Below are 112,075 nucleotides of genomic sequence, written 5' to 3'. Positions count from 1 at the left end.
CGTGGTAGCGCCGGCGCTCGGCGCGCACCTGCTTGTTCTTCTCCGGGCTCAGATGGTGCATGGACCGGAAGAAGATCGACGCGTCGTCGAGGTTCTCGATCGTCGTCACGACGACGTCGGCGGCGGCCCCCCGCAGCCGCTTCTCGATCGGCTCGTCCGCGTTCGCGAAGGCGTCGAGCCGCTCCTGCTGCACGCGCAGCACGCGCGCGTACACCTCGTGCAGAAGGTCGTCCTTGGAGCCGAAGTAGTGGTACAGCGCCCCCTTGGTGACGCCGGCCGCCTCCACGATCTCCTGCACGGAGGTGCGGTCGTAGCCCTGCTCTGCGAAGAGCCGGGTGGCGGCGGCGAGGAGCCGCTGGGGAACAGGCGCTCCGTCGCCGTCCGTCGTCCTGGGCACTGCCGCCACCTGCCTCTCTCGTATGTCTGCTAACCCTGTTGCGGTCGGGAACGAAGTTCCCGTCGGAGGATCTTCCCACTTGCCGTCTTCGGCAGGTCGGGCAGGATCTCCACCAGCCGCGGATATTTGTAGGCTGCCAGCCTCTCCTTGCAATAGAGGGCCAGATCGTCCGGATCGGTTGCAGCGCCGGGGCGAAGACTGATGTACGCCTTGACGGTCTCCCCGCGGTAGCCGTCGGGCACCCCGACGACGGCCGCCTCGCGCACCGCCGGATGGGTGTACAGCACGTCCTCGACCTCGCGCGGCCAGACCTTGAAGCCGGACGCGTTGATCATGTCCTTCTTGCGGTCGACGACGTACAGCCAGCCCTGCGGGTCCATGAAGCCGATGTCGCCGGTGCGCAGCTCGCCGTCCGGGAAGGTCTCGGCGGTGGCCTCGGGCCGCCGCCAGTACCCGGGCACGACCTGCGGCCCGCGTACGACGATCTCGCCCTGTTCGCCGAAGGGCAGCTCGTTGCCCTCGTCGTCGACGATGCGGACGATCGTGTCGGGGCCGGGCACCCCGACGGCCAGGGTCCCGGAGACCGGGTCCACGGGCGCCTCCAGGGTCGGCGGCACGGAGGCGCAGGGCGCGGTGCACTCGGTGAGCCCGTAGCCGTTCCTGATGTACGGCCCGTAGCCGGCCCGGAACTTCTCCACCAGGGCCGGCGGCAGGGGCGCGCCGCCGGAGGAGATGTTCGCGAAGGAGGCGAAGTGCTCCGGGGTGACGTCCGGGTGGGCGGCCAGCGCCATGAAGGCGGTGGAGGGGCCGACCGTGTAGTGCGGGCGGTGCTCGGTGAACGCCTCCAGGACCAGGCCCGGCTCGAAGCGGTACGTCAGCACCAGCGTGCCGGCGCTGTTCAGGCACGCGCCGAGCTGGCAGACCATGCCGGTGATGTGGAAGAGGGGCGCGAGGGCGTAGTAGACCGGCGCGTCGGGCAGCCCGAGCCCGGTCTTCTGCCGCTCGGCGTTGTACATGATGTTGCCGTGCAGGTTGGTGGCGCCCTTGGGGGCGCCGCTCGTCCCCGAGGTGTAGCTGATCAGGGCGATGTCGGACGGTACCGGGTCGCGTCCCTCGGGGGCCGTGCCACCGCGGCGCGCCACGGCCACCAGGTCCTCGGCGTCGGCGGCCTGCGGCAGCCGCTCGAAGGCCAGCACGCGCGCGTCGTTGCGCGTCTGGAAGTCCAGCTCGCTGGCGGTGAGCACGATCCGCACCGGCGAGTCGGCGGCCGTGTCACGCAGATACGACTCCCAGGCCCGCTGCGAGCAGACCAGCGCGGCCACCTCGCCGTCCCGCAGGACGTGGGAGACCTCCCCCGACTTGTACATGGGGTTGACCGGTACGACGGTCGCGCCCGCCTTCCAGGCACCGAGCACCGCGATCACGAAGTGCGGCGAGTTCTGCAGGATCACGGCGACCCGGTCGCCGCGATCCAGACCGCGCTCGGCGAGGTACGCGGCGACGGAGTCGCTCAGCTCGTCGACCTCGCGGAAGCTGAGCCGGGCGTCGAAGTAGGCCAGGAAGGTGCGGTCGGGCGCCTCGGCGACGGCGGCGCGCAGGGCGTGCACCATCGAGGCGGGGGGATCGACCGGGCCGCGCTGGGCCTCGTCGAGAAGCGCCACCCAGGGCCGGGCGGCGTAGAGGGACTCGGTCTGCGGCTGGGTCACCGGGTGGCCTCCCACTTCTGCTGGATGTGGTTCATGTTCGTCAGCCAGCGGTCCGGGGCGGCGGCCCGCGCCTGGTAGAAGTCGGCGACCTCGGGGTGCGGCAGGATCAGGAACCGGTCCTCGGCCATCCCCTTGAACAGCGCGTCGGCGACGGCGTCCGGCTCGATCGCGGTCGGCTGGAGGACCAGGTCGCCCGCGCTGCCGGTGGCGGCGAGCATGTCGGTGCGGACGCCCTGCGGGCAGATCGCGTGCACCTTGAGGCCACGGTGCCGGTACGTCAGCGACAGCCACTCGGCGAAGGCGTACGCGGCGTGCTTGGTCACGCTGTACGGCGCGGCCCCGATCATGGTGAGCAGCCCGGCGGCGGACACGGTGGACACGAACCGGCCGCTGCCCCGCTCCAGCCAGTCGGGCAGCAGCTCCTGGGCGGCCCGCACATGGGCCATGACATTGACGTCCCAGGCGGCGGCCCAGACCCCGGCCTCGGCCGCCTCGGACCCGCCGGAGGCGAGCCCGGCGTTGGCGCAGTAGACGTCCACGCTGCCGCCGAGCGCGTCCCGGGCGGCGCCGACGATGCCGGACGCGTCACCCGGGACGGCGATCCCGCCGATCTCCTCGGCGACGGCGCCCGCCTTCTCCTCGTCCAGGTCGTTCACGACGACGCGGGCGCCTTCGGCGGCGAACCGACGGGCCAGAGCGGCCCCGATGCCACCTCCCGCCCCGGTGACGACGACTCGGGCATCTTGCACGGCTCCCACCATCGGTCTCCTTCGACACGACGCGACCAGACTCGGCTCAGCACGGACACACTAACCGGTCGGTATGTTTGAGAAAAGGGCGACCGTCACACCCCCTAAGGGCGCGGGACGGCACTGCAACGCGCCCCATAGGGGCGCGCGGAACTGCGCGACCCGCCACCAGCGACCCGCACCCGGACGACGACGGAGGCCTCTCATGCGGCGCCCTTCCAGACGAAGTCTGCTCACAGCCGCCACGGCGGCAGCCGTGACACCCGTACCCACGGCATCCGTGGCCGACGCCCCCGGCCGCTTCGAGACCGGCTTCGACCGCCTCTCCGCCGACGGCTACTCCCTCCTCGGCCGTCAAAAGGTCGGCATCGTCACCAACCCCACCGGTATCACCACCGACGTCCGCCACATCGTCGACGTCATGCACGCCGACCCCCGGGTCAGGCTGACCGCGGTCTTCGGCCCCGAGCACGGATTCCGCGGCACCGCCCAGGCCGGCGGCTCCGAGGGCCGCTACGACGACCCGGCGACCGGCCTCCCCGTCTACGACACGTACCTCAAGAGCGGACAGCCCCTCGCCGACGTCTTCACCGCCTCCGGCGTGGACACGGTCGTCTTCGACATCCAGGACGCCGGCGCCCGCTTCTACACGTACATCTGGACGCTGTACGACTGCATGGAGGCCGCCCGGCTGGCGGGCAAGCGCTTCGTCGTGCTCGACCGCCCCAACCCGGTGACCGGGCGCACCGCCCAGGGCCCGGTCCTGCACCGGGAGTTCGCCAGTTTCGTCGGCCGGCAGCCGATCGCGCAGGCGCACGGGATGACGGTCGCCGAGCTCGCGAAGCTGTTCAACGCGGAGTTCCTGACCACCCCGGTCGCGCTGGACGTCGTGACGATGACGGGCTGGCGGCGCGACCTCTTCTACGACGCCTACGGACTGCCCTGGGTACCGCCGAGCCCCAACATGCCCACCCCGGACACCGCCCTCGTCTACTCGGGGACCTGTCTCTTCGAGGGCACGAACCTGTCCGAGGGGCGCGGCACGACCCGCCCCTTCGAACTGCTGGGCGCGGAGGGCATCGACGCGCGGTGGGCGGCCGCCGTCAACGGGCTCGGGCTGCCGGGCGTGCGGTTCCGGGAGGCGTACTTCGCGCCCACCTTCTCCAAGTTCCAGGGCAGGACCGTCGGCGGGGTACAGCTCCATGTGCACGACCGGGCCGCCTACGACCCCGTACGGACCGGGATCGCGCTCCTGGTCACGGCCAAGAAGGTGTGGGGGGACTTCGCCTGGCGGTCGGACAACTGGATCGACAAGCTCACCGGATCCACGACCGTGCGCACGATGACCGACGCGGGCGCGGGCACGGACGAGATCGTCGGCGCCTGGCAGGAAGAACTCGCCGCGTTCCGCCGGATCCGAAAGGAATTTCTGCTCTACAGGTGAGGCGCGTCGTATGGCCAACCTTGCCCGGCGGCGGGACGATGCGCGCAGATCGCACCGGTTCGGGTGACGAGGAGCCTGGTATGGCGGATCCTGGGATGAGCGTGGCTCCCTACTGGGAGCTGACCTTCGACGCCGACGGCGACCCGGAGGGCGCCGAACGCGACCGGCTGCTGGGCGAGGTCACGGCTCACGGCCTCCGTGACCTGATCGTCTTCGCGCACGGCTGGAACAACGACCGTTCGGGCGCCACCTCTCTGTACCGGCGGTTCTTCGCACCGATCCCGAAGCTGGTGCCGAAGGCGAGGATCGGGTACGTCGGGGTGGTGTGGCCGTCGATGCGGTTCTGCGACGAGCCGATCCCGGACTTCCCCAAGTCCGTGGTGGCCGCGGAGGCGGAGGAGAGACCGGCGCCCGTCCTCGACAAGGACACCCGGCACGCGCTCCTCGACACGTTCCCGGGGCGGGCCACCGTGGTCGACCAGATCGCCCGGATGCTGGACCAGCGCCCGGGTGGCGAGTTGGAGGAGTTCGGCCGCCTTGTACGGCTGCTCGTCGAGGTCCTGCCGGGCGGCCCCCAGCCGTTGTTCGCGGCCGACACGCTCGCGGAGGGCGTGCCGCAGAGCGAGCCGGTGCTGTTCACCGGGGACACGACGGCCCTGTGCGAGGAGTTCGCGCAGACGCTGGCTTCCGTCCGGCAGGGCGCCGGCGCGCCGGAGTTCGCGCTGCCCAACCCCTGGGACGGCGCGAAGGAGCTGCTGCGGCAGGCGACGTACTACGCGATGAAGCGGCGCGCCGGGACCGTCGGGGAGCGTGGGCTCGGGCGGGTCGTCGGGCAGTTGGCCGGCGTCGCCCCGCAGCTGCGGGTGCATCTGGTCGGGCACAGTTTCGGCGGCCGGCTGGTGTCGTTCGCGCTGCGCGGACTGCCGGACGGGGTGCGCGCGGTGAAGTCCGTGACGCTGCTGCAAGGGGCCTTCTCGCACTACGCGTTCGCCGCCCGGCTGCCGCACGACCCGCGGGCGGGCGGGGTGCTGCAGGGCCAGGAGAACCGGATCGACGGCCCGCTGGTGTGCTGTTACTCCCGCTTCGACGGGGCGCTCGGCACGATGTATCCGCTGGCCTCCCGGATGGCGGACGACTGCGAGTCGGTGCTGGGCGTGGACGTGGGCGACGCGCTGGGCGCCCGGTGGGGCGCGATGGGGCACGACGGGGCGCAGGCGGTGCCGGGCACCCGGTCGCTGGACCTGGCGACGGCCCTGCGCGGGCCGCTCGCCACGTCGGGCTGTGTGAACGTCGACGCGGCGGCGGTCGTGAAGAGGGGCAACCCGCCGGCCGGGGCACACAGCGACATCGTGCACCCCGAACTGGCGAGGGTGGTGCTGGCGGCGGGGCGTATCGCGTGACCCCGCCGCCATGGGCATGTCGGCTCAGCGGTGCGAGGTGAACTCCACGACCTGCTGGAAGGTCGGGCGGTTCTGCCAGCTGATGTTGTAGTGCTTGATGCCGCCCAGGGTGCGCTGGACGATCGAGTCGGCACACCACTGGTCGCCGGCCGAGCACAGCGAGTCCCCGGGGTAGACCGTGGACGCACTCGTGCCGGCCGCCGTCTTCAGCGTGCTGATCAGGATGTCCCGGCAGGCGCTGAGGCTGCCGCCGCCGCAGTACCGCTCGGCCAGCGGCCCCGACACGCTCTGCCCGAGCACCGACCGGATGTCCTTGTCGACATAACTCCACCAGCCGTACTGGAAGGAGCTTCCGGCGTGTGCCCCGGTCGGACCGTGCGCGGCCGACGGAGTCTCGTCGATGTACAGGTTGTTGGTGAACGCGGTGTACAGGTCGTCACCGAGGCCGGGCTGGAACTCGGCCTTCACCAGCAGCGGCCACCAGGCGTCCAGGATCCGGACGGCGTCGGAGTTGGCGTACGTCTTCGAACCCGCCGAGGTCTCCGTGCGCTTGCCGCCCGCCGTCAGCCAGGTCTGGAGCTTGGTGACGGCCGCGGCGGCCGTGGAGTCGGTCACCGTACTGCTGTTGACCACCTTCAGCAGATCCGGCAGCACGTCCTCGGCCCGCAGGTCGGTGAGCGACGCGTCCGACATGGCCTTGACAAGCGAGGAGCGTGTGACACCGCCCGCCGCGACCAGTTTCTTCACCCGGTCGTCAAGGAGGTTGCCGCGATGGACCGAACCGTCGCCCCAGCTGGCGGTGGTGTAGTTCAGCGCCTGTTTGTTGTTCCAGGAGATGTAGTAGTCCTGGTCGATGGAGTTGGGGTGCTGGGACGCCGGGGTGTAGTCGGACGTGTTGGTGGCCGGGTCCCAGTTCTGCCACTCGTAGGCCGCCTGCGCCCAGACCGGGAACTCGGGGTCGACACCGGTCGCCCGCACCGGGTTGTTGCCACTGTTGTAGTACGCGGTGTGGGAGGAGTCGGCGTAGAACCAGTTGAAGGTGAAGTTGATGTGCTGCGCCGCGCTCTGGAAGGTCTGCGGGCTCTTCACGTAGTCGGGGTCGTTGAGCATCTGGAAGCCGATGATCGAGTCGGCCTCGTGCATGTAGGAGGAGCGCAGGGTGGTGTAGGCGACCTTCTTCCCGCCGACGGTCGCGCGGTATTCGACGGGTCCGTACTTCGTCTTCCACACGCGCATCGTGTACGAGCCGGCGGCCGTGCCGTCGGCCGTGGTCGGCTTCCAGGAGTTCTTCTGCTCGACCTCGTCCATGGCCGTGCAGGTGCCGTGGAACAGGTAGTGGTAGTCGTCCTGGCAGAGTTCGACGGCGTAGCTGTCGATGATGTCCTGGCCGGAGGTGGTGGCGGACCAGGCGTAGTCCTGGCCGCGGCCGAGTTCGACGTACATGCTCAGGCCGGCGAAGGAGGCGCCGCGGGCGCTGATGCCCGGGCCCTGGATCTCCTGGAGCATGAGCAGCTGCGGGGCGAAATAGCCGGTCTGCGGTCCGAAGACGGCGATCGGGTGGCCGCTCGCGGTGTACTTGCCGCTGACGACGAGCGCGTTGGACATCCCGCGCTTGGCCGAGCTGAGGGCGGTCGCGGTCGCCGCCGCGGAGGCGGCGGAGGCGCTCTGGTCGGCGCCGGTGCCGGTGGCGTCGTAGACCAGCGGCTCGGTCGTCACCGAACCGGAGTCCGGCAGCGCCTCCCCCTGCGGGTCGGACGGCTTGGTGCCGTACGGGAAGCTCTCACCGTTGTGGACGGTGAGCGCGGCCTCGGGGTCGTTGCGCTCACGGAACGACTCCCAGACCTTGGTGCCCTCGGTCACCCCGTACTTCTCCTGGGCGGCGAGCAGCGAGACCGCGTTGTTGACCTCGCCACCGCCTCCGGAGCCGAACAGCGTGCCGATCACGGAGGCCAGCGCCACCAAGTCCGTGATCTTGAAGTGGTCGATGGTGCCGGCGTTGGTGATCGAGTCCTTGTGACCGGTCAGGACGTACTCGCCGGGGAAGTAACGGCCGCTGTCGGAGGCGTCTATGTAGGAGTTGATGCCGGCGAGGTAGGCGTTGGCGTCGGCGAGGGCCTGCTGGCCGCGGGTGCCGTTGTTGGCGACGGCGTTGTCGATCTGCGCCTGGAGGTCGGCCTCGGTGTACGGGGCGTTGCGGTAGAACTCCTGCTCAAGCCCCTGGTTGGAGGCGACGCCACCGGCGAAGGTGGTGAGCTGGCCGCGCCCGACGTGCCGGAACACGTCCATCAGCCACAGCCGGTCCTCAGCGGCGGCATAACCGGCGCCGAACTCGGTGCCGTATCTGGTGGTACCGGTGATGTGCGGGACGCCCGTCTTCTTGTCGCGGACGATCGTCACATCGCTGCGACCCGCCGGACTCTCCGTGGAGGCGACTTGATCGGAAGCGACCCCGAACGACGAGTCGTTGAAGAACGTGTTGATCTTCGCGTCGGTGAGGGTGGAGTAACCCGTGGCCAGGTTGTTGTAGGGGCCGAGTTGGTCCTCGGCATGGTCGGGCTGGATGCCGAAGGCCTGGTTGAGCAGGACTTGGGCGAGGGTGGCGTTGCCGTTCTCACCGGGCGGCAGGATGTCCGAACACTGGCCGCCGCAGTAGTCGTTGGAGGCGGTGGCCGCCGCGGCCGGAGTCGCCTGGGCCAGCGGGGAGAGCAGGCCGGCGACGAGGACGCATACAGATGCCGCTTTCAGGAACCCGGGGAGCTTGCGGGGAGTTCTCAGTTTGTCGAACAACGCGTGATGTCTGGTGCGCCGGGGCATGGCGACTCCTCACGACGGGGGTGGTGCCGGACGTTACCGCCGGTATCCCCGGGATTGAAGATGAACATGCGTCAAGTTTTGGAGTGGTCGCCCGCGTCGGTGGCGTCACCGGCCGTCGGTCAAGGCGGGCGGCCTTATGGACGGCATCGGAAATCGGATGGAGCCGATTCGAGTGTCGATACGTCTATACGGCAACGCCGCGCGAAGTCCGTGCGACGCCGCCGAAGTGACCGAAGTACAGGTGCAGGTGTGACGGAGGTGCAGGGCGATGGCCGGTTTCCGGAGTCTGGCGAGACAGGTGCGAGACCCACGGTGTGATCTGGCGCTACGGCGCTATTCGCTGCGCAAGTGCCTGGAGCGGTTCGCCCCCTACGGGCACCGCGCGACCTGGGACCATCTCTGCTCGCGGGCCGGGTTCGGTTCTGAGGACCGGTCCCCCGATCCGGCGCGTCTCGTGGGCGCACTGGAGGAGTTGGAAGAGGCGCGGGCGGTCTGGCTGGCCTACGAGGTCGAGTTCGCCGAGCGCCGCAAGAAGGAGAAGCACGACGGGCTGCGCCGCCCGGGCAGCGTGGACGACTGGCACCGGCTGACCTGGGGCGGATTCGGAGTGGCCTGGTGCGACGACCCACGGGTCCACCCCGACGAACCACTGGCCGAGGTGCTGCGACGGCTGATCGCCGCCCTGGAGCGCGAACCGGGCGCGGTCTGCCCGGTGTGCGCGGGGGAGCGCCTCATCTGGAAGTACGACCTGGACCACGAGCCCTCCACCGGTCCGGTCTGCGCGGACTGCGGGATTCTGGTGCCGCGTCCGGTGCTCACCCCCGAGGCCCTGGCCTACGCCAGGCGCGGGCGGCTGCTCATGTCGGCCTGACCACGTGGGGGTGCGCCGGGGATGCCGCACCCCCAACTGCCGTTGATTCCGGCCGCTGCCCGTGACGACCGTCACCCTCGCGCAGGCCGGTGCCGGCCGCGTTCAGGGGCGTTCCGGCAACAGGCGTGAGCCCGCCCGGCGTTGGCCGAAGGCGTCGTCCGGGTTGGACAGTACGCAGGTGTCCAGCGAGAGACAGCCGCAGCCGATGCAGTCGGTGAGGTGATCGCGCAGCCGGTTGAGCTGCTTGATGCGTTCCTCCAGTTCGGCGCGCCACGCCTGCGAGAGACGGGCCCAGTCCTCCCGGGTCGGGGTGCGTTCCTCGGGGAGTTCACAGAGGGCCTCGCGGATGGTGGCCAGGGGAATGCCGACGCGTTGTGCCGCCCGGACGAAGGCCACCCGGCGCAGCGTGTCGCGCGTGTAGCGGCGCTGGTTGCCGGTGGTCCGCCGGCTGCTGATGAGACCCTTGGCCTCGTAGAAGTGGAGTGCGGAGACGGCGGCGCCGCTGCGCGCGGACAGCTGGCCGACGCTCAGCTCTTGGATCTTCTCGGGAATCTGCGGCACCCCGCAGAGCCTACCGACCCGGGTGAGCCGCGCTCCGTTGACAGGGAGCCCGCACGCGACCATGCTAAGCAGTTGCTTAGGAATGCACGCGCGACCGCGAGAGGGCCGGGAACATGGCAGAACCGAGGATCTTCACCTCCCCCGACGAGCTGAAGGCGGCCGTCGGCGAGCAACTGGGCCACACCGACTGGCTGGAGGTCGACCAGAAGCGGATCGACCTGTTCGCGGAGGCGACGGGCGACCACCAGTGGATCCACGTCGACCCGGAGAAGGCGGCCGCGGGCCCGTTCGGGACGACCATCGCGCACGGCTATCTGACGCTGTCGCTGCTCCCGCTCTTCGGCCCCCAGCTGATCAAGGTCGAGGGCGTGAAGATGGGCGTGAACTACGGAACCAACAAGGTCCGTTTCCCCGCCCCCGTCCCGGTCGGCTCCCGGCTGCGTGCCACCGCCACGATCACCGACGTGTCGGACGTCACGGGCGGCGTCCAGGTGAGCGTCGCCTTCACCGTGGAGCGCGAGGGCGGCGACAAGCCGGTCTGCGTGGCGGAGTCGGTGTCCCGGTACTACCTGTAGGACCACTCGGCCCGCTGGGTTACTCGGCCCGCAGGGTTACTTGGCCCCCACCATCCGCAGCACGAGGTCGGCGTAGAGCGCGCCGACCTGCTCGGGTGTGCGGGGGCCGTCCACGTTGAACCAGCGGGCCACGTCGATGCAGAGGGAGAGCACCGCGAGGGTGGTGCCGTGGATGTCGATGACGTCGAACTCCCCGGACTCGACGCCCTCCTGGATGATCCCGCGCACCTCGGCGTCGACCTGGCGGCGCAGCCCGAGGATCTCGGCGCGGGCGTCGGGGCCGAGGGCGTCCAGTTCGTACTGCACGACCCGGGCGGTGGTGCGCCGCCCGGCGTGCCAGCGGACGAAGGAGCTGACGCCGTCCGCGAGCCGCTCGGTGGCGGTGCCCTCGCGCCGGGCCGCCGTCCGGAGGATGTCCAGGGCCTTGTCGTGACCGATGCGGCTGATCCGGTGGAGCAGCTCTTCCTTGGTCTTGTAGTGGATGTAGAGCGCGGCGGGGCTCATCCCGGCGCGGCCCGCGATGTCACGGGTGGTGGTGGCGTGGTAGCCGCGCTCGGCAAAGGCCTCCACGGCGGCGACCAGCAGACGCCGGGCCGCGTCAGGGGTGACCTCTTCCCACGGCTCTACCTCGCCGCCGGTCGTCTCCTCCGCCGTACTCATCGCTCGCTCGCCCCTCTCGATACCGGAGCCCCACCATACCGCCGAAGCTGAGCGAGCGCTTAGTGTGCCCGCTCAGAGCTTGTCCCGCGGCTCAGAGCTTCTCGAAGGGGTCGTGTTCGGCGAGCAGCTTCTCCAGCCGGGCCTGGTCGACGCGGCTGACGATCTGCCCGGCCTCCTGACGGTCGCGGATGACCTTCGCGAGCGTGAAGGCAGAGGTGACAAGGTAGAGGACGGCGATGCCCAGGAAGGCGCGCACCCAGGCGTCGGCGTGCAGCTGGAAGATACCGATGGCGGTGGCCGTGATGGCGACGGCGAAGGAGGCGACGGCCTGGCCGTAGTAGGCGGCCGTGTTCTGCTGTCCGACCGGTGTGTCATTCATGGTCCGATCATCGGCGGACGTGGCCCACGCCACATCCGTCGGGATACTCAGGAACCTACTCAGAACGCCGAAACGCCCGTCAGCGCCCGCCCGATGAGCAGTTTCTGGATCTGGCTGGTGCCCTCGTAGAGGGTCATCACCCGGGCGTCGCGCAGGAGTTTGCCGACCGGGTACTCGTCGATGTAGCCGTAGCCGCCGAAGACCTGGAGGGCGTTGTTGGCGGCGCGCACGGCGGCCTCGGAGGCGAAGAGCTTGGCCTTGGAGGACTCGGTGGCGAACGGCAGGCCGCGATCGACCAGATCGGCGACCCGCCAGGTCAGCAGCCGGGCCGCGTCCACGTCGACGGCGATGTCGCTGATGAGCTCCTGGACCAGCTGGTGGCCGGCGATCGGCGTACCGAACTGCTCGCGCTCCCCCGCGTACCGCACGGCCGCGTCCAGGGCGGCCTGGGCTATGCCGACGCAGCCGGCGGCGACCGACATCCGCCCCTTGGCCAGCGCCGACATGGCGACCGAGAAGCCCTTGCCCTCGGGTCCGAGCATCGCGGCGGCGGGGACGCGGACGTCCTCCAGGACGAGTTCCGCGGTGGCCTGGCCGCGCAGGCCGAGCTTGCCGTGGACGGCACGGCGGGTCAGGCCGGGGGTGTCGGCCGGCACCAGGAAGGCGGAGACGCCCTTGTGGCCGGGCGCGTCGGTGGAGCGCGCGAAGAGGAGCACCACGTCGGCCCAGGTGCCGTTGGTGATGAACATCTTGGAGCCGTTGACCACGTAGTCGTCGCCGTCGCGAACGGCGCGGGTGGTGAGGTTGCCCGCGTCGGAGCCGGTGCCGGGTTCGGTGAGGCCGAAGCACCCGACGTACGCGCCGGAGGTCAGCCCCGGCAGCCAGCGCCGCTTCTGCTCCTCGGTGCCCCAGGCGGCGACGGTCTTGGCGACGAGGCCCAGGGAGACCGACACGATTCCGCGCACGGAGGAGTCGCCGCGACCGAGTTCCTCGGTGACCAGGCAGTACGACAGGTGGTCGCCGCCAGAGCCGCCGTACTCCTCGTCCACGGTCAGGCCTAGGAAGCCGACCTCGCCGAGCTTCTTCACGATCCCCCGGTCCACCTCCTCGGCGCGGTCCCAGGCGATCACGTGCGGGGCGATCTCGCGCTCGACGAAGTCCCGGGCGAGCTGCCGTACGGCGGTCTGCTCCTCGCTGAGTCCCAGGTTCACCATGCGATCACCCCACATTTAAATTAGCACTGCTAGTTTCTTGGCGCAGCCCTACTATGTGCGCCATGGCCCGACCGCGCAAGCCCCTCCTCAGCACCGACCGGATCGTCCGGGTGGCACGGGAACTCGTGGACGCGGAGGGTCTGGCAGCCGTCTCCACCCGCCGGCTCGCGGCCGAGCTGGGGGTGAGCGGGCCCTCGCTCTACAACCACTTCCGCACCAAGGACGAGATCCTGGAGGCGGTCGCGGACTCGGTGAGCGCGCAGGTCGACCTGTCGATGTTCGAGGGCGGCGACGGGCGGGACTGGCGGACCGCGCTGCACGACTGGGCGGTGTCGTACCGGGCCGCGCTCCGCGACCACCCGAACATCGTCCCGGTCCTGGCCCGCGGCCCCGGCCGCCGCCCCGCCGGACTACGGCTGGCCGACGCGGTCTACGGCGGGATGGTCGACGCCGGGTGGCCGCCGGCGCAGGCGACGTCGATCGGGGCGCTGATGCGGTACTTCGTCATGGGGTCGGCGCTGGGGTCGTTCGCCGGGGGCTTCGTCGACGACGCGAGCGCCTACGACCCGGCCGACTATCCCCATCTCGGCCAGGCGCACCTGCTGGCGGACCAGCAGGAGAAGATCGACGAGCGGGCGTTCGAGACGGGGTTGCGGGCCTTGCTGGATGGATTGCAGGAGCAATTTTCGAGAGTGGGGCAGAGCACGTAGGGCCACCCGGCCCCCACTCACCAGCACCCCGTCCGAAATCCGCGAGCCCCCGGCCGCCCCCTCTCCTTACCCTCGGTGTCATGACCGATCGTGCCGCCCCCGCCAGCCGTCCGCTGCTCCCCGTCCTCGCCGCCGTCGTCACCGTCGTGCTGTGGGCCTCCGCCTTCGTGGCCATCCGGAGTGCGGGGGACTCCTACTCCCCCGGTGCCCTCGCCCTCGGCCGGCTGTTCTCCGGGTCCCTCGCGCTCGGGCTGCTCTGTCTCGTGCGGCGCGAGGGGCTGCCGCCCCGGTCCGCCTGGCGGGGTATCGGGATATCCGGCGTGTTGTGGTTCGGCTTCTACATGGTCGCCCTGAACTGGGGCGAGCAGCAGGTGGACGCGGGGACGGCCGCCCTCGTGGTGAACGTCGGCCCCTTGCTGATCGCCCTGCTCGGGTCCCGGCTGCTCGGTGATCCGATGCCGCCCCGGCTGCTCGCGGGGATGGCGGTGTCGTTCGCGGGTGCGGTGACCGTGGGGCTGTCGATGGCCGGTGGGGGCGGTTCCTCGGTGCTCGGCGTGGTGCTGTGCCTGCTCGCGGCGGTCGCCTACGCGGCCGGTGTGGTCTCCCAGAAGCCCGCCCTGGCCCGGGCGAGCGCGCTCCAGGTGACGACGTACGGGTGTCTCGTCGGCACCGTGGCCTGTCTGCCGTTCGCCGGGCAGCTGGTGCACCAGGTCGCGGGCGCACCGCTGTCCGCGACCCTCGACATGGTGTATCTCGGGGTCTTCCCGACCGCGCTCGCCTTCACGACCTGGGCGTACGCCCTCGCCCGGACCACCGCGAGCCGGATGGGCGCGACGACGTACGCCGTGCCGGCGCTGGTCGTGCTGATGTCCTGGCTGGCCCTCGGCGAGGTGCCGGGGCCGGTCACCCTGGTGGGCGGGGTGCTGTGCCTGGCCGGTGTGGCGGTGTCCCGGTCGCGGGCGCGGACGCGGGCTCCCCGTACCGTGCCGGCGGCCGGGGAGCCGCACTCCGAACAGGTGCCGTGACGGTCGCGCGGAGGTCAGAAGACGACCAGCGCCCGGCCGCCCTTGCCCGCCAGCATGTTCTCGAACGCCGCGGGAATGCCCTCCAGCGCGATCCGTTCCGTCACCAGCGCGCCCAGGTCCAGACGGCCGGCCCGGACGTGCTCGGCGAGCACCGGCAGGTCGTGGGCCGGGTCCGAGTTGCCGTAGACGCAGCCGGAGAGGGTGCGGCCCCAGTGGAAGAGCTCCAGGGCGTTGAAGGTGACCTGCTCGCTCTTGCCGCCGATGCCGACCACCGTCGTACGACCACCCCGGCGGGTGGACTCCCAGGCCGCGCGGATGCTGACCGCGCGGCCGACGCACTCCACGGAGACGTCGACGCCCTGTTTGCCGGTGAGGGCACGGATCGCCCGGGGTGTGGTGTCGGAGGCGACCACGTAGTCGGTGGCGCCGGCGGCCCGGGCCAGCTCCTCCTTCGCCGCGGAGACGTCCACCGCGACGATCCGGGACGCACCCGCGATCCGGGCCGCCTGCACCGCGGCCAGGCCCACCCCGCCGACGCCGAACACCGCGACGGTCTCGCCCTCCCGGACCCGCGCGGAGTTGTGGACGGCGCCGTATCCCGTGAGCACCGCGCAGCCGAGGAGGGCCGCGTCGGTGAGCGGGATGCCGGCCGGGAGCGGCAGCACGCAGGACTCGGCGACCACCGTCTCCTCGGCGAACGCGGCGACGTTCAGGCCGGGGTGCAGGTCGGTGCCGTCCGCCGTACGGGCGTAGACGTCGGCGGAGCCGTTCAGCGCGTTGGCGCACAGCCAGACCTCACCGAGTTCGCAGGCATGGCAACTTCCGCAGGAGGGTGCCCAGTTGAGGACGACCGCGTCGCCGGGCGACAGCCGGGTGACCCCCTCCCCCACTGCCACCACGGTGCCCGCGCCCTCGTGGCCGAGGACCGCCGGGACCGGCACCCGCATGGTGCCGTCGGACAGGGAGAGGTCGGAGTGACAGACACCGGCGGCGGCGAGGCGGATCCGGACCTGGCCGGGGCCGGGGTCCGGGAGGTCGATCTCGGTGACCGTGAGCGGGGCGCCCACGGCGGGCAGTACGGCAGCTCGGACCTTGGCGGCCATCAGAGCAACCTCCTCAGAACTGGAGGGACTTGGTCTGCAGATACTCGGCGAGGCCGTGCGCGCCGAGTTCCCGGCCGACGCCCGACTGCTTGTAACCGCCGAACGGTGCGAGGGGGTTGAAGCGGCCGCCGTTGATGTCGACCTGCCCGGTCTCCATGCGCCGGGCGAAGGCCACCGCCTCCGCCTCGTCCCCGGCCCAGACGGCGCCCGCGAGCCCGTAGACCGTGCCGTTGGCGATCCGGAGCGCGTCCTCCTCGTCCACGTACCGGAGGATCGACAGCACCGGGCCGAAGATCTCCTCCTGGGCGACGGTCATCTCGGGGGTGACGTCGGCGAACACGGTCGGGCTGACGAAGTAACCCTGCTCACGCGGGGATTCGGGGCCGCCGGCGACCAGCCGGGCGCCCTCCGCGATGCCCTTCTCGATGTAACCGCGCACCCGTGCCTGCTGCTTGGCGCTGACGACCGGTCCGATCCGGTCCCCGTACTTGGCGGCAGCGGCGGCCGCCAGCTCCACCGCCTGCGCGTACTGGTCGGTGTGCACCAGCATCCGCGTCCAGGCGCTGCACGTCTGGCCGGAGTTGGCCATCACGTTGGCCACCCCGACGTTGACGGCCTTGGCGAGATCGGCACTCGGCAGGATGACGTTCGCGGACTTGCCGCCCAGTTCGAGGGCCACCTTCTTCACGGCCGCACCGGCCACCGCGCCGATCTGCCTGCCGACGGCCGTGGAGCCGGTGAAGGAGATCAGGTCGACACCCGGGTGCTCGGCGAGGGCCTGCCCGGCGACCGGGCCGAGGCCGGTGACCAGGTTGAACACACCGGCCGGGAAACCCGCCTCGGCCACCGTCTCCGCGAACAGCTGGGCGGTGAGCGGGGTGTCCTCGGCGGGTTTGAGTACGACCGTGCAGCCGGCGGCGAGCGCCGGGGCGACCTTGGCGACGATCTGGTGCAGCGGGTAGTTCCAGGGCGTGATCGCGCCGACCACGCCGACCGGCTCCTGGTGGACGGTCGAGTTGCCGACCTTCTCCTCGAAGAGATGGGTCGCGGCCAGTTCGGCGTACGAGCCGGCGACCGCGATCGGCAGCCCCGCGTGCACGGCCTGCGAGAACTGCGGCGGCGAGCCCAGCTCCGCGGTGACCGTCTCGGCGATCTCGTCCTGGCGGGCCGCCAGGGCGTCGCGGAGCGCGCCGAGCCGGGCGGCCCGCTCGGCGGGCGGGGTGGCGGCCCAGGCCGGGAGGGCGGCACGGGCGGCGCGTACGGCGGTGTCGACGTCCAGCGCGCCGCCCGCCGGGACCCGGCCGATGACCTGCTCGTCGACCGGGTTCACGACCTCGATCACGTCCTGGCTCTCGGCGGCGCGCCAGGCGCCGTCGATGTACAGGCCGTCGTGTGCCTTCATGCTGCTTCCTCCCGGCGGGGCTGGGTCTCCGGCTCACAAACTAGCGGCGATAGTTTTTTGGCGCCAGGGATCGGCACCGGAGACACGTGCATGCGGAATCATCAGAAGTCGACCTGGGCGCGTTCGTCCACCCGCCCCACGCTCTCCTGGGCGAAGGCCTTCTCATAGGCCCGCCGGATCTCCTCGATCTTCCGGTCGCCGCGCTTCGCCGCCGACTCCGGATACAGCAGGGTCAGCTCGTACGACCGCTCCTTCTCGATCGCGCCGTGCGCGTCCCGCCACTGCCCGCGCCCGCTCTGCACGGTCAGCCCGTCGGGGAAGTCCGGGGTGACCTCCTTGTCGACGAAGGCCGTGAACTGCCGGTCGGTGACGGCCGGGCCACCGTCCGGCCGGGCGGTGCCGAAGAAGAGCCGGGTCTCGACGTAGGCCTTTCCGCGCACCGGCACGGCCGCGGGCCGGTCGTCGGCCAACGCGGTGTACGCGGCAGGGGTGCCGGCCAGCAGAACTCCGGCCAGCGCAAGGGCCGACCGGTTACGGAGCGAATGAGTACGCATGCCCCCTTCTTAGGGGGTTTGCCCCTCCCAGGTCCCGGATTCCCGCCGGGGTTCACTCATCCAGGTCGAACATCAGCGCCCCGCCAGGGGGCGCGGGGCTGTACCGATGTGCGGCTCCGCCGCGATGGGGGTCCCCCCGCTCGAGCGAAGCCGAGAGTGGGGGAGCGACCAGCCACGACGGCGCGGCAGACTGCACTCGACCGGGGGCCGCAGCGGCCGGGCGGTGCGGGCAACCGCCCGCACCGCCCGGTCACTGCGTCGCGGTCAGGTGGGCGAAGACCACCACGTTGCTGGTGTAGCCCGTCCTCCGGCTGAAGAGGCCGCCGCAGGTGATGACGCGGAGTTCGGGACGCCGGGTTTTGCCGTACACCTCTTTGCTCGGGAAACCGGCCTTGTCATAGACCTTCACCCGGTCCACGGTGTAGACGGCGGTACGGCCGTCCGCGCGCCCGGCCTCGATCCGTTTGCCGGGCTTCACCTGGGCGAGCGCCGCGAAGACGGCGGGGCCCGTCCTGGTGTCACGGTGGCCGACGGCGACCGCGAGGCCGGACTCACCCGGCGTGGCACCGCCCTGGAACCAGCCGATCAGCTTCGGGTCGTCGACCGGCGGTGTCTCCAACTGCCGTTCCCTGTCGAGCCGGACCCCGATGACCGGCGCGTCGACGCCCAGGAACGGGATGCGCATCGACGTCGGCCGGGACCGGGGCAGCGGGCGGGGCGGGGGCCCGTCGGACCCGTCCCGGCCCGCGCCCGGGCCGGCCGCCGCCAGGGCGGCCGACCCGTCCGGCCCGTCGGACCCCCAGTACCGGACCACGGTCACCAGGATGATCGCCAGCAGGGCCGTTCTGGCGAGGCGGTAGGCGCGGGTCCGGTACCAGGGCCTGCGTCTGCGCCTACGCGGCGCCATGGGGCCGACGGCGGATCAGCCGGACGTACACCACTCCACTGGCCGCGACCAGGCCCACGGCCGTGGCCGCGGCCACCGGCGAGAAGGCGGCCGCCGTGTCGGCGAGGCCGCCGCCACCCGCGTGCACACCGCCCTGTGGACCGCCGTGGTCGTCACCTTGCGTCCAGGCCGTGTCGCCACGATGGGTGTCCTCGATCTGCCCGTTGGGACCGCCCTGGCCGCTCTGGCCGTTCTCGCCGTTCTGGCCGTTCTGGCCGTTGGGGCCGTTCTCGCCGTTCTGGCCGTTCTGGCCGTTGGGGCCGTTCTGGCCATTGGGGCCGTTCTGACCGTTCTGACCCTGCGGCCCGTCCTGCTTGCCGTCATGGCAGTTGAGCCGGAAGACCTTCTCCTTCAGCGCGCCGGACACGGTCCACGAGAGCTTGTACTGCCCGTCCGCCAGCCCCAGCGGGTCGGTGTGACCTGCACCTCCGGCGAGTTGGATGGTGCCGGCGACGGTGGCGGCGGTGGGCAGCGGGGGCTGTGGCGTGATGGTGTAGGCGATACCGGGGAGGACGTCGAAGTTGACGGCGTCGAGATAGAACCTGCAGACCACCGGGTCGTCCTTCGACACGCCGAAGGGCACGCCCACCCGGTGGATCCTGATGTCGCCGTTCTCCCCTACGGCCGCCGCGTTCGGCGCCGCCACCCACGACGCGCCCGCCGCGGCGAGGGCGGTGAGGACGACGGTTGCGCCCGCACGGGGTCCGGCGGTGCGTGGCAGTGTGAGCGTGGGCATGCAAGCTCCTCCGAGTTAGACGATTTTCATACAAATCGACCTTTCGTCTGGACTGTCACCCATGCACTCCACGGCCCGTGGCATCAACATCCGACGCGCCGTCAGATATCGCTCGTGCGGCGCAACGCCGGGCCCTTGCGCCGCGTCCGCGTCACCTGATCGGCACCCTCGGACCGCCCCACCGCCCCCGGCGAGCGCACCGCCACCCCCGCCGAGACCAGCAACAACGCGCCCAGCATCACGAACGGAGCGGCCACTCCGGCCACCCCCGCCACCAGCCCCGCCCCGGCCGGTGCGGCCACCTGGCCCAGCCGGTTGCCGGTCAGCCGCAGGGCGAGCGCCGTGGACCGGGCGCCCTCGGGCGCGGCCTGGACGACCGTCGTCATCGACAGCGGCTGCCCGACGCCCAGGCAGAAGCCGAGCGCGGCAAGCATCAGGGCCAGGACCCACACCGGGACCGGCAGCGCGATCCCCGCGCACAGCACGGCCGCCAGGAAGCACGTCACGGTCAGCAGGAGCGGCCGGCCGAGCAGTCGCAGCAACGGTGTGAGGACCAGCCGGCACGCGATCGTCGCCCCCGCCCGGACACTGAGCAGGACGCCGATCACCGCCGGTGCGATGCCCCGGTGGTCGCCGACCACCGGGAGGTACGCGGTGAGGATGTCGGTCGCGGACAGGACCGACAGGCTGATCAGCATGCCCGCCGGGACGCCCCGGGCGCGCAGGATGCCGCCCACCGGGACCCGCCCGCCCGGCCCGGGACGGGACGTCATCGCCGTACGGTCCTCGATGCGCCACAGCGAACTGAACGCGACCGCCGCCCCCGCACCCGCCACGACGAGGGCGAGCGCGCTGCTGCCCGCCATGTCGGGGCCGCCGATCAGCGCACCCGCGGCGATCGGGCCGATCAGCTGGCCCAGCGACGCGCCGATGGTGAAGTGGCCGAAGTTGCGGTCCTGTTCGTGCGGGGCCGACTGGCGGGCCACCAACGACTGCGCGCCGATCACGAAGCAGAGATGGCCGAGGCCCATCACCCCGCTCCACAGGGCCATCGCCCAGAGGGAGTTCGCGAGACCGCTGAGCGCACAGCCACCGGCTATCAGCACCACGCCGACCGGCAGCAGGGGTGCGCAGCGGCCGTGGTCGGTGCGGCGGCCGAGCGGTACGGCGGCGAAGAGCGGGAGCAGGGCGTAGACACCCGCGATGACACCGACGGCCCGTTCGTCGGCGCCGAGCGCGAGCGCCCGGTAGGAGACGGCGGGCCGGGCCATCGACACCGCGGCCTGCGCGAAGCCGAAGGCGATGACGAGGCGGAGCAGCCAGCCGCGGTTCCTGCCGGGCGCCATGGTGAAGTCCTCCGTGGAACGGGTCAGATGATGCCGAACAGAATTCCTGCCCCGAGCACCACGAGTGATGTGAGCGCGGCCCACTTGACGACGAAGCGGGTGTGGTCGCCGAACTCGACCTTGGCCATGCCGACGAGGACGTAGACGGCGGGCACCAACGGGCTGGACATGTGGAGCGGTTGGCCGATGATCGAGGCGCGGGCGATCTCCAGGGAGGAGACTCCATGGGCCTGGCCGGCCTCGGCGAGGACCGGGAGGATGCCGAAGTAGAAGCCGTCGTTCGACATGAAGTACGTGAGCGGGATGCTGAGCACGCCGGTGACGAGGGCCATGTGCGGGCCCATGCCGTCGGGGATGTTACCGACGAGCCAGGTGGCCATGTGGTCGACCATGCCGGTGCCCTGGAGGACGCCGGTGAAGACGGCGGCGGCGAAGACCATGCCGGAGACGTTGAGGACGTTCTCGGCGTGAGCGGCGAGGCGGGCCCGCTGGGCGGGCATCTGCGGGAAGTTGACGGTCAGCGCCAGTGCCGCGCCGAGCAGGAACAGCACCGGGATCGGCAGCCACTCCATGATCATGGAGGTGAGCAGGACGACCGTGAGCAGCGCGTTGAACCAGTACAGCTTGGGGCGCAGGGTCTCGCGGTGCGGGTCGAGACCCTGGAAGCCGTCGTCCTCCGCCGGCCGGTCCGCCCCGGTACCGGTACCGGAGCCGGTTCCGGTGCCGCCGCCGCGCACCGCGGACGTGCCCGAGCCGGCACCCGCGCCCGTACCAGAACCCGCACCGACCAGCACGGTCTCCGTTTCCCTCTCCTTCTCCTCGACCAGCGCCTCCTCCAGCGTCAGCACGCCGAGCCGCTTGCGCTCACGGCGGCCGAGGACGTACGCGAGGGCGATCACGAAGACCAGGCCGACCGCGAGCGCGGGGATCATCGGCACGAAGATGTCGCTCGCGTCCAGCTTCAGCGCGGTCGCCGCACGTGCCGTCGGTCCGCCCCAGGGCAGCGTGTTCATCACACCGTTGGCCATCGCGGCCACCCCGGTCATCACGACCAGGCTCATCTTCAGGCGCTTGTACAGCGGGTACATCGCCGAGACGGTGATCATGAAGGTGGTGGAGCCGTCGCCGTCGAGGGAGACGATGGCGGCGAGCAGGGCCGTACCGACGACGATCCGCAGCGGGTCGGCCTTGCAGAACTTCAGGATCCCCTTGACGATCGGGTCGAAGAGGCCGACGTCGATCATCACGCCGAAGTAGACGATCGCGAACATGAGCATCGCCGCGGTGGGCGCGAGGCTGGTGACGCCGTCGATGACGTAGTCGCCGAGCTTGGCCCCCTTGCCGACGAACACACAGAACAGCGCGGGTATCAGCACGAGCGCCGCGATCGGCGACATCTTCTTCAGCATGATCAGGACCAGGAAGGTCGCGATCATGGTGAAGCCGAGGATGGTCAGCATGAGTGGAACACCTAACGTTCGCCCTTGAACTCCCACCAGGGCCGGCGGTGCGATGACGTTAGGTCGCGTCAAACGTCGTTAACAAGACGTTGACACGCGAGCAATAAGCGCAAAACTCCAGGTCACGAGGGTGTGGCGACCGGAGTGGCGCCTCTGGGCGCTCCGTCGGCAGCGGGGTTGGGCCCAGGAGCCGGGCTCAGTCCAGCACCCGCGCCAGATAGGCCCGCAGCAGCTCCCGGGTCTCCGTGATGATCGTCTCGTCGCCCTCCGGATTCATCCGGAAGGACAGGTGGACCAGGGTGTCGGCGGTCTCCACGGCCACCAGGAACGTGCGGCGCAGGTCCTCGTCCGGGGCGCGGCCGAGGTAGCCGGAGAGCAGGTCGGTGAGGCGGTCGGCGACCCTGCGGTTGGGTTCGGCGTGGCGGGCGCCGACCGGGATCTGGTTGCCGAAGTCGACGAGCGAGAAGCCGGGGGCGGTGCGCTTCATGGCCAGGTACTCGTCCAGCACCGCGTCCATCGCCGCCCGCCAGTCGCCCTTCGGTGCGTCCTTCAGCCGCTCGGCGACCCGCTCGGTGTAGCGCTCCAGGTTGCGCTGGGCGAGGGCGTCGACCATCTGCCGCTTGTTGCCGAAGAAGCGGTAGACCGAGCCGATGGGCACCCCGGCGCGCACCGCGACGGTCCGGGTGCTCAGCTCCTCGTAGCCCACCTCGTCGAGGAGGTCGGCGCAGGCGTCGAGAATCCTGGTCAGCCGTTCCGCACTGCGGCGCTGGACGGGAGCTTTGCGTAGCGAGGGCGCTGGGGGCACGGGCTTCATGATGCCTTTCCGCAGGGATCAGGTGAACCTCGCCCCCCAGTACGGAGACGGATGGCCCATGCACTCATCCGGGCGGTGTGCCGCCGTCGCCGGCCACGGCACCCGGGTGCGCGGGAGAAGCCCCTGCCTCCGGAAGACCGGCCGGCGTGGCCGTCGGTGCCGGCGTGGCCGTCGATGTCGGCGTCTGCGTGGCTGTCCGTGCCGGTGTCGGTGTGGCCGTCGGTGTCGCCTTTGCCGTCTCCGCACCCGACGCCGTGACGTCCACCGTGCTCTCGACCGGTTTGCCGTGTACGGCCCACACCGTGCCGTCGTCCGCGTAGAGCCGGGCGGTGATGTGGTGGGTGCCGTGCGGGACGAGCTTGGCCGGGAGGTGGTACGCGGGGGTCCGCAGCCGGGTCACCAGGCCGCCGTCCACGAAGAGGTAGGCGAGGCCGCGCCCGGCGACCGCCCGGGCCGCGGTGCCGGCCCGGGAGAAGCGGAAGCGGTGCACGTCGAGCCGTACGTCCCAGCCTCCGGCGGTGTCGGGCGTGACCACCGTGCCCACCTCGGGCGCCTGTTTCTTGTCGATCTCCCGGTAGTGGCGTCCGCCTTCGTCCGTGTCGTCCAGGATCTTGCCCACCGGTGAGGGCGACCCCGTCTCCCGTTGCTCGTGCGCCTCCCCGGTCCCGCACCCCGCCGCCGCGACCAGCAGCAGCACGCAGACCGCGACCGCGCCCGGCAGTCCACGCGTCCACGACATGCCCGGGAGCGTAGAACAGCGCGCCGCAGACCGGATCCCCCTGAAGTCGGGTTCTCGCCGTACCCCGCTGGAATGATCCCGGCCCTCTTGCACCCGTCCCGACTCAATCCTACGGTGATACATAGGAATCAGGTACGTACCGGCCCAGGGAGCGATCATGAGTGATGGGGGCACCTCCCGCGCGAGCGTGTTCGAGCGTGAGGGAGCGCGGAAGACCGCCGAGGGACTGACGTATCTCTCTGGGTTCGGCAACGAGCACTCCTCGGAGGCGGTGCCGGGCGCCCTGCCCGAGGGCCGCAACTCCCCGCAGCGCGCCCCCCTCGGCCTGTACGCGGAGCAGCTCAGCGGTACGGCCTTCACCGAGCCGCGGGCCAGCAACCGCCGCTCCTGGCTGTACCGGATCCGCCCCTCGGCCGCCCACCCGGCGTTCACCCGGGCCGCCGGCGACGGGGCGCTGCGCACCGGCCCCTTCACGGACGTCGCCCCGGACCCGAACCGGCTGCGCTGGAACCCGCTGCCGGAGCCGGCGCCCGGTACGGACTTCCTCGCGGGCCTGTGGACCCTCGGCGGCAACGGCGACGCGACCCAGCGCACCGGCATGGCCGTACACCTCTACCATGCCAACTCCTCGATGGAGCGGGTCTTCTCGGACGCGGACGGTGAACTGCTGATCGTCCCGGAGCGCGGCGGGCTGCTGCTGCGCACGGAGTTCGGCCTGCTGCATATGGAGCCGGGACATGTGGCGCTGATTCCACGTGGAGTCCGCTTCCGTGTGGAACTGCTGGATGCCACGGCCCGGGGCTATGTGTGCGAGAACTACGGCTCGCCCTTCCGCCTCCCCGATCTGGGCCCGATCGGTGCCAACGGCCTCGCCAACGCCCGTGACTTCCAGGCCCCCGTGGCCGCCTACGAGGACGTGGAGGGTCCGGTGGAGGTGGTCAACAAGTTCTGCGGCCACCTGTGGACCGCCACATATGACCACTCCCCCCTGGACGTGGTCGCCTGGCACGGCACACATGTGCCGTACCTCTACGATCTCCGCCGTTTCAATGTGATCGGCAGCATCTCGTACGACCACCCCGACCCGTCGATCTTCACGGTGCTGACGTCCCCGTCGGACACTCCCGGCCTGGCGGGCGTCGACTTCGTGGTCTTCGCCCCGCGCTGGCTGGTCGGCGAGAACACCTTCCGGCCGCCGTACTTCCACCGGAACGTGATGAGCGAGTACATGGGCCTGGTCGAGGGCGCCTACGACGCGAAGGCGGAGGGCTTCGTGCCGGGCGGCGGCTCCCTGCACAACATGATGTCGGCGCACGGCCCGGACCGGGAGACGTTCGACCGGGCGAGCGCGGCCGAGCTGCGTCCGCAGAAGATCGACGACGGCCTCGCCTTCATGTTCGAGACCCGCTGGCCGGTGACGCTCACCCCGCAGGCGGCGACCGCCGAGCACCTGCAACAGCGCTACGACGACGTGTGGCAGGGCATGGAACGCCACTTCCGGCCCTTGCACTGAAGATTCCCTACCGGTACGGATGGCCCGTGACCTCCTTCGCCCCGGACTCGATCGTCCTGAACCGCAAGCTGCCGCTCTGGTACCAGGTGTCGCAGTCGCTGCGCGCCTCGATACTCGGCCGCTCGCCCCGGGACCCGCTCCGGCTGCCCACCGAGGAACAGCTGGCGGAGCACTACGGCGTGAGCGTGCTGACCATGCGGCAGGCGCTGAAGGAACTGGAGGACGAGGGCCTGATCAGCCGGCACCGCCGCCGGGGCACCTTCATCGAACCGGACGCCCGGCGGGGCACCCCGGTACGGCTCCTCGGCTCGGTGGACGCGATCGTGGCCCAGCAGTCCGGTATGACGGCCGAGCTGCTGGAGCATGGCACGGCACCCGTGACGGGCGAACTCACCGAGTACTTCCCGGATCTCGACGAGGTGGCGACGTACCACCGCCTGCGCAGCGACGAGCAGACCGGTGAGCCGACCAACCACGCCCGCAACCACGTCCGCCCCGAACTGGCCGGACGCATCGACCCGGAGGACCTGGCCCGGCAGCCCATGACCAAGGTGCTGCGCGACGTGGTCGGCGCGGACATCAGCCGTATCACGGACACGGTCGAGGCCAGGCTGGCCGACCCGGAGACGGCCCGGCTGCTCAAGGTCCCCCTCCTCAGCCCGATCCTGCACTACACGGGGGTCACCTACGACACCGCCGGCCGGGTCCTGGACCTGGCGGTCATCCACTACCGGGGCGACCGTTTCTCCTTCACGGTCACCCTCGACGCCACCTGAACTCGTCGTACGATGCCGGGCGTGACGCACGACGACGCTCCGCTGCTGGCGGACCTCATGCCGTGGTCCGTCGCACCACTACGGCTCGGCCGGGGGTGGCCGACGGCCCCCGATCCGGCGACCCTCAAGGCCCGCTGGGACGCCCTCATCAAGGCCGAGGGCCCCGACCGCGAGACCCTGTTCGAACCGACGCGCGCCCGTACGGTCCATTCGGCCGTGCCCCAGCTGCCGGGGCAGCCGACCGGCACGGAGCGGCTGGCGCAGGCCTCGGGCCCGTGCGCGGCTCCGGTCCGCGTGCTGTCCGCTCCGTTCGACGAACAGTGGCTCGTCCCGGACCACCGCCTCATCGACACGGCCCGACCGGAGTTGTGGCGGGTGGCGGACGGCCACCAGATCTTCGCCGTGGAGTCGGCGGAGGGCATGCCGTTGCTGGCGACCTCCCTGCTGCCCACGCTCCGCGCGGGCCGCGTCCGCCCGCTGTACCGCCGCCCGGGCGGCGCGGAACCGAACCTGGCACCGGGCCTGCTGGAGCACCTCGCCGACCGCCTGGGCCACGCTCCCGCCCCGCCGGATGTCCTGGCCTGGGCCCTGGCGACGATCCGCCCGGACCACACGGTCCCGCTGACGGAGGACCCCGACCTCTGGTCCCGGGGCGTGCGGTTGGGCCACCGGGCCCTCTGGCTGCTGCGCCGCGACGGCGAACGCCCGAAGCTCCCGGGCGGCCGCCGCCCCTACGTCCGCGCCCCGCTCCCCTCCCGCCCGCTCACCATCCGCTACGACGCGGAAGAGGAGACCCTGCACATCGACGAGGGCCGCGTCTCACCGGTACCGCCGGAGGCGTGGGAGTTCGCGTTGGGTGACGTGAAGACCCTGGAGGCATGGTTCGCAGCACGGACGACGCCGGCGGAGCCGGGAACTCTGGCGGCGATCGTTCCGCAGGCGTGGCCCCAGTCGTGGACGTCGGATCTGCTGGAACTGATCACGGTCCTGGCCCTGCTCGCGGAAGTGCGCGACCAGCAGGCCGACTTGGCGATCAAGGCACAGATCACCGCGACGGACCTGACGGCAGCGGGCGTACTCCCGCCGCCGGAGGCAGCCCGCAAACCGGCGTCGATCCTGGAGCACACGGAGGAGGGCCCAGCAGGTCAACTGACGCTGCTGTGAGTCACCCAGGGGCGCGGGGCCGCATTCGACATGCGGCTACCGCCGTGGGCGCGACCAGCCCTCACCCACCCGCGGCCTACGACGACGCGAACCCGTCCAGAACCCTCTCCAGCGCCCGCCGGAAAACCCCCTCCAGATCGATCGGCCCCGCATCCTCCGCGAACGCCGCGGCCATCCGCGGATACGCCCCCGAGGCGATCTGCCCCCCGAGATAGGCGATCCGCACCGCGTTCTCCTGCTCCTCCGACCACGGCAGACTCCGGGCCCGCTCGGCCGTGTCGAGTTCGTTCCGCACATAGGTGGTCACCACGCCGTTCACCATGGCGATCAGCTCCAGCTTCGTCCCGTACGGAGCGTCCAGCGGATCCAGGCAGGCCAGACAGTGCTCCAGGTACCGCAGCGCATGGGGGCTGAACCCATAGACCGGTGACATGAGACGTGGCATCCAGGGATGCCGATACATCAACTCCCGTGTCTGTCCGGCGACCCGCACCATGTCGGCCCGCCAGTCCCCCGTCGGCTCCCACACCTCGTGCTCCGCGCTGACCGCGTCAACCATCAGCTCGTACAAGTCCTCCTTGCGGGGGACGTAGTTGTACAGGGACATCGTCCCGCACCCCACCGCGGCCGCCACATGCCGCATCGACACGGCGTCCAGCCCCTCCGCGTCGGCGATCCGCACCGCGGCCGCCGCGATGTCGGCGCGCGTGAACGCGGGCCTCGGCCCCCGCCCCGCGCGTTCGGGGCGGGCCCAGATCACCTCGGGTTCGGCCCCTCGGACTGACATCGGTCATCACCTCGCCCACCATGCTAGTTACGTACGCCGTACGTAGTGCGCTATGGTCGACTCATGGCTACTACGTACGCTGTACTTAGTGAAGGTCTGGAGAAGCGCTTCGGCGCCGTGCATGCCCTGCGCGGCCTCGATCTGGCCGTCCGGCAGGGTTCGGTCTGCGGACTGCTCGGGCCGAACGGCGCGGGGAAGACGACGGCCGTACGGCTGTTGACCACGCTCCTCCGGCCGGACGCGGGCTCCGCCCGCATCGCGGGGCACGACGTCGTACGGGAGGCGGCCGCCGTGCGCCGCAGCATCGGCGTCACGGGCCAGTACGCCTCGGTCGACGGCGATCTCACCGGCCGCGAGAACCTGCGTCTGTTCGCCCGGCTGCACCGGGTGCGGGGGCCGAACGAACGGGCGGCCGAGCTGCTCGACCGCCTGGGCCTCGCCGAGGCCGCCGACCGCAAGGCGGCCGGCTACTCGGGCGGTATGCGCCGACGCCTCGACCTGGCGGCGAGCCTGGTCCGCCGGCCCGAAGTGCTGTTCCTCGACGAGCCCACCACCGGCCTCGACCCGGTCAGCAGGAACGGCATCTGGGACGCGGTGCGGGAGCTGGCGGCCGACGGTACGACCGTGCTGCTGACCACGCAGTACCTGGAGGAGGCCGACCGACTCGCCGACGACATCGTGCTGATGGACGGGGGCCGGGTGGCGCAGACCGGCACACCGGCCGGGCTCAAGGCGCTCATCGGCTGGTACGCGGAGGCGGTCGTCGCCGATCCGGACGCGCTGGTGAAGGCCGCCGCCGTCCTCGACCACCTCACCGGAACCGAGCCGCAGTTCGACCACGACCGGCACACCGTCGGCGCCCTCACCACCGACCCGACGCTCACCCTCCCCCGCCTGGTGCGCGAACTCGACGCGGCGGGAGTGCCGTTGCTCGACGCGAGCCTCAGGCCGCCGACCCTGGACGACGTTTTCCTCCGACTGACGGGAAGTCCCGTATGAGCGCGCTCGCGTACGACGGTGCGGCGATGGTGGGCCGGCAGCTGCGCCGGGTCCGCAACAGCCCGGGCCTCGCGGTCCTCACCCAGATGATGCCGGTCAACATGCTGCTGTTCTTCGGTTATGTCTTCGGCAGCGCGCTGGCGATGCCGGGCCCGGAGTACCGCTCGTTCCTCGTCCCGGGGCTGCTGGTGGCGACCGCGGCCGGCGGGGTGATGACCGGGATGTTCCAGGCCGCCCAGGACACCCACCGGGGTGTGGCGGACCGCTTCCGGACCATGCCGGTGAGCCGTGCCGCGGTACCGCTGGGGCAGGCCGTGGCCGATCTCGTCGTCACCGCGGCCGGTACCGTGCCGCTGCTCCTGGTGGGCCTTGCCGTGGGCTGGCGCATCGAGGGATCGGCGGTCGCGGCCGTCGGCGCGGTGGGCCTGCTGCTCCTGTTCCGGTTCGCCTGCACGACCGTCGGCATCTTCCTCGGTCTGCTCAGCCGCAGCGAGGAGGCCGCGGGTCAGCTCGGCGCGGCGTCCTTCGTCCTGCCGCTGCTCTCCAACGCCTACATCCCCACCGGCAACCTCCCGGGCTGGCTGCGCACGGCGGCCGAGTGGAACCCGATCAGCGCGGTGACGACGGCCCTGCGCGACCTCTTCGGCAACGCACCCGTCCCCGCGGGCGCCGCCTGGCCGGTGGCCCACCCGGTCGCGGGCTCGCTCGCCTGGAGCGCGCTCCTGATCGCCGTCTTCCTGCCGGCGGCCGTACGCCGGTACGGCCGCGGCTGACACAACCGGCAGCCGCGACAGGACCGGCGCCGCCCACCGACCGGCGGCAGTGGCGCGGCCGCCGGCCCCGGCCGTGGCGGCGCTGCTGACAGAACCGCCGGTCGCGGGACATGATCCAGCCCATGGACCGTCTCCCGCTGCCCCTGGAGGGCATCACCGTCGTCGCCGTCGAACAGGCCGTGGCCGCTCCCTTCGCCACCCGGCAGCTCGCCGATCTGGGGGCCAGGGTCGTCAAGGTCGAGCGGATCGACGGCGGCGACTTCGCGCGCGGCTACGACACCACCGCCCGCGGGCTCGCCTCGCACTTCGTGTGGTGCAACCGGGGCAAGGAGTCCATCGCGCTGGATCTGAAGGACCCGCGCGGACTGGACGTCGTGCGACGACTCGTCGCGGACGCGGACGTCTTCGTGCAGAACCTCGCGCAGGGGGCCGCCGCCCGGCTCGGCCTCGACGCGGCGACGCTGTGTGCCGCGCACCCCCGCCTGGTCGCCGTGGACGTGTCCGGATACGGCGCGTCAGGACCGTACGCCGGCAAACGCGCGTACGACATGCTCGTGCAGTGCGAGGCGGGGCTGGTGTCGGTCACCGGGACGCCGGAGCAGCCGGTGAAGGCCGGGATCCCGGCGGCGGACATCGCGGCGGGCATGTACGCCTTCTCGGGCGTCCTCGCGGCGCTGGTGCGGCGCGGGACGACCGGCCGGGGCGGGCCGGTGGAGGTGTCCATGCTGGACGCGCTCGCCGAGTGGATGGGGCATCCGCTGCATCACACCCTGCATGGCGGGACCCCGCCGGAGCGCACCGGCCTGGCGCACGCGGTGATCGCGCCGTACGACGCCTACCCGACCGGGGACGGCGGGCGGGTGCTGCTGTCGGTGCAGAACGACCGGGAGTGGCGGCGGCTTGCCGAACAGGTGATCGGGCGGCCGGAGCTGGGTTCGGATCCGGCGTTCGCGACGAACGCCACACGGGTGGCGAACCGGACGCGGACCGACGAGCTGGTCGCGACGGCCCTCGGGTCGGTCGGCACCGACGAGGCGGTGGCACGCCTCGAAGCCGCGGGCATCGCGTGCGCGCGGCTGCGGGACCTGCACGAACTGGCGGAGCATCCGCAGCTGGCGGCCCGGGAGCGATGGCGGGAGGTGGGGTCGCCGGTCGGGCCGCTGCGTGCGCTGCTGCCACCCATCACGCTGCCCGGCGGGGACGAGGCGCGGATGGGGGACGTGCCCGCGCTCGGACAGCACACCGAGGCGCTGCTGCGTGCCGTGGGGATGACGGACGCCGAGACAGCAGCGCTGCGCCGGGACGGTGTGGCTGCCTGAGCGCGAGCCTGACGGTCAGTGCTTGTCGCTGCCGCCGAACAGTGAACGGCGCAGCCGACGCAGCGGCGCGAAGAGGGAGACACGGCTGACCCGCGCACCCTGGTCGCTGCGCCGCGCGGGTTCACGCGCGGTCAGCTCACGCATCAGCGACGTCGCCTCGACCGCCTGCTGCTGCGGTATGGCGGGACCCGCCAGCACCGACAGATGGCGGTCGAGGCGCGAACTGGTGGCGCCGCTCCCGCAGGTGATCGCAGGAACCCTCGCCCTGCTGCGTGTTATCTGATCCATGTCACTCCCCACCCGTACGAGTCCACCCGGCCCGGGCAGGGTAACCCTATCGCCCCGATGGGGCACTCGTGTATCGCGGTCACAGGATTCACCTTCCCTGCAAGGCTGTTGACGACCCCTCTTCGACTACTCTCCGAATCCGACCGATTTCAGGGCGAGTTGGACAACCGGCTGGCTGGTGGGCTGCGCCGAGCCGCCGGCGGGCTCGGCGGTTACGGCGAGTGACGTGGCGGACTTGTCGAGACCGGTGGCGACCAGGGGCGTGTCGGCCTTGAAAAGCCCGAGGGAGCGCGGTTGCGCATGGGGGCGCATCAGCCAGAGCTGGTGCACGCGCCCCTTCGGCAGGGCACTGTATCCGCTGAGCGTGACGACGGCCCGCCCCTCCGACGCGGAGACCACCGCGCCGATACTTCGGCCCTGGGCGTCCTTGCCGCTGGTCGCACGGGCGTCGGTCGCGGCCAGAACGTGGGCGATGTCACGCGACTGGGCCCGCTCCGCGTCCAGTTGGTCCTGGGTCCGGCCGGCCTGCACCGCGAAGAGGGAGGCGACGACCAGCGCGGCGGCCGCGGTGGCGGTGGCGAACGGCACGAACAGGGAGCGCTGCCGTCTGCGCGGCGGCGGGGGCTGCCCGCCCCAGACATGCGGCGGCAGGTTGGGGACGTGCTCCCGGGCGGCGGCCGGCGCCTGCGGGGTGGCGCGTACGGCGGCCAGGACCCGGTCGCGCATCGCGAGGGGCGGCGGGGCGGCCGTGGACCAGGCCAGCCGTACCGCGTCCTCGGTCAGCGCCCGGACCTCGGCGGCGCACCGGTCGCAGTCCTTGAGGTGCTTCTCGAAGCGGCGCCGTTCGCCGGGCTCCAGGGCGTCCAGGGCGTAGGGCGCGGCCAGCGAGTGCAGGTCCTCGCGGTGCAGCAGGCGGCCGACCAGGCTCATGCGGCACCTCCCAGGCAGTCGCGCAGCCGGGTGAGTCCGTCGCGCATCCGTGTCTTGACCGTGCCCAGCGGCAGTTTGAGCCGCTCGGCCACCTCACGGTACGTGTAGCCGTCGTAGTAGGCGAGGGTGACCGACTGGCGCTGGAGTGCGGTGAGTCGGTCCAGGCAGCGGCGTACCCATTCACGCTCCAGGCCGGCCTCCACCTCCTCGGCGACCTGGTCGAAGGCCGGTTCGCCCGCGCGCAGCGCCTCACGCTGTTCGCGTTCGCCGGCCGCGCGGGCGCTGCGCACCCGGTCGACGGCGCGGCGATGGGCGAGGGTGAGGATCCAGGAGAGGGCACTGCCCCGACCCGGGTCGAACTTGGGTGCGGAGCGCCAGAGTTCGAGAAGCACCTCCTGGGCCACCTCCTCGGACTGGGCGGGATCGCGCACCACACGTCGTACGAGCCCGAACACCGGACCGGACACCAGTCCGTAGAGGTCCTCGAACGCCTTCTGGTCGCCGGCCGCGACGAGCACCAGCAGTTCGTCCGCCTCCACCCCGTTCCCCCTTCTGTGGCCGCACCCGGCCCGTCCTCCCACACCAGGCATTGGCAACTGACGCACCTCCGGCAGAAGTACGTATGCGGGAGGCAAAAACGCGGGTCGAGCAGGAAGAAAAGATTTTTTTCTTCGGACCAATCCAAACGGCCCTCCTGCTCCGTATACCCGTCCGTCAAGCAAGTTGGGACCGAGGGACGGACGGCATGACACCTCTAATCTCCAGGAGTGGCGCGGGGCGCAAGGGCCTTGTCTCGCTCATCTGTGGGGCACTGGCCACCGGCGGGATCACAGCCGCCAGCGTCGCCGCGCTGGAACCGGGAGCGGCCTCCGCCTCCTCCCACCGGGAAGCCCCGCTCATCTCGGGCACCCCCCAGTACGACAACACCGACCTGTACGCGTTCGTCAGCCCGGACAAGGCCGACACGACGACGATCGTGTCGGACTACATCCCCTTCGAGGAACCGGCCGGCGGCCCGAACTTCTACCAGTTCGCCGACGACGCCCAGTACGACATCCACATCGACAACAACGGTGACGCGAAGGACGACCTGATCTTCCGTTACACCTTCCGCACCCAGATCAAGAACAAGAAGACGTTCCTCTACAACACGGGGGTGGTCGACAACCTGACCGACCCCGACCTGAACGTCACGCAGGCGTACAACCTCGACCTGATCAAGTTCAAGAACGGCAAGCAGCAGCACACGACGAGGATCGCCAGTGACATCCCGGCGGCTCCGTCGGACGTCGGCAAGGCGTCGATGCCGGACTACGGGAAGCTGCGTTCCCAGGCCATCTACAAGACGGTCAACGGCGGCGCGACCTTCGCCGGGCAGGCGGACGACCCGTTCTTCGCCGACCTGCGCGTCTTCGACCTGCTGTACGGCGGCAACCTCAGCGAGGTCGGCCGGGACACCCTCAAGGGCTACAACGTCAACACGATCGCCCTCCAGGTGCCGAACTCCCTGATCCGGCAGTCGGCGTCGCGTCCGACCGTCGGCATCTACGCGACGACCCAGCGCAGGAACGCGCAGGGCTACTACGCGCAGGTCTCGCGCCTCGGCAACCCCCTGGTCAACGAGGTCGTCAACCCGCAGAAGGACAAGGACAAGTTCAACGCGTCCCAGCCCAAGGACGACGCGCAGTTCCTGAAGAACGTGACCAACCCGGAACTGCCGAAGCTCATCCAGGCGATCTACAACATCAAGGCGCCGTCCGAGCCCCGTAACGACCTCGTCGACGTGTTCCTCAAGGGCGTCAAGGGCCTCAACCAGGAGCAGCCGTACGCGACGCCGTCGGAGATGCTCCGCCTGAACACGTCCATCAAGCCCACCGCAAAGCCCAAGCGGCTCGGTGTCCTGGACGGTGACAACGCGGGCTTCCCGAACGGGCGCCGGCTCACCGACGACGTGATCGACGAGGCACTGCAGGTCGTCGAGGGCGAACTGGTCGGTTCCAAGAACGACCTGGGCGACGCGGTCGACAAGAACGACAAGGGCTTCGAGAAGTACTTCCCGTACGTGGCCGAGCCGACGTCCGGTTCGCGCGGCGCGCTCGCCAAGGCCGCCGGGAGCAGCACGAAGAGCGCACTGGGCGACGCCCTGACCGGCTCCGACAGCAGCAACACGACGCTGATCGCCGGGTCCGCGGCCGCGGGTGCGGCGGGCGTGCTGCTGATCGGCACCGCGTTCGGCTGGTGGCGCCGTCGGATGCAGCGGCCGTACTGAGCGCCGTCGCGATTCAGGTAGTGGGGTGACTGCGGGCCCGGTTGTGGCTGGTCGCGCACACGCGGCGGTAGCCGCATATCCAACGCAGTCCCGCGCCCCTTACGGGGCGCTGCATGCCCCCCGTTGACTGGCGCGGCCCGCTTCCCACCCAATCCCCCACGGCAGCGGGCCGCGCCACCCCCATGCGACATCTATGAGGAGAGGGCATGGCCCCGGGTACGAACGACAAGCAGCCCGCCGCGCCGAAGGACGACGAGCGGGTCACCGCCCTGCGCCGCTTCGCCGCCGCGGGGCGCAACTGGCGGCGGGCCCAACTCGCGGGCTCCGCAGTGCTGTTGGCCATCGCGCTGACCGGCGGAGCGATCGCCTTCGGGGCGTCCGGGAACGGCGGTGCGCCGATGGCCGCGTCGAGTGCCGTGTCACCGGCGCTGCTCGCGAGCGGGGATCTCGACACCAGCATCGCCTCCCTCCAGGCCCATCTCCGCACCCAGCCGAAGGACTCCGACAGCTGGGCAACCCTGGGCCTCGCCTATGTCGAGCAGGCGCGCACCAAGGGCGACCCGTCCCGCTACCCGCAGGCCGAGAAGGCCCTCGAGCGCGCGCTCCAGATCACCCCGGACAACGACCAGGCGCTGGCCGGCCAGGCCGCACTGGCCGCCGCCCGGCACCAGTTCGCTCAGGCGCTCACCTACGCGGACCAGGCCCTCAAGCAGAATCCGTACAACGCCGGCGCCCTGTCCTCCCGTATCGACGCCCTGGTCGAACTCGGCCGCTACGCCGACGCGGCGAAGGCGGCCGACCTGGCCGACCGACGCAAGCCGGGCGTACCGGTGTTCACCCGGTACGCGTATGTGCGGGAGCTGCGGGGTGACGTGAAGACGGCCCGGCAGGTGCTGCAGCAGGCGCTGTCCACGGCCACCTCGAAGGGCGACATCGCCTACGTGGCCGCGCAGCTCGGCCTGCTCGCCTGGAACCAGGGCGACTACGAGAGCGCGCTCGACTACTACGCCCGCGCGCTGACCGCCGACGAGAACTACCTCCCCGCGCTGGAGGGCCGGGCCCGCGCCCAGGCGGCGAGCGGCGATCGGGCCGCCGCCATCAAGGGCATGGAACTGGTCGTCTCCCGCTATCCACTGCCCCAGCCGCTCGTGGAGCTCGGCGAGTTGTACGAGGACCGGAACGCCAAGGGCGACAAGGCGAAGGCCGAGGACCAGTACGCACTCGTCGAGGCCTGGATCGCGCTGGCCCGCGCCAACGGCGTCAACGCCGACCTCGACACCGCGCTCGCCGCCGCCGACCACGGCGACAAGGCCGAGGCCCTGAAGGCCGCCCGCGCCGAGTGGGCCCGCCGCCACACCGTGCACACGGCGGACGCGCTGGCCTGGGCGCTGCACGTCAACGGCAAGGACAGGGAAGCGCTGCCGTACGCCCGCCGGGCCACCGCCACCGGCTACCACAACGCCTCCTTCAGCTACCACCTGGGCATGATCGAGCTGGCCGACGGCGGCAAGGCGGCCGGCCGGGCCGCCCTCACCAAGGCCCTCAAGCTCAACCCCGGCTTCTCCCCGCTGGGCGCCCGCACGGCCCGCAAGGCGCTGGAGGCCTCGAAGTGAACCTCCGCCGCGCCGCCGCCCTCTTCGTCATGGCCTGCGGCCTCACGCTGCTGCCGGCCACGGCCGCGAGCGCCCACCCGCTCGGCAACTTCACCGTCAACAAGTACGACGGTCTCGTCGCCGCCCCCGGACAGCTCCGCGTCGACCATGTCGAGGACCTGGCCGAGATCCCGGCGACCCAGGCCAAGCCCGACCTGAAGCGGCTGGGCACGGCCCGGTGGGCCGAGCAGCGCTGCACGACCGCGGCCGACGGCAGCGCACTCACCGTCGACGGCAGGGCGACCGCGCTCACCGTCGGGACCAGCCACGCCGAACTGCGGCCCGGCCAGGCCGGTCTGAACACCCTCCGCGTGGAGTGCCGGTTCACCGCGCCCCTCCCCAAGGGCGGCACGGCCACCCTCTCCTTCCACAGCGCGGGCACCGACACCGGTCCCGGCTGGCGGGAGATCACGGCGCGCGGCGACCGGATGACGCTGACGAGGACGGACGTACCGAAGACGTCCGTCTCCCACGAACTCACCAGCTACCCCAAGGACCTGCTCTCCTCCCCGGCGGACATCACGACCGCCGCCGTGCGGGTACGGCCGGGCGGGCCGGCCCTCGCCGAGGAACGGCAGGACGCCCCGGGCGCCGCGATCCTCCCCCGGGGCGTCGACCACTGGACCCAGGCCCTGACCGACCTGGTCGCCCGCAACCACCTCACCGTCGGCTTCGCGGCGCTCGCGCTGTTCATCGCGATCGGCCTCGGCGCGATGCACGCGCTGGCGCCGGGCCACGGCAAGACCCTGATGGCGGCGACGGCGGCGGCCCGCGGCGGCCGCGCCCGCCTCCGCGACGTCCTCCCGCTGGCCGCGTCGGTCACGGTCACCCACACGCTGGGCGTGGTGGCCCTGGGCGTCCTGGTCACAGCGGGCTCGGCGGCCACCCCGTCGGTGATCGCCTGGCTGGGCATCGCGAGCGGCCTCATGGTCCTGGCGGCGGGCGCGAACCTGACCCGCAGGGCATGGCGGAACCGGGCCCACGAGCAGGCGCACGCCCACGGCCACGACCACAGCCACCACCACGGTCACGAGGCGGCCGAGAAGCGGGAGCCGGCCCTGGTCGGAGCACCCGAGCACGCCCGCGCCGACGCCCACACGCACGATCACGGCGCCAGCCACACGCACTCCCACGTCGAAGGTCACGCGCACGATCACGATCGCGGGCACGACCACCTTCATGACCACAGCCACCCTCATGACCACAGCCATGCTCATAGCAACACCCATGCTCATGCCCATGACCATGGCGCCCGGCCACACACTTCAGCCCGTCCGGGGGTACCCCCTCTGGGCGTGCTTGAGGACGAGGCCGTTCAAACCGAAGGGGGGTCGGGGGGCGCAGCCCCCGAGAGCCCTCACACCGCCATGCCGCACAGTCACGGCGGGTTCACCCACACCCACGACACGGCCCCCACCCTGCGCGGCACCATCCTCCTCGGCTTCGCCGGGGGCATGGTCCCCAGCCCCTCCGCCGTGGTCGTGCTCGTCGGTGCCGCCGCCCTCGGGCAGGCCTGGTTCGGGCTGCTTCTCGTCGTCGCCTACGGCATCGGTCTCGCACTGACCCTGACCGCCGCCGGGTTCGCCGTCGTCAAGTTGGGTACGGGAATGACCCGGGTGCTGGACAAACGCCCTCGGTGGACCACCCACCCCATGGCCACACTGGTCCGCAGGACCACCCCGCTCGCCTCGGCGCTCGTGGTCGTGGCCCTGGGCGCCGGACTGGTCCTCAAGGGCGCCGCATCCGCACTGCTCTGAGTTACTTTTGTGATGAATCAGCGCGAGCTGCCGTGGGGAGCACCCGTGACCGAAGAGCCGGGCCGTGAGCGAGTGATCGCGGGCCGCTACAGACTGTTGTCCCCGCTCGGCGAGGGCGGAATGGGCACCGTGTGGCGGGCCCGGGACGAGGTGCTGGGCCGCGAGGTCGCCGTGAAGGAGGTACGGGCGCCGGCCGGGCTGCCCGGCCCCGACGTCGAGCGGATGTACGCCCGTCTGGAGCGCGAGGCCTGGGCCGCGGCCCGGGTCGCGAACCGCAACGTGGTGACGGTGTACGACGTGGCGATGGAGGGCGGACGGCCCTGGATCGTCATGGAGTTGATCCGTGGGGTGTCCCTCGCCGACGTACTGGACACCGAGGGCCCGATGTCCCCGCAGCGGGCCGCCGGTATCGGCGCCGAGGTACTGTCCGCGCTGCGGGCCGCGCATGCCGCCGGGGTGCTGCACCGGGATGTGAAGCCGGGCAACGCGCTGCTGTCGAACGACGGACGGGTGGTGCTCACCGACTTCGGGATCGCCACCGTCGAGGGCAGCTCGGCGCTGACCATGACCGGCGAGGTGATCGGCTCACCCGAGTTCCTCGCCCCGGAAAGGGCGTTGGGGCGCGCGTTCGGCCCCGAGTCGGACCTCTGGTCGCTCGGTGTGCTGCTGTACGCGGCGGTGGAGGGCACCTCCCCGTTCCGGCTGGACACCCCGCTGAACACGTTGCGTGCCGTGGTGGACGAGGAGTTGCCGCAGCCGTACCGGGCCGGGCCGCTCGCACCCGTCATCGAGGGGCTGCTCCGCAAGGACCCGGCCGACCGGCTGTCGGCCGAACAGGCCGAGCACGACCTGCGGTTGGTCGCGGCGGGCGGTACCCCCTCTTTCGGGGGCACGCCCGGCACCGCCGCCACCGTGCCGGTCCCGGGACGGTACGACGCTCCGACCCGCGTCGCCCACCAGCAGCAGCCGCCGTCCCCCACACCGCCGTTGCCCACCCCCACGGACACCCGGCCGCCCGCCTCCGACCGCGACGGCAACCGCAGGGCCGGTACCGTGCTGGTCATCGGGCTCGTGCTGGTCGTCCTGGCGCTGGGCGGGCTGACGTACGCCCTCCTCAACCGTGGCAACGGCGACGACGGCGACAACAACGCCGGCGCCAGTCAGTCGGCCAGCAACCTCAGCTCCCCGGCGCCCAGCCGGAGCAGCAAGGAGGAGTCCAAGTCCCCGTCGCCGTCCGCGAGCAGCAGCACGGCCGCACAGAGTGTGAAGGTCAGCGTGTCCGGATCCCGCACCGACTACTCGGGGAGCTGTCCGCCGCCGACCGCACAGGCTCCCGCCTTCACGGCGACGTTCACGGTCGGGAGCGTGCCCGCGGAGGTGCAGTACCGCTGGGTGCTGAAGAACGGCTCGCTCGACGACCAGGGGTGGAAGACGCTGTCCTTCCCGGACGGCGGCGGGAGGACCCGGCAGACCAGGGTGACCGTGACGACCTGGTCCGACAGCGGGACGCTGAACGACGCGATCGCCGTCGAGGTGCGTAGCCCGGTGACGGCCACGTCCAACTCGGTGCCGTTCTCGGTGACCTGCACCAAAACGACGGAGACCCCGACCGGCGGGGCCTCCTCTTCGCCTTCGCCTTCGCCTTCGAGCTCGTCCTGAGTACCGACAGGCTCGTCCCGAGTACCGACAGACTCGTACTGAGTACCGAAGGCCGCGCGTCCGCGCTGAGAACCGAAGGTCAGGCGTTGCTGGTCAGGACCGGCAGATAGCCGCCGGAGTGGCCGGCCGCGGTGGGGTGGTACGACTCGCCGATGTCCAGCCAGTTGACGCTGTGCAGCCAGGAGTTGCTGGAGCAGATCTCGTGGCCGGTGAACGTGGTGCGGACGTCACCGAAGACGAAGCCGTGGTCGGCGGCGCGCTTGGCGATCGCGGCGTCGATGTAGTCGGCGGCGTTGTTGATGGCGGAGCGCTTGGTCGCGGAGAGGCCGAGGCAGGTGGTGCCCAGCTTGTAGAAGCGGGGGTAGCCGAGGACGACGACCTCGGCGTTGGGGGCCTTGGCGCTGATGGCGTCGTACACGTTGTCGAGCTTGCCGGGGAGTGTGGAGTCGACGTAGGCCTCGGCGGTGCTGATCCGGGACAGGCAGGTGCTGTCGGAGCTGAGCACACAGGTCGTCATGACGTCGGCGAAGCCGGCGTCGTTGCCGCCGATGGTGATCGAGACTAGGGCGGTCGAGGAGCTGAGCGTGCCCAGCTGACCAGCGAGCACGTCGCCCGTGGTGGCGCCCGAACAGGCCAGGAACGAGAACGAGGACGGGCTGTGGGCGGCGTTCCACAGGTACGGGTAGGCGTTCGTGCTGCGGTCACAACTGCCACTTGAGCTGATGTAGCTGCCGGCGCCGACACCGGACGAGTACGAGTCGCCGAGGGCCACGTAGCCGCCGGTCGCGGCCTGGGCTTCGGTTGCGGCCCCGGCGAGAGCGAGGCCGGTGGCGAGGAGGAGTGAAGTCACGTATGCCGTAATTCGGGAACGTCTCATGGAACCTCCCTTTAGCAGGATCTCTGCCACAACTGTCGTACCAACTACGCGTGTTGACGGGAAGTGTCCATGCCAAAACTTTTCGGGGCCTCAACCAGCCCCCACCGGACCGATCCTGTGCGTTACCGGTGCCTTTGATTGCGCGTCCACGACAGGCCTGTGACAGGTCGTCAACTCGCGCACTCCCCGCCCAGGCCGCACCCGCCACCGGCAGGGTGCTGCACGCCGGCTCCCCCACGGCCGTCAAGGGCAGCTACATCGGCACTCTCAAGAACGGCGCCGGCTTCAAGGCCTCCTCGACCGAGGGCAAGGGCCTGATCAAGTGTCGTAATCGATCAGCGACAGGGGCCCAAAACGAGCGACTTGTTCCCCGGAGGCAACCCGCGCCTCCGGGGAACGGTCATGTCCGGAGACCCGCTTGACGCCCCCCGTTTTCCTGCGCGACATTGAAGTCCGGCATCCGACGCCTTGGGGGGCAAAGTCGGCCATGCAGGCCATACGGTTCAAGACACCATCGCCAGAGGGCGACGAACGGGCGCGGCCAGGACCGGGGAGGGACCTGGGACCGCTGCTCGCGGGCGCCGCGACCGCCGTCGCCGGGACCGGCGCGCTGCTCGCACTGACCGATTCGGGCTCATCACTGCGCGGCCCGTTCACGCTGTTCTTCCTGTTCGCCGCGCCTGCCGGGGCGATCGGTCTGACGCTGCGCGGACTCGATCCGTTCGCCCGGACGCTCACCGCGCTGGCGGGCGCCGTCGCCCTGGACATGCTGATCGCACAGGGCATGCTCGCCACGCACCGCTGGTCCTGGCGCGGCGGAGTCGTCGCCGTGACCGCGATCAGCGTTCTCCTGCTTCTGCTGGTACGACTGCGACCGGTGGAACGAATTCTCAAACGGATGTCCCGACGGACCGGGAAAATCCGTTCGAGTTAAGGAACAAGGCCGGCCAAATTTACGTAACGGCCAAACCAACAAAGACGTGAGGCGCACTTCCAGGCCTTGCCATACTGGTCCAATCATCAATACCGTCGTACATCTCACCCGCATCGGATCGTCATCAAGCGGCACCAGGGGAGGGCTCAAGGACCGCGATGTTCCGGAGCGGGGCGCGGTAGGGGGGTGCCGTGCTCGGTGACCGCAATGACCACTGTCATTTCGAGTGTGACCACTGTTGTTTCCGAGTCGTGCCGCGCGACCGGCTGCCGTTTTCCGGCAGACCGGTTAGCTTTGCCAGCTCACCTGCGGATACGGAGATCAGTTTTCCGTGCCACGGGTGATAACCCCCCTTTCGAACCGGACACAGAAGCGGGCCGCCCAGGGGCGGGTGGTCCACCGGACGAGAGGGACAAGACTCTTGAGTTCTGTTCTGCGCCAGCCTGCCTCGGACCAAGATCCGTTAATGGCTGCCGAATACCGACCGATCTCCTCGCACCTGGCGATCACACCGCCGGTGAGCGTGGTGATCCCCGCCATGAATGAGGCGGAGAATCTTCCCTACGTCTTCAAGACACTTCCCGGCTGGATACACGAAGTGGTCCTTGTGGACGGCAATTCCACCGACAACACCGTGGAAGTCGCGCGGGAGTTGTGGCCCGACGTGAAAGTCGTCGAACAGAGTGGCAAGGGCAAGGGGGACGCCCTGATCACCGGGTTCGAGGCATGCACCGGCGACATCATCGTCATGGTGGACGCGGACGGCTCGGCCGACGGCCACGAGATCGTGTCGTACGTCTCCGCCCTGGTCTCGGGCGCCGACTTCGCCAAGGGTTCGCGCTTCGCCAACGGCGGCGGCACGGACGACATGACCTTCATCCGCAAGCTCGGCAACTGGGCGCTGTGTACGATCGTCAACCGCAAGTTCGGTGCCCGCTACACCGACCTCTGCTACGGATACAACGCCTTCTGGCGGCACTGCCTCGACAAGATCGACCTCGACTGCACCGGCTTCGAGATCGAGACCCTGATCAACGTCCGGGTGGTCAAGGCGGGCCTGAAGGTGCAGGAGATACCCAGCTACGAGTACCTCCGCATCCACGGCACCAGTAATCTGCGCGCCGTGCGGGACGGGTTCCGGGTCCTCAAGGTGATCCTCGGGGAGCGCTCCAACCGGCGTGCGCTGCGCCGGCAGGTCCGGCACTCCCCGATGCTCAGCACGGGCCAGGGAGAGTCGTCTTGAGCGATCCCGACATCTCCGTCGTGATCTGCGTGTACACCGAGGACCGCTGGGAGGACATCCTCGCGGCGGTCTCCTCGGTGCGCGCCCAGTCGTATCCGGCGCTGGAGACCCTGCTGGTCGTCGACCACAACCCGGCGCTCCTGGAACGGCTCACGAAGGAGCACAAGGAGGCCACGGACGTCCGGGTGCTCGCCAACGCGGGCCCCCGCGGCCTGTCCGCGGGCCGCAACACCGGTATCGCCTGCTCCTACGGTGAGGTGATCGCCTTCCTCGACGACGACGCCGTGGCCGAACGGGACTGGCTGCGCCGCTTCGCCGAGGGCTATGCCGACCCGAAGGTGATGGCGGTCGGCGGCCGGACCATGCCCGTGTGGGCCTCGGGCCGTCGCCCGGACTGGTTCCCCGAGGAGTTCGACTGGGTGGTCGGCTGCACCTACCGGGGGCTGCCCCCGGGCCGGGTCCGGGTCCGCAACGTCCTCGGCGGAAACGCTTCTTTCCGGCGTACCGCGTTCGACGCGGCGGGCGGCTTCGCCACCGGCATCGGACGGGACGGCGACAAGCGCCCGCTCGGCTGCGAGGAGACCGAGCTGTGCATCCGGCTCACCCGGGCCCGCCCGGACGCGGTGCTGCTCATCGACGATCGCGCGGTGATCCACCACCGGGTGCCGCAGGCTCGTGAGCACTTCGGCTACTTCCGCACCCGCGCCTACGCCGAGGGCCTCTCCAAGGCCCTGGTCGCCCGGAGCGTGGGCGCCGGCAAGGGACTCGAGTCCGAACGCCGGTACACCACGCGTGTGCTGCCCGCGGGGGTCGCTCGTGGCCTGCGGGACGCACTCCTGGCCCGGCCGGGGGGCGCCGGCCGGGCCGGGGCGATCGTCACCGGGGTACTGACGGCGGCGGGCGGCTACGTGGTGGGAAGCGTGCGGGCGCGGCGGGGCGGGGCGACCTTCACCGTCGCCGGGATCGAGGGGCATCTCATGGCCGGAACGGAGGGGGGACCTCATGACTGAGGCACCGGTGCCGATCCTCATGTACCACTCGGTCGCGACCGCGCCGAACGAGGCCACCCGCGCGCTGTCGGTGGCACCGGAGGCGTTCGCCGAGCAGATGGCACTCATCGGCGACCTGGGCCTGACCCCCGTCACCACGGCCGGCCTGGCCGTGGGTTGGCGCACGGGCGGCCCGCTCCCGAGCCGGCCCGTCCTGATCACCTTCGACGACGGCTACGAGGGCGTGCACCGGCACGCCCTCCCGGTCCTCGCCAAGCACGGTTTCGCGTCCACCCTGTTCGTCTCGACGGGCTGGATCAGGGGCGCGTACGACACCGGAGGCGGCCTGGACGCCATGCTCGACTGGGACCAGGTGCGCGATCTCGCGGACGCCGGCTGCGAGATCGGCGGGCACAGCCACACCCATCCGCAGCTCGACCAGCTGGCCGACGAACGGCTGCGCGAGGAGCTCGTGCGGTGCCGGGAGATCGTCGCCGAGCAACTGGGCACCGAACCGGCCTCGTTCGCCTACCCGTACGGCTACTCCAGCGCCCGGGTCCGGCAGGCCGTGCGGGACACCGGGTACGCCCAGGCGCTCGCCGTCGAGAACGGCCTCGCCCGCCGCCGCCAGGGTCCGTACGCGCTGCATCGCGTCACCGTACGCCGCAGCACGGACGCCGCGGAGTTCGCACAGCTGCTCGAAGGCCGTGCGATCGCCCGCAACTTCGCCAAGGACCGTGCCCTCACCAAGGGGTACGCCGTTCTCCGCAGAGCCCGCCAGCTCCGCCGGAAGGCCATCCGTTCCCGTGTCTGACACGACGACCACCACAACCGAGGCCGCGACCAACGACACCGCGGCGCCCGAGCAGTCGGGGCGCCGCCTTCGGCTGCCCGGCAGAGGCAGCTCGTCCGGCGGCAGCCCGCTCTTCCGGAACGCCTACGCGCTGATGCTCAACACCGGCATCTCCGCCGTGCTGGGCCTGGGCTTCTGGCTGGCGGCGGCCCGCTACTACTCCGAGTCGGCGGTCGGCCAGGGCTCCGCCGCGATCGCCGCGATGAAGCTCCTCGCGGGCCTGACCGCGGTGACCCTGACCGGTGCCCTGGCCCGCTTCATCCCGGTGGCGGGCAAAGCCACCGGACGGCTCATCTTCCGTACCTACGCGGGCAGTTCGCTGATCGTGGCGCTGGCCGCCGGGCTCTTCCTGATGACCCTCGGGATGTGGGGGCCGTCGTACCGCTTCCTGCACGGGCCGCTCCCCGGGCTGGGGTTCGTCGTCGCGGTCGTCGCCTGGAACCTGCTCACGCTCCAGGACGGCGTGCTGACCGGGCTGCGCAACGCGCCCTGGGTGCCGGTGGGCAACACCGTGTTCTCGGCGGTCAAGCTGGGTCTGCTGGTCGCCTTCTCGGTGGCCGTCCCGATGGCCGGTGTGTTCGTCTCCTGGGTCGCGGCGATCGCCACCTCGGTGGTGCCGCTGGGCTGGCTGGTGTTCCGGCGCCTGGTGCCCCGGCACGTCAAGGCGACCGAGGAACACGCCAGGCCGCCCGCGCTGAAGGAGATCGGCAGGTTCCTGGCCGGCGACTACACCGGTTCGCTGTTCTCCCTCGCCGTGGTCTACCTGGTCCCGGTGATCATCGCCTCGCAGGTCAGCTCCGAGGACAACGCGTACTTCTACATCACCACCACCATCGGCGGCACCATCAACCTGCTCGCCATCAACATGGGCGCCTCGCTCACCGTCGAGGGCTCGCACGACCCGGCCCGGCTGGCCGCCAACACCCGGGCCGCGCTGAAGCGGATGGCCCGGATCATGATCCCCATCTGCTCGCTGCTGTTCTTCGGGGCGCCCTGGATCCTCGGTGTGTTCGGCGCGGGCTACGCGGACGCGGCGACCCCGCTGCTGCGCTGGTTCGCGGTCGGCGCGCTGCTCAGGGTCGTGATGGAGACGTACTTCGCGGTACTGCGCGCCCAGAGCCGCACCGCCGGACTGGCCTGGCTGCAGGGCCTGTTGTGCGTGCTGGTGCTCGGGCTGACCCTGCTGCTGCTGCCCCGGATGGGGCTGACCGGCGCGGGTGTGGCCGAGATCTCCAGCCTCGCGGTGATCGTGACGATCGCGGCGCCCAAGCTGTGGCGGACGCTCCGGGCGGCTCCGGCCGACGTCCCGGAGGACGCGGCACCGGACGGGGACCTCGCCGACCTGGGGGCGCTTCCCCCCGCTCGGCTTCGCTCGCGCGGGGGGACCCCCATGGCCCCGGCCACCACCGCGGCACCGCGCCGGCGGGGCCCGGCCTGGGCGCTGGACACCGACACCCTCGCCCTCGGCATCCATGTGGACTTCGACCATGTGGAGCGCCGCCCGGACGTCCGTCCGGGTCCGGGAACCCCGCCCTCGGGCACGCCCGTCGTCCAGCCGGACGACCGGGCGACCTGGGCACTGCGGCCACCGCGGAACCTCGGGCTGCCGGTCGAGACGGGGGTCCCCCCGGTCGAGCGAAGCCGAGACTGGGGGAGGGAGCCGGGCTCGGAGGCCTCCCTCGGGCCGGCCGAGTCATCGCTGCCGAAGGAGGCGGCGGTCGACACGCCGTTCGGAGAGGCGGTCGTACCGGAGGAACGGGAAGAGGTACCGGCCGAACCTCCGGCGGAGCCCGCGCTGTCGCTGCGGGAGCGGCTGATCCCGACCCGCCAGGGAGTCGTCCTCGGCTGTCTTCTGGTCGCCGCCCTCCTGCTCTACTGGGTGCCGGCCGCCCGGCTCGACGACGCCGACCTGGACCGGATGGGCGGGCTCGGGCTGATCTCGGTGCTGCCGCTGCCGACGCTGGTCGGGGCGGCGCTGCTGGTCACGGTGTTCGCCGCACTGCTGTGGCTGCGCCGCGAGCACAAGGCGCTGCTCCTGGTCACCCTGCTGGCGACGGTCGTGTCGCTGCACGCGCTGCCCGCCGTGATCGAGACGGAACCGCGGTTCCCGACCGCCTGGCAGCACCTCGGGTTCATCGACTACATCGACCGCACCGGGTCGGCCGTCCCCGACCTGGACGCCCGCTGGAGTTGGCCGGGCTTCTTCGCGGCGGCGGCCTTCATCGGCCGGGCCTGCGGGGTCACGGACTTCACCGAGGTCATCCGCTGGTGGCCGACGTTCGTCCAACTCGCCTATCTGGCACCGATGTTCCTGCTCGTACGGTCGCTGCGGGCGAGCTGGCGGGCGAAGTGGACCGGCATCTGGATCTTCGTGCTGTGCGGCTGGGTCGGCCAGGACTACTTCTCCCCGCAGGGCTTCACATACCTCCTCTACCTGATGTTCGTGGCGATCCTGCTCGTCTGGTTCCGCGCCCCGCATGTCGTCTGGACGAGGTTCCGCCCGGGCGAGGCCGAGGTCGAGCCGACCGACCGCCGCCAGCAGGCGGTCATGCTCATCGTGTTGATCGGCCTGTACGCGGCGACCGTCCCGGCACACCAGCTGACCCCGTTCGTGATGCTGGGCGTGCTGGCGGCCCTGGTCCTGATCGGCAGGTCCGAACTGCGCGGTCTGCCGATCCTGTTCGGGGTGGTCGCGGCCGTCTGGCTGGGCTTCATGGCCGAGCCGTACTGGTCGGGGCACTTCAACGAGCTGTTCGGCGGGGTCGGCGGGGTCGGCAGCAATGTCTCGACCTCGGTCTCCGGCCGTATCCAGGGCGGCAGTTCGACCCACAAGCTGGTCCTGTACGTCCGGGTCCTGCTGGCCGGCAGCATGATGGCCTTCGCCGTCTGGGGCTGGTGGCGCCGCCGCTTCCACAAGTACCGCGAGCGGTCCCTGCTGGTCCTGACCTTCGTCCCGTTCCTGGGCTTCGGCATGCAGTCGTACGGCGGCGAGATGGCCCTGCGGGTCTTCATGTTCGCCCTGCCGGGCGCAGCCCTGCTGGCAGCTCTCGCCCTGTTCCCGCGCACCGGTGCCACGGCTAAGGAGCGCGAGAAGGACCGGGTCAGCCTGGCCCCGGTGGCCGCGCTGATGGCAGGTCTGCTGCTCATGGGCGGCTTCCTGGTGGCCCGTTGGGGCAACGAGTCCTTCGAGCGGGTCCGGCCCGGCGAGGTCGCCGCGATGGACTATGTCTACGCCCATGACAAGCCGACCGTACGGCTGCTGTGGCTGAGCAACGACACGGTCAACGACGTGACCCCGGCGATTCCGTGGGGCGCGAAGGACATGGAACGGGTCGACTACGTGCCGACACTGGCGCCGACCGACCCGGTGCTGGTGTCGAGCCTGGTCAAGGCACTCAAGGACGCCGGCCCGAACTCGTATCTGGTGATCAACAGGAGTCAGGTCGTCTATCTCCAGATGGACGCCGGATACTCGGCGGCCTGGGAGAACCGGCTGATCCAGAACCTGGACGACCGACAGGATCTGACGAAGGCCCTGGTCAACGACGACGTGACCATGTACACGCTGCGCACGCAGCCCGCGGGTGCGGTGGAGAAACCTGATCCGGGGCCGATCGGGCCGCGGATCACCTGGACACCGTGGTCGGTGGTCGGTGCTCTCGCCGCCGTGGCCCTGATCCTGCTGCTGACGGCACGCGAGGTGGTCCGGGTCGCGGTCCGGCCCGGGGTACGTCAGCTGCGGTGGCTGCAGGGCAGCTTCTGGTTCTCGCTGCCCCTGCTCGCGATGGTGCTGGCATCACTGGCGCAGCGGTTCCTGACGCTCAAGTAGGAGGGACAAAGTGGCTCATCCGGCTCACCGGGTGAGCCACTTCACCTCGTACCCCTTCAGGTCGAACCGCTTCCCGTCCACCTGCGCGCTGATCGTCCGGCCGAGGGTGTTCACGACGAGCACGGTCCTGTCGTCGGCGAGGACACGCACGTTGGGGGCATCGTCCTCGGCGACGGAGACCGTCTCGTACCGGGTCCCCGGCGGGAACGCCTTCCCGAACCTCGACACCAGGTCGTACATGGGGAGTTGGCGTCCCCCGTCGGCGCTGTCGGTGGTGGTCCACAGACAGCCGGCGCAGTCGCCGCCCTTCTCGTCCTCCGGGTTCCAGTAGAAGCCGGAGCCGGCGCCGCCCTTCACCATGGCGATCATGCCGGTGGCCTGGACGGCGACCCGGTGCGGTTCGGTCCAGCCGTCGCGTTCGTCGCTGCCGTCGGCGGGCTCGACGTAGTACTCGGCCCACCACAGCGGCAGGTCGTGCGTCTGCTTGCGCACCCACTCGCTGACGTACGTCAGCTTGTCCGTGGCCGCGAACTCGTCCGGCAGCAGGTCGTCGTCGTTGGTGTAGCTGGACCCGTCGACGACCACGAAGTCGGCGCCCGCCTTGTGGGTGTTCCAGTAGTCGAAGGCGTCGATCACCCGCTGGTCCATGACGCCCCAGGGACCCTTGAGGGTGGGTGAGGCGTTCTCGGTCTGGCGCGGGTCGAAGCTGTCCATGACGAGGTACGGCCCGCCGACCATGATGTCCTTGTTCACGGCCTTCAACGCCTTGTATACGAGGTTGTACAGCTCGGTGTAGCCCTCGTAGTCCCAGCGGGCCTTGTCGTTGTTCCAGAAGCCCTTGAACTCGTTCCAGACGATGAAGTGCCGTACGTCCGGATAGCGCCTGGCGACGGTCGCGGCGAGGTTCGCGTAGTCCTGGTAGTGGTCGGGGGTGGGGGCGGTCTCCAGGGCGGCCTGGCTCCAGTCGGTGTTGTTCACACCGGCCCTGCCGCCCTTCATCCAGTCCGGCGAGCAGCACAGGGTGATCACCGGGGTGCCGCCCGACCCGCGCATGAAGTCGACCCGGCGGTCCAGGGCGCCGAAGTCGTAACGCCCCTTCACCGGCTCGGGGTTGTCGGCGCCCCAGCCCATGATCGCCTGGTCCTGGGGCAGCCCGCCGTCCTGGGCCAGCAGGTTCTCGACCCGGTCGGTGGCGGTGGTGCTGCCCTCGTCCGCGCTGTACTGCGTGTGGGTGAAGCCCCAGCCCACATACGGCTGGGCCGCGTCGGGCGGGGTGGCCGGGCTGCCGTGCACCTTGTCGCCGTCGCGGGTCGTGCCCGCGGTGCCGCCGCCTCCCCCGGGCAGGGTGTTGATCAGTGTCACGATCAGGGCGAGTGCGGCCACCCCCACACCGAGCAGGGCGGTGAGCCGCCACCGCCGAGCCCCCGAATTCCACTCATGACGTCCCATCAAGGACAACAGTAGTGGCGGAAATCGCCCCCGGGGCAGGTATCGGCGATCGACAGCCGTGCGACAGGACCAGGGGGACACTCCGGATACTCCGGAAGCTCGGCGCACATCCGACACTCTCCGCCCACTTCGGAAAACGGGTGCACGGCGGGCCCCGGTGTCGGATCATGGCGGCATGTCTGCCAAGCCGCACGAGACGCTGCCGATCCGGCTCAACGTCGACGACTCCGACTCACCGTCCGACGTCGTCGACGCGCTGTTCCTCGGCCGCTTCGCGACGGGCGAGCAGCCGTACTCGCACGCGGTCAACATCGACCGGGTGCGCACCGGGGCGACCCTGCTGCCGAAGGAGGCGCGGGTGCTGCGGGTGGCCCGCGACGACGACCGCAGCGCCACGCTCGCGGAGGGCGACGGCTGGACGCTGCTGGTCTCCCGCTGGAACCGGGGCGCGGACGTCACGGTCACCGCGACCACCGCCGAGCTGGCCGCGAAGGTGCTGAACGAGGCGACGGACGGCGCGGCGGACGAGCCGGAGCCCCAGCCGGACAACGTGACCATGGGGTTCTGGTACGTCTCCCCCCGGCGCGGCCCGCACCGCACCACCCGGCAGATCTCAGCCGGCACCTGGGACGAGGTACGCGCCAACTACACGGCACCGGTGGCGGACGCGATGGACCGCCTGATGAAGACGACACCCGAGGACATCGCCGGACGTCTCCTGCTGCTGCACGGCCCGCCGGGCACCGGCAAGACCTCCGCCCTGCGTACGCTCGCCCGCTCCTGGCGGGACTGGTGCCAGGTGGACTGCGTCCTCGACCCCGAGCGGCTCTTCTCCGACGTCGGCTATCTGATGGACATCGCGATCGGCGAGGAGGACGGCGCCGGCAAGGGCCGCTGGCGGCTGCTCCTGCTGGAGGACTGCGACGAGCTGATCCGCGGCGAGGCCAAGCACACCGCGGGCCAGGCGCTGTCGAGGCTGCTGAACCTCACCGACGGGCTGCTCGGCCAGGGCCGCAACGTCCTGGTCGGTGTCACCACCAACGAGGACCTGGAGCGCCTGCACCCCGCCGTGGTCCGCCCCGGCCGCTGCCTCGCCCGTATCGAGGTGGGTGCGCTGACCCGCCCCGAGGCGGTGAACTGGCTCGGCACGGAAGAGGGCGTGGGCCGCGAGGGAGCGACCCTGGCGGAGCTGTACGCACTGCGCCGGGGCACGGCGGCACCGACCTCGGTACCGGGCGCACGGGAGGACGCGGACGCGGGGCTGTACCTGTAGTGCTTTGATGGGGGTATGCCCCTGTTCATCGGGACCTCGGGCTGGCAGTACAAGGACTGGCGGGACGTCCTGTACCCGGCTGACGTGCCCGTGCGGCGGTGGCTGGAGGAGTACGCGGCACACTTCACGACCGTCGAGCTGAACAACGCGTTCTACCGCCTGCCGAGCCGCGAGAACTTCGCGTCCTGGCGGGACCGGGTCCCCGCGGACTTCGTGATCGCGGTGAAGGCCAGCCGCTATCTCACGCACATCAGACGCCTGAAGGATCCCGGGGAGCCGGTCGACCGCCTGATGACCCACGCGGCGGGTCTGGGCGACCGGCTGGGCCCGGTCCTGCTCCAGCTCCCACCGACCCTCAAGGCCGACCCGGCCCTGCTGGACGCCTGCCTGGCGTGCTTCCCGCGCGACACGAGGGTGGCGGTGGAACCCCGCCACGACTCCTGGTGGACGCGGGAGACCCGCGAGGTCCTGGAATCCCGGGGCGCGGCCCTGTGCTGGTCCGACATCCGGGCCCACCCCATGACCCCGCTCTGGCGCACCACCGGCTGGGCCTACGTCCGCTTCCACGAGGGCCTGGCCACCCCCTGGCCCCGCTACGGCCGCCGCGCCCTGGAGACCTGGGCCGACCGCATCGCCACGGCGTACCCCGAGAAGGCCGACGTCTACACGTATTTCAACAACGACCCGGGCGGAGCGGCGGTGCGGGACGCGGCGGCGTTCGCGAGGGTCGCGGAGAGGGCGGGGTTGTCGGTGACACGAACACCGCAGCCGAGCACCAGCGGTTGACGCCTGAAGTCATTCCCGCCGCAACGGCGATCAGCCGCCACGGCGCCTCTCGGCGGTGCCGAGCCCTGCCCGGCCGAAGCCCGAAAACCCCTACCCCCCATAAGCCGCCCGCAGGGCGTCACGCACCGCGGCCAGCGCCTCCTTCTCGCCCAACCCCAGCCGGCGTACCCGCTCCACGTACGCCTGTGCGGCCGACGACGCCTCACGCTCGGCGGCCGACCCGGCGGCGGCGACGAACGTGCCGTTACGGCCCCGCGTCTCGATCACCCCGTCCGTCTCCAGCGCCCGGTACGCCTTGGCCACCGTGTTCACCGCCAGCCCCAGCGACTCGGCCAGCCCCCGCACCGTCGGCAGCCGGTATCCGACCGGCAGCACCCCGCCCCGCGCCTGCTCGGAAATCTGCGCCCTTACCTGCTCGTACGGCGGCGCGCTGTCATCGATGTGGATCTTCAGAGTCACGGCCCGATTCTCCCGTATCCGCCGGAAAATGAGAGGCACCCCGCATTCGCCCCCGCATAGCGTGCGCCCCATGACAGTGATCGTGCGCGATCTGCGCCCCGATGTCCGGTCGGACGCCGTAGGCTTCGCCCGGGTCCGGCAGCTCACCCTCCCCTACCTGCTGTCCACCCCGGAGTCCCTGGTCCACGACCTGACGCACACCCATCCCGACGCCCGCTTCCGCCAGCTGGTCGCGGAGGAGGACGGCGAGATCATCGGCACGGCACAGGTCGGCCTCGCCCACGAGAGCACCGAGCCGGGCCAGGGCTTCGCCAACGTGTACGTACACCCGGAGCGCACCGGCCGAGGCGCCGGCGCCCTCCTCGTCCGTACGGCGGAGGCACACCTGTCGGACGCCGGTGCGACCACCTCGTACGCCTGGGTCCTGGATGCCCCGGCCCACCGCGCCTTCGCCGAGCGCCGCGGTTACACGGCCAGCCGCTCCGCCCATTTCCTCCGACTCGACCTCGCGCACGGCACGCTCCCCCCGCTCCGGACTCCCCCGCCCGGCGTCGAACTCCGCTCCGCCGCCGACTTCGCCGACGACCCGCGTCCGCTCTTCGCCCTGGACGCGGAGACGACGCTGGACGAACCGAGCGACATCGACACCGAGTTCGCCGACTACGAAGCCTGGCTGGACGGGACCTGGCGGCATCCCCTGTTCAGCCGGGAGCTGACCTCGGTCGTCCTGGTCGACGGCCGCCCCGCGGCGTTCAGCGCGGCGCGCACCGACGGCGGCACCCGGTACGGCACCGTCATGACCGGCACGGCCCGAGCCTTCCGCGGCCGGGGCCTGGCCAAGCTCGCCAAGAACGACTCCTTGCACCGCGCCCGCGCCGCCGGCTGCACGGAGGCGTTCACGGGCAACGACAGCGGCAACGGCCCGATGCTGGCGATCAACAAGTGGTTCGGGTACGACATCTGCGCGACGGAGGTCAGGTATGTCCGCGAACTCGGCTGAGCCGCCGGCCACGGTGGACGTCGTCCTGGTCAAGGCGGGCCGGACAAAGATCCGTTACCCCGCCGAGCTGCTGCACGACGACGGCACCCGGATCGCCGTACGTGCGCCGTGGGCCGGTGACACGTCCCGCGACTTCGGCTTCGTCCGTTTCGAACAGGGCGATGTCTTCACCGAGTTCTACTGGCGCGACCGCTGGTACGCGGTCAAGGAGGTCCGCGCTGCCGACGGCACGCTGAAGGGCTGGTACTGCGACATCACCCGCCCGGCGACGCTCACCGGCGGTGAACTGGTCGTCGAGGACCTCGACCTGGACCTGTGGCGGTCCGCCGACGGCACGGACGTACGCCGGCTGGACGAGGACGAGTTCGCCGAGAGCGGGCTGGCGGACCGGGACCCGGCCGCCGCCACGGCCGCCGTGACGGCACTCGACACGCTGGAGGCCCTGGCCCGCGAGGGCGGTTTCGACGCCCTGCTGTCCTGACGCACCCTTCAGGCTGACGCTCCCTTGTGGCCGTCACACCGTCGCCACCACCGCGTACCGCTCGTCGCTCACCGCCTTGCCCCACAGCACCGCCTGCGCCGACAGCCGCTCCACGCGCATGTCCGCGGCGAGCGGCGCCAGGAGGGCGGTGAGCCGCTCGGCGGGTATGCCGACCGGGGCCACGGTCCCCCCCACCCCCTCCACCAGCACGAACCGCCCTCCGGGACGCAGCAGGCCGCGCCAGTGCCGCAGCACCCGCGCGGGGTCGGGCAGCGCCCACAGCACATGCCGTACGAGCACGGTGTCGAAGAGCCGCTCGCCCACCGGTGGTGCCGTCGCGTCGCCGAGCAGGAACACCGCGTCACGGCCGGCGAGCTTGGCGCGGGCCCGCTCCACCATCGCCGCCGAGCTGTCGACCCCGGTGACGTGATGGCCCTGCTCGGCGGCGAGGAGGGCCAGGCTGCCGGTGCCGCAGCCGAGGTCCAGGAGGTCGGCGGGGCGTCCGGGCAGCCAGGTCCAAAGCCGCTCCGCCCAGGCCGCGCGCACCTCGGGCGGCCCCAGCCCATGATCCGGCTCGGCGTCGAAGGTGGCGGCCTGTGCATCCCAGTCGACACTCACCGCAACTGTCCGATCACTCTCGTTCGTCATGCCCCCAGCGTGACACCCACCACTGACACTCGGTCCGTGTGACAGCGACCACTGACAGACCGGCACCGATGAGGAACTCTCACCGAAAGGGTCTACCTCCGTGACACCACGGAACTCGGTAGGCACTGAAGGAGGCAGCCATGCGCCGCGCAACCGTGCAGAAGCCCCTGAAGAAGACGGACCGCCGCCGGATCCGCGAGGAGGCCGACGAGCGCCCCGCCGGACGCCCGGAGGTGCGGAAGGACATCGCACGCACCTGGTGGCCGGACGGCTGACCGCGCCCGTCCCCGCCCCCTTCAGCCCAGCCGCTTGCGGTAGTGGACGCGGTCGTACGGCCCGTCCACGCGCCGTCCCACGACTTCGTAGCCGTATCTCGGGTAGAGCTCCTGGTTCTCCCACATCAGCGCGTTGGTGTAGAGCCTGACCTCGGACAGGCCGAGTGCACGCGCGCGTGCGTCCACGAACTCCAGCAGTCGCCGTCCCACCCCCTGGCCACGCGCGTCGGGGTGGACGGCGATGCTGTCGAGGAACAGATGGTCCTCGTGGACCTCGATGACGACGAGCCCGATCACCGGCTCCCCGACGACGAACACCCTGCCCGCGGCCACATTCGCCGTGTGGTCCGCCTCCATGGGCTGCGGCACCACCCCTATGCGTGCGATGTAGTGGTGGTACGCCATGTCTGTCACGGCCTTCACGGCCGGTACGTCGGCGGCCCGGGCGGGCCGGATCTCGTCGTTCGTCATGGCGGGAACGCTAGCTTCCTCAGCGCAGCCTGAGCACTCCCTTAAGACGACCATAAGGATCTCCTTCGCCCCCTCCCAGCAGGCGATTTCACGGTTTCCTGGGGCTAGCTTCCTGATCGCCCCCCACGGGATCCAGCCCGGCCGGATCCGGCCCGCGGGATCCAGCCCGGCGGGACCGAGCCCGCCTCGAGGACCGTTCCGAGGAGTTCCCGCATGTTCGCAGCACGCCGTAGGGCCGCCGTCGCCGGCGCGCTCTCCCTGTCCGTACGGCGGCGGGCGCACCGGCGCTGATCCCTCATGACTCCGGGGCCTGACCGGCGGCTCAGGCCGGACAGGCCCCGGCGGCGTTCGGTTGGGCGGGCCGCTCAGCTGAACGCCGACGCGCAGCTGGTGGCGGTGGCGTGTGCCGGGTCGAGCGCGTTGGCCACCTCGTGGAAGGCGATCCGGTCGAAGAGCCCGATCGCCACGTGCTCGGAGAGGTCGAGCGAGCACAGGTTCTGGAGCAGCACGTTGTGGACGTCGGAGCCGCTCAGGTACTGGCTCTGCCAGGGGGTGGCCACTTCGTCGTACTTGGTGGCGATGACCGTGTAGTGCACGCCGGGGACGGTGTCGCCGCCCGCGTTGAGCTTGGCGAGGAAGGCGGAGTCGGGGATCTGGTCGGCGAGTCCGGGGGTGGTGGCCTTGATCAGGTCCGCGGCGCCGGGGAAGTACGGCAGCAGGTTGGTGAGGCCGCTGATGGTGGCGCCGTGGTTGTCGGGGGCGAGGCCGACGAGGGCGTTCACCTTGGCGGCTCCGCCGAGGAACCTGAGGTAGTAGCGGGGCATCATGCCGCCCTGGGAGTGGCCGACGAGGTCGGCCTTGGCGGCACCGGTCGCGCTCAGCACCTTGTCGACGTAGGCGGAGAGTTGCTCTGCCGACTTGTCGATGGGACCGAGGCCGTAGAAGAGCGGGACGCCGGACAGCTGGCCGTAGTCGAGGGAGAAGACGCAGTAGCCGCGGTCCTCCAGGTACGGGGCGAGGGAGAGCCAGTTGTCGACGGAGTTGCCCAGCGTGCCGTGGACCAGGATCACGGGGCGGGGGTGGGCGGCGGAAGGGCGGCAGGAGTAGTCGTTCCAGCCGCTGCTGGGGGCGCTCGACGCGTGGGCGGTGGCGGCGGGGACGGTGGCGACGGCGGCGGCGAAGAGCAGTGCGGTCAGGGGTCTGAGCACTCGTTTCCAGGGCAGCATCGTGTGATCTCCTTGCGGCTCAAGGGAGTTGCGACGGCCTTACGCCCTGTGATCCGGATCACGAGGATGCTGTTCACCCATCAAGTTACGGACGAGTAGTGCAAGCGTGAAGTTACGCGTCGGTAAAACTTCCGAGTAACCGGTCGCGCGCCACCTACCTGATGGGATGTCACCAGCCGGGCCCGAGGGGACCATAGGGGACCACGGGGTGCAATACGCGCCAAACCGGCCCGCAACACGCGCACTTCACCCTCCCCCCGCGCCACTTCAGCCCCGCACGACCTCGGCGGCCGCCCGCTCGGTCACCCCGAGATGCACAGCGCGCTCGGTGACGGCCGCCCCGTCCGGGGCGAGCCCCGCCGAGGCGAAGCCATGGACGGCCCCGATCCCCTCGAAACCGCGGGCGACGACCCTCTCGCGAATGCGCCGGCGCCACCTTCGCCGTCGAGAACCCGACCGGCCACGCCCCCTGGGCCATCACGTCCACCGGCCTGGAGGCCGAGCCGTCCGACGGCACACGAAACACTCCACCGTGGGCCGACTGACGCCATCGACGTAACGGAAAGTGTCTCCATCACTACAAGTCGACACCATCCGCCCACCTGGAGCCTCCAACTGCCCCACCCGACCGAAGAGGTGACGGAGCGGCACCCCCCCTCTCGCCGCCCACTCCACCAAAGAATCGTTTACGCGTTCGATTCCAGTCGCCTACCTGGGCTGATGAGGCTAGAGTAATCGAACGAGCGTACGATGAACATATCGGGCGTACCACTGAAAAGGGGTGGAGGGATGGAGGTGCGGCATGACGGGCTTCGCCCATCTGCACGTCGCGTCCGGTTACTCCGCCCGCTACGGCGCCTCCCACCCCGAGCAGCTCGTCCGACGGGCGGCCGAGCAGGGCATGCCGGCGCTCGCGCTCACCGACCGGGACACGGTCACCGGGGCCGTGCGGTTCGCGCAGGCCTGCGCGAAGGACGGGGTCCGGCCGGTCTTCGGCATCGACCTGGCGGTGGAGGCCCTGGCACCTCCGCCGCCCGACCGGCGCCGCCGCACCCCGGCGCGCGGTGGCGCGCACGTCGTCGAGCCGCCACTGCGGTTCGCACTGCTCGCGCAGAACCGGGAGGGATGGGCACGGCTGTGCCGCATCACGTCCGCAGCCCATGCCGGTGCCGTGTCCGGCACACCGCCGGTGGTGCCGTGGCAGGCGCTGCGCGAGTACGGCGGCCCGGGCCTGACCGTGTTGCTCGGTCCGCTCTCGGAGCCGGTGCGGGCGCTGTCGGTGGGCCGGGAGGACGTGGCGATGAGGCTGCTGGCGCCCTGGACGGAGATCTTCGGGAGGGATGTTCGATTGGAAGTCGTCGCGCAGAAACGTTCCGGCACCGGTCCGGGATCCCTGCGCCTGGCCGCCCGCACCCTCGCGCTGGCCGACCGCACCCGTGCCACCGCCGTGCTCTCCAACGCCGTCCGCTACGCCGACCCCGACCAGCACCGCCTCGCCGACGTCCTGGACGCCGCCCGGCTGCTGAGACCGATCGACCGGCGCCGGCTGGACAGCGGACAGCGCTGGCTCAAGGACGAGCGAGGAATGGAGACCGTCGCGCGAATGATCGTCGAATGCGCCGGAGGAGACATCCGCCGGGCCCGCCGGCTCCTGGCGGACACCGCGGACACCGCGACCGCGTGCACCGTGGATCCGGTGTCCGACCTCGGGCTCGGCGCTCGGCACTTCCCGGAACCGTCGCTCTTCGGCGCCGAGCCCCGAGCGGGCGGAGCCGCACAGCTGCTGCGCGGGCAGTGCGAGGCCGGCCTGGCCAGGCGCGGTCTCGACCGCGACCGTACGGCGCTCGACCGGCTGGACGAAGAGCTCGAGGTGATTTCCGAGCTGGGCTACGACTCGTACTTCCTCGCCGTGGCCCAGGTCGTCGCCGACATCCGGGCCAAGGGCATCCGCGTCGCCGCCCGCGGCTCCGGTGCCGGCTCGCTGGTCTGCCACGCGCTGGACATCGCCACCGCCAACCCGCTCGACCACCGCCTCCTGTTCGAACGCTTCCTGAGCACGCGCCGGGCGTCCCTGCCCGACATCGACATCGACGTGGAATCCGCCCGCCGGCTGGAGTGCTACGACACGATCTTCGAACGGTTCGGCAAGGAGCGGGTCGCGGTCACCGCCATGCCCGAGACCTACCGGGCGCGCAGGGCGCTCAGGGACACCGGCCTCGCTCTCGGCATCGCGCCGGCCGAGATCGACCGGATCGCCAAGAGCTTCCCGCACCTGCGCGCCTCCGACATCACCGGCGCCCTCGCCGAACTGCCCGAGCTACGACAGCTGGCGGGCGAGGCACACCGGTACGGCCCCCTGTGGGAGCTGGCCGAAGGCCTCGACTCCCTGGTCCACGGCATGGCCATGCATCCCTGCGGCGTGGTCATCAGCGACGCGACCCTCCTGGACCGGCTGCCGGTGCAGCCCACCCCGCAGGGCGACTACCCCATGGCCATGGCCGCGAAGGAGGAGATCGAGGCGCTCGGCAACATCAAACTCGACGTCCTGGGCGTGCGGATGCAGTCCGCGATGGCCCACGCCGTCACCGAGATCGAACGGACCACCGGCAACCACATCGACCTCGACAACCCCCGGCAGGTGCCGCTCGACGACGTCTTCGCGTTCAAGCTCATCCAGGCCAGCCAGACCCTGGGTCTGTTCCAGCTGGAGTCGCCCGGCCAGCAGGACCTGCTCTCCCGGCTCCAGCCCCGCGACGTCCAGGACGTCATCGCCGACATCAGCCTCTTCCGCCCCGGCCCGGTCGCCGGCGGCATGCCCGAGCGCTACATCGCCGCCCGCCACGGCGGCACACCCGACTACGCCCACCCCGACCTCGAACCGGTCCTCTCCGACACCTACGGCGTGACCATCTGGCACGAGCAGATCATCGAGACGCTCTCGGTGCTGACCGGCTGCGACCGGGCCTTCGCGGAGATCACCCGGCGGGCGCTCGGCGACAAGGAGCAACTGCCCAGGATCAGGGACTGGTTCCACGAGCGGGCCCGCGCGCGTGGCTACAGCGCGGCCGTCCGGGACGAGGTGTGGAAGACCGTCGAGGCCTTCGGTGCGTACGGCTTCTGCCGCGCCCATGCGGTCGCCTTCGCCGTACCCGCTCTGCAGAGCGCCTGGCTCAAGGCGCACTATCCGGCGTTCCTGCTGGCGGGCCTTCTCGAACACGACCCCGGGATGTGGCCCAAGCGGGTCCTCGTCTCCGACGCCCGTCGCCGTGGGGTCCCCGTCCTGCCCGTCGACGTCAACCACTCCCAGGTGAAACACACGGTGGAGAAGGCCGACGGAGACCGGTGGGGTGTGCGGCTTGCCCTCTCCGCGGTGCACGGCATCAGCGAGGACGAGTGCGCACGGATCGAGGCGGGGCAGCCGTACGGATCGCTGTCGGACTTCTGGCAGCGGGCACACCCCAGCAGACCCGTCGCCGAACGCCTCGCCGAGATCGGCGCGCTCACCTGCCTGCACGACGGCCGGCTCACCCGGCGCGACCTGCTGCTCCAGATCGCCGAGCTCCACCGCCAGTCCCGCAACCGGACCGCGACCTCGGGCCAACTGCCCATCGACACGGACGCCGTCGGCGGGGCGGAGCCGAGCGGCCTGCCGGAGATGACCGGCCGCGAGGCCCTGAGCGCCGAGCTGAGCACTCTCGGCATCGACATCTCCCGGCACCTGATGGAGCACCACCACCGGCTGCTGCGCGAGATCGGCGCGACCGACGCGGCCCATCTGGCCGGCATGCGCGCCGGTCAGCAGGTCCTCGTGGCCGGGGTGCGAGCCTCCACCCAGACCCCGCCGATCGCGAGTGGCAAGCGGATCATCTTCGTCACCCTGGAGGACGGTTCCGGCCTGGTCGACCTGGCGTTCTTCGAGGACTCCCACCCGGCCTGCGCACACACCGTCTTCCACAGCGGACTGCTCCTCGTCCGCGGCACGGTCCAGGTGCGCGGCACCCGCCGTACCGTCGTCGGCACCATGGCCTGGGACCTGGACGAGATCGCCGCCGCCCGCCGCGACAACGGCCCCGAGGCCGCCCTCGCCCTCCTCGGCGCCGGCCGCCCGCACCCGACCCCCGCCCAGCCGCACCGCACCCTGACCGACGGCACCGCGGGTGCCCGCCTGCACCCCTACGCCGACCTCCAGCCTGCCGGCACCCGCTCCGCCGACCTGAAGAAATTCGGCCACCGAAGCCCAGGGAGCGCGGGATGAGCGGGATGAGCACACGCCAGCGGCACATCGCCCACCTCCATCTGCACGCCTCACTGACCGAGGATCAGTACGCCCAAATAATCGAACTGGTGTCCGGAATTACGCCTCACGTCCAGGTCATCCCGCCCAACGCCGTACAACTGGACCTGACGTCGGCACTCAGATACTTCGACCTGTCTCCTTACGACGTGGTCCAGCTGGCGAAGCTCAGACTGAAGGCCCTCTACGACATCGACAGCAGCGCCGGACTCGCGGGCAACCGCATGCTGGCGGCCATGGCGGCCGACGCCTCCGCGCCAGGAGAGACCACCTGGGTACCCACCGCCGACGCGGCCGACTGGCTGTACCCGCGACCGGTCACCGCACTCCCGGGGGTCGGCCGCGCCACAGCGGACACGCTCAGCAGATACGGCCTGCACACCATCGGCCAGGTCAGCGATCTGCCCGCCGGGACGTTGCAGCGGCTCCTCGGTGCGGGCCCCGCCCGGCTGCTGGCCGAACGCGTCCGCGGCCGCGACCCCCGCCCGGTCACCCCGATGGAACCGTCAGAGCATCTGACCGCCGACCTCGTACTGGAACGGGACTGCCTCGACCCTGCACAACACCACCGGGCGGTCCTGGGACTTGCCGACCAGATCGGCCAACGCCTGCGCGGTGAAAGCCAGATCGCCGGTCGGCTCGCCCTCACGGTGCGATACGCCGACCGTACTTCCACCACGCGCACGCGCACGCTGCCGGAACCCACCGGCCACTCGCCCGCCCTGGCCACGACCGCCTTGGGTCTGTTGACCGCGCTCGGGCTGCAACGGGCAAGAGTCCGTGCCTTCGCGATCCGTGCCGACGGTCTGTTGCCGGCCGACAGCGCCTACTGGCAGCTCTCTCTGGACGCCGGTGATACCCGTGCCCGTGCGGTCGAAGCCGCCGCGGACCGCGCCCGTCGACGCTTCGGGCCAGATGCCGTACGCCCAGCCGCTCTGGCGGCGGACTGACTCTGTGCGTCGATCAGCCGGTGGGGAGGACGAGAGCGGTGTCCTTGCTCCCCCGCGTCAACGCTTGCACGGGGACTTCTTCTTCGGCACTGATCACCACGGTCAGAGCGGGGTGCCGCTCGCGGACCTGTGAGGCCGAGGCGGCCGGCACCGGTTCCGCCCCGTCGCGGTCGGGTACGGCGTACACCACACACAGCACGCTTCCGCGCCGGGCCGCCTCGTCCGCGGCCAGGTCCAGGGCTCGTACGGAGAACAGTGATCCGGAACCGGCTCGCACAGCCGTCCGGCACGGCAGACCGACGGAGCTCCAGGAGAGTGCCCCCGTCATGCCGTCGGAGGCGCATCTCTGGCGGTACGGCGGGGCCTCGCGCAGCGTGGTGATGAGGGACGGCCGGCCGACGGCGTACGTGCCGCAGGAGAGGTGGGACACATGGGCAGCGAAGTCGCCGTGCCGAAGGTAGTGGTCGGTGTCGACGGATCCTCGTCCTCGTACGGGGCCCTGCGGTGGGCGGTGCGCTACGCCGGTCTCGTCGGCGGCACCGTGGAGGCGGTCGCCGTGTGGGAGCTGCCGGGTCTGTCCGGCTGGTCGGGGCCCGCGGTGGACATGGACATCGACGAGGAGGAGGCCCGGGAGCGGATGCGGCGGGAGCTGACCGACGTGCTCGGCGCGGACGAAGCCGGGGCCTTGACGACACACCTGGTGCACGGCAACCCGACCGACGTGTTGTTGCGGGCCGCGGAGGGGGCTGAGGTCCTGGTCGTCGGCAGCCGGGGCAGAGGCGGGTTCGCGCGTGCGCTGCTCGGGTCGGTCAGCATGCACGTCTCGCAGCACGCGAGCTGTCCGGTGGTGATCGTGCGTCCCGAGGGACCGTGAGCGCTGACCGGCGAGTGCCGAACCGCGGATGCCGTTTTGCACGGCGCAACCGGCACTGGCGAACAGGCTGGTGAAGGGGCCGTCCTCCGGAGGCTGCTGCGGCGGCCATCGGCCGATCGGGTTGCCCCTGTGTCTGGCCATGGACGCACCGTGGTCGTCGGACGCCGCACCGGCAGGCTCGCCGGAGGGGCGTGAGCGCCCGGGGGTCTGGGTGGGCGCGTAGTCCCGCCGGCTCGGCTCCCCGCACGGCTCACTTCGCCGGACGGTCCCCCGACTCCGGTTGCTCCAGGTGCGAGGCAAGTACCGCGGCCTGGACCCGGCGCTGGACGCCCAGCTTGGCGAGCAGGCGGGAGATGTGGTTCTTGACGGTCTTCTCGGAGAGGTAGAGCTTCTTGCCGATCTCGCGGTTGGTGAGGCCGTCGCCGATCAGGGCGAGGATGTCCCGTTCGCGGGGGGACAGGCTCGCCAGCTCGGGCGGCATGGAGGGGGTCTCCGCGGGGTCGGCGCGCAGGGAGCGCATCAGGCGGCCCGTGGTCGCGGGGTCCAGCATCGACTGACCGGAGGCGACCGTGCGTACCGCCGAGACCAGGTCCGAGCCCTTGATCTGCTTCAGGACGTAGCCGGACGCTCCCGCCATGATCGCATCCAGCAGGGCGTCCTCGTCGTCGAACGACGTCAGCATGAGGCAGGCCAGCTCCGGCATCTGATCGCGCAACTCCCGGCAGACCGTGATCCCGTCGCCGTCGGGCAGGCGGACGTCGAGGACGGCGACGTGCGGGCGCAGGGCGGGGCCGCGGGCGAGGGCGTGCTGGACGGTGCCGGCGTCGCCGACGACCGAGATGTCGGGCTCCGCGTCGAGCAGGTCCGTCAGACCACGCCGGACGACCTCGTGGTCGTCCAGCAGGAACACGCGGATCGGGTCCTGTTCCGTGAAGGTGCGCGGCTCGGCCATACGACGTCCCCTCGTTCCCCGGATGAAGGGCAGACTGCGGGCTGCCCAGGACGATCATCGCCCGCCGGGGCCGCTTGTACTAGGGCCGACCGGCCCCACTTGCCTCGTCCGGACGGTCGGCCGACAGCTCGAATTCCACGTCCACCACTCCTTCGACGGCCCGGATCAGACGCGCCGCCACGGGGACGAGGGACGTGTCCCGGATCCGGCCGACGAGCTTCACCACTCCCTCCTGGACGTCGACGCGCAGCGCGGAGGAGGGCGGTGGGAAGAGGTAGGAGACGACCTCGCGCCGTACCTCCTCGGCGATCTCCTCGTCATCGCGCAGGAAGACCTTGAGGAGGTCGGCGCGGCTGACCACGCCCTGGAGCGCACCGAGGTCGTCCACCACGGGGAGCCGCTTGACCTTGGCCCGTGCCATGGTGCGGGCGGCCTGCGCGAGGGTGTCGCCCGGGTGGACGGTGAGGGCCGGTGAGGTCATCAGCTGTTCCGCCGTCACCGCGCCGGCCTTCGTCACGTCGGAGAGCCTGCGCAGTTGCGTGATGGGGGTCCCCCCGGTCGAGCGGAGCCGAGACTGGGGGAGGTCGGGGTCGCCGTCCCGGAACTCCTCCTTGTGCAGGAGGTCCGCCTCGGAGACGACGCCGACGACCCGGCCCTCGCCCTCGACGACCGGCAGGGCGCTGACCTGCCAGTCCCGCATCAGCTGCACCAATTCCTTGAAAGGAGCCTGCCGCCCGACGCTGACGACGGTCTGCGTCATGACGTCACTCACGATGTGCGGTGTGCCGTGCATGGTCACTCCCAGGAGAGCCGTGTGGTCCGGGACCGCGTCAGACGCTCGCGCCGGCGCCGTACGGGGCGTACAGGTCCAGCAGCCGCGTCCGTGCCGCGCGCAGGCGGTGGGCGAGTACCTGGCCCACCCACTGACCGACGGCGTTGCCCAGCGCGGGGTCGTCCTGGCACGTGGACCGGACGGCCGTGGCGTCGAACTCGTAGGCCCGTACCGGTGTGGTGGCCTCGGCGCCCATGTGCCACACATGGGGTGCGAACAGCCAGGACCAGCCGATCAGTTCGTTGGGCCCGAGGTTCTCGATGACGGCCGCCCGGCGGCCGGGCACATGCATGTCGAGTTCGACCCGGCCGGAGCGGATGATCCAGAACCGGTCGGCGCGGCCGCCTTCCTCGAAGAGCCGGGTTCCCTGCGGGAAGGAGACCTCGCGGGCGAAGCGCATCAGCCGTTCCCGGTGATCGGTGGGAAGCCCGCGCAGCATGGTGGTGGTCGGAGTGGTGTTCATGGCGTACCTCCCGGGTGCCGCGTACGGACAACTGCCTCCAGCGTGCGGCGGAGGCCTCGGACCTGCCATGGGCCGGGTGGGCCCGGCTGCCCGGGACCTTCAGTACGTCTCCTGAGCCCGTACGGCCGCTCCCCGCACCCCCGCGTGGCGCAGAACGATCAGTCCCGCACCGGCTAGTCATCCGCAGCGCCACGCACAAGGAGCACAGTCATGTCCACGACCCCGACGAGCGGGAAACGAGCCGCCCCCATGGCGGCCCTCGGCCTCCCCGCCGCCTCCGCCCTCGTGATCGGCAGCATCATCGGCACCGGCGTCTTCGCCCTCCCCCTCGGCACTGGCGCCGTACGGACCGATCGCGCTGGTCGCGTTCGGAGCCGTCACCCTCGGAGCGCTCGCCCTGGCGCTGACCTTCGGCTCGCTCGCCGGGCGGACCACGGCCAGCGCCGGGCCGTACGTCTACGCCCGCGAGGCCTTCGGTGAGTTCGCGGGGTTCCTGAACGCATGGTCGTACTGGATCACCGCCTGGGCCGGCAACGCGGCGATCGTGGTGGCCTGGGTCGGCTATGTCGAGGTCTTCGTCAACACCGGCCACCGGATATGGCTCGCGGTGCTCCTCGCGCTGGTAGGGCTCTGGATCCCCGCGGCGATCAACCTCACCGGCGTACGGAACATCGGAGCCCTCCAGGTCATCACCACCGTGCTGAAGTTCGTCCCGCTGGTCTTCATGGCCACCGTAGGACTGTTCTTCGTCGACCCGGACAACTTCGGCTCCTTCAACGCCAGCGGCCAGTCGGCGCTGGGCGCGATCTCCGCCGCCGGGGCCATCGCCCTGTTCAGCTACCTGGGCCTGGAAGCCGCCTCGGTCGTCGCCGGCCGGGTCCGGGAGCCGGGACGCAACGTACCCGACGAAGTGATGGCGGAGATCGAGAAGTACCGGGACTTCATCACGACGGCCGGCGGCGGAGTCACCCTCACCGGCGGCGAACTGGCCCCCACCCTCAGCTTCGCCACCCGCCTGGACCGCCTCGGCGTCCCGATGCGGATCCGCTACGTCCTGGTCCCCGGCTGGACCGACACCCGGGAGCCCATCGACAGCGTGGCCCGCTTCGTCGGCGAGCTCCCGGCGGTACTGCGGGTCGACGTCCTGCCCTTCCACAAGCTGGGCGCGGCGAAGTACACGGCACTCGGGATCCCCTTCGCGTTGGCGGACACGCCCGGTCCGTCGGCGGAACTGGTCGAGCGGGTGCGTGGGCAGTTTCGCCGGCAGGGCGTCGAGGCCTACTGAGGGATTGTGTTTCCGAGTCCGGGGCGGCGCTCTGGACCAGCGTTCGCAGGGGGATTGTCGGTCCGTCGGGCTGACGTCCTGCCATGGATCAGGCCCACGAACGCCGTGACCATCACGCGGGCCGGAGAGGACAGGGCCGAAATCTGCCGGACGGAGTGACCCTGCACCCTGGTGAAGGCCATCCCTTCTTCTTGGGCGTCCCCTCCCGGTGAGGTCGGGAAAGTCAGTCAGGACTTCTCGGGGTGGTCTGCCAGCCACTCCCGGTACGCCGAGACCGTGGTCGGCAGGGTCGGGAAGATCCGGTCGCCGCCCACGGCGTCGGTGAGGCCGTAGGTGTTCAGGCTGTCCAGGAGGTTCTGTTTCACCCGGGCCAGGGCGAACACGACGCCGCGGGTGGTGAGTTCACGGCGGAGTTCGTCGACCGCGTCGAGGGCGGTGATGTCGACCTCCACGTTGGCCTCGGTGTTGAGGACGAACCAGCGGACGGGTTCGGTCTGTTCGTCGACGGCGGCCAGGGCGCGGCGGTGGAAGTCCTCGGCGTTGGCGAAGAACAACGGTGAGTCGTAGCGGTAGACCAGCAGGCCGGGGATCGTGCGGGCGGAGGGGTAGTCGTCGATGTCGTGCATGCCGGCCACGCCGGGCACCAGGCCCTCGATCGCGTCGTGCGGGCGCGCCACGCGCGTGAGCAGTTCGGCCACCGACAGGCCGACAGCGACCAGCACGCCGTAGAGGATGTCCAGGGTGAGGACTCCGGCCAGGCAGCCGAGCGCGAGCAGCAGTTCGCGGCGGCGGAAGGAGGCCAGGCGGCGGAAGCCGGCGAGGTCGATCATGCGGATCGCCGCGTAGACGACCAGCGCGCCGAGCACCGCGGCGGGCGTCCGGGTGAGGAGCGGGCTGAGGAACAGTAGTACGGCCAGCACCAGGGCACCGGCGAACAGAGAGTAGGCCTGGCTGCGGGCGCCCGCCGAGGCGGCCAGGGCGGTGCGGCTGGCGCTGCTGCTCACCGGGAAGCCGTGCAGGGCGCTCGCGCCGAGGTTGGCGGTGCCCAGGGCCAGGAACTCCTGGTTCGCGTCCAGTCCGGGGCCGTCGTCCGGGCCCCGGCCGGTGAAGGCGCGGGCGGTGAGGATGAAGTCCGTGTACGCCACCAGGAGGACGCCGAGCGCGGGCAGGACCAGGTGCGGGATCTCGGTGAGGTCCGGCACGGCGAAGTCGGGCAGTCCTGACGGGACTGTCCCGATGACCTTGATGCCGTAGCGGTCGTCGAGGTCGAAGGCCACCACGGCCGCCGTGCCCAGGACCACTGCAAGGAGCGGACCGGGGAGCATTCGGACGTATCGCGTCACGAGGAGGAGGAAGACCAGCGTCACGGCCGAGAAGACGACGGTGGCCGGATCGATCTCTCCCAAGTGCGCCAAGAACGACCAGAGCTGGGGGAAGAACTCGGCTCCCGTGATGCGTACCCCGGTGAGTTTGGGCAGCTGGTCCACCATCATGATCAGGGCCACGCCGGCCAGGTAGCCGATCAGCACCGGGCGGGAGAGAAGGTCCGCCAGGAAGCCGAGGCGTACCGCCCGCGCGATCAGGCAGAGCAGACCGACCGTGGCGGCCAGGCCGGCCGCCAGTACGGCGTACCGGCCGGGGTCGCCGCTGGCCAGCGGGGCGACCACGGTGGCCGTCATCAGGGCGGTCGTCGACTCCGGGCCGACCGACAGCAGCCGTGAGGAACCGAACAATGCGTACAGGGCCAGGGCCGGCAGGATCGCCCAGAGACCGGCGACCGGAGGCAGGCCGGCGACTCCGGCGTACGCCATGACCTGCGGCACCAGATACGCGGCGACGGTCACTCCGGCCAGCAGGTCACCCCGCAGCCAGGCACGCCGGTAGCCGAGCAGCGAGGCGAGTCCGGGCGCGAGCCGGTGCCAACCCGGGTGTTCGCCCCTGCCGTCGGTCATACGCCGCCTTTCGCCTGGTGCTCCCAGCATCCACCGGACCGCGCCGGGCCACGGCACAAACGCCGTACGCATGTCGAACAGGCCCTGCAGACAGGGCCGTTCAGCCCAACGGGTGCGGACCTTCGGCATCCGGCACGGGCGTTCGCGCAGCACGAGAGTAAAGGGCGTCAGACAGCGAACGGCCCCTCCCCCGCCTCCCTGAAGGGATCACCACCATGGCCGTGCACGAGCACTCTCACCGTGGCTCCGGCTTCCACCTGCCGTCCTTCCTCCGGCCTCGGACCGCCTCAGGCTCCGACACCGCGGTGGCGGCGGTGACCGACACGCACACCGCGCGGGCCTATGTCTTCGGCTCCCTGCGGCTGCTCACCGGGTTCGTCTTCCTGTGGGCGTTCCTCGACAAGACCTTCGGCTTCGGTTACGCCACCCCGTCCGGCAAGGGCTGGATCGACGGCGGCTCGCCGACCAAGGGCTTCCTCAGCTCCGTCGCCGCCGGCCCGCTGGCCTCCACCTTCCACTCCTGGGCCGGGGACAGCTGGGCCGACTGGCTGTTCATGCTCGGCCTCCTCGGCGTCGGCGTGGCCCTGACCACGGGCGTCGCACTGCGCCTGGCCGCCGTCGCGGGCACCGCGATGATGGCGCTGATGTGGCTGGCCGAATGGCCGCCCGCCCGGCACCTCTCGGACGGCTCGCTGAGCATGTCCAGCAACCCGTTCGCCGACTACCACCTCATCTACGCCGTGGTCCTGATCGCCCTGGCCGTCGCGGCCGTCGGCGACACCCTCGGCCTGGGGCGGCTGTGGGCACGGTCGCCCTTCGTCCGCGACCACAGCTGGCTGCGCTGACGGCGGGCCAGGCGGCGGCCGTGCGCCACGCCCTCGCCGAGCCCGCTGCCGCTGGGCCGGACCGCGGCCGGCATGGGTCGGTCGGTCCCGTCCCGGGACCACCGGCCCATGTCACTGACCGCTCCTCGGCCCCACGCTGGAATCGGCCCCCTCGCGCAAGGACCGCTTGCCCGAGGCCCCCCGCTCCGCAGGAGGTGGAGATCATGCTCCGCACGGTCATCGCAGGTCTCGACGGCTCGCCCGAGAGCAGGGCCGCCGCCGAATGGGCCGCCCGCGAGGCGGGGCTGCGCGGCCTGACCCTGAAGGTCGTCCATGTCCGGGAGCCGGCGCCGACCCCTGTCGGCCAGGCGCCGCTGGTAGGGGCCGAGACCGCGCAGAACTGGACGGAGTACCTCCCGCGGGAGTCCGCCGAGGGCCTCCGCCTCCGCCACCCAGGCGTCGAGGTGATCACCGAACTGCTCACCGGTCGCCCCGGGGAACTGCTGGCCCAGGAGGCGGACGCCTCCGAACTGCTCGTCCTCGGCTCCCGGGGCCTCGGCGGTGTCGGCGGCTTCCTGGTCGGCTCCGTCGGGCTGCACGTCGTGGCCCACGCCGAGCGGCCCGTGGTGCTGGTCCGGGCGGGCGAGCAGGCCGCCGACGAGCATCTGATGGACCCGGCGGGCGTGCCGTCCGCGGCAGCACCTTTCCGGCCCGTCGTCCTCGGACTCGACACCGAGGACCCGGATGAGAGGCTGCTCGGCTTCGCCTTCGGCAGCGCCGCCCTCCGTGCCGCGAAGCTGCGGGTCGTCCACGGCTGGAGCCTGCCCCCGACCTACGAGTACGGCATGGCCGTCGGCTACGACCCCCGGGACACGTTCGGGCGGCACATGGCGGCCGAACTGGCCGAGGTTCTGCGGCCCTGGCGGCAGAAGTTCCCGGACGTCGAGGTGGCCGAGGCGAGCCGGTACAGCAGTGCCGCGTCGGCCCTGGTTCACGCGTCCCTTGACGCCTCGCTGGTCGTCGTCGGCCGCCGGATCCGCCAGGGGGGCCTCGGCCCGCACATCGGCCATGTCACCCACGCCGTCCTGCACCACTCCGCCGCCCCCGTCGCCGTCGTCCCGCACGGCTGACCCATCCTGAGGAGAGAACAGATCATGAAGGCAGCGGTCGTACGAGCGTTCGGCGAGCCCCTGGTCATCGAGGAACGCCCCGACCCCGAGCCCGGCCCCGGCCAGGTCCGTGTCCGCGTCGAGGCGTCCGGGCTGTGCCACACCGACATCCACGCCGCGCACGGCGACTGGCCGGTCAAGCCGAACCCTCCGTTCGTACCCGGACACGAGGGCGTCGGCATCGTCGAGGAACTCGGCGAGGGCGTCACCCATCTGACGGTCGGACAGCGGGTCGCGGTGCCCTGGCTGGGCCGGGCCTGCGGGCGGTGCGAGCACTGCCTGTCCGGCTGGGAGACCCTGTGCGAGCAGCAGATCAACACCGGCTACGGCTGCGACGGCGGGTACGCCGAGAAGATGCTGGCCTGGGCCGACTTCGCCCAGCCGGTGCCCGACGGGGTCACCGCCGTGGACGCCGCCCCGCTGACCTGCGCCGGCGTGACCACGTACAAGGCACTCAAGGTCGCGGGCGTCCGGCCCACCCAGCTCGTCGCGATCTCCGGGATCGGCGGGCTCGGCCACCTCGCCGTGCAGTACGCGAAGATCGCCGGGGCCACGGTCGCGGCCATCGACGTCACCGACGAGAAGCTCGAACTCGCCACCACGCTCGGCGCCGACCTGGTCATCGACGCCCGCAAGGACGACGTCGGCGAGATCCTCAGGCAGCACGGCGGCGCGCATGCCGCGATCGCGCTCGCCGTGAACGACGTGGCCTTCGAGGCCGTCAACTCCGGTCTGCGACGCGGCGGCAAGCTCGTGATGGTGGCGCTGCCCGCGCACGGTACCGTCCGGGTCCCGATCTTCGACACCGTGCTGAACGGCACGAGCCTGATCGGCTCCATCGTCGGCACCCGGCAGGATCTCACCGAGGTGTTCCAGCTGCACGCCGCCGGACAGACCCGGGTCATCTGCGAGACCCGCCCGCTGACCTCCGTCAACGAATCCATCGACGAGGTGCTGCGCGGCCAGGTCAAGGCCCGGATCGTGTTCGACCTCGACGCGGGGCGGTGAGCACCATGGACCTGTCGGTCGTCGTCGGAGTCGACGGCTCCGAGTCCAGCCTGCGGGCCGTCGAGTGGGCGGCCGACGAGGCCGCCCTGCGCGGCCGGCCGCTCCGGCTGGTGTACGCCTCGCTGTGGGAGCGGTACGAGGGCGAGTCGCTCACCGACGACCTCACCAAGCCGTCCGACGAGCTGATGGCCGAGGACGTCGTCGCCGTCGCCGCTCGGCGGGCCCACCGCCGGCAGCCCGGCCTGAAGGTCACCACCGACGTCCTTCCGGAGGAACCGGAGTACGCCCTGGTGCGGGAGAGCAGCGACGCCGAGGCGCTGGTGCTGGGTTCCCGGGGGCGCAGCGGTTTCGTCGAGATGCTGCTCGGCTCGGTCGGCCTGGCCGTCGCCGCGCAGGCCCACTGCCCGGTGATCGTGCTCCGTGGCAGTCACGACAACCAGGTTCGTCCCGGGGGCGGTGGCCGGATCGTGCTCGGCATCGGGGGTCAGGAGGCCGTGCGCTTCGCCGTCCGGGAGGCCGGGCTGCGGGACGCCGAGGTCGACGCCGTACGGGCCTGGCGGGCTCCGGCACACGAGAGCACCGACCACCCGTTGGTGTCCGGGGAACCCGCCCGGCTGCACGAGCAGCGGGCCCTGGACAACCTGGAGGAGGCGCTGCGCGACGTACCGGAGGAGGTGCGCGTGCACCGGCAGACCGTCGAGGGCCCCGCCCGCCAGGTACTGCTGGCCGCCTCCCGTACGGCCGACCTGCTGGTGGTGGGCGCCCGGCGCAACACCGGGCACCTCGGGCTCCGGCTCGGCCGGGTGGCCCACGGCGTCCTGCACCACGCCGCGTGCCCGGTCGCCGTCGTACCCGAGCGGACGTGACCGCGATGACCGGCTGCTCAGAGAGTCGCCGCGTGGTCGGGGACGTAGGTCTGCAGATCCCGCGGCGGGCGCTCGTAGCCGGTCGACGGCGGCCGTTTCGGGAGCTTCAGCACCGGCGGCGGCACGTCGTGGTACGGGACGGTCGACAGCAGGTGGGCGATCATGTTCAGCCGCGCCCGGCGCTTGTCGTCGCTCTCCACGACGTACCAGGGCGTCTCGGAGACGTCGGTGTACACCAGCATCTCGTCCTTGGCCCGGGAGTAGGCCTCCCAGTGGGTGATCGACTCCAGGTCCATCGGCGAGAGCTTCCAGCGCCGCAGCGGGTCGTCGAGACGCTTGCGGAACCGCTCCTGCTGCTCGGTGTCGCTCACCGAGAACCAGTACTTGCGCAGCAGGATCCCCGACTCGACCAGCATCCGCTCGAAGATCGGGCAGTGCCGCAGGAAGAGCTGGTACTCCTCCTTCGTGCAGAAGCCCATCACATGCTCGACGCCGGCCCGGTTGTACCAGGACCGGTCGAACAGCACCATCTCCCCGGCGGCCGGCAGGTGCTCGACGTACCGCTGGAAGTACCACTGCGTGCGCTCGCGCTCGGTGGGCTTGGGGAGCGCCGCGATCCGGGCGATGCGCGGGTTGAGGTTCTCCGTCACCCGTTTGATCGTGCCGCCTTTGCCGGCCGCGTCCCGCCCCTCGAAGATCACCACAAGACGTGCACCCGTGGCCCGTACCCACTCCTGCAGCTTCGCCAACTCGGCCTGCAGGCGTCGCAGTTCCGCTTCGTACACCTTGCGCGGCAGCTCCGCCGCCTTCTTGCCGGCCATGCCGCCTCCACCGCCCGATGACTGACTCACGGAGCCATCTCATGTCCAAGGTCGAACACCAGGACGCCACCGTACTTTCCGACGACGAACTGCGCACCCTGGACGCCCACTGGCGTGCCGCCAACTACCTCGCGGCGGGGCAGATCTACCTGATGTCCAACCCGCTGCTCACCGAGCCCCTGCGGCCCGAGCACATCAAACCCCGGCTGCTCGGCCACTGGGGCACCTCGCCGGGCCTGAACCTCGTGTACACCCACCTCAACCGGGTGATCAAGGCCCGCGGACTCGACGCGCTGTGCGTGTGGGGGCCGGGGCACGGGGGTCCGTCCGTGCTGGCCAACTCCTGGCTGGAGGGCAGCTACAGCGAGACCTACCCGGACGTGTCGCGCGACCGGGAGGGGATGGGCCGGCTCTTCAGGCAGTTCTCCTTCCCCGGTGGTGTACCGAGCCATGTGGCCCCGGAGACGCCCGGCTCGATCCACGAGGGCGGCGAGCTCGGCTACTCCCTCGCGCACGCCTACGGCGCGGCCCTCGACAACCCGGACCTGCTGGTCGCCTGCGTGATCGGCGACGGCGAGGCGGAGACCGGGCCGCTGGCCGCCTCCTGGCACTCCAACAAGTTCCTCGACCCGGTCCACGACGGCGCCGTGCTGCCGATCCTGCACCTCAACGGCTACAAGATCGCCAACCCGACCGTCCTCGCCCGCGTGCCCGAGGCCGAACTCGACTCGCTGCTGCGCGGCTACGGCCACGAGCCGATCCATGTCACGGGTGACGACCCGCGCGAGGTCCACCGCGCCATGGCGGCGGCGATGGACGACGCGCTGGACCGCATCGCCGTGATGCAGCGCTCGGCCCGCGAGGACGGTGTCATCGAACGGGTGCACTGGCCGATGATCGTGCTGCGCACGCCCAAGGGATGGACCGGCCCGGCCGAGGTGGACGGCGTGCCCGTCGAGGGGACCTGGCGGGCCCACCAGGTCCCGCTCGCCGGAGTCCGCGAGAACCCCGAGCACCTGCGGCAGCTGGAGGCGTGGCTGCGGTCGTACCGGCCCGAGGAGCTCTTCGGACCCGACGGGCGGCCGGTCGCCGACGTGCTCGCCTGTGTCCCCGACGGTGCCCGGAGGCTGGGCGCGTCCCCGTACGCCAACGGCGGCCTGCTCGTCCGCGACCTGCCCCTCGCCGACCTCGACGAGTTCGCCGTCCCCGTGGACAAGCCGGGCACCACCCTGCACGAGCCCACCCGGGTCCTCGGCGACCTCCTCGCCCGGATCATGAAGGACACGCGGCTGCGCCGGGACTTCCGCATCGTCGGCCCCGACGAGACCGCCTCCAACCGGCTCCAGGCCGTCTTCGACGTCAGCGGCAAGGCCTGGCAGGCCGAACTGCTGCCGGTCGACGAACACCTCGAACACCACGGCCGGGTGATGGAGATCCTCTCCGAACACCTCTGCCAGGGCTGGCTGGAGGGCTATCTGCTGACCGGCCGGCACGGACTGTTCTCCTGCTACGAGGCGTTCGTGCACATCGTCGACTCCATGGTCAACCAGCACATCAAGTGGCTGAAGACGTCCAGGGAGCTGGCCTGGCGCGCACCCATCGCCTCGCTCAACTACCTGCTCACGTCCCATGTCTGGCGCCAGGACCACAACGGCTTCTCGCACCAGGACCCCGGCTTCGTCGACCATGTGCTGAACAAGAGCCCGGAGGTCGTACGCGTCTACCTCCCGCCGGACGCCAACACCCTCCTCTCCGTCGCCGACCACGCCCTGCGCAGCCGCGACTACGTGAATGTGATCGTGGCGGGCAAACAGCCCTGCTTCGACTGGCTCTCCATGGACCAGGCCCGGGTGCACTGCGCCCGCGGTGCCGGGATCTGGGAGTGGGCCGGCACCGAGAACGGCTCCCGCGAGCCCGACGTCGTCCTCGCCTGCGCCGGCGACGTGCCCACCCAGGAGATCCTCGCCGCCGCCCAGCTGCTGCGCCGGCACCTGCCACAGCTGGCCGTGCGGGTGGTGAACGTCGTCGACATGACCCGGCTGCTGCCCAAGGAGGAACACCCGCACGGGATGACCGACTTCGAGTACGACGGCCTGTTCACCACCGACAAGCCGGTGATCTTCGCCTACCACGGCTACCCCTGGCTGATCCACCGCCTCGCCTACCGCCGCACCGGCCACGCCAACCTGCATGTCCGCGGCTACAAGGAGTCCGGCACCACGACCACGCCGTTCGACATGGTCGTCCGCAACGACCTGGACCGCTACCGCCTGGTCATGGACGTCATCGACCGCGTCCCCGGACTCGCCGTACGCGCCGCCGCCGTACGCCAGCAGATGGCCGACGCACGCACCCGCCATCAGGCCTGGATCCGCGAGCACGGCACCGACCTGCCCGAGGTCGCCGACTGGACCTGGGCGGGCTGAACACCCGTGCACCGGAAAGGAGTTCGTCACCGCGACCGTACGCGTCGGCACCGGCTCCTGGACCTGACGGCCCTGGTGGCCGAGGACTGATCCGGGCTCCGGAGTCATCTCGTCCTGCCCTCGTCGGCCGACCGGACCCCCGGTCGCCGGCGGGGGCAGTCGCGCTCAGCGGCCTCGGCTCCCACTCGGCCTCCTGATCAGGGCCGATCGGCCCCCACCTCGCCCCGGACAGCCCATGGGACCAGGCCCCGCCGAGCTGGATGCTCGAAGTACCAACCGGTACGGAGGAGACCCGCGATGACCGACGACCTGCTCGAACGAGCCCCCGCCCACGCGCTGCTCGCGGACGGCACGACCGGGTGCATCCGGCCCGTGGCGCCCGGCGACCACGACCGGCTGAAGGGTCTCTACGACGCGATGTCCTCGGAGAACCTCCGCCTCAGGTTCTTCTCGGTGAGCCGGCGCTCGGCCGCGATGGCCGCCGACCGGGGCGTGTGCCCCGGCCCGCCCCGGCTACCGGGCGCTGCTGGCCGAGGCGCAGGGCCGAGTGCTCGGCCTTGCCGGGCAACCGCGTCGCCATCGTCACCAACGCGGGCGGCGCCGGAGTACTGGCCGCCGGCGCCTGCGCCGAGGCGGGGCTCGACCTGCCGCCGTTCACCCCGACGATGATCGACGAACTGCTCGCCGTGCTGCCCGACGGAGCGGCCATCGGCAACCCGATCGACGCCACCGCCGCCGTGACCGAGGAACAGCTCACGGACTGTGTCGACGCGCTCATGGAGTATCCGGGCATCGATGCCGTCCTGGTGGCCCTGGTCCCGACCGCCCTCGCCACCGCGACCGGCGACAACTTGGTACGGGCCCTCACCGGGGCCCCCGACCGCAGGCCCAAGCCGGTCCTCGCCGTACGCCTGGAGCAGGACCTGCCGGTCCGGCTGCTGCCCGCCGCCGACGAGGGCGGCACCATCCCGGCCCACGCCGAACCGCAGGCGGCGGCACGCGCGTTGGCCCACGCGGCCGACCGCGCGGCCTGGCTCGCGCTGCACGGCGCAGCCGACGACTGGCTGCGCGGACTCTGAGAGGGGACCGTCCCATGACCGGCACTGTGTTAGTCACCTACGGCACCAAGAACGGATCGACGGCCCACATCGCCGAAACGATCGCCGACACCCTGCGCGAGAACGGGCTGACCGTCGAGACCATGCGGGCCACGTCCGTGCCCTTCGTGGACCGGTACGCCGCGGTCGTGGTCGGCGGCGGACTGTACGCCGGCCGCTGGCACAAGGACGCCCGGACGTTCATCCGCCGCCACCGCCACGACCTCGCCGAGCGGCCCGTGTGGTGCTTCAGCAGCGGCCCGCTCGACACCTCCGCCTCCGAGCGGGACATCCCGCCCGTGCGTGGGGTGCGCCGCACGATGCAGTCCCTGCACGCACGGGGCCACGCCACCTTCGGCGGCTGTCTCGACGGCGACGCGGACGGCTGGCTGGCCCGCAGGATCCTGCGCTCCGAAAAGGGCGGGGACTTCCGGGACTTCAAGGCCGTGGAGGCGTGGGCGTCCGGGATCGCCGGGGAGTTGAAAGGCTGACAGGACTCGCCGCGCCTCAGCCTCGACCGAAGCCGCAGACCATGAGCCCATTTCGAGCGGGCCCCGCCAGCTGGTCCTGGCGGGGCCCGCTCGAGCCATACGAGTGTGGGCGGCGTGATGACGCCGACGATGTGAACTCCGCGGTCCTCGGCTACCGATCCGCCGATGTGATGCGGCGGCCAGTGAGGCTTCGGGGCCGGATCGACACCCACATCGCGCGCTCGCCGCCCGCCCATGGAGTGGCGTGGGCGTACTGAACGAGCCTGCGTACCGCCTCGGGTTCCGTCACGATGCTTGCCCGCCCGAGGGCGAGTACGCTCCAGCCCACGCTCAGTGCATCGTCCACACGGTCGACCTCGAAGGCGACCTCCTCGTCCACCACCGTCGCGGTGACGGACTCCGGCGCGGTCCGGAAGACGATGGCGCCGTCGATGACGTCGTAGTTGACCGGGACGACCGCCGGGTGACCGTCCAGCGTCGAGACCGTGACGCGTCCGACCCCGTGTGTGGAGAGCAGGGCCCGGCATTCCTCCGGGGCGAGGTCGCGCAGCCGTGGGTGGAGCAGCGCGTGGCCCTGGCCGGGCGGGAGGTCGACGCCGGCGCCGTACAACGCGCTGACACTGGTGCCCAGTGCCTCTGCCAGCCTGATGACCGTCCCCAGGGCCGGGGCCGTGGGGTGCTGCTCCAGACGGTCGAGGTATTCGGGGGCCATGCGGGCGCGAGCGGCCGTCACTTCTCGGCTGAGGCCCCGCCGTCGCCGTTCCGCGGCCACCCACCGGCCGAAGTCTCCGGGACTGGCCGCCCCGCCGGATGGCAAAGGCGGGGACCAGCTCTCCGCCTCACCCGTGTTCCCCGGTGATTCGTGCGGGGGCCCGGGCGGTCCGTGCCGCAGATGGTGGATGTGCGCGTCGGGCCCGGGAAAGACGAGCGTGACCTCGCCCGAATCCGACCAGCGCACGTCGTAGGGGGGTGTGCCGTCCTCGTGGTGGAGGCCGATGATCTCCCCGTCGCGCCTGGTGGCACCCGTGGCCGGGCTTTCGATCACGAGTTGGTCGCCGAGGTGAGCTCGCATGGTCGCCGCCCTCTCCTCAGAGTGGTGCTGTCTCCACCCTGCCACGCGGGACACCGCACAGCGCGGGCGGGCACGGCCACCGCGTCGCGGCACACCTGCGTGCCGTCGGTGATGTCGGCGGTGGCGTTCGGATTGCTTCAGAGGTGACGGCCAGTCGTCTGAGAGCTGCCGGGCCAGGTCGTCCATGGCCCGGCCTGCCTCCGGCTCGTCGCCGATCTCCGGCGCAGGGGGCTTCACGGGTCTTGCTCAGGGTGAAGGCGCCCACGAACGCGCACTACCGATCAGCCGACTGTGCCCTGGGCTCTTCGGCCCGGAAACCCTGCGTCCCCAGGCGTCTGCACGCCGGCGAGGCGACCTGGCCTCAGGACGGTACGACAGCCACGGCGCACGTGCCTCGCCGCAGCAGGGCCCGAGCGGCCTCTTCCCAACCGATGGTTCCTGAGTCACGGAGGACCACGACCAGCCCGGCGCGCTCGGAGCAGTGCAGCAGTGCCTCCGCGGGACCGAACAACCGGACGTCCGCGAGTACCTGCACGGCGGGGAACTTCTCGCACCACGGGCGCAGTGCGTCGTCCAGTAGCTGGGCCTCGTGGTCCTCCCAGGTCGCGCGATCACTCTCGGGTACGCCGAAGGGCCGGTCGGCGGCATCCGCGGGCAGCGCCCAGGCGTGCACGGCGTGCAGGCGTACGCCTCGGAGCCGGGCGCTGTCGAAGGCGAAGCCGAGGGCTGCCTCGGAGGGGTCGCGGGCGTCGACGCCGAGGATGACTCCCGCCCGTTGCCGAGAGGTGGCGAGACGGTGGGGGGACGAGTACGACAGGGCAGCGGGCGGCGCCGACGAGCATGGCCGGAGGGGAGCCGGAGCCCGACGGGACGGCGGCGTCGTCCCGGCTCACGCCGCAGACGATCAACGATGCTGGGCCGGGCTCCCGCACCGGATTGTGCGCCACCCGCAGCACCGCACCCCGCAGTCGGGCCTCGTCGGTTGCCCAGTCGGTCGCGGCCCGGCTGGGTGCCGATGTGCCGGTATGAGTGAGGAACACGGGTTCCATCGCCGTTCGCCTCCCGAGCAGGTGTGGGTTCGAGGGGGCCTGATCTCAGCCGGTCTTGTGACCCCAGCGAGGTCCGACGGCGTTCCACTCGCGATCCCACAGGTCGAGCCGCCGCTGCTCCAGCCGCCACCGGGCGACCGCTCCGGCCCCGAAGACCGCCCCGGCCAGCGCACAGGTCCGCACCTCCTCCTTGTCGTGGTGACACCTCCGACGGTGGCAGCCGCCCGAGTACCGGGACATGGGCCGACCAGGGACCACCATGGGGCCGCCCGGGACCGACTCCGCTGCTGACAAGGGCCGTTCGGCCCACGGCGGGAGAGAGGCAGGCGACCGCGAGGGAGGCTGGTCCCGATAAGTCCTTGCCGCCGAGGGCCTCGCTGAGGCCGGGATACAACTCGAAGGCGCCACTCAGGCCCGTGCAGTGCAGCAGCCGCAGGAAGCCGCCGCCGGGCACGACCAGCCGGAGTCTGCCGATGCGGGACCGGACCCGGTTGCGGGCCCGGCACAGCAGGCTGAGGCCGGTGCAGTCGATGAAGGAGACGGGGCTCAGGTCGAGCACCAGATCGGGCTCCGCACCGGCCGTCAGGGCGTCCAGGGCCGCGGAGAGGACCGGAACCGCGAGGAGATCGATTTCGCCGTGCAGGGTGACGACGGTGGTGCCGCCGTCGGTACGTGCCGTGTGGTACGCCGCGGACCTGGTGTGGTTGTCGTCCATGGATACACACAAGTGCAGTCGGCGGGCCGTACGGAAGGGCCGTTCGGCCCTCTTGGAACCATGGCGGCAGGATCCGAACAGCACGTGTTCCGGTGCTCCCGCGCGCAGGGCCGTCCGGCGGGGGGACGGAGTCCAAACGGCCCAAGCGGACCGGTTCGGGACAGGACAAGCTGGATCTGCGGGGCGATACCGGCAATACCCGGGCGCCCGGCCGGCACCCGCCGTCGACGCTCGCCGACGCCGCGCCCCGCAGCGGACCAAGGACGGTGAGTGACCCCATGAAGGCCTTCGTCTTCCACGGCCCCGGGCAGTCCGCCTGGGAAGCGGTCCCCGATCCCGCGATCAAGGAGCCCACCGACGCCGTCGTGCGCGTGGACGCCGTCACGATCTGCGGGACGGACCTGCACATCCTCAAGGGCGACGTCCCCGAGGTGCAGCCCGGCACGATCCTGGGTCACGAGGCCGTCGGCGAGATCGTCGAGGTCGGCAGTGACGTACGGACGGTCCGGCCGGGAGACCGTGTCCTGGTCTCGTGCATCAGCTCCTGCGGGCGCTGCCCCTACTGCCGGGAAGGGATGTACGGCCAGTGCCGGGGCGGCGGAGGCTGGATCCTCGGCCATCTGATCGACGGCACCCAGGCCGAGTACGTCCGCGTCCCCTTCGCGGACCTGTCCGTCCACGCGCTGCCCGCCGCCGTCGACAGCAAGGACGCCGTCCTCCTCGCGGACATCTTCCCGACCGCCTACGAGGTGGGCGTCCGCAACGGCCGGGTGCGCCCCGGCGACACCGTCGCCGTCGTCGGCGCCGGCCCCATCGGCCTCGCGGCGATCACCACGGCACGGCTGTTCGCGCCCGAGCGGATCGTCGCCGTGGATCTGGCTCCGGCCCGTCTGGAAGCGGCCAAGAGGTTCGGCGCGGACGCCGTCGCCGACGCCCGCGAGGCCCCGGAGCAGCTGATCGCCGACCTCACCGACGGGCTCGGCGCGGACGTCGTCATCGAGGCCGTCGGCGTACCCGAGACCTTCGAACTGTGCACCCGCATGGTCCGGCCCGGCGGACACGTCGCCAACATCGGCGTGCACGGCAAGCCTGCCACCCTGCACCTCGAAGACCTGTGGATCAAGAACGTGACCATCACCACGGGCCTGGTCGACACCCACTCCACCCCCACCCTGCTGCGAATGGCCGCCGCCGGGCGGCTGCCCACCGCACAGCTGGTCACCCACACCTTCCCGCTGGACCACATGGCCGAGGCGTACGACGTCTTCGCCCGGGCCGCCGACACCGGCGCGCTCAAGGTCGTGCTCGGCGGGGAGCAGCACGAGGTAGCCGTCCGCGGGACCTGACCCACGAGAGGACGTGACCGGTCATGACCGAACAGGTACGGCCGAACACGGCAGAAGCACCGCCGCTGGGAGACCTGGGGCGCCGCCTGGCGGCCCGCCGCAAGGAACTCGGCCTCACCCGCGAGGAGACGGCCGAACGGGCCGGCATCGCGCCGGGGTACCTGCGGTACCTGGAGGAACGCCCCGAGGCCACGCCGGGCACGGGCGCCCTGCTCAGGCTCGCGAACGTGCTGCACACCACCATGCCGCACCTCACCGGAGGCGACACCGAAGCCCCGTCCGGCCGAGCCAGGGCGGGGCACCACCCCCGGTTCACCGAGTTGAACCCACCCGAATGCAGGGCGCTGCTCGGTTCGCACGGGGTGGGACGTCTCGGAGTCGGCACCGCGTCGGGCCCTGTCGTCGTGCCGGTCAACTACACCGTCGTCGACGGCGCGATCGTCTTCAGGACCGCCGACGACGCCACACCGGCCATGGCCCCGGGCTGCCAGGTGGCTTTCGAGGTGGACCGCATCGACGACGCCTTCAGCCAGGGCTGGAGCGTGCTGGTGCGCGGACCGGCACGTCGCGTGAGCGACACGGAGGAGGTGCGCCGGCTCTCCGCGTCGGTCCACAGCACTGCGTGGGCGGGCGGCGAGCGTGACCTGTGGGTGCGCATCGAGCCAAGCTCCGTGACCGGGCGTCGCATCACGGTCTGACCCGGGCCGCGCCGTGCGACGGAGCAGCCACACACCAACGCGGGACGAAGCGAGAGACGAGACGGCCGATGTATGCCAACGACGGATTCTGTGAACTCGACCGGCGGGAGTGCCTGAGACTGCTCGCCCGGGTGCCGGTCGGCCGGATCGTCCACACCCGGCACGCGCTGCCCGCGGTGCTGCCCGTCAACTTCACCCTGGCCGGTGACGGAGGGGTGTTGCTACGGACGTCCGCGGCCTCGGAACTGGTCCGCGCCATCGACGGTTCGGTGGTCGCGTTCGAGGCCGACGAGTTCGACGACGCCACCCACTCCGGCTGGAGCGTCGTCGTGACCGGCACCGCGACCCTGGTGAGCGACCCGGGCGAGCACGAACGGCTGGTGCGTCACGGCCCGCGTTCCTGGGTTCCGTCCCCCCAGGAGGTCTTCGTGCGCATCGAGCCGGAGCTGGTCACCGGACGTCGACTGACCGGCGGACGAACGATGTACGGCCTGGACCCTGTCTCCTGAATTTCCGTCATTGGCGGCACCAGGGTCCGATGGGCCCACCGCGAGGACCTACGGTCCCGCCTGCCGCGAGCAACGCCTCCCTGGTGGTCGTCGGCCGCCGGGTCCGCCGGGCCCCGCTCGGCTCGCGCATCGGTCCGGTCACCGACGCGGTACTGCGCCACGCGGCCGCGCCTGTGGCGCTCGTACCGCACGACCGACCGCCGGACTGCGCCCCCTGAGGCCGTCGGCTCAGCGGGGGGCCGCCCGGCCGTCGGCTGTGAGGACGACTCCGGTCACCAGATCGGGGTGGATGCGGACCGCGTGTTCCATGGTCCGGTCCGACCAGGGCTGCAACAGCGCCTCGTAGCGGGCCAGTTCGAGCGGGTCGGTCACCAGGTGGGCGTAATCGGTGACCACCACGCTCCAGCCGAGGTGCGTGACCGGGTCGATGTCGTCCGCCTCGTAGGCGACGACGACCCCCGAGCCGTCGGTCTGCCGGGTGTGCGAGGTGAGCGCGGCGCCCTCATGGGTGCGGATGACGATGACCCCGTCGACGAGGACATGGTTCACCGGACGGACGGTGGGGAGCGCCTGCCGGGTGAAGGCGACCCGGCCCAGCGACACGCTGCCGAGCAGACGCAGTGCCTCGGCACCGTCGAGTTCGATGCTCCTTCGCGCGGCCGGCGGGGCACACGCGCTGTCGTCCTTGGCCATGGCGGGCTTCCGTGGGTGAGTGGCGCTCGCGGCCCAGGGGGGCGGCCGTTGCGCGCGTTCTTCGGTCGACTCGGTGACGAGCGTGGTGGTGCGGGCGGAGCGACACCGCGGGGGATCGGTGCCGCTCCTGATTCCAGTCTCGCCGGGGCCATGGTCCGGAGCAGGTGCCGATGGTCACCTGTTCGGGACCGGTCGGCCCTTATGCGTAGGGCGGTGTGCCGTCCGTGGACTGTCCCAGCCGGCGCCCGGCCACGGTCTCCAGCGCGGACAGATGGCGGGAGACCTCCTCGGACATGCCCTCCGGCTCGTCGCCGGTGGCCAGGTAGGCCCGGCAGGCCTCGGTGGACAGGGTGAACCCGGGCGGGACCGGCAGCCACAGCCGGGTCGTCTCGGCGAGGTTCGCGCCCTTGCCGCCGAGCAGGCCGGCCATCTCGCGGCCGCCCTCCGTGAAGTCCTACACGTAATGGACCATGACGCGGTCTCCTCCGTCGCACTGCGGTGTCGGTGCGGTCCCAGCGTCGAACGACGGGGCATCACGGAGGCAGGTGCTGCGTCCCCCGGTAGGGCCGATCGGTCCCACCGGGGGACGCTGACGACTTGGCCCGATCCAAGTGTCCACCCCGGTCGCCGCCCATTACGGTGGCACTGACCGGACCTGCCGGTGTACGGGTCGACGGGATCTGGAGGACCACGGTGGAGAGCCCCGAGGCTGCCCGCATACGGTTGCCGCAGCTCAGGCTGGACGAGCTGCTCGAAGAGCTGCAGGCGCGGCTGGACGCAGCGCGCGGTACCCGCGACCGGGTGCACCGCCTCCTGGAGGCGGTCCTCTCGGTCGGCCGGGAGCTGGACCTGGAGCAGGCCCTGCGCAGCATCGTGGAGGCGGCGGCCGTGCTGGTCGACGCCGAGTACGCGGCCCTTGGCGTGATCGGGCCGGACGGCAGGCGGCTGTCAGCGTTCCACACGGTCGGAGTGAGCGAGGAGCAGATCGCCGCGATCGGGCCGTACCCGGAGGGACACGGCATCCTGGGAGAGCTGATCCGCCATCCGGAGCCACTGCGCCTGGCGAAGATCTCAGAACACCCGGCTTCGTACGGCTTCCCGTCGAACCACCCGCCCATGAACACCTTCCTGGGCGTCCCGATCCGGGTACGCGACCAGGTCTTCGGCAACCTGTACCTGACCGAGAAGCGGGGCGGGGCGCAGTTCGACGAGGACGACGTGTCGGTGACGTCGACGCTGGCCGTAGCGGCCGGTGTGGCGATCGACAACGCCCGGCTGTACGAGGAATCACGGCTGCGCGAGCGCTGGCTGCGGGCGAGCACGGAGATCACCCACAGCCTGATGTCCAGCAGTGAGATCGCCGAAGCCCTTGGGCTGATCGCCGAGCAGGCAAGGGAGATCACCGGCTCGGCACTGGCCGCCGTCGCGACGCCGATGCCGGACACCGACTCGCTCACCGTGGAGATCGCCGTCGGCATGGACGCGGACGAGCACCGGGGGCTGGTGCTGCCTCTCGACCAGACCCTGATGGGTCTGGCGTTCTCCCGAGGTGCTGCGGTGACCAGCGCGGATGTCGTCCACGACGAACGGGTCTCGCCCGAGCCGCCGCGTTTTCGAGGGCTCGGCCCCGCCGTGGCCATCCCCATCGGCAGGGGCGAAGCCGGTGTGCGCGGTGTGGTGCTGCTGGCGCGCGAGGCGGGCCGACCACAGTACACCGGCAAGGAGACCGAGTCGCTCCAGGTCTTCGCGGCCCAGGCGGCCATCGCGATGGAGCTGGCGGAGCGACGGCGGGACGCCGAGGAGATCGCGGTGCTGCAGGACCGCGACCGGATCGCGCGGGATCTGCACGACCTGGCGATCCAGCGGCTGTTCGCCACCGGGATGACCCTGCAGAGTGCCGGGCGCTTCATCGAGCACACGGAGGCGTCCGAGCGGGTGCTGCGGGCCGTGGACGACCTGGACGAGACCATCAAGATCATCAGGTCGACCATCTTCGGGCTGCGGGCCCGCGAGGGCACCTCCGGCGCCGGCCTTCGGAGCCGTGCCGTGCGGGTGGCCGGCGAGGCGGCCCCGACGCTCGGATTCGCGCCGAGCGTGCGCATGGAAGGGCTGATCGACACCGACGTGCCCAAGGAGATCGCCGATCACGCCGTCGCCGTTCTCTCCGAGGCCCTGACCAACGTCGCCCGGCACGCCCGCGCCGACCGCGCCGAGGTCGTTCTGACGACCGACGGACGCGAACTGGTGCTGACGGTCAAGGACAACGGCATGGGCATCCCGCCCGAAGGACGTCGCAGCGGTCTGCGCAACCTGGCGGAGCGGGCGGAGGAACTCGGCGGCCGACTGGAGTGGGACTGCCCCGAGGGCGGCGGTACGACGCTGGTGTGGCGGGTGCCGGTCGCGAAGCCGTAGCAGCCGCGCGGACCTGCCTCCCGGTCCCGGCCGGGGACGACCGGGACCGGAGGGGGACCGTTAGGCCCATGTTTTTCGCGGACGGGTGACCGAGTCTGAGGGTGTCGGACTACGGCAGCCGAACCCTGGAGGTCGCCATGACGGGCACTCCACACGTCGTGAGCGACGTGATGACCCACACCGTCCTCGCCCTGCGCCACGGCGCGGCCTTCAAGGACATCGTGAAGGCCCTGCAGCAGTGGCAGGTGAGCGCGGCTCCTGTCCTGGACGGCGACGGGCGCGTCGTCGGCGTCGTCTCGGAGGCCGACCTGCTGCGCAAGGAGGAGGCCCACGGCGATGCCCGGGACCGCCGGCTTCACCCCGCCGGCACCAAGGCCGCGGCGCTCACCGCCGAGGAGCTGATGACCGCTCCGGCCGTCACCGTCCGCCTCGAAGCCACGCTGCCCGAGGCCGCGCGCACGATGGCCCGGCACAAGGTCAAGCGGCTTCCGGTGGTCGACGTGGACGGCCTGCTGAAAGGCGTCGTGAGCCGCGCCGACCTGCTGAAGGTGTTCCTGCGGGACGACGAGGAGATCGCCGAGGAGATCCGGCGCGAGATCGTCCCGCATCTTTTCGCCGACTCCACCGAACCGGTTGGCGTGCAGGTCAACGGCGGTGTCGTGACCCTCACCGGCCGTGTCCCGGACACCACGCTGGTGCCGGTGGCTGTCGGATGGGTGCGGAGCGTCGGCGGAGTGGTCGCCGTGGAGTGCGCGCTGGCCGGCCCGCGCCACCGTCCGGACCTCGACCCCGATCTTCCCGACGCCGAGCGCTTCCCACCGGACCGGGGCCACCGATGACCGGGGGAAGTCGTGGGTCGCGGTGCGCTGGCCCACCGCCGACGGCCTCTCGACCACCGGCCAGGCCCAGGCCTTCAGCAGTGAGGAGAGGGCCGACCAGAACCGGGGCAGGGCCGGTCCCCCCACGGCTGCACCAACGCCCTGACGCGAGGCTGGAGATGAGAATCCGAGAGGAAGAAGCACACGAGTGGCATGCGCGAGCGGCTGCGCGGCTGGCCGATGCTGCCCGACGACCTGTCCGGCTGGGCCGCCGAGTCCGGGCTTCCCTGGTCTGCGCGGCATCCGCGTGGAGGAGGAGTTCAAGGACGCCGAATACGTGCTGTGGGCCGAACTCCCGGGCGCACACCGCCGCGTCGAGTCGTCAACGGGCGCGGGACGGCGGTGTTTCCGTACGCCCAGGCCTGTCAGCGCGGGTCGTTCCGCGGGGACATCGGCATGAGGCAGCAGCGGACGTCGACCACGCCCTCGACTGCGCGGGCCAGTTGCTCGGCCACCCGGGCCAACCCGTTGTCGTCGACCCACCCGGTGAGGCTGACGACACCTTCCGCAACCTCGACCTGAATGTGGTCGGCGGAGAGCGGGAAGAGGCGGTCGACGACTTCGTGCCGGACCTCTTCGGCGAGTTCCTCGTCGTCCCGCAGGAACACCTTCAGCAGATCCGAGCGGCTGACGACGCCTTCGAGCACGCCCTCGGCGTTGACGACGGGCAGCCGCTTGACCGTGCGCTGGGCCATGATGCGCGCCGCCTGGGCGAGCGTGGCATTCGGATGCACGGTCACGGCGGGCGTGCTCATCAGCTCCTCGGCGGTCACCGCGCCGGCCTTCGCCAGGTCGTCGAGGCGCTGCCGCTGGGTGAACCGGTCCGGGTCGCTGTCCCGGAACTCCTCCTTCGGGAGCAGATCGGCCTCGGAGACGACACCGATCACCCGGCCCTCGCCCTCCAGCACGGGCAGGGCGCTGACCTTCCACTCCTCCATCAGGGTGACGACGTCCTTGAACGGGGCGTCGCGGCCGACGGCGGCGACCGAGCGGGTCATCACGTCGCTCACGGTGTGCGGTTTGCCGTGCATGATCTCCTCCTCGGGAGGATGGGCGGGGCCGAAGGGTCCCTGACCCCAGGGTGTGCCCGGCCAGGACCCGGCGCCACGGGCCGCCCGGACCTGGCACAGGGTCGTTCGGCCCTCGGCGCGGGCATTTCGCGCACAAGGCCTCCCGAGCGCACGGCACCTTCCCCACACCCCCGCACGCCGGAGACCCGCACTCCGTCGCCTCCACCCGACGTGGCACGACAGGGCGGGAAGGGCGCCACCCGCCTCTCGCGGATCCTGATTGCGTGGTGCGCGGCCTTCGCCGACCGCCCGCCCGCGTTTCTTGCGGGTCCGTCCCGCCGCATCAGGCAGCACATCACGAGGGATGTGCCTCGCCCCCCCCGCCACGGTGATGGGCCTGGCTGTCAGGTCTGGTCATCCGCGGATCACCGACCTGCCCCCACCGACCTCCGGCTTGCTTGGTCGGCAGAGTCGCGCGACCGCCGGATCGCGGACCTCCTTGACCTGGCGAACAGCATCGTGCCGTCAGCGCCGCCGCGCACCACCATCACTCCCGCCGCCGGCTGAAGGCCGTCACGCACGGCAGTCCTTCCTCCTTGCCGGGCGCCGAGCTGTCCTTTCACCCAGATGACGCTGTCGGTGTTCCTTTAGGTGGGGAATTCCTGGCAGAGACGCCGGAATCGGCTGGGTGGCTTTGCTGGACGGCCGGGCGTTGGACGGTTTCGGAGTCGGTGGCCTCGCAGCAGACGAGGCCCCGCCGACCGCTCGTCCCGGGTGCGTTGGTGCTTGCTGTGCACGCCTCCTGCCCGCTTGCGGCAGTCCGGGCACCGGTCTGGGCGAGCAGTGGACACCGCCTCCTCGACCGGCTGCTGGTCGCCCTTGGCCTGCCCGCGCCTGGGGTTGCCGCACGAGGCGCTTGCCGAACCTCAGCCGCCTGCGAAGAAGTCGAGGTAGGCCTGGGCCAGGGCGGTCGGGTTCTCCAGCGCGATGTTGTGACCGGACGCGGGGATGACGGCGCCGCGGACGTCACGGGCCACTTGCGCGAGCTGTCTGGACACTTCGTCCCCGAGATAGGCCTGCGCGCCGACGGCCAGGACCGGGCAGCTGATCGGGTCGGCGTAATGCGGGCGGTTCTGTTCGGCGTCGGTCTGGCGGGCGCGGTACATCTCCAGGATGGCCCTGGTGCCGCCCGGCTGCTCGGCCGAGTGCACCATGTCGTCGATGTCCTCCTCGGTCAGCGCGCTGGGGTCCCACATCTGGCGTCTGGCGTAGTACGTCCAGAAGGGCCGTTCCCTTCCGGCCAGCAGCAGTTCGGGCAGGTTCGGCAGGCTGAAGAAGCTGAAGTGCCAGCCGGTGCGGCCGTCGTCGGCGGCGAGCGAGGGGTCGTGTTCGCCGCCCGGCAGTCCTGGGCCGGCCGGCAATCCCGGTAGGAGCGTTTCCTGGAAGACCAGTTGCCGCACCCGGGGCCGGTGGAAGGCGGCGACGGCGTAGGCGATGGCCGCACCCCAGTCCTCGCCGGCGACGCGGAACCGGTCGAAGCCCAGGTGGGTGGCGAGTTCGGCGACGTCACCGGCCATCGTGGCGGTGTCGTAGCCGGTGAGGGGGCGCTGGGAGCCGCCGAAGCCTCGGTTGTCGACCGCGACGACGGTGTAGTGCGGGGTCAGCAGCGGCACGACGTGGCGCCAGTACGACATGGTCTTCGGTACGCCGTGCAGCAGGAACACCGGCTCGCCGGCGCCGCCGATCGCGTAGTGGATCTCCACGCCGTTGACCTTGGGCTTGCCGTGTGTGAGCCGGACTCCGGCGTGGTCGGTGAGGTTCATCTCGGCGAACTCCTTCTTCGCTTCGGCCGTGCAGGCGCCGACCGGGCTGCGGATCTTCCGGAGTGGCATCTCTTTTCTGCCGTTGGGCCCGCGCCCACGGTCGGCATGGAAGTTCCGCCCCGTACAACCGCGCCTCCGTCGCCGCCGATGTCGCCTGCGTCGCGTCTGCCTCAGATGGAGTCCATCTGGCGATCAGATGGTCGCGGCATGAGCGCACCCGCAGCCGCGCCACTTGCGAGTCGACAGGGCCGCGTTGGCCGACAGGCGTCGGGTCAGCTGCCCGCGTGGTGGATACGCAGCAGCTGGTCGGCGAACCGCCGTGCTGCCGGGCTGGTCTCGCCCACCGAGGGCAGCATCAGGTAGATGTGCCTTTCCAGACGCACGCCCTCGACCGCGATGAGCCGCAGAACGCTGTCCGGTGCGGTCAGCACCGGGTACTGCAGGCCGACCGGAGCGAAGCCGATACCGACGCCCGCGCTGACCAGCTCGAGGAACAGTTCCCAGTCGCCGACCTCACAGGCGATGCGGCGCGGTATTCCTTCGCCGGCGAACGCGGCGTCACTCAACAGGCGAGCCGTCCACCCCGGGGGTACCTCGACGAACCGCTCGTCGGCGAGTTCTCTGATGTTGACCTCGGCCCGCTCCGCCAGGCGGTGATCAGCACGGCAGACGAGGTGCAGCTGCTCTCGCGCCAGGCGAGTCATCCGGACGCCCGGGACCTGGCCGACCGCCGGTCCGATCACGCAATCCAGTTCTCCCGTCTCGACCATCGAGATCATCGTCAGCGCGGGCGCGTACTGCAGGCGCAGGTCGATGCCGGGATGATCGCGAGTGAACTCACCGAGATAGGAAGCGAACGGCACCAGATGCTGAGCGGAGAGCGAGACCCCGAGGCGCAGGGTGCCGATGAGCACGTCACGGGTGTGGTGCACGGCCTCTTCCGCCTGCGCTGCGCTGGCCACGGTCCGGCGAGCCGGGCCCACCAAGGCCTCGCCGGCCGCGGTGAGCCGGACGGGCCTGGTTCCGCGGATGTAGAGGGGCGTACCGAGTTCGCGTTCGAGGGCCTGGAGCGAGTTCGACAGGCCTGACTGCACGATGAGCTCGCGCTTGGCGGCTCGGGTGATGCTGCGTTCCTCGACCAACGCCAGGAAGTGACGTAGCTGTCTGAGTTCCATCGGCCACCGCCTCCAGGACTGAATCACAGCACATCCGGCCATCTTTGATCTGCCAGACAGATGCACTGTATCTGTACGCACTGCCGCCGGATCGCCATCGAGGTTCCGACGGGCGTGGTTGACGCCGACGAACCAGCAAGGAACACAGTCAGGACAGGAGATTTGCCCATGGCGGACCACTCGACGGATGGCACCGCGCCACTGCCGACTGCCGGCGGCTCGCGGCGGGCCGTGTCTGTCATCCCGCTGATCTGCGCCGCCCAGTTCGTGCTGCAGCTGGACTTCAGCATCGTGAACGTGGCGCTGCCGTCGATCCAACGGGAGCTGAGCATGCCCGCAGCGGAATTGCAGTGGATCGTCACCGGGTACGCGCTGGCGTTCGGGTCGCTGCTGCTGGCGGGCGGCCGCATGGCGGACCTGCTCGGCCGGCGACAGGTCCTGGCCGTCGGCCTGGCCCTGTTCGGGATAGCGTCGCTGGCCTGCGGGCTCGCGCAGTGGCCGATCATGCTGATCATCGCCCGGATCGTGCAGGGCGCGGCCGGGGCGATGGTCTCCCCGGCGGCGTTGTCGCTGCTGACGACGACCAACGCGGAAGGGGCCGCGCGCACCCGGGCGCTGACGATCTGGCAGGCCACCACCGCGGCGGGCGCGACCGCAGGGATCGTGGCCGGCGGGCTGCTCACCCAGTACTTCGGCTGGCGGGCGGTGTTCCTGATCAACCCGCCGGTCATCGCCATCATGCTCGCGCTGGTCCCGCGGCTGCCGGCCGGGAAGCGGTCCGGCAGCGGCGGGAGCGTCGATGCGCGCGGGGCGCTGCTCGTGACCACTGGCATCGCGGCGCTGATCTTCGGGCTCAGCAGCGGGCAGCAGCACGGTTTCACCGCGCCAGCCACCCTCGTCGCGCTGGCTCTGGCAGTGCTTCTGACCACGGGCTTCGTGTTCGCCGAAAAGCGGTCGGCGGCCCCGATGCTGCCCCTGTCGATCCTGGCGGAGCCGGCCCGGCGGGCCGCGATCGCGGCCATGCTGCTGATCGGCGCCATCCTGGCCGGCTACGTCTACTTCGCGTCGCTCTACCTGCAGAAGGTGCTGGGGTTCAGCCCGCTGGAGACCGGCCTGGCGCTGGTCCCGTCGACCGTCACCGTCGTGCTCGTCTCCGCCCTCGGTACCCGCCGGCTGCTGGCCCGGTTCAGCATCAAGGCCGTCCTGCTTGCCGGGCTGGCCTGCATGGGCGCCGGGCAGCTGTGGCTTGCCCAGATCACCGCCGGGGCCGGCTACCCCGCGGCGGTGCTGCCCGGCCTGGTGCTGACCGCGGCCGGGGTCGGGCTCGCCCTGCCGACCGCGTCGATCGCGATCACCAGCGGAGTCCGGGCCGGCGACCAGGGACTGGCCGGCGCCCTGTTCACCACCAGCCAGCAGACCGGCGCCGCGGTCGGCCTCGCGATCCTCGCAACCGCCGCCGCGGCCACCTCCGGCCACAGCGGCTCTCTGGTGGACGGCTACCGCCTGTCGTTCCTCATCGCGACCGGTCTCGCAGTCCTCGCCGCGATCATCGTCGCGCTCCAGCTCGGCTCGAAATCCCACCGCGTTGAACCCGAGCACCAGCAGACCGCCCCCGACGGACCGCCCGCCGCACCGACCGCCCCGGCGCAGCTGGACAAGGGGTGACCGGAAGCGTCTACCCGGCGAGCTGCTCGCCGGGCCGGCCGCCGTCGTCCGGGTCCGGGTCCGGGCCGACGGCCTCGGCCGGGGTCCTGGCGATGCCGCTCACCTGGAAGGTCCCTGCGACGCCCCCGCCGCGGTCGTGACCGGCGGCAGCATCGGCGCGGGCACGGTTGCGGGCCGCGCGGCCCGCAACACCGCGACAACGCCCGGCTCAGACCGGCGTGACCCGGCGACGGCGCGAACCGGCGGTGCGCGGTCTACGGCCACTGGCGACGGCGGTCCGGGGGCGGGAGGGCCTGTTCGGCCCACACGGTCTTGCCGTCGGGCGTATGGCGGACGCCCCAGTTCTGTGCGAGCTGGGCGACGATGAACAGGCCGCGCCCCCCTTCGTCGGCGGTCTTCGCATGGCGCAGCCGCGGTGCGAGGGAGTTGCTGTCGTGGACTTCGCAGGTGAGGGTGCGGTCCTTGATGAGCTGCAACCTGGCGGGCGGGGCGCCGTAGCGGACGGCGTTGGTGACCAGTTCGCTGACGATCATTTCGGTGGTGTAGGCGGTCTCCTCGTCGACGCTCCACCGCACGAGCTGGTGGCGGGCCTGGCCGCGGGCCGTGGCGACGGCCTTGGGGTGGTGGCCGAGATGCCAGGTGGCGACCTGGTCGGCGGGGAAGGGGTGGGTGCGGGCGAGGAGGAGGATGACGTCACTGTGACGGCAGTCGTTCCGCAGCCGGTAGAGCACGTCGTCGCACAGGTCCTGCAGCGGCCGCCCGGGGTGGGCCAGCACCCGTCGCAGGGTGTCCGGGGCCGGTGAGGCGTGCAGCAGGGCCGCGGTGTAGAAGGCGAGGACGCTGCCGTCGGCGACGGAGACCGTGGTGGCGGCGAAGGGCGGGCCCGCGGCGCTGCCCAGGGGAGGTCCGCTCGGCAGGTCCAGGATCTCGGTGGTCCCGTCGGGATGGGCGATGACGGGTGGGGGATGCCCGGCCAGGGCGACGGTGCAGGTCTGGGCGAACGGGTCGTGGACCGCGTACAGACAGCTTCCTGTCAGAGGCACGGGGTCACCGGGCGGCAGCGCCACGCGTTCCTTGGCGAGGCTGAGGGCGGTGTCGTTGAGGCGGGCGAGGAGTTCGTCGGGCTCCAGGTCGAGAGCGGCCAGGGAGTGGACGGCGGTCCGCATCTGTCCCATGGTGATGGCCGCGTGGATGCCTTCGCCGGCGACTTCCCCGACCACCAGTGCGGTGCGGGCACCGGACAGGGCGAAGGTGTCGAACCCGCCGCCCCCGCCCGCCTCGGACGGCACATGCAGGTACGCGGTCTCCATGGTGCTCTGCGGCGCGGGCTGGGGTGGCAGCAGGTGCCGCTGGACCGTCAGGGCGATGGTGTGTTCGCGGGTGTAGCGGCGGGCGTTGTCTATGCACAGCGCGGTGTGAGCGGCCACTTCGAGGGCGAGGGTGACATCGCCCTCGTCGTAGACGTCGGATTGGTCGGTGCGGTACAGGCTCAGCAGTCCCAGCACGGTTCCGCGCACGGTCAGGGGTGCCGTGATGAGGTGGCGGGCACCGGAGGCGCTGATCGCCTCGGCGCGCGGCGGGTCGGCCGCCAGCCAGGGCGTGTCGGGGGTCAGGGTGACGAGGCGGGGCTTGAGGTCGGTCAGCGTCTGGGCGTAGGGCGTGGGGAAGGGCAGGGCGCGCACGTCGCCCACCGGATGTGCCTGGATCTGCTCCTCGCCGCCGCCGTGACGGTAGGCGGCACGGCGCAGCGGCACCTCCGGTCCCAGCGGGCTCAGCGGAGGTTCCTCGCCGCGTATCACGGCGTCCACCACTTCCACCACGACGATGTCGGCGAGGTCCGGCACCACGGCCTGGGCCAGTTCCTCGCAGGTGGCGACCACGTCGAGGGTCCGTCCGACGTGCTCGCGCACGGAGCCGAGGACCCGCATACGGAGACCGACCTTTTCGCACTCGGTGACATCGAGCATCTCCGTGAGCACGCCCCAGACCTTCCCCTGTGCGTCCTCCAGACGGGACACCGAGACGGAGAACAGGTACTCCGGCCCCGGTGCGCGCTTCCGCCGCACTCCTACGAGTCGCCCCCGCACCGGTTCACCGCTCTCCAGCACGCTGCGCAGCATCGCCTCCACCTCACCGGGTGCGGAAAGGTCGTACACGTCGGTGATGTACCGGCCCGCGACCTGTTCATGGGGCGCCCCGTGCAGATCCGGTCTGGTGCGGTTGATCCGCAGGATGCGCAGCTCCGTGTCCAGGACCAGCAGGCCGGTGGGCGACTGGTGGAACAGGGCTTCCAGCACTGCGGCACCCTTGCCCGGCGAGACGGCTTCGTTGTGCGCCACGGCAACCCACCTCCCTAGTCCAGCCTGCACCGAGCCCCGATGAGCCGCTCCCTCGCCCGGCTGACGTGTCGTGTGCACGGCAGGGCGATACCGGCCTGCGCCCACGTCCGGCGGACGCCGCCCGGTGCGCGGCATGGAGATGCCCCGCCCCCGGACGGGGGCGGGGCATCTCGGGGATTCGGCGTGGGTCAGCCGATCTGGGTGCCGGTGGCCGACAGCGCCTCCGTCACCGGCTGGAAGAACGTCTCCCCTCCGGAGGTGCAGTCGCCGCTGCCGCCCGAGGTCAGGCCGATCGCGTTGCTGCCCGAGAAGAGCGAGCCGCCGCTGTCGCCCGGCTCGGCGCACACGTCGGTCTGGATGAGCCCGCTCACCGTGCCCTCCGAGTAGTTCACGGTGGCGTTGAGCCCGGTGACCGTGCCGTCGTGGACCTGGGTGGTGGAGCCGCTGCGGGTCACCTTCATGCCCACGGTCGCCTCGGCCGCGCCCGTGATCTGCTGGGTGGAGCCGTTGTAGAGGTCGACCTCGCTCGGGTGGTCCACCTCGGAGGTGTACTTGACCAGCCCGAAGTCGTTGCCCGGGAAGCTGGACTGGGCGTTCTGGCCGATCACGTTGCCGGAGGAGTCCGACCAGCTGGTGATGGCGTCGGTGCAGTGCCCGGCGGTCAGGAAGTACGGCTCGCCGCCCTTGACCACGTTGAAGCCGAGCGAGCAGCGCCCGCCCGACCCGCTGATCGCGTCACCGCCTGCGATGAAGGGCTTGAACTCCCCCTTCGAGTGCCGGAGTTCGACCTTCTCGCCGAGCCCGTCGACGACCTTGGTGAGCTTGGTCAGCGCGGTCCCGGCGACCGTCTTGTCGGCGGTGACGACGACCTTGTTGGTGACCGGGTCGGTCGCCCACGAGGTGCCGGGGATGGTGGCGTCCTGCTTCAGCGTGGTCCGTGCGCCGTCGAGTTCGGCGAGGGAGTTGGCGACGAGTCTCGCCTTGGCCCCGGCCGCCTCGACGGTCTGCGCGGCGGTGTCGTCGAGCACGTTGACGACGAGGCTCTTCGCCTTGGCGTCGTAGTACGTGCCGGCCGCGTCGGTGCCGAGGTCGGCGGCGAGCGTCGAGGCGAGCTTTCCGGCCGCGGGTGCGGACAGGATCTGCGGTTCGGCGGCCTTGGTGGGCTCGCTGGCGTTCGCACTCTGGAAGGTCACTCCGGCGGCGACGAGCGCGGCTACTCCCGCGCCCGCCAGGGCCGCCCGGCGCCTGGGTATGCGTCGGTGCTTCAACTCATGTCCTCCTGTGGGGGGTCGGCCCGTGAGGTTGTGGGGACCTCGGGGGCCGGAAGGCTGGTTGACGGGCGCCTACTATTCCGACACCCACAGGGAGCACACAAGGTCGACTTCAGGACGCGCGTGCGCGGATGTTGTGCGCCCCCTGCGCCCGGGCCGTTCACAGTCACCCCAGGAGGGTTCGCACTGCAAACACTACGGGCGAGTAACCCTCGGCGGAGAGTGACCCTCACCCCTGGCCGGAATTGGCCCCTCCAGGCTCGCCAGGCTCGCCTTTGGCCCTGTTCACCGCGGACCCGTCGGCCCCGGGCGGCAGTTGCTGCTGGGCCCGCTCCAGGAACCGCAGCAGTTCCACCGGGAACGGCAGCACCAGCGTCGAGTTCTTCTCGGCGGCGACCGCCACCACCGTCTGCAGCAGCCGCAGCTGGAGCGCGGCGGGCTGCTCCGACATCTCCTTCGCCGCCTCCGCGAGCTTCTTGGAGGCCTGCAGTTCGGCGTCGGCGTTGATGACCCGGGCCCGGCGCTCCCGGTCGGCCTCGGCCTGCCGGGCCATCGACCGCTTCATGGTCTCGGGCAGCGAGACGTCCTTGATCTCGACGCGGTCGATGGTGACGCCCCACTCCACGGCCGGGCTGTCGATCATCAACTCAAGGCCCTGGTTGAGCTTTTCACGGTTCGACAGCAGGTCGTCCAGCTCGCTCTTGCCGATGATGGACCGCAGCGAGGTCTGCGCCATCTGCGAGACCGCGAACCGGTAGTCCTCGACCCGGACGACCGCCTCGGCCGGTCCGGTCACCTTGAAGTAGACGACGGCGTCGACGCGGACGGTCACATTGTCCCGGGTGATGCCCTCCTGCGCGGGCACGGGCATGGTGACGATCTGCATGTTGACCTTCTGGAGCCGGTCCACGAACGGGACGATCATGGTGAACCCGGGCTCGCGCACCTCCGGTCGCAGCCGGCCCAGGCGGAACACCACGCCTCGCTCGTACTGTCTGACGACCCGTGCCGCGGCCAGTGCGTAGACCGCTCCGACGGACACGAGAGCGGCTCCTGCCGCCACCAGCGCCTCGACCATGCCGGCCCCCAGGGGGTGACTCCAATGGTCCTTCGACGGTAACTCCGGCACCCCGTCAAAAGGGAGCCCCCGCACGCCGGTTGCGTACGGGGGTCCACTGGGAGAACGGATCCGGGAGGATCGTCAGCCGACGCTCACGCCGTAGTAGCTCAGCGCCTCGGTGACCGGCTGGAAGAAGGTCGTACCGCCGGAGGTGCAGTCGCCGCTGCCGCCCGAGGTCAGACCGTAGGCGACGGAACCGCCGTAGAGCGGGCCGCCGCTGTCGCCGCCCTCGGCGCAGACCGTGGTCTGGATCATGCCGTAGACGATGTCACCGCTGCCGTAGTTGACGGTGGCGTTGAGCGCGGTGACCCGGCCGCTGTGGGTGCCGGTGGTCGAACCGCGGCGGTACACCGTCGTCCCGACGCTGGGCGTGGCCGCGCTGGAGATGGTCTGGCTGCCGACCGCGCTCGGGTGCGCGATCGAGGTGTTGGTGTAGCGGACCAGCGCGAAGTCGTTGGTCGGGAAGCTGTAGCTGACGTTGGTGCCCAGGACCGTGGTGTGGCCGGAGTTGCTGTACCAGGTCGAGGCCACCTCACCGCAGTGTCCGGCGGTCAGGAAGTAGTACGTGCTGCCGCTGTGCACGTTGAAGCCGAGCGAGCAGCGGTAGGCACCGCCGTAGATCGCGTCGCCGCCGGTGATCAGCTTCTTGAAGGTGCCGGGGGTGCGCTTGACGGTGATCGCGCCGGCGTCGGCGCCCGCCTGCCGCTTGATCTTGGCGATCTCGGCGGCGGAGACCGTGGAGTCGGCGGTGAGGACGACACGGTTGGTCTTGCTGTCGACGGCCCAGGCGGTGCCGGGGACGTCCGCCTTCAGAACGGAGCTGTTCACGGCCTTCAGTTCGCTGGCGCTGAAGGTGTGGACGGGACTCGCGCTCGCGGTGGGGACGGCGAACGCTGCCGCGGCCAGGAAACCGGTGCCCACGGCGATCAGCCGGGTCCGTCTCGAGATACCGCTGCGGGGGGTCGTGCGCTTGATCCTCACTTTTCGTTCCCTCCCAGGGGAATCAGGGGGCCCGCGTGGGGTCGGGGCCCGTGAGGCGCAGCCAGGGACGACGTCCGGGTTCCGGACACGTAATGCCCCTGACAAGCGCTGAGGGGGAGTATTCGGGCGAGCGACCGGTTCCCGCAAGAGTGCCTTTCGGCCGTGCGACTGTGTTCGAACCATGCCGACTTTGTGTGATCTCGTCGCGGTCCGGGCGAGTTGACTCCTGGTCACAAATCCCGCGAAACCCTCAGGCCACTGTGCGCTCCCCCGCCTCGACCGCGAGGCCCAGCCTGTTCCCCGGCGGCGGGAAGGGGCAGATGAAGTGGTCCGCGAAGGCGCAGGGCGGCAGCTGCGCCCGGTTGAAGTCGACGGTGGTGGAACCGTCGGCGCCCGGGGCGGCCGAATAAAGGAACCTGAAACGGTAACTGCCGGCCCCGCTGGAGGCGTCGGCGAACACCGCCCACAGCCGGCCGTCGGCCTGCTCGGCGACCTGGAGTGTCAGGGCCTGGTCCGCCAGGGTGAAGGCGAGTTCCCCGGCGAGCACGAGCGCGCGTTCCACTCCGTCCGCGGTGTCGACGCGGACGGTGCGCCGGTCTTCGTCGTACGGCGTGAAGCGACCCGGCACCGACCAGCGCGGGTCGTAGGGAGTGGCGTCGATACCGAGGAAGGTACTGCGGGCCGGGGCGGCCGGGTCGTAGTCCCGTACGCCCCAGACGCCTTCGCGGACCAGCACGACCAGCCGGCGCTCGCCGAGGGTGACCCGGGCCGACGGTTCGCGGTCGGCGGCGAGCCGGGTCTCACCGGCGAAGGGCTCGCCGTCCAGGGCCAGGCCGTCGGCCGCCGTCGCGGTGAGCAGCACGGTGTCGCCGTCCACCGCCCAGATGCCCGGGGCTCCGGGGAGCCGGCCGTCCGGGTGGTCGTCGATCCAGTGGGTGCCGGTCAGCGCGAGCGGCCCCCAGGGGGCCGACACCCTCTCCACGCGGTGTTCGTGCCAGCGCTTCCAGTCGTCGTTCGCGTCCTCGGTCATACGATCAGCCCTTCCCCAGCTCTCGGCATGGTCCACCCCATGTCTCTCATATGCACTCAACCCGTCGACAACAGCCGGGAGCCCCTGGTTGTTTCAGGGCGCCGCGAACTGGCCGGCGGGCCGGGCCAGGCCCAGGTGCTCGCGCAGGGTGCTGCCCGGGTAGAAGGTGCGGAACAGCCCGCGGTGCTGGAGCAGCGCCACGGTGCCGTTGACCAGCCGTTCCAGATCGCGGCGCGGTTCGGCGGGGACCAGGTGGAAGCCGTCGGCGGCGCCCTCGCCGTGCCAGTCGGCGATCAGCTCCGCGAGGTCCACCGGACCGCCCCGGTACAGCGGACCCTGCACGGTCTGCCGGGGTCCGCCGCCACCGTGCCCCGGCTCGGCCGCGCGCTCCCCGTCCCCCAGATCCACCAGCAGACTCACCAGTACCCGCAGCGCGTCCGGCTCCCGCCCGGACTCCCGTGCCCGTCTCCGTAGTTCATCGCGTGCGTCGGCGGCCAGCGCGGAGCTCGCGGCCCGCACCAGGACCACATCGGCGTACCGGGCCGCGGTCCGCCGGGCGGCCCCCTCGGTGGCGTCGGCCACCCGGACCGGATGCCCGGGCGAGGGCCCCGGCGCGTCGCTCCACCAGCCGGCCCGGCCCCGGCTGACCTGGTCGAGGTGGGCGAGTGCGGTCTGCGGGGCGGTCACCAGCGGCACCAGCCCGATCCGCCGGGTGGCGGGGGCCACCTGCGACAGCACGGCGAGCGGGTCGGTCTCCGCCCACCCGAACCGGCCGTCGAGCGTGACGAAGTCGAGGCCCCCGCTCTCGGCGAGCCGCACCAGCTCGACATAGCGCTCCGTGTCGAACACGCCGATCTGGTCCACGGCGGCGGCCAGGTGCAGCAGCCCCCGGCCGTACGAGCCGGTCATGACAAACCATCCTCTCCGCACATCACAGCACCTTGGAAAGAAGTGCCCTGGTCCGCTCCTCCCGCGGAGCGTCCGGCACCTCCGTCGGGGGTCCGGCGTCCGCGACCCGTCCGCCGGCCAGGAAGACAACGGTGTCGGCGACCTCCCGGGCGAACCCGGTCCCGTACGTCACGGCGATCACGACGTCGGCTCGTCGAACAGAGGGACGTCCTGGAACACGAACCCGGTCCGGGTCCGCTGCTTCAGCACCTCCCGCTCGGGCAGGCCGAATCTCCTGTGCACGGAACTGATGTCGACCGTGACGCTCATGGAGTGAGTCCCTCTGGAGAAGTGGTGGGAGGCGGACTAGGCGGCGGCCCGGCCCGTCAGGTCCCGCAGGAAGGCCAGTGCCGCCCGCGCCGTGGCGTCGTTCTGCCGGAACGCGGGCCCTCCGGTGCGCGGCCGGGTGAACGCGCCTGGAGTACGTCCGTCGGTGAACGGCCCGAGCGCGAACCGCCGGGGGTGCGGCCGCCCGCCCTCGTCGAGAACCCGCCCGTCGGCGGGGTCCACCCTGAGCAGCCCGTCGGGCGTCTCGGCGGCCCCGTCGCCCTGCAGCTCGCGCAGCAGCGCGTCCCGGGCCCGCCGCACGGTCGGTTCGGGCAGCCGCGCCTCGACCAGCGCCCGCGCCTCGACGGAGAACCCGGGCACGGTGTCCGCGGACGCCCGGAACACCCCGTCCCGCGCCGTCACCTTCATCCCGGCGCCGACGAACCTGACCACCCCCGCCCGGGACAGCGCGAGCAGCTGCCGCAGCCGGGGCCCGGGCGGCCCGGAGGCGAGATAGCTGAAGAACCCGTGCCACCAGGACCCGATGTCCCCGAGCCGCACCAACTGCCCGTAGACGGACAGCAGTCCGAGGAAGACCGCCAGATCGGGGCTGTGCTCCGGGTCGTGACGGCGGCTCAGGTCGCCCTCGACATAGGCCCGCAGCCCCTCCTGGAACTCCTCGTGCGACCCGTACCGCACCCCGTCCAGCGGGCGGTCCAGCGCCGCGAGGTCGAGCCGGTCGGCCGGGTCCGGTACGGCGGCGGCCACCAGCGCCCGCACCTCGGCGTCGCCCTCGGCGGCGGCGTACTTCTCCTCGAAGTCCCGCCAGGCGACGGCCGTCCGCTCGGGGTGGACGGCGAACAGCCGGTGGTAGTGGGCGAAGCCCAGCTCCTTCTCCACCAGCGGCCACACGTCGCGACGGAAGTCGAACCCGCCCGGCCGGGCGCGCAGTTCGTCGACCTCGCCGGGTCCGAGGAACCGGGGCAGCGGCGGGCGTTCGCCGGTCCAGTCGTAGCCGATCTTCGAGTGGTACGGCACTCCGCGCCGCGACCCGACGTACAGCACCGGCTCCTGTCCGGACGGCACATAGGTGTCACCGTCGTACCGTCCGCCCCGGCCCTCCGTGAGCAGCACCATCAGGTCGACGAAGGCGAGCCCGAACCCCCGCACCAGCACCGGTTCGCCGGGGCTCAGGGCGGACAGGTCACTGTCGGCGGTGAAGTCCGGCGGCAGGTGGACCAGGCCGTGCGTGTCGGCGTACGCGGCCAGGGCGGTCTGCTCGGGGTCGAGTTCGGCGTCCAGGTGGCCGAGGGCGAGGACCACGAGGTCGGCGAGGAGCGGGCGCGGCCGGCCCTCCAGCCAGACCTGCTGGCGCCCCTCGCGCGGCCCGCTCACCCGCACGGCACGGCGGGGGTGGTGGTGCACCGTGACGCCCTCGGGCAGGTCGGCCAGGGCGCGGTCGTAGACGTGCCGCAGATACCGGCCCTGGATCTGCCGGTCGGCGAAGGTGGAGCCGTCCAGGCCCGCCCACTCGTGCAGGGTCGGTCCCTCGCGCACCGGGCCGGTCATCCGCACCGTCTCGTCGGTGAACATGGTGACGTCCTCGGCGTGCGAGTTCATCCACAGCAGCGGCGACTGGGCGGCCCGCCAGATACGGCCGGCGCCCGGTGGATGCGGGTCGACCAGATGGATGTCGAGGCCCGAACCGGCGTACAGCTCGGGCGCGTTGGCGGCGATGCGCTCGAGGAGCCCGGTCCCCCGCGGACCGGCCCCCACGATCACCAGCTGGGGCCTCATCGGGCCGTCCCCGTGCCGCTCAGGACGGAGCCCGAGGTGAAGCGGCCGGCGACGGCGGCCGTCCACCGCCCGTACCGGCGCTGCGGGACGGCTCTCAGGACGTCCGCGGGCTCGGGTATGCCGGATGCTGCGGGGGCTGGGGCGAGGGTGTCGGATGACATGCGAAGGCTCCGTGACGGATCGATCGAACACGGTGGACGCGCGCACGGTGGCGCGGCGGATGCCTTCACACGGAACGCCGCTGGGCGGCGCTCTTACGGCCGAGCCCCTCAGCAGGGCCGTCCGTCGACTCTACGGGGCCGTTTCCCCACTCTGTCAAGGGTGTCCAGACTGTGAGCAGCGCGTCTCAAGTCAGTTGACGGAAAACCGGAGACCTGTTCCACTTGGCCCATGCATCCACAGCAGTGGCTGGTCACCCGCTCCCACATCGACTTCGGTCGCGTGTGGTCCTGTTCCTGTTGAGCTGACCCACTGCGCGCCCCGCCGACGGCGGGGACTCTTCGCGTTCTCCCTCGCACTCCTCGTTTCGCCTTCACACGCGCCCCCTCCCCTCGCGCCCGCGTTCCAGCCGGCTGTGAACAAACTCGTCACCGCCAATACATACGACCGAATTCCGAAGAAGCGGGGGACGACCGCGCCGGCGGTCGGCACCTCCCGGATCTCCCCGCCTGATCCGAAGAACTGACAGTACGTCAGGGCCGATACGACGCTGAGCTGTGCTGTCGTATCGGCCTACTGTCGGTTCGGCGCCCGCCGCCGGTTCACCCGGACGCACCGCCCATCACCCATACGCCCGGAACAATCATATTTCACTCACAGTCAGCAGCCGTGCGAGCTACGGCCCTTGGCACACTTGGGCTCTCGACGTATTCGCTCTGCACCAGTACCGTCACAAACCCCCCGCGCGGCGTCTATCCACTTGGCGCGCCATCCGCATCATGGACGACCATAGGGATGCGGAAGCATGAAAGACCGCTGTGAGAGGAGGCGTCCATGGGATCGGTACGCAAGGCGAGTGCCTGGCTTGGCCTCGTCGACGACAACGATGACGAGCGCTACTACGACGACGACTACTCCGAAGGGACCGAGCAGCCCGGGGATGCCTGGGTCACCGACCCCCGGGTCAAGGTGGCCTCGGACACCGCCGAGGAGAAGGGCCGCCGGATCGGCACGGTCACCCCGGACAGCTTCCGGGACGCCCGCGCGATCGGCGAGCTGTTCCGCGAGGGCGTGCCGGTCATCGTGAACCTCACGGCCATGGAGGCCGGCGACGCCAAGCGGGTCGTCGACTTCGCGGCCGGGCTGATCTTCGGCCTCCGGGGTTCGATCGACCGGGTGTCCAACCGGGTCTTCCTGCTCTCCCCCGCCAACACGGAGATCGTCAACGGTGAACCGGCCTCGCGCCGGGAGGACGGTTTCTTCAACCAGAGCTGAGGCAGGGCCGCTCGCCGGCCCTGCCCCCGCGCAGGGGTCACCGGAAGGCGTCGAGCCCGGTGAGCGCCTTGCCCAGCACGAGCTGGTGCATCTCGACGGTGCCCTCGTAGGTGAGCACCGACTCGAGGTTGGTCGCGTGCCGCATCACGGGATACTCCAGCGAGATCCCGTTCGCCCCGAGGATCGTCCGTGCCGTACGGCAGATCTCGATCGCCTCTCGTACGTTGTTGAGCTTGCCGAAGCTGACCTGCTCGGGACGCAGGCGGCCGGCATCCATCCGCCGCCCCAGGTGATGGGCGAGCAGGATCCCCTTGTGCAGTTCGACCGCCATGTCGGCGAGTTTGGCCTGGGTGAGCTGGAAGCCGCCGATGGGCCTGCCGAACTGCTCCCGCGACTTCGCGTAGTCGACGGCCGTCTCGAAGCAGGTGCGTGCCGCACCCATGGCGCCCCAGACAATGCCGTAGCGAGCGTGCGACAGACAGCTGAGCGGGCCCTTGAGGCCGGTGACCTCCGGCAGTACGGCGTCGGCCGGCAGCCGTACGTCGTCCAGGACCAGCTCGCTGGTGACACTCGCCCGAAGCGACCACTTGTGCTTGATCTCCGGCGCCGAGAACCCGGGCGTGTCGGTGGGCACGACGAACCCCCGGATCCCGTTGTCGCTCTGCGCCCACACGACGGCCACGCCGGCCACCGAGCCGTTGGTGATCCACATCTTCCGCCCGTTGAGCACCCAGTCGCCGCCGGCCTCGCGCTTGGCGTACGTCCGCATGGCGGCCGGGTCGGAGCCGTGGTCGGGCTCGGTGAGGCCGAAACACCCGATGACGTCACCGGCGGCCATGGGCGGCAGCCAGCGCTGTTTCTGCGCCTCGCTGCCGAACCGGTGGATCGCGTACATGGCCAGCGACCCCTGCACGGACACGAGCGAGCGGATGCCCGAGTCGGCGGCCTCCAGCTCCAGACAGGCGAGCCCGTACTGCACGGCGGACGCGCCCGCGCAGCCGTACCCGGTCAGCGACATCCCGAGGGCCCCGATGCCGCCCAGCTCCTTGGCGAGCTCCCTGATACCCGGCAGCTCCCCGCTCTCGTACCACTCGGCGACGAACGGCAGCACCCGGTCCGCCGCCCAGCTCCGCACGGTCTCCCGGACGGCGAGATCCTCCGGCTCCAGAAGATCGTCGATACCGAGCGGATCGCCGGCATCGAACGGAGGCAACTTCCCGGACGCGGACATGAAAACCCTCCCAAAACTAGCACCGCTAGTTACAACAGGTTACGCGGAGACTGCCGCTTCTCCCACCCACCCGCACGGGCAGTGCGCGGGAGATCGTCGGGTCACGCGGAGACGCGGGACATCTGGGGCTCTCTGGGGGCCGGGACCTCCACCGTCGGCTCCTCGCACTGCATCGCCCGCGGCAACCGCAGCGCCATCACCGCGCCCAGCAGCAGCAGTCCCGCGCTCACCAGCAGCGTCACATGCAAACCGTGCACGAAGGAGTCCCGCGCCGCCCGGCGCAACGCCGCCCCCGTCGGCCCGCCGAGCCGGCCGGCGACCTCGTAGGCCTCGCCCAGCGAATGCCCCGCCGCGGCGGACGCCGACTCCGGCACCCCGGGCACCCGGGACAGCCCCGGCGCGTACGCCGCGTTCATCACGCTGCCGAGGAGCGCGATCCCGATGCCCGCCCCCAGCTGGTACGAGGTCTCGCCGATCGCCGCCGCCCCGCCGGCCTGCGCCGCGGGCGCCTCGCTCAGCATCGACTCGTACGCACCGAAGAGCGTGGTCTCCAGGCCGAAGCCGAGCAGCACGAAGCCGAACAGCAGCAGGCCCGCGTTGTCCACGCCGCCCATCGCGGTCAGCGTCAGCACCGCCGCCGCGGTCAGGCAGAAGCCGAAGCACACCATCCGGCGCGGCCCGAAGCGCCGCAGCAGCCGCGCCCCGGCCAGCCCGGCCGCCATCGCGGCGAGCGTCAGCGGCAGCAGTCGTAGCCCCGTCTGCAACGGTGAGAGGCCCAGTACCAGTTGCAGATACTGCGCGGCGATCAGTTCGAGACCCACCAGCGCGAGCATCGCCAGCACGATGCAGCCCACCGCCGTACTGAACGCCGGCCGCGCGAACATCTTGAGGTCAACCAGCGGGAAGGTACGCCGCCGTTGCCGTCGTACGAACAGGAACAGCAGCAGCGCACCGAGCACCAGCGGCGCCATCGTGAGCGCGTCGGCGGCCGGTTCGCCGCTGCCCAGCCGCTTCACGGCGAACACCACACCGAAGAGTCCGGCCGCCGCCATCAGGGCGCCCACCACGTCCCAGGGGCCGTTGCGCTCGCCGCGCGACTCGGGGAGCAGAAGCCGCCCCACCGGGAGACTGACCAGCATCAACGGGATGTTGACCAGGAAGACCGAGCCCCACCAGAAGTGTTCGAGCAGGAAGCCGCCCAGCAGCGGCCCGACGGCCGCGCCGACCGCCGCCACCGCGCTCCATACGCCGATGGCAAGGGCCCGTTCACGGCGGTCGGGGAAGACCTGCCGGAGGATCGACAGCGTCGCCGGCATGATCATCGCACCGCCGACGCCGAGCAGCGCCCGGGCCCCGATCAGAGCCTCGGCCGTCGGCGCGACGGCCGCCGCCGCCGAGGCGACCCCGAACAGGGCGTACCCGAGGAGCAGGACCCGCCGCCGGCCCACGCGGTCGCCGAGCGTTCCGAAGAGGATCAGCAGCGAGGCGCAGACCAGCGGGTAGACGTCGACGATCCAGAGCAGTTCCATGGCGCCGGGCTTGAGGTCCTCGGTGACGGCCGGCACCGCGACATGCAGCACGGTCGCGTCGAGGGCGACCAGCAGCAGGCTGACGCAGAGGACGACGAGAACGACCCAGCGGTTGGCACCGGCACCGGCCCCGGTCGCCCGACGGCGCGGCCGTACGGCTGCCGTGGTCGTCCCGGACATGTACGTACCTCCCAGATGATCCCTCGCGTGCGGCGGATCGGCGGGGCGGGGACTCCCCGTCGTACGGCCGGAGAGGAGCGGGGTCTCCGGCCCGCGCATACGAACGCGAGTGACACGTCAGCGTACGCGAGTTCGTTCCGGTGGCACGTGGCGGACCTCTCACACGCTCCACGGAAGTCGTGTGGCGTACGCCACTGGCCCCGCCTCGCACCACGCCGCGACGAGCCCTCCGGTTCCGTGTCCCCCCGATAATCGAGCCCGTGACCGATCTTGAAACGCCCGCGGCGGTACCGCGCGCCCCTACCCCGCGCCGGGCGGCGCCGGCCCTGCTCGGGTACGCCGCCGTGCGCGCCCTCGGCCTGCTGGCGCTGGCCGTGTGGAGCGGGGCGCGCGGCAAGAGCGCGTACACCTTGTTGACGGCACGCTGGGACTCGCTGTGGTACACGCGGGTCGCCGAGCACGGGTACGGCTACGAGGTACGGCTGCCGAACGGCGACGTCCACTCCAACCTGGCCTTCTTCCCGCTGCTGCCCTGGCTGGAGCGCGTGCTGCACGCGCTCACGCCCCTGTCGTACGCCGGCGCGGGCTTCACGGTCGGTCTGCTCGCCTCGCTCGCCGCGGCCTGGGGGATCTTCGCGGTCGCCGACTTCGTGTACGGCCCGCGGGTCGGCCTCTGCGCGGTGCTGCTGTGGGCCGTGCTGCCGGTCGGGATCGTGCAGTCGATGGCGTACAGCGAGTCCCTCTTCACGGCGCTGGCCGCCTGGTCGCTGTACGCCGTGCTGACCGGCCGCTGGCTGAGCGCGGGCACGCTGGCCGCGCTGGCGGGGCTGACCCGGCCGGTGGGGCTCGCCGTCGTGGCGGCGGTGTGGACGGCGGGGGTGGTCTCGTTCGTGCGGGATCGGAGCGGGGGCGTGCTCGACAGGGGCGAGAAGCGTGCACACGGCGCACGGGACGACGGACGCGCCCCCGAGCCGTCCAGCGCCGCCCGCGCCCGGCGCGTTCCGCGAACGACCGGCGCGCCCCAGACAACACGCGCCCCGCACACCGCGAGCAGCGCACGCGCCTCCGGCGCACCCACCTGGCGCCGCGTCCTCGGCATGCTCCTCGCCCCCGCCGGCGCCGCCGCCTACGTCCTGTGGGTCGGCCATCGCACCGGCAAGGGCCCGCTCGGCTATCTGGACGTCCAGGCGGGCTGGCGCAACGGCTTCGACGGCGGCTACGCCTTCGCACGCTTCGTCGCCGGCAAGTTCGCGTCATTTCCGTCCGCCCTGGCCGGAGCAGGTTTGATCGCCGCTGTCTGCCTGCTGCTGTGGCTCTACGTGATCGGCGTCCGGCAGCGGCAACCGCTTCCCCTGCTGGTCTACACGGGTGTCGTCCTCGCGCTCGCGCTGTGCGCGTCGAGCTACTTCGGCTCCAAGCCGCGCCTGCTGATGCCGGCCTTCCCGGTACTGCTGCCACTGGCCCGGGTCCTCGCCCGGGCGCGCACCAGTAGATCGATGCTGGTCATGGCGGGTGTGGCGGTGGCCTCGGCGGTGTATGGCGCGTTCTGGCTGAACGGCTCCGGGCCACCATGATCATCGGCATGGCGACGGTGAGCGGCCGGAGGATTCCACACCACGCTTTGGTTAACGAATTCATAAGTGCCATAAAACGGCCGCCCGGCATGATCAAAGGAATTGAAGGACGGACGCGCCGAGGATTACGGAATCCTTAGAATTCGGAGACCTCCTGAGAGGTTTCCCACATCACATCGTCATCACAAAGCCGCAGTTTCGACCGGGAACAGAGCTCACTCGCTGTAACGTCGATTGGGTGCGTACCGAACGAAACCTCACCCGTCTGGACCGGGTGTTCGCCAGGCTGGACCGTGAGCCGGAACGACCGGCCCACTTTGATCTGCCGAAGATGAGCCGGCACCGGGTCGTGTTGTTCACCGCGACCCTCGCCTTCTACCTGGCGATCGTGTGGGCCGTCGTGATCACGTCCTGGCTGGTCCGGCTCGACTGGCAGGTCATGTTCTTCCGGCCGTACCAGCAGTGGGCGGGAATCCACTGGTTCGTCGACTACTACGTGGTCCTCGGCCAGCGCGGCCCGACCGCCGTGATGGTCGCGGCCTGGCTGGGCTGGCGCTCGTGGCGACAGCACACCCTGCGCCCGCTGCTGACCCTCGGCGCCTCACTGCTGCTGCTCAACATCACGGTCGGCGCCGCCAAGCTCGGCATGGGGCGCCTCGGACCGCACTACGCGACCGTGATCGGCTCGAACGAGATGGGCCTGGGCGGCGATATATTCCCCAGCGGCCACACCGCCAACGCCGTGGTGACCTGGGGAATTCTGGCGTATCTGGCCTCCACCCCGAGAGCCCGCCGCTGGCTCTCCGCGGCCTCCGCGGTCACCTCGCTCGGCGTCGGCATGTCCACCGTCTACCTCGGTACGCACTGGCTGAGCGACGTGTTGCTGGGCTGGGCCGCCGGGCTGCTGATCCTGCTGGCGCTGCCGTGGTGCGAGCCGTTCATCGCCCGTGCCGAGACCTGGGTCTTCGACCTGCGCGACCGCTGGCGCGCCGGCCGCGGACGTACGGCCCCCGTGCCCGTGCCCGTCCCGGTCCCGACGGCGGTGCTCAAGCCGCGTACGGCGCCCGCCGAGGACGCGCCCGCACCGGAGCGCGAGCCGGTCTCCTCGGCCCGCTCTCCCCGGGCCCCGATCCATCTGGCCCCCGGCCCGCACACGGCCCGCTCGGAGCGCACCCCGGTGACCCCGGTCGGCAGCCGCCGCCCGCAGCACCCCGAGCGTCAGCCGCGCGGCGGCGCCACCCAGCCGGCCCGCCCGCTGACGGGCGGCTGACGGCCGAACGGAGACACGACAGCGCGGGAGCCCGGTACGCACAGCCGGCCCCCACGCCGAAGGCCCCGGTTCCCCACTGCGGGAACCGGGGCCTTCGCCGTCGTACGGTCAGCCCTTCCAGGCACGTGCCACGACGCCGTCCCGTACCTCGAAGTTGAGCCGGCCCATCCGGTACTCCATGGTGATGATCGCGCCCGGCGGCAGCGAGCGGACCGTCGGCCACCCCCGCTGCCGGGCGAGCCGTTCCGCGTCGCCCGCGTCGAGGCCTACGTACCCCTGCGGGCTGTCCTGGGGCTCCTTCGGCGGAGCCGGATTCGGTGCCATGCGGCCACGCTAGGCCGCTTCCGGCGACGACGGAAGTCGAGAACGGCCGGCGAAGTCCGCCGTCCGTCTCCGGTCACGCTTCTGTCACAGAATCACGACACGCGTTTCGTTCGAACTCTGTCACACGTACGGGCGGTTCAGTACGCCTTCCTGGCGCATTCTCGTGCAATTCTCTGATGCCGGTAGGGTCTTCCGAAAAGCCAGCCGGAAAGAACCGGAAGTAAGGATCAGGGGCGCTCAGGGGAGCCCATTCCATTCCGAATCCGCGAGCCGCCGCCGAAGCTGACACCGCATAAGAGTTTCACCGCTTCGACACAGAACCCCCGTACGGTCCCGGGCCCGAGCCGGTGCCGGCGGCGCGAACTCGAAGCCGGTCGGCATCACATGAATCACCCTCACAACGCACCGGGCCCCGCCCGGTCGGACCGGGCGGGGCTTGGCGGTGCGGGGCAGGGGCGCGCGTCAGAGCGCGAGGCGCTGCCCGGGCACGATGAGGTTCGGGTCGTCGCCGATGACGGCCTCGTTGGCGGCGTACACGCGCTGCCAGGTGGTGCCGTGGCGCTCGGCGATCTCGCTCAGGGTGTCGCCCTCGCGGACGGTGTAGTCGCCCCGGGCGGAGCCACGGCCGGTGTGGGTCGTCGGGCGCTGCGCCTTCTGCTGCGCGGGGGCCGACCTGGTGGCCGATCCTCCGGTGGACCTGGTGGCCGGCTCGGTGCTGCTCCTCGTGGTCGCCGAGGCGCCCTCGGGCGCCGAACCGGTCGCACCGGCCCGCGCCGAGCAGACCGGCCACGCGCCCCAGCCCTGGGCCTGCTGAACCTTGGTGGCGACGGCTATCTGCGCTTCCCTGGAGGCCTGGTCGGCCGTCGAGGCGTAGGCGGAACCGCCGTACGCGCGCCAGGTGGAGGCGGAGAACTGGAGTCCGCCGTAGTAGCCGTTGCCGGTGTTGATGTGCCAGTTGCCGCCGCTCTCGCACTGGGCGATGCGGTCCCACACTCCGTTGTCCGCCGCCTCGGCGTTGCCGGTCGCGGCCAGCAGGCCCAGCGGGGCGAGCAACGCCGCTCCGGCCAGGACCGCCGTCGTACGGCCCTTGCGGGAGCCGTTCTTGGCGACGGTCTCACGGGTGGTATCGGCACACTCGGACATGTATTTCCCTCTCCACGTACCCGGGATCCCCCAGGCGGGACGCGGTCCCCGCGCGATGGACGCGGTTCGTCGCGCTCGCCCCGTCCGCCGCGGCCGGTACTGCGATGGTGCTCTGCCTGGTGCCGGCCGGCGGACGTACCCGAGCGGTGCTCGTTGCACACGGCGGAGGAATCTAGAGATCTGGAACGCCCGAAATCAACCAACTCCCCGTCGGGCCAGGCCAGTTCGGCGTTACCGTAGGTAGCAGCGATTTTCGGACACCCGCTACATTCCCTGATTTCATGATTTGTCGACCATAGGATCGATGGATCTGTGATTCACTTCACCACGTCAAATTCCTTTGGCTTGCGAAGAGTTGACGGTGAGTGCCGGATTCCGCACGCCGAGTGACCCTGTGCGATGGATGGTTGGATCCCGATCCCCCGGGGGCGTGACCACCACCACAGATCACCCGTTGTCTTCTTCATGAGCCCGCAACCCCCTGGGGCTCACGGACCGGGATCCGCCCGGGCCTTCACGTACCGCATCCCGAGGGAGCCACCGTGCCGCGCATGCTCGACGTCAGCGACGAGGTACGCGCCGAGATCGGCGACGAAGAAGCCGACCGGCTGCTCGCCGGAGACAACGCCCCAGGCAGTTACGACTGCACGTCCTGCCGTACCCCGGGCGACTCCGAACAGGAGCGCACCAGCACCGTCCTGTTCATCGGGGACGAGACCGCCGTCCTCGCCTTCGCCCACGCGGGCTGCCTGCCCTCACAGGTCGTCCAGGTCACCGAGGAGCAACTGCAGGGCGCGGTCCGCTCCATCAGCGGTGACGGCGCGCCCGGCGGCCGGGCGCAGAAGTCCATGCCCGAGCAGGCGGTGCTCGGTGTGACCAGCGGACTCGTACTGATCGCCGGGGAACTGCACCCCGCGCTCGTCGTCGAGCCGACCTCGCCGATCGTGCGGCCGGGCACGGACGGGGTGGGCGACGACTTCCTGCCGCTCCTCATCGAGCAGGGCTTCATGCCGGTGACGGAGCTGGCCGCGGTGCCGCCGGTGCTGCACGGCTGGTCGGTGCTGCTGGCGGTGGGGCAGCTGCACGCGGTGCTCCAGCCGGGGAACAACGGCGGGCAGCCGGTTGCCTGGTGGCAGGCGCACCAGCCGTTGCAGGTGACCGACGGCTGGCGGGCGGCCGCCAACAAGCACCAGCAGGTGCTGATGTTCGCGGCGCCGGTCGGGTCGATCGGGCGGCAGCCTCGGGAGGACCTGCTGCGCGATGCGCTCGACAAGGCCGCGGCGAACGGAAAGCTGGTGGCGGCGGCGTTGCCTCTTGCGGGTGTCTGAGGGTCGCCCAGGGGGTGGAAGATGCCGGTCCCGTCGGCGGGTGCGGGTGCATCGTGGCTGGTCGCGCAGTTCCTCGCACCCCTAACAGGGCGCTGCACAGCCGCATCTCTTTGGTGACCCGGTCGTTTGGACATACGTGCACGCATACGACTTTCCGCCCCGCCGGCCGTCCTTCTCCGCTATTCCGTCCGCTCGGGCAGGACAGGAGAGTCTGGCCGCGCTCTCGGCCACGCCGATCTACGACTCGCTCTACGCGGAGTGGGTCAAGGCCTTCCGTACGCTGCCGGGTGACCGCAGCGGTGAGGAGGGGCTGGGGTTCGTCGCCTTCGGGACGACCCCCTTCAGTACCGGCAGCACGCACGGTCTGGGGATGTACGGAGGGAACTCGTACAGCGCGTACAGCGCGGGCGCCTACAGTGCCCGGAACGGCGGTGACCAGCCGCAGCCGCCCCAGTGGCAGCGGATCGGGACGCTCGGGCGCTCCCACGACACCGGGATGCTCCCCGTACCGGCAGCGCTTCCGCCGGGACCGCGCCGGGGTCAGTGACGGATATGCCTGAGGGGCGGGCCCCCGGGGCGGGGGGCGCCCCCCAACGCGGCCGCCGGGGGCGGGCGGTTGTAAAACCCGAAGGTCGCCCCCCGCGCGGCCGCGGGGGTGTTCCCCCCCCAGACCCCC

The 112,075-nt window shown here is 71.2% G+C and carries 100 protein-coding genes and 6 pseudogenes (1 of these 106 only partly in view); 50 read left to right on the top strand and 56 right to left on the bottom strand.

Annotation, left to right across the window (positions count from 1 at the left end):
• The 3 genes in view from ACWGJB_RS04040 to ACWGJB_RS04030 are tightly spaced (at most 29 nt apart) and all read right to left on the bottom strand, a layout consistent with a single transcriptional unit that may run on beyond the window.
• Positions 1-397, bottom strand: the 5' portion of a protein-coding gene (locus ACWGJB_RS04040; protein ID WP_453378706.1) for a TetR/AcrR family transcriptional regulator. It extends 197 nt beyond the left edge of the window; only the first 397 of its 594 coding nucleotides appear in the window; its start codon is at positions 395-397; the stop codon falls past the left edge of the window.
• A 29-nt stretch (positions 398-426) separates the two neighbouring features.
• Positions 427-2,103, bottom strand: coding sequence for a class I adenylate-forming enzyme family protein (locus ACWGJB_RS04035; protein WP_453378705.1), 1,677 nt, complete (start codon positions 2,101-2,103; stop codon positions 427-429).
• Positions 2,100-2,864, bottom strand: coding sequence for an SDR family oxidoreductase (locus tag ACWGJB_RS04030; protein WP_453378704.1), 765 nt, complete (start codon positions 2,862-2,864; stop codon positions 2,100-2,102). Before ACWGJB_RS04030 ends, ACWGJB_RS04035 begins: the two co-directional genes overlap by 4 nt.
• A 193-nt stretch (positions 2,865-3,057) precedes the next feature.
• Between ACWGJB_RS04030 and ACWGJB_RS04025 the strand changes: the two genes are divergently transcribed.
• Both ACWGJB_RS04025 and ACWGJB_RS04020 read left to right on the top strand, forming a co-directional pair.
• Positions 3,058-4,296: an exo-beta-N-acetylmuramidase NamZ family protein gene (locus ACWGJB_RS04025; protein ID WP_453378703.1), complete on the top strand. Its 1,239-nt coding sequence runs from the start codon at positions 3,058-3,060 to the stop codon at positions 4,294-4,296.
• 80 nt (positions 4,297-4,376) lie between these two features.
• Complete coding sequence (locus tag ACWGJB_RS04020) at positions 4,377-5,696, top strand: serine-threonine protein kinase (protein WP_453378702.1); 1,320 nt, start codon at positions 4,377-4,379, stop codon at positions 5,694-5,696.
• Positions 5,697-5,720: 24 nt separating this feature from the next.
• On the opposite strand, the gene ACWGJB_RS04015 is transcribed toward ACWGJB_RS04020, so the two are convergent.
• Positions 5,721-8,510, bottom strand: a complete 2,790-nt coding sequence (locus ACWGJB_RS04015; RefSeq protein WP_453378701.1) for a penicillin acylase family protein — start codon at positions 8,508-8,510, stop codon at positions 5,721-5,723.
• Positions 8,511-8,778: 268 nt separating this feature from the next.
• Here ACWGJB_RS04015 and ACWGJB_RS04010 point away from each other — a divergent pair, with 268 nt between their 5' ends.
• On the top strand, positions 8,779-9,381 hold the full coding sequence (locus ACWGJB_RS04010) for a hypothetical protein (protein WP_453378700.1): 603 nt from the start codon (positions 8,779-8,781) through the stop codon (positions 9,379-9,381).
• 102 nt (positions 9,382-9,483) lie between these two features.
• Here ACWGJB_RS04010 and soxR read toward each other — a convergent pair whose 3' ends face one another.
• The gene (soxR, locus tag ACWGJB_RS04005; RefSeq protein ID WP_453378699.1) at positions 9,484-9,942 is read right to left on the bottom strand and encodes a redox-sensitive transcriptional activator SoxR; all 459 of its coding nucleotides are present in this window, start codon (positions 9,940-9,942) and stop codon (positions 9,484-9,486) included.
• Between the two features lie 113 nt (positions 9,943-10,055).
• Between soxR and ACWGJB_RS04000 the strand changes: the two genes are divergently transcribed.
• Positions 10,056-10,517: a MaoC family dehydratase gene (locus tag ACWGJB_RS04000; RefSeq protein ID WP_360489638.1), complete on the top strand. Its 462-nt coding sequence runs from the start codon at positions 10,056-10,058 to the stop codon at positions 10,515-10,517.
• Positions 10,518-10,553: 36 nt separating this feature from the next.
• On the opposite strand, the gene ACWGJB_RS03995 is transcribed toward ACWGJB_RS04000, so the two are convergent.
• The 3 genes from ACWGJB_RS03995 to ACWGJB_RS03985 all read right to left on the bottom strand — a co-directional run bounded on the left by ACWGJB_RS03995 (position 10,554) and on the right by ACWGJB_RS03985 (position 12,767).
• A complete protein-coding gene (locus tag ACWGJB_RS03995) occupies positions 10,554-11,177 on the bottom strand; it encodes a TetR/AcrR family transcriptional regulator (protein WP_453378698.1) in 624 nt (207 codons plus the stop codon).
• 91 nt (positions 11,178-11,268) lie between these two features.
• The gene (locus ACWGJB_RS03990; protein WP_453378697.1) at positions 11,269-11,556 is read right to left on the bottom strand and encodes a YiaA/YiaB family inner membrane protein; all 288 of its coding nucleotides are present in this window, start codon (positions 11,554-11,556) and stop codon (positions 11,269-11,271) included.
• Between the two features lie 59 nt (positions 11,557-11,615).
• Positions 11,616-12,767 carry an acyl-CoA dehydrogenase family protein gene (locus ACWGJB_RS03985; protein ID WP_453379026.1) on the bottom strand — a complete coding sequence of 384 codons (1,152 nt, stop codon included), beginning with the start codon at positions 12,765-12,767 and terminating at the stop codon, positions 11,616-11,618.
• A 65-nt stretch (positions 12,768-12,832) separates the two neighbouring features.
• Here ACWGJB_RS03985 and ACWGJB_RS03980 point away from each other — a divergent pair, with 65 nt between their 5' ends.
• A complete protein-coding gene (locus tag ACWGJB_RS03980; protein WP_453378696.1) occupies positions 12,833-13,480 on the top strand; it encodes a TetR/AcrR family transcriptional regulator in 648 nt (215 codons plus the stop codon).
• Positions 13,481-13,560: 80 nt separating this feature from the next.
• Entirely contained in the window at positions 13,561-14,505 is a 945-nt protein-coding gene (locus ACWGJB_RS03975) for a DMT family transporter (RefSeq protein ID WP_453378695.1), read from the top strand.
• Positions 14,506-14,519: 14 nt separating this feature from the next.
• Here ACWGJB_RS03975 and ACWGJB_RS03970 read toward each other — a convergent pair whose 3' ends face one another.
• The 9 genes from ACWGJB_RS03970 to ACWGJB_RS03930 form a co-directional block, all read right to left on the bottom strand.
• Entirely contained in the window at positions 14,520-15,608 is a 1,089-nt protein-coding gene (locus ACWGJB_RS03970; protein ID WP_453378694.1) for a Zn-dependent alcohol dehydrogenase, read from the bottom strand.
• A 13-nt stretch (positions 15,609-15,621) separates the two neighbouring features.
• Positions 15,622-17,010: an aldehyde dehydrogenase family protein gene (locus ACWGJB_RS03965; RefSeq protein ID WP_453378693.1), complete on the bottom strand. Its 1,389-nt coding sequence runs from the start codon at positions 17,008-17,010 to the stop codon at positions 15,622-15,624.
• Positions 17,011-17,111: 101 nt separating this feature from the next.
• Positions 17,112-17,564, bottom strand: coding sequence for a DUF3574 domain-containing protein (locus ACWGJB_RS03960; RefSeq protein WP_450758683.1), 453 nt, complete (start codon positions 17,562-17,564; stop codon positions 17,112-17,114).
• Between the two features lie 250 nt (positions 17,565-17,814).
• Positions 17,815-18,471: a class F sortase gene (locus tag ACWGJB_RS03955; RefSeq protein ID WP_453378692.1), complete on the bottom strand. Its 657-nt coding sequence runs from the start codon at positions 18,469-18,471 to the stop codon at positions 17,815-17,817.
• On the bottom strand, positions 18,458-19,246 hold the full coding sequence (locus ACWGJB_RS03950; protein WP_453378691.1) for a hypothetical protein: 789 nt from the start codon (positions 19,244-19,246) through the stop codon (positions 18,458-18,460). The genes ACWGJB_RS03955 and ACWGJB_RS03950 overlap by 14 nt, the downstream gene beginning before the upstream one ends.
• 101 nt (positions 19,247-19,347) lie before the next feature.
• On the bottom strand, positions 19,348-20,592 hold the full coding sequence (locus ACWGJB_RS03945; protein WP_453378690.1) for an MFS transporter: 1,245 nt from the start codon (positions 20,590-20,592) through the stop codon (positions 19,348-19,350).
• A gap of 23 nt (positions 20,593-20,615) precedes the next feature.
• Positions 20,616-22,052 carry a CitMHS family transporter gene (locus tag ACWGJB_RS03940; protein ID WP_453378689.1) on the bottom strand — a complete coding sequence of 479 codons (1,437 nt, stop codon included), beginning with the start codon at positions 22,050-22,052 and terminating at the stop codon, positions 20,616-20,618.
• A 196-nt stretch (positions 22,053-22,248) separates the two neighbouring features.
• A complete protein-coding gene (locus tag ACWGJB_RS03935; RefSeq protein ID WP_453378688.1) occupies positions 22,249-22,866 on the bottom strand; it encodes a TetR family transcriptional regulator in 618 nt (205 codons plus the stop codon).
• Positions 22,867-22,930: 64 nt separating this feature from the next.
• Positions 22,931-23,605 (bottom strand): hypothetical protein, encoded by a 675-nt coding sequence (locus tag ACWGJB_RS03930; protein ID WP_453378687.1) that lies wholly within the window; start codon positions 23,603-23,605, stop codon positions 22,931-22,933.
• 157 nt (positions 23,606-23,762) lie between these two features.
• Here ACWGJB_RS03930 and hmgA point away from each other — a divergent pair, with 157 nt between their 5' ends.
• From hmgA to ACWGJB_RS03915, 3 genes are read left to right on the top strand one after another with little or no spacing between them, the layout of a single operon-like run.
• Complete coding sequence (gene hmgA / locus ACWGJB_RS03925) at positions 23,763-25,118, top strand: homogentisate 1,2-dioxygenase (protein ID WP_453378686.1); 1,356 nt, start codon at positions 23,763-23,765, stop codon at positions 25,116-25,118.
• Between the two features lie 26 nt (positions 25,119-25,144).
• Positions 25,145-25,894 (top strand): GntR family transcriptional regulator, encoded by a 750-nt coding sequence (locus ACWGJB_RS03920; protein WP_453378685.1) that lies wholly within the window; start codon positions 25,145-25,147, stop codon positions 25,892-25,894.
• 12 nt (positions 25,895-25,906) lie between these two features.
• A complete protein-coding gene (locus ACWGJB_RS03915) occupies positions 25,907-27,058 on the top strand; it encodes a type ISP restriction/modification enzyme (RefSeq protein WP_453378684.1) in 1,152 nt (383 codons plus the stop codon).
• A gap of 76 nt (positions 27,059-27,134) precedes the next feature.
• Here ACWGJB_RS03915 and ACWGJB_RS03910 read toward each other — a convergent pair whose 3' ends face one another.
• A complete protein-coding gene (locus tag ACWGJB_RS03910; protein ID WP_360489655.1) occupies positions 27,135-27,845 on the bottom strand; it encodes a TetR/AcrR family transcriptional regulator in 711 nt (236 codons plus the stop codon).
• 63 nt (positions 27,846-27,908) lie between these two features.
• On the opposite strand from ACWGJB_RS03910, the gene ACWGJB_RS03905 reads away from it, so the two are divergent.
• The 3 genes from ACWGJB_RS03905 to ACWGJB_RS03895 all read left to right on the top strand — a co-directional run bounded on the left by ACWGJB_RS03905 (position 27,909) and on the right by ACWGJB_RS03895 (position 30,936).
• Positions 27,909-28,844, top strand: a complete 936-nt coding sequence (locus ACWGJB_RS03905) for an ATP-binding cassette domain-containing protein (RefSeq protein WP_453378683.1) — start codon at positions 27,909-27,911, stop codon at positions 28,842-28,844.
• Entirely contained in the window at positions 28,841-29,617 is a 777-nt protein-coding gene (locus tag ACWGJB_RS03900) for an ABC transporter permease (RefSeq protein ID WP_453378682.1), read from the top strand. Before ACWGJB_RS03905 ends, ACWGJB_RS03900 begins: the two co-directional genes overlap by 4 nt.
• 122 nt (positions 29,618-29,739) lie before the next feature.
• Complete coding sequence (locus tag ACWGJB_RS03895) at positions 29,740-30,936, top strand: CaiB/BaiF CoA transferase family protein (RefSeq protein WP_453378681.1); 1,197 nt, start codon at positions 29,740-29,742, stop codon at positions 30,934-30,936.
• 15 nt (positions 30,937-30,951) lie between these two features.
• Here ACWGJB_RS03895 and ACWGJB_RS03890 read toward each other — a convergent pair whose 3' ends face one another.
• The 3 genes from ACWGJB_RS03890 to ACWGJB_RS03880 form a co-directional block, all read right to left on the bottom strand.
• Positions 30,952-31,224 (bottom strand): hypothetical protein, encoded by a 273-nt coding sequence (locus ACWGJB_RS03890; protein ID WP_453378680.1) that lies wholly within the window; start codon positions 31,222-31,224, stop codon positions 30,952-30,954.
• A gap of 126 nt (positions 31,225-31,350) precedes the next feature.
• Entirely contained in the window at positions 31,351-32,154 is an 804-nt protein-coding gene (locus ACWGJB_RS03885) for an anti-sigma factor (protein WP_453378679.1), read from the bottom strand.
• On the bottom strand, positions 32,151-32,693 hold the full coding sequence (locus tag ACWGJB_RS03880; protein WP_358915503.1) for a sigma-70 family RNA polymerase sigma factor: 543 nt from the start codon (positions 32,691-32,693) through the stop codon (positions 32,151-32,153). The genes ACWGJB_RS03885 and ACWGJB_RS03880 overlap by 4 nt, the downstream gene beginning before the upstream one ends.
• A gap of 206 nt (positions 32,694-32,899) precedes the next feature.
• Between ACWGJB_RS03880 and ACWGJB_RS03875 the strand changes: the two genes are divergently transcribed.
• The 4 genes from ACWGJB_RS03875 to ACWGJB_RS03860 all read left to right on the top strand — a co-directional run bounded on the left by ACWGJB_RS03875 (position 32,900) and on the right by ACWGJB_RS03860 (position 39,491).
• Complete coding sequence (locus ACWGJB_RS03875) at positions 32,900-34,423, top strand: DUF4331 domain-containing protein (RefSeq protein WP_453378678.1); 1,524 nt, start codon at positions 32,900-32,902, stop codon at positions 34,421-34,423.
• 206 nt (positions 34,424-34,629) lie between these two features.
• Complete coding sequence (locus tag ACWGJB_RS03870) at positions 34,630-36,036, top strand: tetratricopeptide repeat protein (protein ID WP_453378677.1); 1,407 nt, start codon at positions 34,630-34,632, stop codon at positions 36,034-36,036.
• Positions 36,037-36,065: 29 nt separating this feature from the next.
• A complete protein-coding gene (locus tag ACWGJB_RS03865) occupies positions 36,066-37,832 on the top strand; it encodes a nickel transporter (RefSeq protein WP_453379025.1) in 1,767 nt (588 codons plus the stop codon).
• A gap of 45 nt (positions 37,833-37,877) precedes the next feature.
• Positions 37,878-39,491: a serine/threonine-protein kinase gene (locus tag ACWGJB_RS03860; RefSeq protein WP_453378676.1), complete on the top strand. Its 1,614-nt coding sequence runs from the start codon at positions 37,878-37,880 to the stop codon at positions 39,489-39,491.
• Between the two features lie 79 nt (positions 39,492-39,570).
• Here ACWGJB_RS03860 and ACWGJB_RS03855 read toward each other — a convergent pair whose 3' ends face one another.
• On the bottom strand, positions 39,571-40,368 hold the full coding sequence (locus ACWGJB_RS03855) for an SGNH/GDSL hydrolase family protein (RefSeq protein WP_453378675.1): 798 nt from the start codon (positions 40,366-40,368) through the stop codon (positions 39,571-39,573).
• A gap of 179 nt (positions 40,369-40,547) precedes the next feature.
• Here ACWGJB_RS03855 and ACWGJB_RS03850 point away from each other — a divergent pair.
• From ACWGJB_RS03850 to ACWGJB_RS03825, 6 genes and pseudogenes are all read left to right on the top strand, one after another.
• A pseudogene (locus ACWGJB_RS03850) lies at positions 40,548-40,691 on the top strand (S8 family peptidase); the annotation flags it as partial.
• Between the two features lie 164 nt (positions 40,692-40,855).
• The gene (locus ACWGJB_RS03845) at positions 40,856-41,302 is read left to right on the top strand and encodes a hypothetical protein (RefSeq protein WP_453378674.1); all 447 of its coding nucleotides are present in this window, start codon (positions 40,856-40,858) and stop codon (positions 41,300-41,302) included.
• Between the two features lie 421 nt (positions 41,303-41,723).
• Positions 41,724-42,545, top strand: a complete 822-nt coding sequence (locus tag ACWGJB_RS03840; RefSeq protein WP_360489667.1) for a glycosyltransferase family 2 protein — start codon at positions 41,724-41,726, stop codon at positions 42,543-42,545.
• Entirely contained in the window at positions 42,542-43,555 is a 1,014-nt protein-coding gene (locus tag ACWGJB_RS03835) for a glycosyltransferase family 2 protein (protein WP_453378673.1), read from the top strand. Before ACWGJB_RS03840 ends, ACWGJB_RS03835 begins: the two co-directional genes overlap by 4 nt.
• Positions 43,548-44,348, top strand: a complete 801-nt coding sequence (locus tag ACWGJB_RS03830) for a polysaccharide deacetylase family protein (RefSeq protein WP_453378672.1) — start codon at positions 43,548-43,550, stop codon at positions 44,346-44,348. Before ACWGJB_RS03835 ends, ACWGJB_RS03830 begins: the two co-directional genes overlap by 8 nt.
• Complete coding sequence (locus ACWGJB_RS03825) at positions 44,341-48,216, top strand: lipopolysaccharide biosynthesis protein (protein ID WP_453378671.1); 3,876 nt, start codon at positions 44,341-44,343, stop codon at positions 48,214-48,216. The genes ACWGJB_RS03830 and ACWGJB_RS03825 overlap by 8 nt, the downstream gene beginning before the upstream one ends.
• Positions 48,217-48,240: 24 nt before the next feature.
• Here ACWGJB_RS03825 and ACWGJB_RS03820 read toward each other — a convergent pair whose 3' ends face one another.
• Positions 48,241-49,665: a GH39 family glycosyl hydrolase gene (locus ACWGJB_RS03820; protein WP_453378670.1), complete on the bottom strand. Its 1,425-nt coding sequence runs from the start codon at positions 49,663-49,665 to the stop codon at positions 48,241-48,243.
• A gap of 175 nt (positions 49,666-49,840) precedes the next feature.
• On the opposite strand from ACWGJB_RS03820, the gene ACWGJB_RS03815 reads away from it, so the two are divergent.
• Together ACWGJB_RS03815 and ACWGJB_RS03810 are read left to right on the top strand one after the other, a co-directional pair.
• A complete protein-coding gene (locus ACWGJB_RS03815; RefSeq protein WP_453378669.1) occupies positions 49,841-50,938 on the top strand; it encodes a DUF5925 domain-containing protein in 1,098 nt (365 codons plus the stop codon).
• A 15-nt stretch (positions 50,939-50,953) separates the two neighbouring features.
• Positions 50,954-51,724 (top strand): DUF72 domain-containing protein, encoded by a 771-nt coding sequence (locus ACWGJB_RS03810; RefSeq protein ID WP_453378668.1) that lies wholly within the window; start codon positions 50,954-50,956, stop codon positions 51,722-51,724.
• A 90-nt stretch (positions 51,725-51,814) separates the two neighbouring features.
• Here the strand turns inward: ACWGJB_RS03810 and ACWGJB_RS03805 are convergent, their stop codons facing one another.
• Positions 51,815-52,183 (bottom strand): GntR family transcriptional regulator, encoded by a 369-nt coding sequence (locus ACWGJB_RS03805; RefSeq protein WP_360489674.1) that lies wholly within the window; start codon positions 52,181-52,183, stop codon positions 51,815-51,817.
• A 70-nt stretch (positions 52,184-52,253) separates the two neighbouring features.
• Between ACWGJB_RS03805 and ACWGJB_RS03800 the strand changes: the two genes are divergently transcribed.
• Both ACWGJB_RS03800 and ACWGJB_RS03795 read left to right on the top strand, forming a co-directional pair.
• On the top strand, positions 52,254-53,183 hold the full coding sequence (locus ACWGJB_RS03800) for a GNAT family N-acetyltransferase (RefSeq protein WP_453378667.1): 930 nt from the start codon (positions 52,254-52,256) through the stop codon (positions 53,181-53,183).
• Positions 53,164-53,664 carry a DUF402 domain-containing protein gene (locus ACWGJB_RS03795; RefSeq protein WP_453378666.1) on the top strand — a complete coding sequence of 167 codons (501 nt, stop codon included), beginning with the start codon at positions 53,164-53,166 and terminating at the stop codon, positions 53,662-53,664. Before ACWGJB_RS03800 ends, ACWGJB_RS03795 begins: the two co-directional genes overlap by 20 nt.
• A 33-nt stretch (positions 53,665-53,697) precedes the next feature.
• Here ACWGJB_RS03795 and ACWGJB_RS03790 read toward each other — a convergent pair whose 3' ends face one another.
• Positions 53,698-54,312 (bottom strand): class I SAM-dependent methyltransferase, encoded by a 615-nt coding sequence (locus tag ACWGJB_RS03790; protein WP_453378665.1) that lies wholly within the window; start codon positions 54,310-54,312, stop codon positions 53,698-53,700.
• A 140-nt stretch (positions 54,313-54,452) separates the two neighbouring features.
• Here ACWGJB_RS03790 and ACWGJB_RS03785 point away from each other — a divergent pair, with 140 nt between their 5' ends.
• Positions 54,453-54,587: a hypothetical protein gene (locus tag ACWGJB_RS03785; protein ID WP_360489678.1), complete on the top strand. Its 135-nt coding sequence runs from the start codon at positions 54,453-54,455 to the stop codon at positions 54,585-54,587.
• A 21-nt stretch (positions 54,588-54,608) separates the two neighbouring features.
• On the opposite strand, the gene ACWGJB_RS03780 is transcribed toward ACWGJB_RS03785, so the two are convergent.
• Together ACWGJB_RS03780 and ACWGJB_RS03775 are read right to left on the bottom strand one after the other, a co-directional pair.
• Complete coding sequence (locus tag ACWGJB_RS03780) at positions 54,609-55,058, bottom strand: GNAT family N-acetyltransferase (protein ID WP_453378664.1); 450 nt, start codon at positions 55,056-55,058, stop codon at positions 54,609-54,611.
• A gap of 365 nt (positions 55,059-55,423) precedes the next feature.
• A complete protein-coding gene (locus tag ACWGJB_RS03775; protein ID WP_453378663.1) occupies positions 55,424-56,284 on the bottom strand; it encodes an esterase/lipase family protein in 861 nt (286 codons plus the stop codon).
• 802 nt (positions 56,285-57,086) lie between these two features.
• Between ACWGJB_RS03775 and ACWGJB_RS03770 the strand changes: the two genes are divergently transcribed.
• Both ACWGJB_RS03770 and ACWGJB_RS03765 read left to right on the top strand, forming a co-directional pair.
• Complete coding sequence (locus tag ACWGJB_RS03770) at positions 57,087-60,539, top strand: DNA polymerase III subunit alpha (protein WP_453378662.1); 3,453 nt, start codon at positions 57,087-57,089, stop codon at positions 60,537-60,539.
• 5 nt (positions 60,540-60,544) lie between these two features.
• Positions 60,545-61,528 (top strand): DNA polymerase Y family protein, encoded by a 984-nt coding sequence (locus ACWGJB_RS03765; RefSeq protein WP_453378661.1) that lies wholly within the window; start codon positions 60,545-60,547, stop codon positions 61,526-61,528.
• Positions 61,529-61,541: 13 nt separating this feature from the next.
• Here ACWGJB_RS03765 and ACWGJB_RS03760 read toward each other — a convergent pair whose 3' ends face one another.
• A complete protein-coding gene (locus ACWGJB_RS03760) occupies positions 61,542-61,958 on the bottom strand; it encodes a hypothetical protein (RefSeq protein WP_453378660.1) in 417 nt (138 codons plus the stop codon).
• Between ACWGJB_RS03760 and ACWGJB_RS03755 the strand changes: the two genes are divergently transcribed.
• Positions 61,959-62,402: a universal stress protein gene (locus tag ACWGJB_RS03755; RefSeq protein WP_453378659.1), complete on the top strand. Its 444-nt coding sequence runs from the start codon at positions 61,959-61,961 to the stop codon at positions 62,400-62,402. It begins immediately after the preceding gene.
• 250 nt (positions 62,403-62,652) lie between these two features.
• Here ACWGJB_RS03755 and ACWGJB_RS03750 read toward each other — a convergent pair whose 3' ends face one another.
• The 3 genes from ACWGJB_RS03750 to ACWGJB_RS03740 form a co-directional block, all read right to left on the bottom strand.
• Complete coding sequence (locus tag ACWGJB_RS03750) at positions 62,653-63,354, bottom strand: response regulator (RefSeq protein ID WP_453378658.1); 702 nt, start codon at positions 63,352-63,354, stop codon at positions 62,653-62,655.
• A 79-nt stretch (positions 63,355-63,433) separates the two neighbouring features.
• The gene (locus ACWGJB_RS03745) at positions 63,434-64,147 is read right to left on the bottom strand and encodes a CBS domain-containing protein (protein ID WP_453378657.1); all 714 of its coding nucleotides are present in this window, start codon (positions 64,145-64,147) and stop codon (positions 63,434-63,436) included.
• A 37-nt stretch (positions 64,148-64,184) separates the two neighbouring features.
• Complete coding sequence (locus ACWGJB_RS03740) at positions 64,185-64,649, bottom strand: Crp/Fnr family transcriptional regulator (RefSeq protein ID WP_453378656.1); 465 nt, start codon at positions 64,647-64,649, stop codon at positions 64,185-64,187.
• A 249-nt stretch (positions 64,650-64,898) separates the two neighbouring features.
• On the opposite strand from ACWGJB_RS03740, the pseudogene ACWGJB_RS03735 reads away from it, so the two are divergent.
• A pseudogene (locus tag ACWGJB_RS03735) lies at positions 64,899-65,553 on the top strand (amino acid permease); the annotation flags it as partial.
• 608 nt (positions 65,554-66,161) lie between these two features.
• Here the strand turns inward: ACWGJB_RS03735 and ACWGJB_RS03730 are convergent.
• Positions 66,162-67,886 carry a SulP family inorganic anion transporter gene (locus ACWGJB_RS03730; RefSeq protein ID WP_453378655.1) on the bottom strand — a complete coding sequence of 575 codons (1,725 nt, stop codon included), beginning with the start codon at positions 67,884-67,886 and terminating at the stop codon, positions 66,162-66,164.
• Positions 67,887-68,101: 215 nt separating this feature from the next.
• Between ACWGJB_RS03730 and ACWGJB_RS03725 the strand changes: the two genes are divergently transcribed.
• The 4 genes from ACWGJB_RS03725 (at position 68,102) to ACWGJB_RS03710 (ending at position 71,753) form a co-directional block, all read left to right on the top strand.
• A complete protein-coding gene (locus ACWGJB_RS03725; RefSeq protein ID WP_453378654.1) occupies positions 68,102-68,731 on the top strand; it encodes a hypothetical protein in 630 nt (209 codons plus the stop codon).
• A 203-nt stretch (positions 68,732-68,934) separates the two neighbouring features.
• On the top strand, positions 68,935-69,840 hold the full coding sequence (locus ACWGJB_RS03720; RefSeq protein WP_453378653.1) for a universal stress protein: 906 nt from the start codon (positions 68,935-68,937) through the stop codon (positions 69,838-69,840).
• A 24-nt stretch (positions 69,841-69,864) separates the two neighbouring features.
• Positions 69,865-70,887, top strand: coding sequence for an alcohol dehydrogenase AdhP (adhP, locus tag ACWGJB_RS03715; protein ID WP_453378652.1), 1,023 nt, complete (start codon positions 69,865-69,867; stop codon positions 70,885-70,887).
• A 5-nt stretch (positions 70,888-70,892) separates the two neighbouring features.
• Complete coding sequence (locus ACWGJB_RS03710) at positions 70,893-71,753, top strand: universal stress protein (protein WP_453379024.1); 861 nt, start codon at positions 70,893-70,895, stop codon at positions 71,751-71,753.
• 17 nt (positions 71,754-71,770) lie between these two features.
• Here the strand turns inward: ACWGJB_RS03710 and ppk2 are convergent, their stop codons facing one another.
• Positions 71,771-72,574, bottom strand: coding sequence for a polyphosphate kinase 2 (ppk2, locus tag ACWGJB_RS03705; protein ID WP_453378651.1), 804 nt, complete (start codon positions 72,572-72,574; stop codon positions 71,771-71,773).
• Between the two features lie 41 nt (positions 72,575-72,615).
• Here ppk2 and ACWGJB_RS03700 point away from each other — a divergent pair, with 41 nt between their 5' ends.
• The 3 genes and pseudogenes from ACWGJB_RS03700 (at position 72,616) to ACWGJB_RS03690 (ending at position 76,588) form a co-directional block, all read left to right on the top strand.
• On the top strand, positions 72,616-75,000 hold the full coding sequence (locus ACWGJB_RS03700; protein WP_453378650.1) for a phosphoketolase family protein: 2,385 nt from the start codon (positions 72,616-72,618) through the stop codon (positions 74,998-75,000).
• Positions 75,001-75,563: 563 nt separating this feature from the next.
• Positions 75,564-76,040, top strand: a pseudogene (locus ACWGJB_RS03695) (GNAT family N-acetyltransferase); the annotation flags it as partial.
• Positions 76,041-76,093: 53 nt separating this feature from the next.
• A complete protein-coding gene (locus ACWGJB_RS03690; RefSeq protein WP_453378649.1) occupies positions 76,094-76,588 on the top strand; it encodes a flavodoxin domain-containing protein in 495 nt (164 codons plus the stop codon).
• A gap of 151 nt (positions 76,589-76,739) precedes the next feature.
• On the opposite strand, the gene ACWGJB_RS03685 is transcribed toward ACWGJB_RS03690, so the two are convergent.
• The 4 genes and pseudogenes from ACWGJB_RS03685 to ACWGJB_RS03670 all read right to left on the bottom strand — a co-directional run.
• Entirely contained in the window at positions 76,740-77,660 is a 921-nt protein-coding gene (locus ACWGJB_RS03685) for a DUF1918 domain-containing protein (protein ID WP_453378648.1), read from the bottom strand.
• Positions 77,661-78,021: 361 nt separating this feature from the next.
• Positions 78,022-78,423 carry a universal stress protein gene (locus tag ACWGJB_RS03680; protein ID WP_453379023.1) on the bottom strand — a complete coding sequence of 134 codons (402 nt, stop codon included), beginning with the start codon at positions 78,421-78,423 and terminating at the stop codon, positions 78,022-78,024.
• Positions 78,424-78,754: 331 nt separating this feature from the next.
• Complete coding sequence (locus tag ACWGJB_RS03675) at positions 78,755-78,949, bottom strand: hypothetical protein (RefSeq protein WP_453378647.1); 195 nt, start codon at positions 78,947-78,949, stop codon at positions 78,755-78,757.
• Positions 78,950-79,139: 190 nt separating this feature from the next.
• Positions 79,140-79,424: pseudogene (locus ACWGJB_RS03670) on the bottom strand (STAS domain-containing protein); the annotation flags it as partial.
• Between the two features lie 278 nt (positions 79,425-79,702).
• Here ACWGJB_RS03670 and ACWGJB_RS03665 point away from each other — a divergent pair.
• From ACWGJB_RS03665 to ACWGJB_RS03650, 4 genes are all read left to right on the top strand, one after another.
• Complete coding sequence (locus tag ACWGJB_RS03665; protein ID WP_453379022.1) at positions 79,703-80,770, top strand: zinc-dependent alcohol dehydrogenase family protein; 1,068 nt, start codon at positions 79,703-79,705, stop codon at positions 80,768-80,770.
• Positions 80,771-80,793: 23 nt separating this feature from the next.
• Positions 80,794-81,468, top strand: coding sequence for a helix-turn-helix domain-containing protein (locus ACWGJB_RS03660; RefSeq protein WP_453378646.1), 675 nt, complete (start codon positions 80,794-80,796; stop codon positions 81,466-81,468).
• A 68-nt stretch (positions 81,469-81,536) separates the two neighbouring features.
• Complete coding sequence (locus ACWGJB_RS03655; protein ID WP_453378645.1) at positions 81,537-81,977, top strand: pyridoxamine 5'-phosphate oxidase family protein; 441 nt, start codon at positions 81,537-81,539, stop codon at positions 81,975-81,977.
• Between the two features lie 29 nt (positions 81,978-82,006).
• Positions 82,007-82,195 (top strand): universal stress protein, encoded by a 189-nt coding sequence (locus tag ACWGJB_RS03650; RefSeq protein ID WP_453378644.1) that lies wholly within the window; start codon positions 82,007-82,009, stop codon positions 82,193-82,195.
• Positions 82,196-82,205: 10 nt separating this feature from the next.
• Here ACWGJB_RS03650 and ACWGJB_RS03645 read toward each other — a convergent pair whose 3' ends face one another.
• Positions 82,206-82,670: a pyridoxamine 5'-phosphate oxidase family protein gene (locus ACWGJB_RS03645; RefSeq protein ID WP_453378643.1), complete on the bottom strand. Its 465-nt coding sequence runs from the start codon at positions 82,668-82,670 to the stop codon at positions 82,206-82,208.
• A 220-nt stretch (positions 82,671-82,890) separates the two neighbouring features.
• Positions 82,891-83,100 (bottom strand): annotated as a pseudogene (locus tag ACWGJB_RS03640) (PEP/pyruvate-binding domain-containing protein); the annotation flags it as partial.
• Positions 83,101-83,363: 263 nt separating this feature from the next.
• On the opposite strand from ACWGJB_RS03640, the gene ACWGJB_RS03635 reads away from it, so the two are divergent.
• Both ACWGJB_RS03635 and ACWGJB_RS03630 read left to right on the top strand, forming a co-directional pair.
• A complete protein-coding gene (locus tag ACWGJB_RS03635) occupies positions 83,364-85,082 on the top strand; it encodes a sensor histidine kinase (RefSeq protein WP_453378642.1) in 1,719 nt (572 codons plus the stop codon).
• 137 nt (positions 85,083-85,219) lie between these two features.
• The gene (locus ACWGJB_RS03630; RefSeq protein WP_453378641.1) at positions 85,220-85,921 is read left to right on the top strand and encodes a CBS domain-containing protein; all 702 of its coding nucleotides are present in this window, start codon (positions 85,220-85,222) and stop codon (positions 85,919-85,921) included.
• Positions 85,922-86,325: 404 nt separating this feature from the next.
• Here the strand turns inward: ACWGJB_RS03630 and ACWGJB_RS03625 are convergent, their stop codons facing one another.
• From ACWGJB_RS03625 to ACWGJB_RS03615, 3 genes are all read right to left on the bottom strand, one after another.
• Positions 86,326-86,991 carry a CBS domain-containing protein gene (locus ACWGJB_RS03625; RefSeq protein ID WP_453378640.1) on the bottom strand — a complete coding sequence of 222 codons (666 nt, stop codon included), beginning with the start codon at positions 86,989-86,991 and terminating at the stop codon, positions 86,326-86,328.
• Between the two features lie 905 nt (positions 86,992-87,896).
• Positions 87,897-88,862: an alpha/beta fold hydrolase gene (locus ACWGJB_RS03620; RefSeq protein ID WP_453378639.1), complete on the bottom strand. Its 966-nt coding sequence runs from the start codon at positions 88,860-88,862 to the stop codon at positions 87,897-87,899.
• A 203-nt stretch (positions 88,863-89,065) separates the two neighbouring features.
• The gene (locus ACWGJB_RS03615) at positions 89,066-89,968 is read right to left on the bottom strand and encodes a LysR family transcriptional regulator (protein WP_453378638.1); all 903 of its coding nucleotides are present in this window, start codon (positions 89,966-89,968) and stop codon (positions 89,066-89,068) included.
• Positions 89,969-90,136: 168 nt separating this feature from the next.
• Here ACWGJB_RS03615 and ACWGJB_RS03610 point away from each other — a divergent pair, with 168 nt between their 5' ends.
• Entirely contained in the window at positions 90,137-91,633 is a 1,497-nt protein-coding gene (locus tag ACWGJB_RS03610) for an MFS transporter (protein ID WP_453378637.1), read from the top strand.
• Positions 91,634-91,887: 254 nt separating this feature from the next.
• On the opposite strand, the gene ACWGJB_RS03605 is transcribed toward ACWGJB_RS03610, so the two are convergent.
• From ACWGJB_RS03605 to ACWGJB_RS03560, 10 genes and pseudogenes are all read right to left on the bottom strand, one after another.
• Positions 91,888-93,972: a SpoIIE family protein phosphatase gene (locus ACWGJB_RS03605; protein ID WP_453378636.1), complete on the bottom strand. Its 2,085-nt coding sequence runs from the start codon at positions 93,970-93,972 to the stop codon at positions 91,888-91,890.
• A 188-nt stretch (positions 93,973-94,160) separates the two neighbouring features.
• Positions 94,161-95,240, bottom strand: a complete 1,080-nt coding sequence (locus tag ACWGJB_RS03600; RefSeq protein ID WP_453378635.1) for a S1 family peptidase — start codon at positions 95,238-95,240, stop codon at positions 94,161-94,163.
• A gap of 232 nt (positions 95,241-95,472) precedes the next feature.
• The gene (locus ACWGJB_RS03595; RefSeq protein ID WP_453378634.1) at positions 95,473-96,321 is read right to left on the bottom strand and encodes a slipin family protein; all 849 of its coding nucleotides are present in this window, start codon (positions 96,319-96,321) and stop codon (positions 95,473-95,475) included.
• A gap of 123 nt (positions 96,322-96,444) precedes the next feature.
• Positions 96,445-97,344 carry a S1 family peptidase gene (locus ACWGJB_RS03590; protein WP_453378633.1) on the bottom strand — a complete coding sequence of 300 codons (900 nt, stop codon included), beginning with the start codon at positions 97,342-97,344 and terminating at the stop codon, positions 96,445-96,447.
• A 250-nt stretch (positions 97,345-97,594) separates the two neighbouring features.
• A complete protein-coding gene (locus tag ACWGJB_RS03585; protein WP_453378632.1) occupies positions 97,595-98,374 on the bottom strand; it encodes a DUF1684 domain-containing protein in 780 nt (259 codons plus the stop codon).
• Positions 98,375-98,467: 93 nt separating this feature from the next.
• On the bottom strand, positions 98,468-99,283 hold the full coding sequence (locus tag ACWGJB_RS03580) for an LLM class flavin-dependent oxidoreductase (protein WP_453378631.1): 816 nt from the start codon (positions 99,281-99,283) through the stop codon (positions 98,468-98,470).
• Between the two features lie 22 nt (positions 99,284-99,305).
• Positions 99,306-99,461, bottom strand: a pseudogene (locus ACWGJB_RS03575) (ectoine/hydroxyectoine ABC transporter ATP-binding protein EhuA); the annotation flags it as partial.
• A complete protein-coding gene (locus ACWGJB_RS03570) occupies positions 99,461-99,592 on the bottom strand; it encodes a hypothetical protein (protein WP_453378630.1) in 132 nt (43 codons plus the stop codon). The gene ACWGJB_RS03570 and the pseudogene ACWGJB_RS03575, both read right to left, overlap by 1 nt.
• A 36-nt stretch (positions 99,593-99,628) precedes the next feature.
• Positions 99,629-101,386: an FAD/NAD(P)-binding protein gene (locus tag ACWGJB_RS03565; RefSeq protein WP_453378629.1), complete on the bottom strand. Its 1,758-nt coding sequence runs from the start codon at positions 101,384-101,386 to the stop codon at positions 99,629-99,631.
• The gene (locus ACWGJB_RS03560) at positions 101,383-101,547 is read right to left on the bottom strand and encodes a hypothetical protein (protein WP_453378628.1); all 165 of its coding nucleotides are present in this window, start codon (positions 101,545-101,547) and stop codon (positions 101,383-101,385) included. Before ACWGJB_RS03560 ends, ACWGJB_RS03565 begins: the two co-directional genes overlap by 4 nt.
• Positions 101,548-102,379: 832 nt before the next feature.
• On the opposite strand from ACWGJB_RS03560, the gene ACWGJB_RS03555 reads away from it, so the two are divergent.
• Positions 102,380-102,820, top strand: coding sequence for a cell division protein SepF (locus ACWGJB_RS03555; protein ID WP_351699550.1), 441 nt, complete (start codon positions 102,380-102,382; stop codon positions 102,818-102,820).
• A gap of 37 nt (positions 102,821-102,857) precedes the next feature.
• Here the strand turns inward: ACWGJB_RS03555 and ACWGJB_RS03550 are convergent, their stop codons facing one another.
• Together ACWGJB_RS03550 and ACWGJB_RS03545 are read right to left on the bottom strand one after the other, a co-directional pair.
• Entirely contained in the window at positions 102,858-104,051 is a 1,194-nt protein-coding gene (locus ACWGJB_RS03550; RefSeq protein WP_453378627.1) for an acyl-CoA dehydrogenase family protein, read from the bottom strand.
• A 101-nt stretch (positions 104,052-104,152) separates the two neighbouring features.
• Entirely contained in the window at positions 104,153-105,760 is a 1,608-nt protein-coding gene (locus tag ACWGJB_RS03545; protein WP_453378626.1) for an MFS transporter, read from the bottom strand.
• Positions 105,761-106,020: 260 nt separating this feature from the next.
• Between ACWGJB_RS03545 and ACWGJB_RS03540 the strand changes: the two genes are divergently transcribed.
• Positions 106,021-107,334, top strand: coding sequence for a mannosyltransferase family protein (locus ACWGJB_RS03540; RefSeq protein WP_453378625.1), 1,314 nt, complete (start codon positions 106,021-106,023; stop codon positions 107,332-107,334).
• Between the two features lie 238 nt (positions 107,335-107,572).
• Complete coding sequence (locus ACWGJB_RS03535; RefSeq protein ID WP_453378624.1) at positions 107,573-108,604, top strand: phosphatase PAP2 family protein; 1,032 nt, start codon at positions 107,573-107,575, stop codon at positions 108,602-108,604.
• 108 nt (positions 108,605-108,712) lie between these two features.
• Here the strand turns inward: ACWGJB_RS03535 and ACWGJB_RS03530 are convergent, their stop codons facing one another.
• Both ACWGJB_RS03530 and ACWGJB_RS03525 read right to left on the bottom strand, forming a co-directional pair.
• On the bottom strand, positions 108,713-108,928 hold the full coding sequence (locus ACWGJB_RS03530; RefSeq protein WP_453378623.1) for an I78 family peptidase inhibitor: 216 nt from the start codon (positions 108,926-108,928) through the stop codon (positions 108,713-108,715).
• A gap of 462 nt (positions 108,929-109,390) precedes the next feature.
• Positions 109,391-110,071: a transglycosylase family protein gene (locus ACWGJB_RS03525; protein WP_453378622.1), complete on the bottom strand. Its 681-nt coding sequence runs from the start codon at positions 110,069-110,071 to the stop codon at positions 109,391-109,393.
• A 542-nt stretch (positions 110,072-110,613) separates the two neighbouring features.
• On the opposite strand from ACWGJB_RS03525, the gene ACWGJB_RS03520 reads away from it, so the two are divergent.
• The gene (locus ACWGJB_RS03520) at positions 110,614-111,399 is read left to right on the top strand and encodes a hypothetical protein (protein WP_453378621.1); all 786 of its coding nucleotides are present in this window, start codon (positions 110,614-110,616) and stop codon (positions 111,397-111,399) included.
• Between the two features lie 136 nt (positions 111,400-111,535).
• Positions 111,536-111,946, top strand: a complete 411-nt coding sequence (locus tag ACWGJB_RS03515; RefSeq protein ID WP_453378620.1) for a hypothetical protein — start codon at positions 111,536-111,538, stop codon at positions 111,944-111,946.
• Positions 111,947-112,075 lie beyond the last annotated feature (129 nt).

The sequence above is a fragment of the Streptomyces sp. NPDC054813 genome (assembly GCF_053611365.1).
This window is presented reverse-complemented; position numbering and strand designations above follow the sequence as displayed.

What these genes read in the sequence shown, in the direction of transcription:
- ACWGJB_RS03545 (WP_453378626.1), bottom strand. Translation starts at nt 105,760, where the DNA reads ATGTCCGGGACGACCACGGCAGCCGTACGGCCGCGCCGTCGGGCGACC.
- ACWGJB_RS04030 (WP_453378704.1), bottom strand. Translation starts at nt 2,864, where the DNA reads ATGGTGGGAGCCGTGCAAGATGCCCGAGTCGTCGTCACCGGGGCGGGA.
- ACWGJB_RS03855 (WP_453378675.1), bottom strand. Translation starts at nt 40,368, where the DNA reads ATGAGACGTTCCCGAATTACGGCATACGTGACTTCACTCCTCCTCGCC.
- ACWGJB_RS03745 (WP_453378657.1), bottom strand. Translation starts at nt 64,147, where the DNA reads ATGCACGGCACACCGCACATCGTGAGTGACGTCATGACGCAGACCGTC.
- ACWGJB_RS03720 (WP_453378653.1), top strand. Translation starts at nt 68,935, where the DNA reads ATGCTCCGCACGGTCATCGCAGGTCTCGACGGCTCGCCCGAGAGCAGG.
- ACWGJB_RS03710 (WP_453379024.1), top strand. Translation starts at nt 70,893, where the DNA reads ATGGACCTGTCGGTCGTCGTCGGAGTCGACGGCTCCGAGTCCAGCCTG.
- ACWGJB_RS03960 (WP_450758683.1), bottom strand. Translation starts at nt 17,564, where the DNA reads ATGCGTACTCATTCGCTCCGTAACCGGTCGGCCCTTGCGCTGGCCGGA.
- ACWGJB_RS03595 (WP_453378634.1), bottom strand. Translation starts at nt 96,321, where the DNA reads ATGGTCGAGGCGCTGGTGGCGGCAGGAGCCGCTCTCGTGTCCGTCGGA.
- ACWGJB_RS03565 (WP_453378629.1), bottom strand. Translation starts at nt 101,386, where the DNA reads ATGAGGCCCCAGCTGGTGATCGTGGGGGCCGGTCCGCGGGGGACCGGG.
- ACWGJB_RS03870 (WP_453378677.1), top strand. Translation starts at nt 34,630, where the DNA reads ATGGCCCCGGGTACGAACGACAAGCAGCCCGCCGCGCCGAAGGACGAC.
- ACWGJB_RS03845 (WP_453378674.1), top strand. Translation starts at nt 40,856, where the DNA reads ATGCAGGCCATACGGTTCAAGACACCATCGCCAGAGGGCGACGAACGG.
- ACWGJB_RS03655 (WP_453378645.1), top strand. Translation starts at nt 81,537, where the DNA reads ATGTATGCCAACGACGGATTCTGTGAACTCGACCGGCGGGAGTGCCTG.
- ACWGJB_RS03580 (WP_453378631.1), bottom strand. Translation starts at nt 99,283, where the DNA reads ATGACCGGCTCGTACGGCCGGGGGCTGCTGCACCTGGCCGCCGCCGTG.
- ACWGJB_RS03560 (WP_453378628.1), bottom strand. Translation starts at nt 101,547, where the DNA reads ATGTCATCCGACACCCTCGCCCCAGCCCCCGCAGCATCCGGCATACCC.
- ACWGJB_RS03660 (WP_453378646.1), top strand. Translation starts at nt 80,794, where the DNA reads ATGACCGAACAGGTACGGCCGAACACGGCAGAAGCACCGCCGCTGGGA.
- ACWGJB_RS03980 (WP_453378696.1), top strand. Translation starts at nt 12,833, where the DNA reads ATGGCCCGACCGCGCAAGCCCCTCCTCAGCACCGACCGGATCGTCCGG.
- ACWGJB_RS03630 (WP_453378641.1), top strand. Translation starts at nt 85,220, where the DNA reads ATGACGGGCACTCCACACGTCGTGAGCGACGTGATGACCCACACCGTC.
- ACWGJB_RS03585 (WP_453378632.1), bottom strand. Translation starts at nt 98,374, where the DNA reads ATGACCGAGGACGCGAACGACGACTGGAAGCGCTGGCACGAACACCGC.
- ACWGJB_RS03875 (WP_453378678.1), top strand. Translation starts at nt 32,900, where the DNA reads ATGACACCTCTAATCTCCAGGAGTGGCGCGGGGCGCAAGGGCCTTGTC.
- ACWGJB_RS03620 (WP_453378639.1), bottom strand. Translation starts at nt 88,862, where the DNA reads ATGCCACTCCGGAAGATCCGCAGCCCGGTCGGCGCCTGCACGGCCGAA.
- ACWGJB_RS03665 (WP_453379022.1), top strand. Translation starts at nt 79,703, where the DNA reads ATGAAGGCCTTCGTCTTCCACGGCCCCGGGCAGTCCGCCTGGGAAGCG.
- ppk2 (WP_453378651.1), bottom strand. Translation starts at nt 72,574, where the DNA reads ATGGCCGGCAAGAAGGCGGCGGAGCTGCCGCGCAAGGTGTACGAAGCG.
- ACWGJB_RS03930 (WP_453378687.1), bottom strand. Translation starts at nt 23,605, where the DNA reads ATGTCGTGGACGCGTGGACTGCCGGGCGCGGTCGCGGTCTGCGTGCTG.
- ACWGJB_RS04025 (WP_453378703.1), top strand. Translation starts at nt 3,058, where the DNA reads ATGCGGCGCCCTTCCAGACGAAGTCTGCTCACAGCCGCCACGGCGGCA.
- ACWGJB_RS04000 (WP_360489638.1), top strand. Translation starts at nt 10,056, where the DNA reads ATGGCAGAACCGAGGATCTTCACCTCCCCCGACGAGCTGAAGGCGGCC.
- ACWGJB_RS03725 (WP_453378654.1), top strand. Translation starts at nt 68,102, where the DNA reads ATGGCCGTGCACGAGCACTCTCACCGTGGCTCCGGCTTCCACCTGCCG.
- ACWGJB_RS03830 (WP_453378672.1), top strand. Translation starts at nt 43,548, where the DNA reads ATGACTGAGGCACCGGTGCCGATCCTCATGTACCACTCGGTCGCGACC.
- ACWGJB_RS03610 (WP_453378637.1), top strand. Translation starts at nt 90,137, where the DNA reads ATGGCGGACCACTCGACGGATGGCACCGCGCCACTGCCGACTGCCGGC.
- ACWGJB_RS03790 (WP_453378665.1), bottom strand. Translation starts at nt 54,312, where the DNA reads ATGACGAACGAGAGTGATCGGACAGTTGCGGTGAGTGTCGACTGGGAT.
- ACWGJB_RS03550 (WP_453378627.1), bottom strand. Translation starts at nt 104,051, where the DNA reads ATGTCCGCGTCCGGGAAGTTGCCTCCGTTCGATGCCGGCGATCCGCTC.
- adhP (WP_453378652.1), top strand. Translation starts at nt 69,865, where the DNA reads ATGAAGGCAGCGGTCGTACGAGCGTTCGGCGAGCCCCTGGTCATCGAG.
- ACWGJB_RS03625 (WP_453378640.1), bottom strand. Translation starts at nt 86,991, where the DNA reads ATGCACGGCAAACCGCACACCGTGAGCGACGTGATGACCCGCTCGGTC.
- ACWGJB_RS03995 (WP_453378698.1), bottom strand. Translation starts at nt 11,177, where the DNA reads ATGAGTACGGCGGAGGAGACGACCGGCGGCGAGGTAGAGCCGTGGGAA.
- ACWGJB_RS03965 (WP_453378693.1), bottom strand. Translation starts at nt 17,010, where the DNA reads ATGAAGGCACACGACGGCCTGTACATCGACGGCGCCTGGCGCGCCGCC.
- ACWGJB_RS03645 (WP_453378643.1), bottom strand. Translation starts at nt 82,670, where the DNA reads ATGGCCAAGGACGACAGCGCGTGTGCCCCGCCGGCCGCGCGAAGGAGC.
- ACWGJB_RS03765 (WP_453378661.1), top strand. Translation starts at nt 60,545, where the DNA reads ATGAGCACACGCCAGCGGCACATCGCCCACCTCCATCTGCACGCCTCA.
- ACWGJB_RS03950 (WP_453378691.1), bottom strand. Translation starts at nt 19,246, where the DNA reads ATGCCCACGCTCACACTGCCACGCACCGCCGGACCCCGTGCGGGCGCA.
- ACWGJB_RS03750 (WP_453378658.1), bottom strand. Translation starts at nt 63,354, where the DNA reads ATGGCCGAGCCGCGCACCTTCACGGAACAGGACCCGATCCGCGTGTTC.
- ACWGJB_RS03945 (WP_453378690.1), bottom strand. Translation starts at nt 20,592, where the DNA reads ATGGCGCCCGGCAGGAACCGCGGCTGGCTGCTCCGCCTCGTCATCGCC.
- ACWGJB_RS03910 (WP_360489655.1), bottom strand. Translation starts at nt 27,845, where the DNA reads ATGTCAGTCCGAGGGGCCGAACCCGAGGTGATCTGGGCCCGCCCCGAA.
- ACWGJB_RS03730 (WP_453378655.1), bottom strand. Translation starts at nt 67,886, where the DNA reads ATGACCGACGGCAGGGGCGAACACCCGGGTTGGCACCGGCTCGCGCCC.
- ACWGJB_RS03990 (WP_453378697.1), bottom strand. Translation starts at nt 11,556, where the DNA reads ATGAATGACACACCGGTCGGACAGCAGAACACGGCCGCCTACTACGGC.
- ACWGJB_RS04010 (WP_453378700.1), top strand. Translation starts at nt 8,779, where the DNA reads ATGGCCGGTTTCCGGAGTCTGGCGAGACAGGTGCGAGACCCACGGTGT.
- ACWGJB_RS03815 (WP_453378669.1), top strand. Translation starts at nt 49,841, where the DNA reads ATGTCTGCCAAGCCGCACGAGACGCTGCCGATCCGGCTCAACGTCGAC.
- ACWGJB_RS03810 (WP_453378668.1), top strand. Translation starts at nt 50,954, where the DNA reads ATGCCCCTGTTCATCGGGACCTCGGGCTGGCAGTACAAGGACTGGCGG.
- ACWGJB_RS03525 (WP_453378622.1), bottom strand. Translation starts at nt 110,071, where the DNA reads ATGTCCGAGTGTGCCGATACCACCCGTGAGACCGTCGCCAAGAACGGC.
- ACWGJB_RS03785 (WP_360489678.1), top strand. Translation starts at nt 54,453, where the DNA reads ATGCGCCGCGCAACCGTGCAGAAGCCCCTGAAGAAGACGGACCGCCGC.
- ACWGJB_RS03915 (WP_453378684.1), top strand. Translation starts at nt 25,907, where the DNA reads ATGCCGGGCGTGACGCACGACGACGCTCCGCTGCTGGCGGACCTCATG.
- ACWGJB_RS03770 (WP_453378662.1), top strand. Translation starts at nt 57,087, where the DNA reads ATGACGGGCTTCGCCCATCTGCACGTCGCGTCCGGTTACTCCGCCCGC.
- ACWGJB_RS03555 (WP_351699550.1), top strand. Translation starts at nt 102,380, where the DNA reads ATGGGATCGGTACGCAAGGCGAGTGCCTGGCTTGGCCTCGTCGACGAC.
- ACWGJB_RS04015 (WP_453378701.1), bottom strand. Translation starts at nt 8,510, where the DNA reads ATGCCCCGGCGCACCAGACATCACGCGTTGTTCGACAAACTGAGAACT.
- ACWGJB_RS03970 (WP_453378694.1), bottom strand. Translation starts at nt 15,608, where the DNA reads ATGGCCGCCAAGGTCCGAGCTGCCGTACTGCCCGCCGTGGGCGCCCCG.
- ACWGJB_RS03570 (WP_453378630.1), bottom strand. Translation starts at nt 99,592, where the DNA reads ATGAGCGTCACGGTCGACATCAGTTCCGTGCACAGGAGATTCGGCCTG.
- ACWGJB_RS03775 (WP_453378663.1), bottom strand. Translation starts at nt 56,284, where the DNA reads ATGCTGCCCTGGAAACGAGTGCTCAGACCCCTGACCGCACTGCTCTTC.
- ACWGJB_RS03755 (WP_453378659.1), top strand. Translation starts at nt 61,959, where the DNA reads ATGGGCAGCGAAGTCGCCGTGCCGAAGGTAGTGGTCGGTGTCGACGGA.
- ACWGJB_RS03795 (WP_453378666.1), top strand. Translation starts at nt 53,164, where the DNA reads ATGTCCGCGAACTCGGCTGAGCCGCCGGCCACGGTGGACGTCGTCCTG.
- ACWGJB_RS03740 (WP_453378656.1), bottom strand. Translation starts at nt 64,649, where the DNA reads ATGAACACCACTCCGACCACCACCATGCTGCGCGGGCTTCCCACCGAT.
- ACWGJB_RS03895 (WP_453378681.1), top strand. Translation starts at nt 29,740, where the DNA reads ATGGACCGTCTCCCGCTGCCCCTGGAGGGCATCACCGTCGTCGCCGTC.
- ACWGJB_RS03820 (WP_453378670.1), bottom strand. Translation starts at nt 49,665, where the DNA reads ATGGGACGTCATGAGTGGAATTCGGGGGCTCGGCGGTGGCGGCTCACC.
- ACWGJB_RS03905 (WP_453378683.1), top strand. Translation starts at nt 27,909, where the DNA reads ATGGCTACTACGTACGCTGTACTTAGTGAAGGTCTGGAGAAGCGCTTC.
- hmgA (WP_453378686.1), top strand. Translation starts at nt 23,763, where the DNA reads ATGAGTGATGGGGGCACCTCCCGCGCGAGCGTGTTCGAGCGTGAGGGA.
- ACWGJB_RS04020 (WP_453378702.1), top strand. Translation starts at nt 4,377, where the DNA reads ATGGCGGATCCTGGGATGAGCGTGGCTCCCTACTGGGAGCTGACCTTC.
- ACWGJB_RS03650 (WP_453378644.1), top strand. Translation starts at nt 82,007, where the DNA reads ATGGGCCCACCGCGAGGACCTACGGTCCCGCCTGCCGCGAGCAACGCC.
- ACWGJB_RS03900 (WP_453378682.1), top strand. Translation starts at nt 28,841, where the DNA reads ATGAGCGCGCTCGCGTACGACGGTGCGGCGATGGTGGGCCGGCAGCTG.
- ACWGJB_RS03700 (WP_453378650.1), top strand. Translation starts at nt 72,616, where the DNA reads ATGTCCAAGGTCGAACACCAGGACGCCACCGTACTTTCCGACGACGAA.
- ACWGJB_RS03685 (WP_453378648.1), bottom strand. Translation starts at nt 77,660, where the DNA reads ATGCGAGCTCACCTCGGCGACCAACTCGTGATCGAAAGCCCGGCCACG.
- ACWGJB_RS03530 (WP_453378623.1), bottom strand. Translation starts at nt 108,928, where the DNA reads ATGGCACCGAATCCGGCTCCGCCGAAGGAGCCCCAGGACAGCCCGCAG.
- ACWGJB_RS03955 (WP_453378692.1), bottom strand. Translation starts at nt 18,471, where the DNA reads ATGGCGCCGCGTAGGCGCAGACGCAGGCCCTGGTACCGGACCCGCGCC.
- ACWGJB_RS03885 (WP_453378679.1), bottom strand. Translation starts at nt 32,154, where the DNA reads ATGAGCCTGGTCGGCCGCCTGCTGCACCGCGAGGACCTGCACTCGCTG.
- ACWGJB_RS03865 (WP_453379025.1), top strand. Translation starts at nt 36,066, where the DNA reads ATGGCCTGCGGCCTCACGCTGCTGCCGGCCACGGCCGCGAGCGCCCAC.
- ACWGJB_RS03940 (WP_453378689.1), bottom strand. Translation starts at nt 22,052, where the DNA reads ATGCTGACCATCCTCGGCTTCACCATGATCGCGACCTTCCTGGTCCTG.
- ACWGJB_RS03675 (WP_453378647.1), bottom strand. Translation starts at nt 78,949, where the DNA reads ATGTCCCGGTACTCGGGCGGCTGCCACCGTCGGAGGTGTCACCACGAC.
- ACWGJB_RS03890 (WP_453378680.1), bottom strand. Translation starts at nt 31,224, where the DNA reads ATGGATCAGATAACACGCAGCAGGGCGAGGGTTCCTGCGATCACCTGC.
- ACWGJB_RS03975 (WP_453378695.1), top strand. Translation starts at nt 13,561, where the DNA reads ATGACCGATCGTGCCGCCCCCGCCAGCCGTCCGCTGCTCCCCGTCCTC.
- ACWGJB_RS03935 (WP_453378688.1), bottom strand. Translation starts at nt 22,866, where the DNA reads ATGAAGCCCGTGCCCCCAGCGCCCTCGCTACGCAAAGCTCCCGTCCAG.
- ACWGJB_RS03615 (WP_453378638.1), bottom strand. Translation starts at nt 89,968, where the DNA reads ATGGAACTCAGACAGCTACGTCACTTCCTGGCGTTGGTCGAGGAACGC.
- ACWGJB_RS03780 (WP_453378664.1), bottom strand. Translation starts at nt 55,058, where the DNA reads ATGACGAACGACGAGATCCGGCCCGCCCGGGCCGCCGACGTACCGGCC.
- ACWGJB_RS03690 (WP_453378649.1), top strand. Translation starts at nt 76,094, where the DNA reads ATGACCGGCACTGTGTTAGTCACCTACGGCACCAAGAACGGATCGACG.
- ACWGJB_RS03800 (WP_453378667.1), top strand. Translation starts at nt 52,254, where the DNA reads ATGACAGTGATCGTGCGCGATCTGCGCCCCGATGTCCGGTCGGACGCC.